102 protein-coding genes (2 of these 102 only partly in view) are annotated in these 115,343 nt (G+C 62.0%); 39 read left to right on the top strand and 63 right to left on the bottom strand.

Going from position 1 to position 115,343, the window contains the following annotated elements; genetic code table 11:
• From NL123_RS09225 to NL123_RS09215, 3 genes are all read left to right on the top strand, one after another.
• On the top strand, positions 1-380 hold the 3' portion of the coding sequence (locus NL123_RS09225) for a Smr/MutS family protein (protein ID WP_058424628.1). 178 nt of this gene lie to the left of the window's left edge; only the last 380 of its 558 coding nucleotides appear in the window; its start codon lies beyond the left edge, outside the window; it ends in the stop codon at positions 378-380.
• A gap of 78 nt (positions 381-458) precedes the next feature.
• The gene (gene folE / locus NL123_RS09220; protein WP_003442011.1) at positions 459-1,004 is read left to right on the top strand and encodes a GTP cyclohydrolase I FolE; all 546 of its coding nucleotides are present in this window, start codon (positions 459-461) and stop codon (positions 1,002-1,004) included.
• Positions 1,005-1,105: 101 nt separating this feature from the next.
• Positions 1,106-1,477 carry a glutathione S-transferase N-terminal domain-containing protein gene (locus tag NL123_RS09215; RefSeq protein ID WP_248483311.1) on the top strand — a complete coding sequence of 124 codons (372 nt, stop codon included), beginning with the start codon at positions 1,106-1,108 and terminating at the stop codon, positions 1,475-1,477.
• A 47-nt stretch (positions 1,478-1,524) separates the two neighbouring features.
• Here the strand turns inward: NL123_RS09215 and NL123_RS09210 are convergent, their stop codons facing one another.
• The 3 genes from NL123_RS09210 to NL123_RS09200 are packed head-to-tail and all read right to left on the bottom strand — an operon-like array spanning position 1,525 to position 4,461.
• Entirely contained in the window at positions 1,525-1,845 is a 321-nt protein-coding gene (locus NL123_RS09210; protein ID WP_494357611.1) for an AtuA-related protein, read from the bottom strand.
• On the bottom strand, positions 1,842-3,167 hold the full coding sequence (locus NL123_RS09205; RefSeq protein ID WP_248483315.1) for an acyclic terpene utilization AtuA family protein: 1,326 nt from the start codon (positions 3,165-3,167) through the stop codon (positions 1,842-1,844). Before NL123_RS09205 ends, NL123_RS09210 begins: the two co-directional genes overlap by 4 nt.
• A gap of 1 nt (position 3,168) precedes the next feature.
• Complete coding sequence (locus NL123_RS09200) at positions 3,169-4,461, bottom strand: CitMHS family transporter (protein WP_016976366.1); 1,293 nt, start codon at positions 4,459-4,461, stop codon at positions 3,169-3,171.
• Positions 4,462-4,572: 111 nt separating this feature from the next.
• Here NL123_RS09200 and NL123_RS09195 point away from each other — a divergent pair, with 111 nt between their 5' ends.
• Positions 4,573-5,475, top strand: a complete 903-nt coding sequence (locus tag NL123_RS09195) for a LysR family transcriptional regulator (RefSeq protein WP_494357610.1) — start codon at positions 4,573-4,575, stop codon at positions 5,473-5,475.
• Between the two features lie 66 nt (positions 5,476-5,541).
• Here the strand turns inward: NL123_RS09195 and NL123_RS09190 are convergent, their stop codons facing one another.
• Positions 5,542-6,144 (bottom strand): glutathione S-transferase family protein, encoded by a 603-nt coding sequence (locus tag NL123_RS09190; protein ID WP_248483319.1) that lies wholly within the window; start codon positions 6,142-6,144, stop codon positions 5,542-5,544.
• Between the two features lie 10 nt (positions 6,145-6,154).
• Positions 6,155-7,321, bottom strand: a complete 1,167-nt coding sequence (locus tag NL123_RS09185; RefSeq protein ID WP_494357609.1) for an aminotransferase-like domain-containing protein — start codon at positions 7,319-7,321, stop codon at positions 6,155-6,157.
• Positions 7,322-7,402: 81 nt separating this feature from the next.
• On the opposite strand from NL123_RS09185, the gene NL123_RS09180 reads away from it, so the two are divergent.
• From NL123_RS09180 to NL123_RS09170, 3 genes are all read left to right on the top strand, one after another.
• The gene (locus NL123_RS09180; protein WP_071492751.1) at positions 7,403-7,837 is read left to right on the top strand and encodes a MarR family winged helix-turn-helix transcriptional regulator; all 435 of its coding nucleotides are present in this window, start codon (positions 7,403-7,405) and stop codon (positions 7,835-7,837) included.
• Between the two features lie 244 nt (positions 7,838-8,081).
• Positions 8,082-9,428, top strand: a complete 1,347-nt coding sequence (locus NL123_RS09175; RefSeq protein WP_494357608.1) for an NCS2 family permease — start codon at positions 8,082-8,084, stop codon at positions 9,426-9,428.
• 12 nt (positions 9,429-9,440) lie between these two features.
• Positions 9,441-10,067: a LysE family translocator gene (locus tag NL123_RS09170; protein WP_248483325.1), complete on the top strand. Its 627-nt coding sequence runs from the start codon at positions 9,441-9,443 to the stop codon at positions 10,065-10,067.
• Here NL123_RS09170 and NL123_RS09165 read toward each other — a convergent pair.
• Together NL123_RS09165 and uraH are read right to left on the bottom strand one after the other, a co-directional pair.
• A complete protein-coding gene (locus NL123_RS09165) occupies positions 10,057-15,276 on the bottom strand; it encodes a dermonecrotic toxin domain-containing protein (RefSeq protein ID WP_494357607.1) in 5,220 nt (1,739 codons plus the stop codon). The two genes, NL123_RS09170 and NL123_RS09165, sit on opposite strands and share 11 nt — an antisense overlap.
• Before the next feature lie 165 nt (positions 15,277-15,441).
• Positions 15,442-15,795 carry a hydroxyisourate hydrolase gene (gene uraH / locus NL123_RS09160; protein ID WP_494357606.1) on the bottom strand — a complete coding sequence of 118 codons (354 nt, stop codon included), beginning with the start codon at positions 15,793-15,795 and terminating at the stop codon, positions 15,442-15,444.
• A 345-nt stretch (positions 15,796-16,140) separates the two neighbouring features.
• Here uraH and puuE point away from each other — a divergent pair, with 345 nt between their 5' ends.
• The 8 genes from puuE to NL123_RS09120 all read left to right on the top strand — a co-directional run bounded on the left by puuE (position 16,141) and on the right by NL123_RS09120 (position 23,346).
• Positions 16,141-17,067 carry an allantoinase PuuE gene (puuE, locus tag NL123_RS09155; RefSeq protein WP_058424641.1) on the top strand — a complete coding sequence of 309 codons (927 nt, stop codon included), beginning with the start codon at positions 16,141-16,143 and terminating at the stop codon, positions 17,065-17,067.
• Positions 17,064-17,579 (top strand): 2-oxo-4-hydroxy-4-carboxy-5-ureidoimidazoline decarboxylase, encoded by a 516-nt coding sequence (gene uraD, locus NL123_RS09150; protein WP_494357605.1) that lies wholly within the window; start codon positions 17,064-17,066, stop codon positions 17,577-17,579. The genes puuE and uraD overlap by 4 nt, the downstream gene beginning before the upstream one ends.
• A 41-nt stretch (positions 17,580-17,620) precedes the next feature.
• Positions 17,621-18,616, top strand: coding sequence for an allantoicase (gene alc / locus NL123_RS09145; protein WP_494357604.1), 996 nt, complete (start codon positions 17,621-17,623; stop codon positions 18,614-18,616).
• Positions 18,617-18,743: 127 nt separating this feature from the next.
• Positions 18,744-19,247 (top strand): ureidoglycolate lyase, encoded by a 504-nt coding sequence (locus NL123_RS09140; RefSeq protein WP_071492745.1) that lies wholly within the window; start codon positions 18,744-18,746, stop codon positions 19,245-19,247.
• Between the two features lie 51 nt (positions 19,248-19,298).
• Entirely contained in the window at positions 19,299-20,582 is a 1,284-nt protein-coding gene (locus NL123_RS09135; RefSeq protein ID WP_071492744.1) for a urate hydroxylase PuuD, read from the top strand.
• Between the two features lie 194 nt (positions 20,583-20,776).
• Positions 20,777-22,123, top strand: coding sequence for a nucleobase:cation symporter-2 family protein (locus NL123_RS09130; protein WP_248483334.1), 1,347 nt, complete (start codon positions 20,777-20,779; stop codon positions 22,121-22,123).
• Positions 22,124-22,369: 246 nt separating this feature from the next.
• Complete coding sequence (locus NL123_RS09125) at positions 22,370-22,537, top strand: hypothetical protein (protein WP_156790787.1); 168 nt, start codon at positions 22,370-22,372, stop codon at positions 22,535-22,537.
• Positions 22,538-22,560: 23 nt separating this feature from the next.
• Positions 22,561-23,346, top strand: a complete 786-nt coding sequence (locus NL123_RS09120; RefSeq protein WP_494357603.1) for an outer membrane protein OmpK — start codon at positions 22,561-22,563, stop codon at positions 23,344-23,346.
• A 114-nt stretch (positions 23,347-23,460) separates the two neighbouring features.
• Here NL123_RS09120 and NL123_RS09115 read toward each other — a convergent pair whose 3' ends face one another.
• Positions 23,461-24,585, bottom strand: a complete 1,125-nt coding sequence (locus NL123_RS09115) for a patatin-like phospholipase family protein (RefSeq protein WP_248483336.1) — start codon at positions 24,583-24,585, stop codon at positions 23,461-23,463.
• A 33-nt stretch (positions 24,586-24,618) separates the two neighbouring features.
• Positions 24,619-25,551 carry a lipid A biosynthesis lauroyl acyltransferase gene (locus NL123_RS09110; RefSeq protein WP_248483338.1) on the bottom strand — a complete coding sequence of 311 codons (933 nt, stop codon included), beginning with the start codon at positions 25,549-25,551 and terminating at the stop codon, positions 24,619-24,621.
• Between the two features lie 119 nt (positions 25,552-25,670).
• On the opposite strand from NL123_RS09110, the gene minC reads away from it, so the two are divergent.
• The 7 genes from minC (at position 25,671) to NL123_RS09075 (ending at position 32,319) form a co-directional block, all read left to right on the top strand.
• Positions 25,671-26,408, top strand: a complete 738-nt coding sequence (minC, locus tag NL123_RS09105) for a septum site-determining protein MinC (RefSeq protein ID WP_248483340.1) — start codon at positions 25,671-25,673, stop codon at positions 26,406-26,408.
• A gap of 166 nt (positions 26,409-26,574) precedes the next feature.
• Positions 26,575-27,387, top strand: coding sequence for a septum site-determining protein MinD (minD, locus tag NL123_RS09100; RefSeq protein WP_003209098.1), 813 nt, complete (start codon positions 26,575-26,577; stop codon positions 27,385-27,387).
• A gap of 3 nt (positions 27,388-27,390) precedes the next feature.
• A complete protein-coding gene (minE, locus tag NL123_RS09095) occupies positions 27,391-27,645 on the top strand; it encodes a cell division topological specificity factor MinE (RefSeq protein WP_003175252.1) in 255 nt (84 codons plus the stop codon).
• 96 nt (positions 27,646-27,741) lie between these two features.
• Entirely contained in the window at positions 27,742-28,377 is a 636-nt protein-coding gene (locus tag NL123_RS09090; protein WP_010208822.1) for an RluA family pseudouridine synthase, read from the top strand.
• A 45-nt stretch (positions 28,378-28,422) separates the two neighbouring features.
• Positions 28,423-29,712, top strand: a complete 1,290-nt coding sequence (locus tag NL123_RS09085; protein ID WP_248483342.1) for a M18 family aminopeptidase — start codon at positions 28,423-28,425, stop codon at positions 29,710-29,712.
• Positions 29,713-29,921: 209 nt separating this feature from the next.
• Complete coding sequence (locus tag NL123_RS09080) at positions 29,922-30,098, top strand: hypothetical protein (protein WP_163034621.1); 177 nt, start codon at positions 29,922-29,924, stop codon at positions 30,096-30,098.
• Between the two features lie 52 nt (positions 30,099-30,150).
• Complete coding sequence (locus NL123_RS09075; RefSeq protein WP_494357602.1) at positions 30,151-32,319, top strand: mechanosensitive ion channel family protein; 2,169 nt, start codon at positions 30,151-30,153, stop codon at positions 32,317-32,319.
• 124 nt (positions 32,320-32,443) lie between these two features.
• On the opposite strand, the gene NL123_RS09070 is transcribed toward NL123_RS09075, so the two are convergent.
• The 5 genes from NL123_RS09070 to NL123_RS09050 all read right to left on the bottom strand — a co-directional run bounded on the left by NL123_RS09070 (position 32,444) and on the right by NL123_RS09050 (position 37,286).
• Complete coding sequence (locus tag NL123_RS09070) at positions 32,444-32,665, bottom strand: MbtH family protein (protein WP_071492739.1); 222 nt, start codon at positions 32,663-32,665, stop codon at positions 32,444-32,446.
• Positions 32,666-32,747: 82 nt separating this feature from the next.
• The gene (locus NL123_RS09065) at positions 32,748-34,142 is read right to left on the bottom strand and encodes an aspartate aminotransferase family protein (RefSeq protein ID WP_494357601.1); all 1,395 of its coding nucleotides are present in this window, start codon (positions 34,140-34,142) and stop codon (positions 32,748-32,750) included.
• A 252-nt stretch (positions 34,143-34,394) separates the two neighbouring features.
• Entirely contained in the window at positions 34,395-35,162 is a 768-nt protein-coding gene (locus tag NL123_RS09060) for an N-acetylmuramoyl-L-alanine amidase (protein ID WP_248483351.1), read from the bottom strand.
• A gap of 124 nt (positions 35,163-35,286) precedes the next feature.
• Positions 35,287-36,609 (bottom strand): ATP-binding protein, encoded by a 1,323-nt coding sequence (locus NL123_RS09055; protein WP_248483353.1) that lies wholly within the window; start codon positions 36,607-36,609, stop codon positions 35,287-35,289.
• Positions 36,606-37,286: a response regulator gene (locus NL123_RS09050; protein WP_028617287.1), complete on the bottom strand. Its 681-nt coding sequence runs from the start codon at positions 37,284-37,286 to the stop codon at positions 36,606-36,608. Before NL123_RS09050 ends, NL123_RS09055 begins: the two co-directional genes overlap by 4 nt.
• A gap of 161 nt (positions 37,287-37,447) precedes the next feature.
• Between NL123_RS09050 and dsbD the strand changes: the two genes are divergently transcribed.
• The 3 genes from dsbD to dsbG are packed head-to-tail and all read left to right on the top strand — an operon-like array spanning position 37,448 to position 40,757.
• Positions 37,448-39,175: a protein-disulfide reductase DsbD gene (gene dsbD, locus NL123_RS09045; RefSeq protein ID WP_248483355.1), complete on the top strand. Its 1,728-nt coding sequence runs from the start codon at positions 37,448-37,450 to the stop codon at positions 39,173-39,175.
• Positions 39,175-40,020 (top strand): TlpA disulfide reductase family protein, encoded by an 846-nt coding sequence (locus NL123_RS09040; protein ID WP_058424658.1) that lies wholly within the window; start codon positions 39,175-39,177, stop codon positions 40,018-40,020. The genes dsbD and NL123_RS09040 overlap by 1 nt, the downstream gene beginning before the upstream one ends.
• Complete coding sequence (gene dsbG, locus NL123_RS09035; RefSeq protein ID WP_248483357.1) at positions 39,996-40,757, top strand: thiol:disulfide interchange protein DsbG; 762 nt, start codon at positions 39,996-39,998, stop codon at positions 40,755-40,757. Before NL123_RS09040 ends, dsbG begins: the two co-directional genes overlap by 25 nt.
• A gap of 110 nt (positions 40,758-40,867) precedes the next feature.
• Here the strand turns inward: dsbG and NL123_RS09030 are convergent, their stop codons facing one another.
• Both NL123_RS09030 and NL123_RS09025 read right to left on the bottom strand, forming a co-directional pair.
• A complete protein-coding gene (locus NL123_RS09030; RefSeq protein WP_494357600.1) occupies positions 40,868-53,746 on the bottom strand; it encodes a non-ribosomal peptide synthetase in 12,879 nt (4,292 codons plus the stop codon).
• A gap of 54 nt (positions 53,747-53,800) precedes the next feature.
• The gene (locus NL123_RS09025; RefSeq protein ID WP_494357599.1) at positions 53,801-54,553 is read right to left on the bottom strand and encodes a thioesterase II family protein; all 753 of its coding nucleotides are present in this window, start codon (positions 54,551-54,553) and stop codon (positions 53,801-53,803) included.
• 302 nt (positions 54,554-54,855) lie between these two features.
• Here NL123_RS09025 and NL123_RS09020 point away from each other — a divergent pair, with 302 nt between their 5' ends.
• Positions 54,856-55,407 carry an RNA polymerase factor sigma-70 gene (locus NL123_RS09020; RefSeq protein WP_005789991.1) on the top strand — a complete coding sequence of 184 codons (552 nt, stop codon included), beginning with the start codon at positions 54,856-54,858 and terminating at the stop codon, positions 55,405-55,407.
• 18 nt (positions 55,408-55,425) lie between these two features.
• Here the strand turns inward: NL123_RS09020 and NL123_RS09015 are convergent, their stop codons facing one another.
• Together NL123_RS09015 and NL123_RS09010 are read right to left on the bottom strand one after the other, a co-directional pair.
• Positions 55,426-56,214, bottom strand: coding sequence for a substrate-binding periplasmic protein (locus tag NL123_RS09015; protein ID WP_248483363.1), 789 nt, complete (start codon positions 56,212-56,214; stop codon positions 55,426-55,428).
• A 94-nt stretch (positions 56,215-56,308) separates the two neighbouring features.
• Positions 56,309-56,932, bottom strand: a complete 624-nt coding sequence (locus NL123_RS09010; protein WP_071489790.1) for a TetR/AcrR family transcriptional regulator — start codon at positions 56,930-56,932, stop codon at positions 56,309-56,311.
• 153 nt (positions 56,933-57,085) lie between these two features.
• Here NL123_RS09010 and NL123_RS09005 point away from each other — a divergent pair, with 153 nt between their 5' ends.
• The 8 genes from NL123_RS09005 to ppnP all read left to right on the top strand — a co-directional run bounded on the left by NL123_RS09005 (position 57,086) and on the right by ppnP (position 66,245).
• Positions 57,086-58,864 (top strand): acyclic terpene utilization AtuA family protein, encoded by a 1,779-nt coding sequence (locus NL123_RS09005; RefSeq protein ID WP_494357598.1) that lies wholly within the window; start codon positions 57,086-57,088, stop codon positions 58,862-58,864.
• 13 nt (positions 58,865-58,877) lie between these two features.
• Entirely contained in the window at positions 58,878-59,750 is an 873-nt protein-coding gene (locus NL123_RS09000) for an SDR family oxidoreductase (RefSeq protein WP_494357597.1), read from the top strand.
• A gap of 3 nt (positions 59,751-59,753) precedes the next feature.
• Positions 59,754-61,370 carry a geranyl-CoA carboxylase subunit beta gene (atuC, locus tag NL123_RS08995; protein WP_494357596.1) on the top strand — a complete coding sequence of 539 codons (1,617 nt, stop codon included), beginning with the start codon at positions 59,754-59,756 and terminating at the stop codon, positions 61,368-61,370.
• A gap of 17 nt (positions 61,371-61,387) precedes the next feature.
• Entirely contained in the window at positions 61,388-62,545 is a 1,158-nt protein-coding gene (atuD, locus tag NL123_RS08990) for a citronellyl-CoA dehydrogenase (RefSeq protein ID WP_494357595.1), read from the top strand.
• Positions 62,542-63,303, top strand: a complete 762-nt coding sequence (locus tag NL123_RS08985) for an enoyl-CoA hydratase/isomerase family protein (RefSeq protein ID WP_494357594.1) — start codon at positions 62,542-62,544, stop codon at positions 63,301-63,303. Before atuD ends, NL123_RS08985 begins: the two co-directional genes overlap by 4 nt.
• Before the next feature lie 93 nt (positions 63,304-63,396).
• A complete protein-coding gene (locus tag NL123_RS08980; protein WP_494357593.1) occupies positions 63,397-65,280 on the top strand; it encodes an acetyl/propionyl/methylcrotonyl-CoA carboxylase subunit alpha in 1,884 nt (627 codons plus the stop codon).
• Between the two features lie 74 nt (positions 65,281-65,354).
• On the top strand, positions 65,355-65,897 hold the full coding sequence (locus NL123_RS08975; protein WP_071492722.1) for a 3'-5' exonuclease: 543 nt from the start codon (positions 65,355-65,357) through the stop codon (positions 65,895-65,897).
• Between the two features lie 63 nt (positions 65,898-65,960).
• The gene (gene ppnP, locus NL123_RS08970; protein ID WP_058424671.1) at positions 65,961-66,245 is read left to right on the top strand and encodes a pyrimidine/purine nucleoside phosphorylase; all 285 of its coding nucleotides are present in this window, start codon (positions 65,961-65,963) and stop codon (positions 66,243-66,245) included.
• A 66-nt stretch (positions 66,246-66,311) separates the two neighbouring features.
• Here the strand turns inward: ppnP and NL123_RS08965 are convergent, their stop codons facing one another.
• Positions 66,312-67,118, bottom strand: coding sequence for an MOSC domain-containing protein (locus tag NL123_RS08965; RefSeq protein WP_494357592.1), 807 nt, complete (start codon positions 67,116-67,118; stop codon positions 66,312-66,314).
• Between the two features lie 39 nt (positions 67,119-67,157).
• On the bottom strand, positions 67,158-68,093 hold the full coding sequence (locus NL123_RS08960) for a chemotaxis protein CheV (RefSeq protein WP_058424673.1): 936 nt from the start codon (positions 68,091-68,093) through the stop codon (positions 67,158-67,160).
• Between the two features lie 541 nt (positions 68,094-68,634).
• Here NL123_RS08960 and NL123_RS08955 point away from each other — a divergent pair.
• From NL123_RS08955 to NL123_RS08945, 3 genes are all read left to right on the top strand, one after another.
• On the top strand, positions 68,635-69,084 hold the full coding sequence (locus NL123_RS08955) for a hypothetical protein (protein WP_179029427.1): 450 nt from the start codon (positions 68,635-68,637) through the stop codon (positions 69,082-69,084).
• Positions 69,085-69,453: 369 nt separating this feature from the next.
• Positions 69,454-70,347: a sensor histidine kinase gene (locus NL123_RS08950; RefSeq protein WP_494357591.1), complete on the top strand. Its 894-nt coding sequence runs from the start codon at positions 69,454-69,456 to the stop codon at positions 70,345-70,347.
• Positions 70,344-71,003: a response regulator transcription factor gene (locus tag NL123_RS08945; RefSeq protein ID WP_071492719.1), complete on the top strand. Its 660-nt coding sequence runs from the start codon at positions 70,344-70,346 to the stop codon at positions 71,001-71,003. Before NL123_RS08950 ends, NL123_RS08945 begins: the two co-directional genes overlap by 4 nt.
• On the opposite strand, the gene yegS is transcribed toward NL123_RS08945, so the two are convergent.
• Complete coding sequence (yegS, locus tag NL123_RS08940; protein ID WP_248483379.1) at positions 70,962-71,882, bottom strand: lipid kinase YegS; 921 nt, start codon at positions 71,880-71,882, stop codon at positions 70,962-70,964. The two genes, NL123_RS08945 and yegS, sit on opposite strands and share 42 nt — an antisense overlap.
• Positions 71,883-72,664: 782 nt before the next feature.
• Between yegS and NL123_RS08935 the strand changes: the two genes are divergently transcribed.
• A protein-coding gene (locus tag NL123_RS08935) for an IS3 family transposase (protein WP_494355999.1) occupies positions 72,665-74,217 on the top strand; the annotation gives its coding sequence in 2 pieces (ribosomal slippage) (positions 72,665-73,127 and positions 73,127-74,217; 1,554 coding nt in all).
• Positions 74,218-74,364: 147 nt separating this feature from the next.
• On the opposite strand, the gene NL123_RS08930 is transcribed toward NL123_RS08935, so the two are convergent.
• From NL123_RS08930 to flhA, 14 genes are all read right to left on the bottom strand, one after another.
• Positions 74,365-74,757 (bottom strand): DUF2802 domain-containing protein, encoded by a 393-nt coding sequence (locus NL123_RS08930; protein WP_058427218.1) that lies wholly within the window; start codon positions 74,755-74,757, stop codon positions 74,365-74,367.
• Entirely contained in the window at positions 74,758-75,240 is a 483-nt protein-coding gene (locus tag NL123_RS08925; protein ID WP_010564003.1) for a chemotaxis protein CheW, read from the bottom strand.
• A gap of 53 nt (positions 75,241-75,293) precedes the next feature.
• Entirely contained in the window at positions 75,294-76,082 is a 789-nt protein-coding gene (locus tag NL123_RS08920; RefSeq protein ID WP_248483381.1) for a CheW domain-containing protein, read from the bottom strand.
• Positions 76,082-76,870 carry a ParA family protein gene (locus tag NL123_RS08915; RefSeq protein ID WP_179028676.1) on the bottom strand — a complete coding sequence of 263 codons (789 nt, stop codon included), beginning with the start codon at positions 76,868-76,870 and terminating at the stop codon, positions 76,082-76,084. The genes NL123_RS08920 and NL123_RS08915 overlap by 1 nt, the downstream gene beginning before the upstream one ends.
• A gap of 51 nt (positions 76,871-76,921) precedes the next feature.
• The gene (gene motD, locus NL123_RS08910; RefSeq protein WP_071493745.1) at positions 76,922-77,809 is read right to left on the bottom strand and encodes a flagellar motor protein MotD; all 888 of its coding nucleotides are present in this window, start codon (positions 77,807-77,809) and stop codon (positions 76,922-76,924) included.
• Positions 77,810-77,824: 15 nt separating this feature from the next.
• Complete coding sequence (locus NL123_RS08905; RefSeq protein ID WP_033900785.1) at positions 77,825-78,565, bottom strand: flagellar motor protein; 741 nt, start codon at positions 78,563-78,565, stop codon at positions 77,825-77,827.
• A complete protein-coding gene (locus NL123_RS08900) occupies positions 78,565-79,698 on the bottom strand; it encodes a protein-glutamate methylesterase/protein-glutamine glutaminase (protein WP_248483385.1) in 1,134 nt (377 codons plus the stop codon). Before NL123_RS08900 ends, NL123_RS08905 begins: the two co-directional genes overlap by 1 nt.
• 48 nt (positions 79,699-79,746) lie before the next feature.
• Positions 79,747-81,966 (bottom strand): chemotaxis protein CheA, encoded by a 2,220-nt coding sequence (locus NL123_RS08895; protein WP_494357590.1) that lies wholly within the window; start codon positions 81,964-81,966, stop codon positions 79,747-79,749.
• A gap of 11 nt (positions 81,967-81,977) precedes the next feature.
• On the bottom strand, positions 81,978-82,766 hold the full coding sequence (locus NL123_RS08890; protein ID WP_065909831.1) for a protein phosphatase CheZ: 789 nt from the start codon (positions 82,764-82,766) through the stop codon (positions 81,978-81,980).
• Positions 82,767-82,784: 18 nt separating this feature from the next.
• Positions 82,785-83,159, bottom strand: coding sequence for a chemotaxis response regulator CheY (locus tag NL123_RS08885; protein WP_015885173.1), 375 nt, complete (start codon positions 83,157-83,159; stop codon positions 82,785-82,787).
• 169 nt (positions 83,160-83,328) lie between these two features.
• Positions 83,329-84,069: an RNA polymerase sigma factor FliA gene (gene fliA / locus NL123_RS08880; RefSeq protein ID WP_016976604.1), complete on the bottom strand. Its 741-nt coding sequence runs from the start codon at positions 84,067-84,069 to the stop codon at positions 83,329-83,331.
• A complete protein-coding gene (gene fleN, locus NL123_RS08875; protein ID WP_003192912.1) occupies positions 84,066-84,899 on the bottom strand; it encodes a flagellar synthesis regulator FleN in 834 nt (277 codons plus the stop codon). Before fleN ends, fliA begins: the two co-directional genes overlap by 4 nt.
• Positions 84,900-85,005: 106 nt before the next feature.
• Positions 85,006-86,322, bottom strand: a complete 1,317-nt coding sequence (gene flhF, locus NL123_RS08870) for a flagellar biosynthesis GTPase FlhF (RefSeq protein WP_071493748.1) — start codon at positions 86,320-86,322, stop codon at positions 85,006-85,008.
• Between the two features lie 12 nt (positions 86,323-86,334).
• Positions 86,335-88,449, bottom strand: a complete 2,115-nt coding sequence (flhA, locus tag NL123_RS08865) for a flagellar biosynthesis protein FlhA (protein ID WP_494358286.1) — start codon at positions 88,447-88,449, stop codon at positions 86,335-86,337.
• A gap of 574 nt (positions 88,450-89,023) precedes the next feature.
• Here flhA and NL123_RS08860 point away from each other — a divergent pair.
• Positions 89,024-89,266, top strand: a complete 243-nt coding sequence (locus NL123_RS08860) for a DUF6124 family protein (RefSeq protein WP_071493750.1) — start codon at positions 89,024-89,026, stop codon at positions 89,264-89,266.
• 35 nt (positions 89,267-89,301) lie between these two features.
• Here NL123_RS08860 and NL123_RS08855 read toward each other — a convergent pair whose 3' ends face one another.
• The 28 genes from NL123_RS08855 to NL123_RS08720 form a co-directional block, all read right to left on the bottom strand.
• Positions 89,302-89,511, bottom strand: coding sequence for a cold-shock protein (locus tag NL123_RS08855; protein WP_248483391.1), 210 nt, complete (start codon positions 89,509-89,511; stop codon positions 89,302-89,304).
• Between the two features lie 370 nt (positions 89,512-89,881).
• A complete protein-coding gene (gene flhB / locus NL123_RS08850) occupies positions 89,882-91,018 on the bottom strand; it encodes a flagellar biosynthesis protein FlhB (protein WP_248483393.1) in 1,137 nt (378 codons plus the stop codon).
• Positions 91,019-91,021: 3 nt separating this feature from the next.
• Positions 91,022-91,807 (bottom strand): flagellar biosynthetic protein FliR, encoded by a 786-nt coding sequence (gene fliR, locus NL123_RS08845; protein WP_248483395.1) that lies wholly within the window; start codon positions 91,805-91,807, stop codon positions 91,022-91,024.
• A 4-nt stretch (positions 91,808-91,811) separates the two neighbouring features.
• Complete coding sequence (gene fliQ, locus NL123_RS08840) at positions 91,812-92,081, bottom strand: flagellar biosynthesis protein FliQ (RefSeq protein WP_003175300.1); 270 nt, start codon at positions 92,079-92,081, stop codon at positions 91,812-91,814.
• A gap of 4 nt (positions 92,082-92,085) precedes the next feature.
• The gene (fliP, locus tag NL123_RS08835) at positions 92,086-92,829 is read right to left on the bottom strand and encodes a flagellar type III secretion system pore protein FliP (RefSeq protein ID WP_016976565.1); all 744 of its coding nucleotides are present in this window, start codon (positions 92,827-92,829) and stop codon (positions 92,086-92,088) included.
• A complete protein-coding gene (gene fliO / locus NL123_RS08830) occupies positions 92,829-93,272 on the bottom strand; it encodes a flagellar biosynthetic protein FliO (RefSeq protein ID WP_248483397.1) in 444 nt (147 codons plus the stop codon). Before fliO ends, fliP begins: the two co-directional genes overlap by 1 nt.
• 1 nt (position 93,273) lies before the next feature.
• Complete coding sequence (gene fliN / locus NL123_RS08825) at positions 93,274-93,741, bottom strand: flagellar motor switch protein FliN (protein WP_058427232.1); 468 nt, start codon at positions 93,739-93,741, stop codon at positions 93,274-93,276.
• 42 nt (positions 93,742-93,783) lie between these two features.
• The gene (gene fliM / locus NL123_RS08820; RefSeq protein ID WP_010208755.1) at positions 93,784-94,752 is read right to left on the bottom strand and encodes a flagellar motor switch protein FliM; all 969 of its coding nucleotides are present in this window, start codon (positions 94,750-94,752) and stop codon (positions 93,784-93,786) included.
• A 9-nt stretch (positions 94,753-94,761) separates the two neighbouring features.
• Positions 94,762-95,262 (bottom strand): flagellar basal body-associated protein FliL, encoded by a 501-nt coding sequence (gene fliL / locus NL123_RS08815; RefSeq protein WP_058427233.1) that lies wholly within the window; start codon positions 95,260-95,262, stop codon positions 94,762-94,764.
• A gap of 208 nt (positions 95,263-95,470) precedes the next feature.
• Positions 95,471-96,811 carry a flagellar hook-length control protein FliK gene (locus NL123_RS08810; RefSeq protein ID WP_248483399.1) on the bottom strand — a complete coding sequence of 447 codons (1,341 nt, stop codon included), beginning with the start codon at positions 96,809-96,811 and terminating at the stop codon, positions 95,471-95,473.
• Between the two features lie 851 nt (positions 96,812-97,662).
• Positions 97,663-98,010 carry an Hpt domain-containing protein gene (locus tag NL123_RS08805; RefSeq protein ID WP_071493755.1) on the bottom strand — a complete coding sequence of 116 codons (348 nt, stop codon included), beginning with the start codon at positions 98,008-98,010 and terminating at the stop codon, positions 97,663-97,665.
• A gap of 30 nt (positions 98,011-98,040) precedes the next feature.
• Positions 98,041-99,759, bottom strand: coding sequence for an ATP-binding SpoIIE family protein phosphatase (locus NL123_RS08800; protein ID WP_248483402.1), 1,719 nt, complete (start codon positions 99,757-99,759; stop codon positions 98,041-98,043).
• Entirely contained in the window at positions 99,756-100,058 is a 303-nt protein-coding gene (locus NL123_RS08795) for an STAS domain-containing protein (protein WP_248483404.1), read from the bottom strand. The genes NL123_RS08800 and NL123_RS08795 overlap by 4 nt, the downstream gene beginning before the upstream one ends.
• A gap of 65 nt (positions 100,059-100,123) precedes the next feature.
• Complete coding sequence (fliJ, locus tag NL123_RS08790; protein WP_016975640.1) at positions 100,124-100,573, bottom strand: flagellar export protein FliJ; 450 nt, start codon at positions 100,571-100,573, stop codon at positions 100,124-100,126.
• 3 nt (positions 100,574-100,576) lie between these two features.
• Positions 100,577-101,935 (bottom strand): flagellar protein export ATPase FliI, encoded by a 1,359-nt coding sequence (fliI, locus tag NL123_RS08785; RefSeq protein ID WP_248483406.1) that lies wholly within the window; start codon positions 101,933-101,935, stop codon positions 100,577-100,579.
• Positions 101,925-102,689 carry a flagellar assembly protein FliH gene (gene fliH, locus NL123_RS08780; protein ID WP_494357589.1) on the bottom strand — a complete coding sequence of 255 codons (765 nt, stop codon included), beginning with the start codon at positions 102,687-102,689 and terminating at the stop codon, positions 101,925-101,927. Before fliH ends, fliI begins: the two co-directional genes overlap by 11 nt.
• Positions 102,690-102,699: 10 nt before the next feature.
• Positions 102,700-103,719 carry a flagellar motor switch protein FliG gene (fliG, locus tag NL123_RS08775; RefSeq protein ID WP_010208743.1) on the bottom strand — a complete coding sequence of 340 codons (1,020 nt, stop codon included), beginning with the start codon at positions 103,717-103,719 and terminating at the stop codon, positions 102,700-102,702.
• The gene (gene fliF, locus NL123_RS08770; RefSeq protein WP_058424911.1) at positions 103,712-105,493 is read right to left on the bottom strand and encodes a flagellar basal-body MS-ring/collar protein FliF; all 1,782 of its coding nucleotides are present in this window, start codon (positions 105,491-105,493) and stop codon (positions 103,712-103,714) included. Before fliF ends, fliG begins: the two co-directional genes overlap by 8 nt.
• A gap of 16 nt (positions 105,494-105,509) precedes the next feature.
• Positions 105,510-105,839: a flagellar hook-basal body complex protein FliE gene (gene fliE, locus NL123_RS08765; RefSeq protein ID WP_015885194.1), complete on the bottom strand. Its 330-nt coding sequence runs from the start codon at positions 105,837-105,839 to the stop codon at positions 105,510-105,512.
• A 132-nt stretch (positions 105,840-105,971) separates the two neighbouring features.
• Positions 105,972-107,348, bottom strand: a complete 1,377-nt coding sequence (locus tag NL123_RS08760) for a sigma-54-dependent transcriptional regulator (RefSeq protein ID WP_248483410.1) — start codon at positions 107,346-107,348, stop codon at positions 105,972-105,974.
• 6 nt (positions 107,349-107,354) lie between these two features.
• Positions 107,355-108,566, bottom strand: a complete 1,212-nt coding sequence (locus NL123_RS08755) for a sensor histidine kinase (RefSeq protein WP_494357588.1) — start codon at positions 108,564-108,566, stop codon at positions 107,355-107,357.
• 110 nt (positions 108,567-108,676) lie between these two features.
• Positions 108,677-110,152 (bottom strand): sigma-54 dependent transcriptional regulator, encoded by a 1,476-nt coding sequence (locus NL123_RS08750; RefSeq protein WP_071491285.1) that lies wholly within the window; start codon positions 110,150-110,152, stop codon positions 108,677-108,679.
• A gap of 171 nt (positions 110,153-110,323) precedes the next feature.
• Positions 110,324-110,620, bottom strand: coding sequence for a flagellar protein FliT (gene fliT, locus NL123_RS08745; protein WP_071491286.1), 297 nt, complete (start codon positions 110,618-110,620; stop codon positions 110,324-110,326).
• Positions 110,621-110,646: 26 nt separating this feature from the next.
• Positions 110,647-111,051: a flagellar export chaperone FliS gene (gene fliS, locus NL123_RS08740; RefSeq protein ID WP_058424915.1), complete on the bottom strand. Its 405-nt coding sequence runs from the start codon at positions 111,049-111,051 to the stop codon at positions 110,647-110,649.
• Positions 111,052-111,191: 140 nt separating this feature from the next.
• Entirely contained in the window at positions 111,192-112,592 is a 1,401-nt protein-coding gene (gene fliD / locus NL123_RS08735; protein WP_248483412.1) for a flagellar filament capping protein FliD, read from the bottom strand.
• Between the two features lie 81 nt (positions 112,593-112,673).
• Positions 112,674-113,024, bottom strand: coding sequence for a flagellar protein FlaG (locus NL123_RS08730; RefSeq protein ID WP_058424917.1), 351 nt, complete (start codon positions 113,022-113,024; stop codon positions 112,674-112,676).
• Between the two features lie 74 nt (positions 113,025-113,098).
• On the bottom strand, positions 113,099-114,514 hold the full coding sequence (locus tag NL123_RS08725) for a flagellin N-terminal helical domain-containing protein (RefSeq protein WP_071493763.1): 1,416 nt from the start codon (positions 114,512-114,514) through the stop codon (positions 113,099-113,101).
• Positions 114,515-114,780: 266 nt separating this feature from the next.
• A protein-coding gene (locus NL123_RS08720; protein ID WP_353632297.1) for a ketoacyl-ACP synthase III crosses the window boundary here: on the bottom strand, positions 114,781-115,343 show its 3' portion. It continues 367 nt past the right edge of the window; 563 of the gene's 930 nt are visible here — the last part of the coding sequence; the start codon falls outside the window, past its right edge — the gene reads right to left on this strand; its stop codon occupies positions 114,781-114,783.

Here is a 115,343-nt window from a genome sequence, read left to right as displayed (position 1 = left end):
TGATCGACGTCGGCCCCGAAGACGAGCTGATGTGGGCCCGCGACGGTGTGCAGGAAAGCCAGATGCGCAAGCTCAAGATCGGCCAGATCCCGTTCGAAGGCAGCCTCGACCTGCACGGCATGACCGTGGAAAAAGCCCGGGAGACCCTGTGGGCCTTTCTCGCCGAAGCCACCAAGTTCGAAATCCGCTGCGTGCGCGTCACCCATGGCAAGGCCGTGCGGCTGGACGGCAAGCGGCCGATGATCAAGAGCCACGTCAACACCTGGCTGCGCCAGCATGCCCAGGTACTCGGCTTTACCTCGTGCCAGGCTCGTCACGGCGGCGCGGGGGCGGTGTATGTGATGCTCAAGCGGACCATGATGGAAGGGCGCGACGAATAACAAGTGCCATCGTCAGGCTTGCAGCGATGTGCCCGCCACCGTAACCTTGCGCTTTGCGAAAATCCCACAGGTAGTTTCATGTCCCTGGAACAGAATTACACCGCGATCCTCGGCCAACTCGGCGAGGACGTTTCCCGCGAGGGCCTGCTCGACACGCCAAAGCGTGCCGCCAAGGCGATGCAGTACCTCTGCCGCGGCTATGAGCAGACACTGGAAGAAGTCACCAACGGTGCCTTGTTCAGCTCCGACAACAGCGAAATGGTGCTGGTCAAGGACATCGAGTTGTACTCGCTGTGCGAACACCACCTGCTGCCGTTCATCGGCAAGGCCCATGTCGCGTATATCCCGAGCGGCAAAGTGCTGGGCCTGTCCAAGGTCGCGCGGATTGTCGACATGTATGCGCGCCGCCTGCAGATCCAGGAGAACCTCAGCCGCCAGATCGCCGATGCGGTGATGCAAGTCACCGGCGCCCTGGGCGTGGCCGTGGTGATCGAGGCCAAGCACATGTGCATGATGATGCGTGGCGTGGAGAAACAGAATTCTTCGATGATCACTTCGGTGATGCTGGGTGAGTTCCGCGAAAACGCGGCGACCCGCAGCGAATTCCTCAGCCTGATCAAGTAACAGGCTGCGTAGGAAAAGACCGGCGCTCATCGCCGGTTTTTTTTCGCCCGCAGAATTCAGGTAAGCTGCCGCCCCTCAGTTATGGGCAAGAGGTTTACACCATGTTGGTCAAAGCACTTCGAGTCGGCCTCGGCCAGATCATCATCGCGGGCGACTTCCTGACCCGTCCCCGCAAAAAACAGCGCCCCGCCGAACAGCAGGCGCAGGTGAATGCAGCGGCCAAGGAACTGACCCTGTATCAGTTCCACGCCTGCCCGTTCTGCGTGAAGACCCGTCGCACCCTGCGCCGCCTGAATGTGCCGGTGGCGTTGAAGGACGCGAAGAACAACGCGCAGGACCGCCAGACCCTGCTGGAGCAAGGCGGCAAGATCAAAGTGCCGTGCCTGCGTATTGAAGAGAATGGCCAGACCACCTGGATGTATGACTCCAAGGTGATCATCGACTACCTCGACAAGCGTTTCGCTGCGGTCTGACAGACACTGGATAACCAATGTGGGAGTGGGCTTGCCCACTCCCACATTTAGTTCAGTATTGGCAAATCAATGTCCAGCAGCGCGGAGCCCAGGCACTTGCCATGGGCATCCAGCGCCAGCGAGCGGGTGACACCACCACGCAGAATGCCCGGCAGAACGAAGTTCAGTGCCTGCACATTCGCCAGCTCATAGCGCCGCACCGGTGCGGCGCCTGGCTCCAGTTGGTCGACAAAGAACGCGGCCACGCGCTCAACCGTCAGCTGTGCGCAGAGCAATGGGTAATCCTCGGCACGATAGGCAATGATCGAAATGTTCGACGTGTCGCCCTTATCCCCGGTACGGGAATGGGCCAGTGTGTGCAGCTTCATGCTTCGATCCTCGGTTTGACCGCATCACGCGGCAGCAGCAACGACGCCACCGCCACCACCTGCCGCACGCTCTTGCTCGCGCCGCCGCCACCAGACGGGCCGTTGGTGTAAAGGGTTTCCACTTCGTTGCCGACGCGCACCGCTTCGCTGCGCTCTTCACAACGAGCCGCCACGCGCAGGCGCACTTCCCAGGGCTCCACCGTGCTGCGCGGGCCGTGCAGCGAGTCCATGCCGATCAATTCGGCACGCACGTCCTGCATCTTCACCCCCATCAACTCAAGGCGCTTGAGCACGACATCCCGCGCCAGCTGTGCCCGAGCGACAGCACCAGGGCCACCGTAGGACATCTGCCCTTCACCGATCCATCCGTCCAGATAGCCAACACTCACCTTCAACTGTGCGGGACGCGAGCGCCCCCCAGCACCTTGGGCACGAACGCGATCCGCGCCCTCCTCGACAAAGCCCACCTGGGAAAAGTCGGCTGTAACATCCGGCGTCAGATAGGCCGCAGGGTCATGCACTTCGTAGATCAGTTGCTCGGTGCAGGTGGCACAGCTGACCCGACCACCGGAGCCGGTGACCTTGGTGATCACGGCTTCACCGTCGGCATCAATCTCGGCCAGCGGGAAACCCAGGCGCGCCAGGTCATCCACATCCTTGAAACCCGGATCGGCAAAATACCCACCGCTGACTTGCCCGGCACATTCGAGCAGATGCCCCACCAAGGTGCCGCGCCCCAGGCGCAGCCAATCGTCCGCTGCCCAGCCGAACTCAAACATCTGCGGTGCCAGGAACAGCGAGGGGTCGGCCACGCGCCCGGTGATCACCACGTCCGCATCGACGTGTAATGCCTGCAGAATGCCGTCGACGCCCAGGTAGGCATTCGCTGAGATCAACCGTTCACCCAAAGAGCCGACGGTCTGGCCGTTATCCAGCAAAAACTCGGGCTGCAACATCGTCAACACGTCGTCGCCCACCACAGCGAGTACCTTGAGATCCAGGCCCAACTCAACAGCAATTCGCCGCACTTCGGCCGCCGCCGAGACTGGATTGGCCGCGCCCATATTGGTGATCACCCGCAGGCGACGGCGCCCGGTCTGCACACCCACAAACGGCAGCACCCGGCGCATGCGCTCACTCAACAGCGGATCGTAACCGCCTTGCGGATCGCTGATACGCGCCTGTTGCGCCAAAGCGATGGTGCGTTCAGCCAGGCATTCGAATACCAGGTAATCCAGGTCGCCGTGTTCGGCCAACTCGACCGCAGGTTCGATACGGTCGCCGGAATAGCCGGCACCGGAACCGATGCGCAAGGTTTTCATCTCAAATCACTCCCAGGAGCAACGCGGTCAGGGTCATCAACACCGACGCGGCAAACAGAAACGGAATGGTGAAGCGCTGGTGATCGGCCAGTTCGATCTTGCACAGGCCCACCAACAGGAAGGTCGCAGGGGTCAGTGGGCTGACCGGGAAACCGGTGGTGTGCACCCCCAGCAACGAGGCCTGGGCCACTTGCAGCGGGTCGACGCCCAGGGCCTTGCCGACTTCAGCGATCACCGGCATCACGCCGAAATAGTAGGAATCGGGGTCGAACAGCATGCTTAACGGCATGGAAATAAAACCCACCACCGCCGGAATCAACTTGCCGTGACCCGCCGGAATCTGCGCCACCGCCACTTCGGCGATGGCCTTGAGCATGCCGGTGCCTTGCATGATCCCGGTGAACACCCCGGCGGCCAACAGGATACTGGCCATGGTCAGGGCGGTCTTGGCATGGGCATCGATGCGGGCACGCTGGGCATCCACGTTCGGGTAGTTGATGCACAACGCCACTACGGTGCCGAGCATGAACATCACCACCGGGTCGACCCAGCCGGCAATCATCACCACCATCACCAGCACGGTGAGGATCAGGTTGACCCAGAACAGGCGCGGGCGACGCAGCTTGATGTCGTCGTCGCTGAGCACCCGTTGCGGCACCGCATCCACCGTGGAGCCGGCGCCGAGACCCAGGCGTTTTTCTTCGCGACGGCCCAGCCACCAGGCACAGGCAAACACGAAGATCAGGCCGACGATCTGCACCGGGATCAGCGGCTGGAACAGGTCCGCCACCGGCACGTGCAGGGCCGCTGACGAGCGCAGCACCGGCCCGGTCCACGGCAGGAAGTTGACACCGGCGGCCATCGCACAGACGCAGGCGAGGATGCGTTTATCGATGCCCAGCCGCGTATACAGCGGCAACATCGCCGGCACCGTCACCAGGAACGTCACCGCGCCGGAGCCGTCCAGGTGCACCAACAGCGCAAGGGTCGCGGTGCCTACAACAATGCGTGTAGGACGCGTCCCTACCGTGCGCAGGATGCGATCAATAATGGGGTCAAGCATGCCGGCATCGGTCATGATCCCGAAAAACAGAATCGCAAAGACGAACATGCCGACCACGGGGGCGACGTTCTTGATCCCGGTGATGATGAAGGCGCTGGTTTGCAGGCCGAACCCGCCGAGCAGTGCGGCAATGATCGGCAAGGCGATCAGGGCCACCAGCGGCGAGAGACGTTTGCTCATGACGGCAGCGAGCAGGCACAGGATGGTGATGACACCCAGGGTAGCGAGCATGGGTTACTCCAGAGCGGCCTTTTTGGCCGGTTATTGTTTTCCCTGGAGTATTGGAAGCAGGTTAGTCTTTGTAAATTGGAATATTCACCAGCTAGTGTTCGGAAAAACAAAATGAAGAACAGTATCCAACACATTCAGGCGTTTCTGGCGGTGGCACGTACTGGCAGTTTCACCAAGGCGGCCAATGAGCTGCATCTGTCGCCTTCTGCACTGACGGTGCAGGTGCAACAACTGGAAGACTGGCTCGGCGTCGCCTTGCTCGACCGCAGCCCGCGCCACGTCAGCATCACCGCCGCTGGCCAGGATGCGCGCGGGCCGATGGAAAAACTGCTGCTGGACCTGGACAACATTGTCAGCGGGTCCCGCGACCTGGCGGCGTTGCGCCGAGGCGTGGTGACCATCGCCGCCCTGCCCTCGGTCTGTGCCGGCAGCCTGCCGCCGGTGCTGCGCCTGTTTCGCGAGCGCTTTGCCGGAATCGAAGTGCGCCTGCATGACCTGGTCGCCCATCGCATTCATGCCCAGGTGCGTTCCGGTGAGGTGGATTTCGGCATTGGCGTGCGCGCACGGCTCAGCCATGGGCTGGAATTCGTGCCGGTGCTGAACGATCGCCTGTGTGCGTTCGTACCGGTGGATCACCCCCTCACCCGCCATCGCAAACTGACCCTGGAACAACTGGCGGACCAGCCGATCATCCTCACTGGCCGCGACAGCAGCGTGCGTGAGCAAGTGGATGCACTGTTCGATGAGACACGCCTGACGATGAACGCGGGCATGGAAGCCAACTACATGTCGACGGTGCTGGCACTGGTGCGCCAGGGGTTGGGGATCAGTGTGCTGCCGGAATCGGCGGCGGACAGCCTGGCGGGGTTGAAACGCATCCCCATCGATCATCCCGGGGTGAACCGCGAGATCGGGTTGATCAGTCGCAGCGGGATGGGCCTAAGCCCTGCTGCACAGCGTTGTTTCGACTTGCTGAACGAACAACTGAATGTGGGAGGGGCTTGCCCCCGATAGCAGAGTGTCAATCACACATAAGTTGACTGATACACCGCAATCGGGGGCAAGCCCCCTCCCACACGTTTAACCGAGCATAGGCACATGCTTGGGATGGCTGGCCACACGCTGCAACCACGCCTGCACCGCCGGATAAGCCTCCAGCTCAAAACCACCCTCATTCGCCACATGGGTATAGGCATACAAGGCCACATCCGCGATGGAGAACTGCTCGCCCACCAGGTACGGCGTCAACTGCAGTTGGCGTTCCATGACCTTGAGCGCCTTGTAACCGCCTTTGTGCAGCTTCTTGTATTCCTCCAGGCGGTCTTCGGGCAGGCCCAGGTAAAACTGGATAAACCGCGCCACCGCAATGTACGGCTCATGGCTGTACTGCTCGAAGAACTGCCACTGCAACACCTGGGTGCGCAGACGCGGTTCGCTGGGCAGGAACTCGCTGCCATCGGCGAGGAAGTTGAGGATCGCGTTGGATTCCCACAGGCAGGTGCCGTCTTCCAGCTCCAGCACGGGGATCTTGCCGTTGGGGTTCTTCGCCAGGAACTCGGCGGTCTGGGTGTCACCCTTGAGGATGTCCACATCGATCCATTGGTAGGGAATGCCCAGCAGGCTGAGCATCAATTTGACCTTGTAGCAGTTGCCCGACTTGTAATCGCCATAAACCTTGTACATGGGGCTCCCCTTATGCCGCTTGCGCGTGCTGTGCTTGACGGACCACCGCGGCCAGGCGCTTGAGACCTTCATCCAAACGGGCCGGGTCGATATGGCTGAAATTGAGCCGCAACGAGCCAAGATGTTGGTCCGGCTCGGAAAAGAACGGTTCACCGGGCATGAACGCAACGTTCTGGTCGAGCGCTTGAGCCAACAAGGTGCGGGTGTCGAGCGGCTGTTTCAAGGTCAGCCAGAAGAATAATCCGCCCTGGGGCACCTGCCAGTCGGCCAGCTCGGCGAATTGACGCTCCAGCGCCGACTGGAAGGCATCGCGGCGCTCGCGATAAAAGCTGCGCAGTTGCGCCAGGTGCTGCTGGTATTTTTCCGTGCCGATCCACTGCATCGCCTGCCATTGGCCGACGCGGTTGGTGTGCAGGTCCGCCGATTGCTTGAGCTTGAGCAGGTGCGGGAACAGGTCCGGGCTGGCGATCAGATAGCCCACGCGCAGGCCCGGCAACAGGGTCTTGGACACGGTGCCGGTGTAGATCCAGCTGGCTTTTTTCAGGCGCCCGACGATGGGTTTGGCGCTGCCGCCGTCGAAGGTCAGTTCGCGGTAGGGTTCGTCTTCGATCAGGGTCACGCCGAATTCGTCGAGCAAGGCGGCGACGGCTTCGCGCTTGGCCTCGCTGTAGCGCACGGCCGAGGGGTTCTGGAACGTTGGGATCAAGTAGATGAAGGCCGGGCGATGGCGCTCAAGATTGGCACGCAACGCGTTCAGGTCCGGACCATCGGCTTCCAGTTGCACGGTGAGGCAATCGGCGCCGAACAGTTGGAAGATCTGCAACGCGGCCAGGTAGGTAGGCCCTTCCAACAGGATCTGCGTGCCCTTGTCGATGTACAGCTTGGCCGCCAGGTCCAGGGTTTGTTGGGAACCGCTGACCACCAACACCTGGCTGGCCTGGCACGGTACACCCAGGGCACGCGCCTCGGCGGCGAGCAGTTCGCGCAGCTGCGGTTCGCCTTCGCTCATGCCGTATTGGCCGATGTTCAGCGGCATGTCGTCCCAGTTCAAGGCAGGCAACATGGCTTCGGCCGGCAGGCCTCCGGCGAACGACATCACTTCCGGACGCTGGGCCGCCGCGAGGATTTCACGGATCAGGGAGCTTTTGAGGCGCGTAACACGTTCAGAGAAGGCCATGGGGTCACCGGTAGCGAAGACTGTGGGAAATACGTCAAACTGGTTGACCGAAATTACGACGACTCGCACGGATACGTCAATATGCTTGACCTTAAAAACCCCACCGCCCAGCAGGCCGCCATGGAAGCGTTCTTCTTCGGCTACCAAGCGTTTACCGCCAAGGCCGACGAAATGCTCGAGCGCCGTGGGCTGAGCCGGGTGCACCAGCGCATTGTGTTTTTCATCGCGCGCTACCCGGCGTTGAGCGTGAAGGAACTGCTGGAGTTGCTCGGTGTGAGCAAGCAGGCATTGAACATCCCGCTGCGGCAATTGCAGGAGATGCACCTGGTCAACAGCGTCGCGTCCGAGACAGACAAGCGCAAACGCCTGCTGGAGTTGACCGAAGAAGGCCTGCGTTTCGAACAGTCACTGCGCCGCGAACAGGTGAAATTGCTGCAACGTGCCTTCAGTGACGCGGGCGAAGACGCGGTAGTTGGATGGCTGGCGGTGAATCAGGCGCTCGCCAATCAACCCTGATGCGGTGGTGACGCTCCTGGGGCCGCTACGCGCCCCAACGCGGGGCAAGCCCGCTCACCACGCAATCGTATGGTTGCCTTTCATCTATTTCGTGCAGCAAATAGAAAACATTATTTGCTTTATTTGTATACAAAAGCATAATTCGCTTCGTGCGAGTTCCTGACCTATTGGTCAACAAACCCGCCAGTACCTCTCAGCGCTTCGGCGCTGACCATAACAATAAAATGCTTGAGGAGTACTCGCTGTGGATAGCCGCAAATCCGAAGCCTCGACGCTGGACCTTGCCCCCTCACCGAACGGCTGGCTGGAACGCCTGTTCAAACTGCGCTTGCATGGCACCACAGTGAAGACCGAGCTGATCGCCGGCCTCACCACCTTCATCACCATGGCCTACATCATCTTCGTCAACCCCAACATCATGGCCGACGCGGGCATCGATCACGGTGCGGCGTTCGTCGCCACCTGCATCGCCGCCGCACTCGGTTGCCTGTTGATGGGCTTGTACGCCAACTGGCCGGTGGGCCTGGCGCCGGGCATGGGTTTGAATGCGTTTTTCACCTACACCGTGGTCGGCACCATGGGCTACACCTGGCAGACCGCGCTCGGCGCCGTGTTTATCTCCGGCGTGCTGTTCATGTTCCTGACTCTGTCGCGGGTACGTGAATGGCTGCTCAACAGCATCCCCGTGAGCCTGCGCCACGCCATGGGCGCCGGCGTCGGCCTGTTCCTCGGGGTGATCGGCCTGAAGACCGCCGGCATCATCGTCGAAAGCCCGGCGACCTTGATCAAGCTCGGTTCGCTGCATGAGCCGGCGCCATTGCTGGCGGCGGTGTGCTTCCTGCTGATCGCCATCCTCAGCTACCACCGCGTGTTCGGCGCCATCCTGATCAGCATCATCGCTGTGACACTGGCCGGCTGGGGCCTGGGGCTGGTGCACTACAACGGCTTTATCTCCACACCGCCAAGCCTGGCGCCGACCTGGATGGCGATGGATGTGACAGGTGTATTCAATGTCAGCATGATCAGCGTGGTATTTGCTTTTCTTTTTGTACACATGTTCGACACCGCAGGTACACTGATGGGCGTCGCGCAACGGGCCGGGTTGGTCAATGCCGATGGCAAGATCGACAACCTGTCCCGCGCATTGAAGGCCGACAGTGCCTCCAGCGTGTTCGGTGCCATGGTCGGTGTGCCGCCGGTGACCAGCTACGTGGAAAGTGCTGCGGGCGTGGCCGCAGGTGGCCGTACCGGGTTGACCGCCGTGACCGTCGGCGTGCTGTTTGTGGCCGCGATGTTTTTTGCACCGCTGGCCGGGATGATTCCAGCCTATGCCACCGCGGGTGCGCTGATTTACGTGGCAATGCTGATGATGGCGAGCATGGCCCATATCAATTGGGATGAAGCCACCGACAGCATCCCGGCGATTGTCACCGCGATCATGATGCCGCTGACATTCTCGGTCGCCGATGGGATTGCCCTGGGGTTTATCACCTACGTGGCGCTCAAGGCCGGTACGGGCAAGTACCGCGAGATTTCCGTCAGCCTGTGGGTGCTGTGCGCGATTTTCATCGCGAAATTCATATTTCTATAAGAGGTGTTAGGCATGAGTCTGGAAACCTGGTTGTTGTTCAGTGGCGCGGCATTGGTGGTGATCCTGATCCCCGGGCCGCTGTCGTTGTTGATGATCAGCAACAGCCTCAACTATGGCTTGCGCCGCTCCTACCCCGCATTTCTCGGTGGCGTAAGCGCCTCGATCTGCCTGCTCAGCGCTTCGGCGCTCGGCCTGGGTGCCCTGCTGCTGGCCTCGGAACACCTATTCAGCGCGCTGAAGATCGTCGGCGCGTTGTACCTGTTTTACCTCGCCTGGCAGAGTTGGCAGCAGTCGCGCCAGCCAAGCCAGGGCGCCGACGTTCCACAGGCCGCGCCGACCCCACGCTTTCGCGCCTTGTTCGGGCGGGCGTTTGTGCTGGGCGCCAGCAACCCCAAGGACATCCTGTTCTTTGCCGCGTTCCTGCCGCAGTTTCTCAACAGCCAGCAGCCGTTCCTGGCGCAGTTGCTGATCATGATCGCCACCTGGACCGTGCTCGACCTGCTGTGCAAGCTGGCCTACGGCTTGAGTGCCCACGGCGCTGCGCGCTACCTGCGCAGTGGCAAGGGCCAGGGCTGGTTCAACCGGATCAGCGCCGGGCTGTTCGGTGGCGCAGGCGCGCTGTCGTTGCTCAAGAGCTGACCCCGCCGAACTTGACGAAAAACACCGTCGGGTTGGAACGCGATGTCCACTGGATACCGGCAATGATCTTGACCAGGCGGTTCTGATTCAATGCCCGACTGATCTCGGGCATATGCTCCGAATAGGTACGCGCCACACTGCGCCGCCTGAACCATTCGTCAGTCAATTGCACGCTGGTGGCGGACCGCAGGTTAACGGTGCTGTTCTTCACCCAGCGCGTGAGCACGTAGTACCTGGCGTTGGATTTGGGGTGCGTGCAGAAGTAATCCACCGAGTACTGCCCGCCCATGCGTTTTTCGATCGAGTGGATGACAAACCCTTGTTGTTCCAGCATCCGGGCAATCACCGCCTGCACCACCTGGGCCCTGGCACTGGCGTTTTCGCGGGTGCTCACGCGCAAGGAGGGATCAAGGGGCGCTGGCAGGGTGAAGTCCATGCGCGTAAACCCCGGTGAACGGCCTTCATAGCCAATGTAGAAAGCCAGGCGCCGTCGGCTGTAGGTCGGACGCAACATTTTCAGCAGGTCATCGGTGTGGCCCACGGCACCGGGGGCGAGCCAGTCATCCAGGGTGGCGCGGAGGGTCAACAGATGGCTGGCGGTCACCTCACGGCCGGTGTCGGCCAACTCAATCAAGCGCTCACAGGCGGAGCGCCGGCTGAGTTCCCTCATGCGGGGAAACACTCGGCCCATGGTGTTTTCCAGCGGCTCCAGGAACAGCACCGGCCGCGCCTTCCAGAGGCCATCGGCGCCCAGCGTCGCAGGAATCGGCTGCTCACTGAAGCCGGCGCCCAACCAGAAGTGAATGTCGGTGGCCGCTTGCGGAGCCAGCGCCCGATTACGGGTGAGAAAGATAATGCTCTGGAACGACGAATTGGTCCCCTCGGGCAGCAACCGGAACAAACGCCCGTCTTGGCGCAGCACATCGAAGGCCCGCTCCCCCTCCCCGCCCGACACGCGGAAGATCCCGCGCTCGGGCAACAGGTCTGTCAGCACCCATCGCGAATCGAACGCCCACCCCTGCCCCGCACCGGGCAGATGGGCGGCGCGGCCCACGTGTTCCTGCAGCATCGCATGAGAAGGCGGCGACCACTCCTGGGCGCTGGGGGTTGTAGCCCACGGCCGCCACATCTCGGTACTGGGTCCCGGCTGCGGCTGGGGTGGCGGGGCATCGGCGCCAAGCAGCCATTCCCCGGGTTCCTCGATGTGCAGAATCAGCTCGTTTTGCACATCGTCCTGCGGGTGCTTGAGACGCAGCACCTGTTCATCCTGGCGTCGATAGACCGGGTATTGATGGGTATCGTCGAGCACAAATTGCTCGCCACCCTTGACGTAAGTGCCCCGATTACCCGGCCCCTGCAACTCGATGGCCGCGCTTGGCGGCAGGTCCTTGCGAAACCGTTCCAGCGCCTTGGCCGGCAGGGTCGTCGACGGTTTGAGCGCAGACAGCCCGCCGCCGACCAACCCATGACGACGGTGCAGCCGGCCCAGGGCACCGCGCATCGACGCGCGCGCGGCGGCCACGCCTGTCACCCGCGCACCTTTTGGCCCGGGAATGAACGCGGTCAGCACATCCACAAAGCCCAGCAGCGTGACAAACACCAAGTCAACGGCGTCACTGGGATGGCGGCTGTGATGAAAGCGCCTGGCCGCCAACAGAATCTCGTAAAGGCTGACCCCCAGGCCGATCACCGGTACGAACGACAGCAACCCACGCAGCGTAGCCGCGTGTTGCTCGCCCAAGCGATCTTGCCGGTAGGCCTCCAATGTTCTGGCCGATACGGCGCGCCCCTGTGCGCGGTGCTGGATTTCGAGCATCCGCGCGTGCGCCAACAGTGCCAACGTATGACTGGCGGGGGTTGCACTGAAGTCGAGCCAGGCGTTCGGGGCGGCGGCGATCTGCTCGTTGATCTGCGCCTGGATATCCTCCACGGCCACCGACGGCACGCGGTGCTTGACCTTGAACGAGCGTATGAACCGGGCGATGGCCTCGACCGTTTCCAGCACATAGAACCCACGCACCGGAGCAAACACCAGTCTGGTTCCACCGGTAGCCACCATCGCCCCCCCGCTGCCGACGACGGGGTAACTGGCGATGGCCTGCGTCTCCCACCCCGGTGCCACCTGATGGGCCAGGGCTTTCACATTGGCCGGGGTCGCCCAAGCCTGGTTCAAAGCGGCGACAGCCTGCTCGCGGCTCGTGTACTCGGCGATGGCCGGGCCATCCACTGCGGCAGGCCAGTACACCAGCCACAACCCTGTGGCTTCGTCGTGGGTCACCAGCACCCCGGCGATATGCCGGTCGTGTTCCAGGGTATGCCCGCACAGGCGCACGAAGTGCAATCGCAGGCGATGGCCGTTGCCGTTCAGATCGGCCACCGCCTGCGCCGCCATCAGGGTGTTGAACACACTCTGGGCCTTGGCACTCAGGCCCTGCCTTGCCGCCGAAAACCCATGCATACGCGCCTGCTGGCGCAGTACCCGGTCAATCAGTCCACCAGGCAACGTTGGGGGCGCGCAAGCGGGCGGATAAAACACTTGCTGGATCAACGTGTCATAGCGCCCGCCGATATCCAGGGCTGCCAGGGTCTTGATCAAGTAACGGCTATTCAAGCGCTGCTGCCACTGCGGCGCCAGGTAGCGCGCGCGGTTCAAGCGCCACTCGGTCCAGGGCGCCTGGGCATCCAGATTGTGCAGGGCCAACTGCAACAGGCTGAATGTAGTGCGTTGCGGACTGACGACTTTCTTGATATCCCGCTCGCCCACCCCGCACTGGCTGGTCCACCCGCAGAAGTAGGCGCTGACGTCATCGGGCATATCGAGCAAGGGCTGATCGATATCCACCTCCGGGTACAACCCATCCAGCTTCAATTGAGCGATCAGCAGCTTACGTGCGAACGCCTCCAACTCCGGCAATTCACGCCAGAGCTTGGCTTCGAATGCCTGGGCACTGCTCAAGTAATGCAGCTGTAATCGTCGGTAGGCATTGCGCTGATCGGCCTGCGCCTGGCCCAGCCATGCCGGCAGTTTATTCGCCTGGGCGGCGGCGAACCGCAGCAGCTCCAGGTTGGCCATGGCCTCGGTCAAGGCGTCATGCGCCGGCACCTGTAGGTGCTCGCGCATCTCGGCGGCCAACAGCATCCGGATCAGCGCCGGGTCGCGGACTTCACTGAAAAGCCGCAAGCCCTGGTCCAGTCCCTGGTCGAGCCTGGCGTAGTGGTTGATCAGTTCAGTGAGCCCATGGTGCAGCACATGTTCCTCAAGCACTTCGTACGTCACCGTGATGTCAGACGCAGTCTTCAGCGCCTGGCGCCGATCACGCCCCACGCACTGCCAGAGGGGCGAGCCGTCGCGACTGCACAGGCTAACCCGCAGGCGCTCGGATAGCGTCTCCAGGTCGTCGAATGCAGCCAGCCCGCCGAAGCGCCCGGCCACACACAGCAGCACTGGCTGCGTCCGCACCGGGGTGGCGTGGGCCTGTTTAGTCGTCACTACGAACGCCCCCAGCATCCCCTCGCCGCCCAACAGCACCCGCAGCACGCAGGTATCGCTGCCGTTGCGATCGCTGGCATGGGGCTTGTTCAACACTTCGACCAGGCGCTGCAAGGGCGCCTCGGCCATCAGTTTCAAATGCTGCAGCCGTTGCACCTCCTGCAACAACGCCTCGCGCTGGGCGATCAACAACAAGGTGGTACGGTTGCGCGTGTCGTCTGGGTGTTCCAGCCAGAATGCCGGGCTCAGCAGGCGCTCATCTGCCCCGAGTGACAGGGCCTGCACCGCATCAGTCTGTGCTTGCCATTGCCCATTGAGCGTGACCAATGCGTCATAGGCCGTGCTCTCCCGGCTCGGGTCCTGTGGGTCGAGCAGCGTCATGAGGCGCTTTTCGTAGCGCTCCACCTGCTGTTCGCGGCTGCGCAAGGCCAGTCCGGACGGCAGCTGGCCGAGGATGATTTCTGCCGCACGCCGCGTTGCATCCCAACCCAACAAGGTCCCCAGGGAAGCGCCCAGGTGCTCCGCGATCGCCAGTCGGTCCCGGCCTTTTTCGATAAACCGCAGGAAGCGCGCCGTGTCACGCCCCAGTGAAGCCGGCGCCGCTAACGTCGCGTGATTGATCGACAACGCGCACGCCAGCTCGTTGTCCCATTGCGCATCAAGCACGGCGATTGCACTGTGCTGCAAGGCATCGCCGCTCAGCGCAGCGCCACGCGCCAACTGCGTCTCGCCGCGACAGACTTCGTGGCGACGGCGTAGCGGCAAGCACTGCCACAAGACACTGAACAACGCGCCGTTCAACAGGCTCGCCAAACCGCGTTGCACCTGTTCCCAAGCACTGAACTCATAGAATGCGCGGGCCATCCCTGGCAGATAGATCACGTGGGGCGCCTGCTGCGCCGCGCCCTCACGGTACAAGTGCAGGGCGCCGGGAATGGCCAGCGCCGTCTGAAACGTGCCGGGCCACAGTACTGTGCCGACGCGCACGCCAGCCCAATCGCCGCCAGCGCGCTGGCGTGCCTCTTCGGAAGGCGCATCCGCCAACTGCTGCACCAACGCCCAACCCGCATCCGACAGTTCATCCAACTGGTGCGCCAGGAAGCCCGCGTCGATGAACAAACGCTTGCGCAATTGCACCCAACGCGCCTGGCGCGTCAACCACGAGCCGTACGCCAAATACTGCCAGTATTCACGTACCTGGTTGTCGAGCCGAGCCATCAACCCCAGCCCCTTGACCCGCTCCAGCGCCTGCCGGGCGGTAAAAGGCAGTTTGCGCGCAGGGTCGTCCTTGAGGCTCAGCGCGGTGTACTGGTTAAGGTTGATCGGCAAGGACGGATCGCTGAACAACGCCAGCGCGCGCTCGGTCAGACTGTCGACTTTCTGCGCGGGACGTGGCGGCAGGGGCTCGGTGAACAGCAGGGTGTCCGGATCCAGGCCAAAGGCTTCCTGCAACGCGAAACGAATCACCCGCAACAGCCGTGGCGCCCTGCCTATCAGACGCTTGAGCGCCTTTGAGGATTCGATACAGCGCGTGTTCACGAGGTGCCATTGGTTGATCAGCCGGCTGGGTTGGGCGGATGCGTTGAGGCGGCGCGTCAGCAAGCGGCGAACGGCTTGATCACGGGCCTCACTGGCCTGAATGGGATTGTCGAGATCAAAGGGTTCGGCGGTGACAGTGTCCGGTGCCGAGACTACGGGGTTGAGGGGATCAGAGCTCATGACGGCGTCTTCTTGTACGAAAGACGCCGAGCCTAGGCCTCATCCCTCTAAGGTGTGCGCCACATAATTGAACGGGCGGGCGGGCAAATGCCAGGCAAAAAAAAGCCCGCAGTGTGCGCGGGCGAAACCAACGAAGAGCTTTGGGGGTGTGAAGCGAGGTGACGCTCAGCTACCGCGATAGGTGGAGTAGCTGTAGGGCGAAATCAGTAGCGGGACATGGTAGTGATCCTGCTCGGCGCTGATGCCGAAGCGCAGCACCACCACATCAAGGAAGGCCGGCTCCGGCAGTTGCACGCCGCGGGCGCGATAGTAATTACCGGCGCTGAACTGCAATTGGTACACGCCGCTGCGGTAGTCGTCACCTTGCAACAGCGGTGCGTCGCAGCGGCCGTCGCTGTTGGTCTGCGCGGTGGCCACCAGTTCCAGCTGCACGCCTTCGACGCGGTACAGCTCAACCTTGATTGCGCTGCCGGGGCAGCCGTGTGCGGCGTCCAATACGTGTGTGGTCAAGCGTCCCATGGCGTCTGCGCGCCTCCTGTGGTCAGTAGAAAAGTGATCCGCACTTTTTCAGGGCATCGAAAAAGCCGGTGATGATCGATTAAGACACTTTTTAAAAAAATTGTACACAATAAAAATCACAAACTCTCAGATCAGCCTACTGCCATTGCTCAACAGGGCAATCTGCGCGTTATCCTTGCTTTTAAAAGACCTTTTGTCCATTAGCTGACCAACCAGGCAAGTTTCTTGCTACACCTCTGGTCTAGCGCTACGCCGAAAAAATGCAGAAATGTAGGCTTACAAAGTGCGCGATAAGTTGTATACAATCACTCATCGCTACTACGACGAACAAGAAGGAAGACTGCAGTGAGCGCTGACTACCCACGCGACCTGATCGGTTACGGCAGTAACCCTCCTCACCCCCACTGGCCGGGCAAGGCGCGCATTGCGCTGTCTTTCGTACTCAATTACGAAGAAGGCGGCGAGCGCAATATCCTGCACGGCGACAAAGAATCCGAAGCGTTCCTTTCGGAAATGGTCTCGGCCCAGCCGCTGCAAGGCGCGCGCAACATGAGCATGGAGTCGCTGTACGAATACGGCAGCCGTGCCGGCGTGTGGCGCATCCTCAAGCTGTTCAAGGAATTCGACATCCCGCTGACCATCTTCGCCGTGGCCATGGCCGCACAACGCCATCCGGATGTGATCCGCGCCATGGTCGACGCCGGCCATGAGATCTGCAGCCACGGCTACCGCTGGATCGACTACCAATATATGGACGAGGCCCAGGAGCGCGAGCACATGCTCGAAGCCATCCGCATCCTCACCGAACTTACCGGCGAACGCCCCCTGGGCTGGTACACCGGGCGCACCGGCCCCAACACCCGGCGGCTGGTGATGGAGGAAGGCGGCTTCCTCTATGACTGCGACACCTACGACGACGACTTGCCCTACTGGGAACCCAACAACCCCACCGGCAAGCCGCACCTGGTGATCCCCTACACCCTGGACACCAATGACATGCGCTTCACCCAGGTTCAGGGTTTCAACAAGGGCGATGACTTTTTCGAGTACCTCAAAGACGCCTTCGACGTGCTCTACGCCGAAGGGGCCGAGGCGCCGAAAATGCTTTCCATCGGCCTGCACTGCCGCCTGATCGGCCGCCCGGCGCGCCTGGCGTCGCTGAAGCGCTTTATCGAATACGTCAAAGGCCATGAGCAGGTGTGGTTCACTCGCCGCGTCGACATTGCCCGCCACTGGCAGGAAACCCACCCCTACACGGGAGCGGCCAAATGACTGCGTTCCACAGCCTGAAACCCTCAACCCTGAGCCGCGATGCGTTTGTCGCCGCCTTCGCCGATATCTACGAACACTCGCCATGGGTGGCCGAAAAGGCCTTCGATCTGGGCCAGGATGCTTCGATCGACCAGATCGAAACCCTGCACCAGCGCATGAGCGACATCCTGTTGAGCGCTGATCATGCCCGCCAACTGGCGCTGATCAACGCTCACCCGGACCTGGCCGGCAAAGCCGCCGTCCAGGGCCAACTGACCCAAGCCAGCACCGATGAACAAGCTGGCGCGGGGATTCACCAATGCACGGCCGAAGAGTTCTCGCGCTTCACCGAGCTGAACGACGCCTACAAGGCCAAGTTCAAGTTTCCCTTCATCATGGCGGTAAAAGGCAGCAACCGGCACCAGATCCTCGCCGCGTTCGAAACGCGCATCCATAACTCGGTCGAGGCCGAGTTCAAATGTGCACTGGCCGAGATCAACAAGATCGCGTTGTTCCGTTTACTGACCCTCTAAACGACCATCCCCAGCCACTCTATTCAAGGCAGACAAGAAGAATGAAAGCTTACGCCGTACCTTTCGAGAAGTTCGTCAACCTGGCCGACGCCCGCCTGGGCACCAAGATCATCTCTGTTACCGATGACTGGTTCGCCGACGCCAACCGCCTGTTCCAGCCGACCCCGGCCGTGTGGAAGGAGGGCGTTTTCGATGACAACGGCAAGTGGATGGACGGCTGGGAGTCGCGCCGCAAGCGCTTCGAAGGCTACGACAGCGCGGTGATCCGCCTGGGCGTGCCGGGCTCGATCAAAGGTGTGGACATCGACACTTCATTCTTCACCGGCAACTTCCCGCCATCGGCCTCCCTGGAAGCCTGCTTCCTGGCTTCGGGCGAGCCGGATGACAACACCCAGTGGGTCGAAGTGCTGTCCGCCGTCGAGTTGCAAGGCAACAGCCACCACTATCACGAGATCCACAACGACCAGGCCTTCAGCCACCTGCGCTTCAACATCTACCCGGATGGCGGCGTGGCGCGCCTGCGCGTATACGGCGTGCCGTTCCGCGACTGGTCCTCGGTGGGCGACAACGAACAGGTCGACCTGGCGGCCGCACTCAACGGTGGCCGTGCCCTGGCCTGCTCCGATGAACACTTCGGCCGCATGAGCAACATCCTCAACCCAGGCCGTGGCATCAACATGGGCGACGGCTGGGAAACCGCGCGTCGTCGCACGCCAGGCAATGACTGGGTGATCGTGGCACTGGGTCACCCGGGCGAGATCGAGAAGATCATCGTCGATACCCTGCACTTCAAGGGTAACTACCCAGACACGTGCTCGATACAGGGCGCATTTGTGAAGGGCGGCACCGACAGCCAGATCGAAACCCAATCGCTGTTCTGGCGCGAACTGCTGCCGGCGCAGAAGCTGGAAATGCACGCTGAACACACCTTCGCCGAGCAGATCAAGGCGCTGGGGCCAATCACCCACATCCGCCTGAACGTGTTCCCGGATGGCGGTGTGAGCCGCCTGCGTGTATTGGGCAAAGTAGCCAAGTAAGCGGTGAACCCGATCGCAGGCAAGCCAGCTCCCACATTTGACTGTATTCACAAATCAAAATGTGGGAGCGGGCTTGCCCGCGATGGCGGCAGAACAAACCACACAAAATTCGGATAAGAAGACAGCCATGCGCACACTAGTGATCGAACCCCTGACCAAAGAAGCCTTCGCCCCTTTCGGAGACGTTATCGAAACCGATGGCAGCGATCACTTCATGATCAACAACGGGTCGACCATGCGCTTTCACAAACTGGCAACGGTGGAAACCGCAACGCCGGAGGACAACGCGATCATCAGCATCTTCCGCGCCGATGCGCAGGACATGCCGCTGACCGTGTGCATGCTGGAACGACACCCGCTGGGCAGCCAGGCTTTCATTCCGCTGCTCGGCAACCCCTTTCTGATCGTGGTCGCGCCACTTGGCGATGCACCTGTATCGGGCTTGGTCCGCGCCTTCGTCACCAACGGCAGGCAGGGCATTAATTACCATCGCGGCGTCTGGCACCACCCGGTGCTGACGATCGAAAAGCGGGATGACTTCCTGGTGGTTGATCGCAGTGGCACAGGCAATAACTGCGATGAGCATTTTTTCAAAGAGGATGAGCGGTTGATCCTCGCCCCCCACCAATAAGAGAAGGTCTGATCACCCGACAACAAGGGTGACAGGCGAGAGGTAAAGACTGTGGAAGCACATTTGATGGAATGGCTGAACCTGAGCGTGCGCTGGGTTCACATGATCACGGGCGTCGCGTGGATCGGCGCTTCTTTCTACTTCGTCTGGCTGGAAAACAACCTCAATCGCGTCAACCCCAAGAGCGGCCTGGCCGGTGACTTGTGGGCGATCCACGGTGGCGGTATCTACCACCTGGAAAAATACAAACTGGCCCCGCCGACCATGCCGGACAACCTGCACTGGTTCAAATGGGAAGCCTATTTCACCTGGATGTCGGGCATCGCGCTGCTATGCGTGGTGTTCTACTGGAACCCGACCTTGTACCTGCTGGCCCCGGGCAGCAGCCTCAGTGGTCCGGAAGGCGTATTGCTGGGCATTGGCTCACTGTTCGCCGGCTGGTTCATCTACTCCTTCCTCTGCGACTCGGCCCTGGGCAAGCGCCCTGCCCTGCTCGGTTTCATTCTGTTCGTGCTGTTGATCGCCGCCGCGTACGGGTTCAGCAAAGTGTTCAGTGGGCGGGGTGCGTACCTGCACGTGGGTGCAGTGATCGGCACCATCATGGTGGGCAACGTGTTCCGCATCATCATGCCGGCGCAACGCGCGCTGGTGGCGGCGATTGCGGAAAACCGCACGCCGGACCCTGCGCTGCCGGCCAAAGGCCTGCTGCGTTCGCGACACAACAACTACTTCACCTTGCCGGTGCTGTTCATCATGATCAGCAACCACTTCCCGAGCACCTACGGCAGCCAATACAACTGGCTGATCCTGGCGGGCATCGCAGTGGCGGCGGTGTTGGTGCGTCACTACTTCAACACCCGGCATAACAGCCAGAAGTATGCGTGGACGTTGCCGGTGGGTGCGTTGGCGATGATCAGCCTGGCCTACGTGACCGGCCCCAAGCCGGTGGCCGAAGTGGCCAAGGCCCCCGCGGCCATCGAGTACCAACCATTGCCGGAAACCGCACTGGGCGGTGGCTTGAAACCGGCAGCGCCTGCAGCACCCGCCGCTGAACCGGCGCCGGCCCAGGCGACGATTGATTTCGACAAGGTCCACGGGGTGATCCAGGAACGCTGCGCCGTGTGTCACTCGGCCAAGCCTACCAGCCCGCTGTTCAGCACCGCACCCGCTGGCGTGATGTTCGACACCCCGGCGCAGATCCAGCAACAGGCGGCGCGCATCCAGGCGCAGGCCGTGGCGAGCCAGATCATGCCGTTGGGCAACATCACCCAGATGACCCAACAGGAGCGGGATTTGATCGGCACCTGGATCAACCAGGGGGCGCGTACCAACTGACAGGCTGGCGCAGATCCAAATGTGGGAGGGGGCTTGCCCCCGATGGCAGTGTGTCATTCAACGCATCAGTGACTGAACCACTGCAATCGGGGGCAAGCCCCCTCCCACAAGGGTCTCCCGTGTTTTGAAGATTGAGCTCCACCCGGCAATTGAATGCCGAACAACACAACAATAAAAAAGATCCGAGGTGTTGCATGACCGAGTTAGCCGAACCGCAGATTCCCGCCGCACCCGCCCTGGTGCGGCTGCCCCTCTTGCAACTGATTCTGGTAGGCCTGCAACACGTCTTGCTGATGTACGGCGGCGCCGTCGCCGTGCCTTTGATCATTGGCCAGGCCGCAGGCCTCAGCCGTGAAGAAATCGCCTTTCTGATCAACGCCGACCTGCTGGTGGCCGGCATCGCCACCCTGGTGCAGTCATTCGGCATCGGCCCGGTGGGCATCCGCATGCCGGTGATGATGGGCGCCAGTTTTGCCGCCGTCGGCAGCATGGTCGCCATGGCCGGCATGCCCGGTATCGGCTTGCAGGGCATCTTCGGCGCGACCATCGCCGCCGGGTTCTTTGGCATGCTGATCGCACCGTTCATGTCCAAGGTCGTGCGTTTTTTCCCGCCGTTGGTGACCGGCACGGTGATCACCGCGATTGGCCTGTCGCTGTTTCCCGTGGCGGTGAACTGGGCCGGTGGTGGCAGTGCCGCCGCGACTTTCGGCTCACCGGTCTACCTGGCGATTGCCGCGCTGGTACTGGCCACCATCCTGCTGATCAACCGCTTCATGCGTGGCTTCTGGGTGAACATCTCGGTGCTGATCGGCATGGGCCTGGGCTACGCCTTGTGCGGTGCTATCGGCATGGTCGACCTCAGCGGCCTGTCTCAGGCCCCGTGGGTGCAGGTGGTGACGCCGTTGCACTTCGGCATGCCCAAATTCGAGTTGGCGCCGATCCTGTCGATGTGCCTGGTGGTGGTGATTATCTTTGTCGAGTCCACCGGGATGTTCCTCGCGCTGGGCAAGATCACCGGGCAGGACGTCACGCCGAAGATGCTGCGGCGCGGCCTGCTGTGTGATGCCGGTGCGTCATTCTTCGCCGGGTTCTTCAACACCTTCACCCACTCTTCGTTCGCGCAGAACATCGGCCTGGTACAGATGACCGGCGTGCGCTGCCGTTCGGTGACGATGATGGCCGGCGCGTTTCTGATCGTACTCAGCCTGCTGCCGAAGGCGGCGTACCTGGTCGCGTCGATCCCACCGGCGGTGCTGGGCGGCGCGGCGATTGCCATGTTCGGCATGGTGGCGGCCACCGGAATCAAGATCCTGCAGGAAGCCGATATCGCCGACCGGCGCAACCAATTGCTGGTGGCGGTGAGCATCGGCATGGGCCTGATCCCGGTGGTGCGCCCGGAGTTCTTCGCGCAACTGCCGCTGTGGATGAGCCCGATTACCCACAGCGGCATCGCCATGGCCACCCTCAGCGCGTTGTCGCTGAATATCCTGTTCAACATTCTCGGCGGTTCTGAACGACCTGCCGTTGCTCCTACGCATTGATTCCTTCGTTCGCACAAAAACAATAACGAAACAGGGAACATCAACATGCACACCCTTCACCTGGGGCCGGTCACAAGCCGTGCCCCATTCTCGCCCCGCGCGCGCTGTAACGGCGCACTTGAGCCCAGGCCTGGGAGCCAGTATTCTCCGCGCCCGCTCGAATCGACTCAAAAAAAAACAGCAAATGTAAAAGCTGACTGCAAGGCCAACTTATCCCGGCCTCCCGTCTGCGGCCAAAGTGCGCAAATGTCCTCTGAATTCGACTGCATCTCATGCAGCCGACGGGGATTTTTTGGCTTTTTAAACACCTTGGCGCAGCTCTTGCTAAAAGCACTAAAGCTGACCGAACAGACGATTTTTGCAGCGAACCAAAAGGCGCCACACCAGAGCGCCTGCGTAGAAGAAAAACCATAAAACTTTAACTCGGGAGCAACCGAATGAAACCTATGTTCAAAGGCCTGATGCTGGCGGGATCCCTGCTGGCCGGTGGCCAAGCCGTGGCCGGTGACCTGTTGCAGTGGCAGAACAACAGCCTGACTTACTTGTGGGGCAAGAGCTTTACCGTCAACCCGCAGATTCAGCAAACCGTCACGTTCGAACATGCCGATGCGTGGAAGTACGGTGATAACTTTGTGTTCGTCGACCGCATCTTTTACAACGGCAAGGAAGACGGCAACGTCGGGCCCAGTACCTATTACGGCGAAATCAGCCCGCGCCTGTCATTCGGCAAAATCTTTGATAAAGACCTGTCGTTCGGACCGATCAAAGATGTATTGCTGGCCTTTACTTACGAGTTCGGCGAAGGCGACAACGAGTCGTACCTGCTCGGGCCTGGCTTTGACTTGAACATCCCCGGTTTCGATTACTTCCAGTTGAACTTCTACCAGCGCCAGACCGAAGGCAATCGCCCGGGTGACGGTGTATGGCAGATTACCCCGGTGTGGTCGTACACCATCCCCGTGGGCAACTCCGATGTGCTGATCGACGGTTTCATGGACTGGGTGACGGACAACGACAAGAACGCCCATGGCACCTACCACGCCAACCTGCACTTCAACCCACAGGTCAAATATGACCTGGGCAAGGCGCTGCATTGGGGCGACAAGCAGTTGTACGTGGGCTTTGAATACGACTACTGGAAGAACAAGTACGGGATCGAAGATTCCGGCGCGTTCAAGACCAACCAGGACACGGCGAGCTTCCTGGTCAAGTATCACTTCTAAAAGCCACTGCAAGACAAATGTGGGAGGGTGCTTGCTCCCGATAGCGGTGTGTCAGTCAGTACATCAGTGACTGACCCACTGCTATCGGGGGCAAGCCCCCTCCCACATTTGGATCTATGCCAGACCTAGGAACCGAGTGATTTCCTCACGTTTGGCCAGCGCATCTTTGCGCCCCAGCTCGATCAACTCGCTGCAATATCCCGCCTCGAACAGCAGGTAACTCAACACCCCCGCCCCGCTCGTCTTGGTCGCCCCCGGCCCGCGCAAAAACAAGCGCAACGCCGCCGGCAGTTCCTGGCGATGCCGCGCTGCGATCTCATCGATCGGCTGGCTGGGTGCGATCACCAGCACCTCCACCGCCGCCACACCAGGCGCGACATGGCTGAACTGGTTCAAGCGTTCGAGCAATTCGATATCGCCTTCCAGGCTGTCAATGAACGTGCTGTTGAGCATATGCCCACCGATCTGCGCCAGGGTCGGTTCCTGGCCGGTGTAGCTGCGCTGCACCGCCGGTTCATTGCCCCGTGGGTTGCCGCTGACGCCGACCACCAGCACGCGGCTGGCCCCCAGGTGCAAGGCCGGGCTGATCGGTGCTGATTGCCGCACCGCACCGTCGCCGAAGTACTCCTGGTCGAGTTTGACCGGCGCGAACAACAAGGGGATCGCCGAGCTGGCCAGCAGGTGTTCGACCGTCAGTTGAGTCGGCAGGCCGATACGGCGATGGCGCAGCCAGGCGTCGATGGTGCCACCGCCCTGGTAGAAGGTCACCGCCTGGCCGGACTCGTAGCCGAACGCCGTGACCGCTACCGCATGCAGGTGTTTGGCGCGGATCGCTTCGTCGATGCCGTCCAGATGCAGTTTGTCTTTGAGCAGCGCCTTGAGCGGCGTGCTGTTGAGCAGTGCCACCGGCACTTGCGCGCCCAAGCCCAGCAGGCTGTGGATAAAGAAGCGACTCGCCTGGCGAATTACTCCCGGCCAATCACTGCGCAATACCAGATGGCTGCGAAAGCCCTGCCAGAACGCGGTAAGCCGTTGGATCGCGGCGGTGAAGTCGGTGGCGCCACTGGCCAGGCTCACCGCATTGATCGCGCCGGCCGAGGTGCCGACGATCACCGGAAAAGGATTGGGCGCCCCCGGTGGCAGCAACTCGGCAATCGCCGCCAATACCCCCACCTGATACGCCGCTCGCGCCCCGCCGCCGGAAAGAATCAAGCCTGTAACCGGTTCAGCTGGGCGCATTGCGTCACTCCATGTGGGGAAAAGTCGTTCTTATCAGCGGCGTTTTTCGTACAGCTTGGGTTCACCCGGCGGCCGGCTCTTGAAGCGGCGGTGGGTCCACAGGTATTGCTCGGGGCATTCACGCACGGAGGCTTCTACCCATTGGTTGATGCGCAGGCAGTCGACTTCATCGCTTTCACCGGGAAAATCGGTGAGCGGCGGATGGATCACCAGGCGGTAACCGCTGCCATCGGCCAGGCGCTGTTGGGTGAACGGCACCACCAGCGCCTTGCCCAGCTTGGCGAACTTGCTGGTAGCCGGCACTGTGGCAGCCTGGATGCCGAACAGTGGCACGAAAATACTTTGCTTGGCGCCATAGTCCTGGTCCGGTGCGTACCAGATGGCACGCCCGGCACGCAGAAGCTTGAGCATGCCGCGCACGTCTTCGCGCTCCACGGCGAGGGAATCGAGGTTGTGACGTTCGCGGCCACGGCGCTGGATAAAGTCGAACAGCGGGTTGCCGTGCTCGCGGTACATGCCATCGATGGTGTGCTTCTGCCCCAGCAACGCTGCGCCTATTTCCAGGGTGGTGAAGTGCAGGGCCATGAGGATCACGCCCTTGCCATCCAACTGGGCCTGCTTGAGGTGTTCCAGGCCTTCGACGTGGGCCAGGCGCGCCAGTCGCGGGCGCGACCACCACCAGCTCATGGCCATTTCAAAGAACGCGATGCCGGTGGAGGCAAAGTTTTCCTTGAGCAACTGTTTACGCTCTTTGGCGGATTTTTCCGGGAAGCACAGTTCCAGGTTGCGTGCGGCGATACGGCGGCGTTCGCCGGCCACGCGGTACATGCCCGCACCCAGCAGGCGACCGATGGTCAGCAGCGCGCGGTACGGCAGTTGGGTGACCAGCCACAGCAGGCCGAGCCCCAGCCATAACAGCCAGAAACGCGGGTGAAAAAATACAGCTCGAAAACGCGGGCGATCCATTACAGATTCCGGTAAAGACAAGGGCCGCGCATTCTACAACGGTTCGACCCGGCTTGCGGCGGGTGAGTGTTCTCGTTATAAGTCTCGACACTTTTCGTGACAAGCCGCTTTTGCCGACCATGAGCCAAACCGAACCGCTAGACCAAGATCCCGTGTTCCAGCTGAAAGGCAGCATGCTCGCCATCACCGTGCTGGAACTCGCCCGTAACGACCTCGACGCCCTGGACCGCCAGCTGGCGGCCAAGGTCGCCCTGGCGCCGAACTTCTTCAACAACGCCCCGCTGGTGCTGGCCCTGGACAAGCTGCCCGCCGGCCAGGGCAACATCGATTTGCCCGGCCTGATGCGCGTGTGCCGCTCCCATGGCCTGCGTACCCTGGCGATTCGCGCCAGCCGTATCGAAGACATCGCGGCAGCCATCGCCATTGAACTGCCAGTACTGCCACCGTCCGGTGCACGCGAGCGTCCACTGGAACCATTGGTCGGTGAAGAGAAGAAAAAACCGGAAAAACCACCCGAGCCTGCGATCAAGCCTACAAAGATCATCACCTCGCCCGTACGCGGCGGGCAGCAGATTTACGCCCAGGGCGGCGACCTTGTGGTGATCTCCTCGGTCAGCCCGGGGGCGGAACTTCTCGCCGATGGCAACATCCATGTATACGGCCCGATGCGCGGACGTGCCCTCGCCGGCATAAAGGGTGATACCAAGGCCCGTATTTTTTGCCAGCAGTTGACCGCTGAGCTAGTGTCCATCGCAGGCCAGTACAAGGTTTCGGAAGATTTGCGCCGTGATCCGCTGTGGGGGGCTTCGGTGCAGGTCAACCTGTCGGGCGATGTGTTGAACATCATCCGTCTTTAACGGATACTGCCGCATTTTCCAAGCATCTCTAGACTCTGATAGCACAGCGAAACCGGCATTACTTATGTAGGAATTTTTTATTCCTACAAGGCTGTCCGCCTGCAGCGAGTTCCAAGAGATGTTTTTCAGGGACTGAAAAGTCCTTTTTCCTTAGGGGTGAAACACCTTGGCCAAGATTCTCGTGGTTACATCCGGCAAGGGTGGTGTGGGTAAGACCACCACCAGCGCCGCTATCGGTACCGGCCTCGCTCTGCGCGGCCACAAGACAGTTATCGTCGACTTCGACGTCGGCTTGCGTAACCTCGACCTGATCATGGGCTGCGAACGCCGTGTGGTGTACGACTTCGTCAATGTGGTCAACGGCGAAGCCAACCTGCAACAGGCCCTGATCAAGGACAAGCGCCTTGAGAACCTGTACGTGCTGGCCGCCAGCCAGACCCGCGACAAAGACGCGCTGACCAAAGAAGGCGTAGGCAAAGTCCTGGCCGAGCTGAAGGAAACCTTCGAATACGTGGTCTGCGACTCGCCGGCCGGTATCGAGACCGGTGCTCACCTGGCGATGTACTTTGCCGATGAAGCCATCGTGGTGACCAACCCGGAAGTCTCCTCCGTACGCGACTCGGACCGCATGCTCGGCCTGCTGGCCAGCAAGTCCCAGCGCGCCGAGAAAGGCGAAGACCCGATCAAGGAGCACCTGCTGCTCACCCGCTACAACCCTGAACGCGTCAGCAACGGCGAGATGCTCGGCGTTGAAGACGTGAAGGAAATCCTCGCAGTGACCCTGCTGGGCGTGATCCCAGAATCCCAGGCGGTCCTCAAGGCCTCCAACCAGGGCGTTCCGGTGATTCTTGATGACCAGAGCGACGCCGGCCAGGCGTACAGCGATGCCGTTGATCGCTTGTTGGGCAAGACCGTGGAACACCGCTTCCTCGATGTCAAGAAGAAGGGATTCTTCGAGCGTATCTTTGGAGGCAACTAAACAATGAAATTTCTCGACTTCTTTCGCGCCAACAAAAAGCCAAGTACCGCGTCGGTAGCGAAAGAGCGTCTACAGATCATCGTGGCGCACGAACGCGGCCAACGCAGCACGCCGGACTACCTGCCAGCCTTGCAGAAGGAACTGGTCGAGGTGATCCGCAAGTACGTCAATATCGGCAACGATGACGTGCATGTCGCCCTGGAAAATGACGGCAGCTGCTCGATTCTGGAACTCAATATCACCCTGCCTGATCGTTGATCGAACAGGCGGCCGCCACGGCGGCTCGGTCACCTTGATCCCTTTTCGGGAACCGGGTGGGCGAGCCGCCGTTGGCGTTTGTTACGAGGCTGTTTAATGCCGCTGTCCAATATCCACATCCTGTATCAGGACGATGCCGTCCTGGTGGTGAACAAGCCCACCCTGCTGCTCTCGGTGCCTGGCCGCGCCGACGACAACAAGGACTGCCTGATCACTCGCCTGCAGGAAAACGGCTACCCCGAAGCCCGTATCGTCCATCGCCTGGACTGGGAAACCTCGGGCATCATTCTGCTGGCGCGGGATGCCGACACGCACCGCGAGCTGTCTCGCCAGTTTCACGACCGTGAAACCGAAAAAGCCTACACCGCCCTGGCCTGGGGCCAACCGGAACTGGACAGTGGCAGCATCGATTTGCCGCTGCGCTACGACCCACCGACCAAACCCCGGCATGTGGTCGACCACGAGTTCGGCAAGCATGCGCTGACCTTCTGGAAGGTGCTGGAGCGTTGCGGGGACTGGTGCCGCGTCGAGCTGACACCGATTACCGGGCGTTCGCACCAGTTGCGCGTGCACATGCTCTCCATCGGCCACCCGCTGCTGGGTGACGGCCTGTATGCCCATGAGCAAGCCCTGGCCGCCTGGCCGCGCCTGTGCCTGCATGCAAGCATGCTGAGCTTCACCCACCCACAGAGCGGCGAGCGTTTGCGTTTCGAGTGCCCTGCCCCGTTCTGAAGAATAAATACGGTAAACTCGCGGCATTGTTGTCTGGAGCTATTTATGCGCGAAGCGTTGAATCAAGGCCTGATCGACTTCCTCAAGGCCTCCCCTACTCCTTTTCATGCCACTGCTGCCCTGGCCCAGCGCCTGGAAGCGGCCGGTTACCAGCGTCTCGATGAGCGCGAGACCTGGGCCACCGAGGCCAACGGGCGCTATTACGTGACCCGTAACGACTCCTCGATCATCGCCTTCAAGCTCGGCCGCCATTCGCCGCTGCAGGGCGGCATTCGCCTGGTCGGCGCCCACACCGACAGCCCGTGCCTGCGGGTCAAGCCGCAGCCTGAGCTACAACGCCAGGGCTTCTGGCAGTTGGGTGTGGAAGTCTATGGTGGTGCATTGCTGGCGCCGTGGTTTGACCGCGACCTGTCCCTGGCCGGCCGCGTGACCTTCCGCCGCGACGGCAAGGTCGAAAGCCAGTTGATCGACTTCAAGCTGCCCATCGCGATCATTCCAAACCTGGCCATTCACCTCAACCGTGAAGCCAACCAGGGTTGGGCGATCAATGCCCAGACCGAGCTGCCGCCGATCCTCGCGCAATTTGCCGGTGACGAGCGCGTGGACTTCCGCGCCGTGCTTACCGATCAACTGGCGCGCGAGCATGGGCTGAACGCCGACGTGGTGCTCGACTACGAGTTGAGTTTCTATGACACGCAAAGCGCTGCGGTCATTGGCCTGAATGGCGACTTCATCGCCGGCGCACGCCTGGACAACCTGCTGTCGTGCTACGCCGGCCTGCAAGCCTTGCTCACCAGCGACAGCGAAGAAACCTGCGTGCTGGTGTGCAACGACCACGAAGAAGTCGGTTCCTGCTCGGCATGCGGCGCCGATGGCCCGATGCTGGAGCAGACCCTGCGTCGCCTGCTGCCGGAAGGTGATGAATTCGTACGCACTATCCAGAAATCTCTATTGGTGTCGGCAGACAATGCCCACGGCGTTCACCCTAACTACGCCGAGAAACACGACGCCAATCACGGCCCCAAGCTCAACGCCGGCCCGGTGATCAAGGTCAACAGCAACCAGCGCTACGCCACCAACAGCGAAACCGCCGGGTTCTTCCGCCACCTGTGCATGGCCCAGGAAGTACCAGTGCAGAGCTTCGTGGTGCGCAGCGACATGGGCTGCGGCTCGACCATCGGCCCGATCACCGCCAGCCACCTGGGCGTGCGCACCGTGGACATCGGCCTGCCGACGTTCGCCATGCACTCCATCCGCGAACTGTGCGGCAGCCATGACCTGGCGCACCTGGTGAAGGTGTTGGGGGCGTTCTACGCGAGCCACGATCTGCCCTGATAATTTGGGCTGACTCGGTCAAAAATGTGGGAGGGGGGCTTGCCCCCGATGGCGGCGGATCGGTGACTATATTTGTAGTCTGACCCTCTGCAATCGGAGGCAAGCCCCCTCCCACATTAGATCTGCGTATACCTGACCTGCATCACCTGCACTTTCTGCAATCCGACCTAGACTTGTCAGTATTCCCACTCCGACAAGGCCGTCGCACCATGATCTCCATGTCCTCCTTCCACGCCATGCTTATCCCTATCCTGATCGGCATGATCATGTTGGCCGTGGGTTTCAACTTTCGCGACAAGCCCCTCGGCGTGTTCGGCATGTGGCTCGGCATGCTGCTGATACTGGGCACCGTGGTGTACAAGATCCTCGCCAAACTGGCCGAATGACGCTTGCACTCGTACACTCGCTCAACCCGTCGTTTCCAAGGTTGACCGCCTCGTGCTTTCCCGTCTGTTTGCCCTGCCCTGCTATTGCCTGATTGCCCTGCTCACCTTGCTGCCGCTCACGCCTGCCCATGCCGTGGGTCTGCCCGGCTTGTTGGGCAGTACCAACAAGACCCAGCCCCAGGCCGAAGTGCCACTGGGGCAGTCGCTGGACGAGGTGATCAAGACCCTGGAAAACGACCAGCAGCGCACCCAGTTGCTGAGCGACCTGAAAAAGCTGCGCGCCGCCACGCAAAAGGCCCAACCGGCCGCCGAAGAAGGCGTGCTGGGGTTGATCGGCGGCACCCTGGCCAACCTGGAGGCACAGTTCTCCGGGGCCGACAGCCCGCTGGAACGCTGGTCCGACGAAGTCGACCAGGCCAAGGAAGAACTCAGTGCGCTGATGCTGCCGGCCAACGAATGGCTGCCGATCATTTTCGGTTTTGCCCTGATACTCGCCGTGTGGAGCCTGCTGGCCTACGCGCTGATCTGGCTCAGCCATCGGGTGCGCGAACGTTTCGGCCTGCCTGAAGAATTGCCGCAACATCCACGCACCTGGGACATGGTGCGCTTCGCCCTGCGCAAGCTCGGCCCATGGATGATCGCCCTGGTGATCACCGTGTACCTGAGCTACGCCCTGCCCTCGTCCCTGGGCAAGTCCCTGGCGATGGTGCTGGCCTACGCACTGGTGGTAGGCACCTGTTTCTCGGCGATCTGCGTGATTGCTTTTTCGGTACTCGACGGCCCGCACCGTCATCGCGCGCTGTATATCCTGCGGCACCAGGCGTTCCGCCCGCTATGGTGGATCGGCAGTTTTGCCGCCTTTGGCGAGGCCTTGAGCGACCCGCGACTGGTCCAGGCCCTGGGCCAGCACCTGTCCCACACCGCCGCGACGGTCGCCAATGTGATGGCGGCGCTGTCGACCGGTGTATTCATCCTGCGTTTCCGTCGGCCCATCGCCCACCTGATCCGCAACCAACCGCTGTCGCGTCGCCTGACGCGCCGCGCCCTCAGCGACACCATCGAAATCATCGGCTCCTTCTGGTACATCCCGGCCTTGCTGTTGGTGGGCATCTCGCTGTTCGCCACCTTCGTGTCTGCCGGCGATACCAGCACGGCGTTGCGCCAGTCGCTGTTGTGTACGGTGCTGCTGGTGTTGTGCATGGTGATCAACGGCCTGGTCCGTCGCCACGCGCTCAAACCGCAGCGTGGGCACAAGCGTCACGCGCTGTATTCCGAACGCCTGAAAAGCTTCGTCTACACCCTGGCCCACCTGATCGTGTGGCTGGTGTTTATCGAGTTGGGCCTGCGGGTGTGGGGCCTGTCGCTGATCCGCTTTACCGAAGGCGATGGCCATGAAGTCAGCGTCAAGCTGTTCGGCCTGGCCGGGACCTTGCTGTTCGCCTGGCTGATCTGGATTCTCAGCGACACCGCGATCCACCATGCCCTCACCCGCTCGCGCAAAGGCCTGGCCAACGCGCGGGCGCAGACCATGATGCCGTTGATCCGCAACGTGCTGTTCGTGACCATCTTTATCATTGCTGCCATCGTCGCCCTGGCGAACATGGGCATGAACGTCACGCCGCTGCTGGCGGGCGCCGGTGTGATCGGCCTGGCCATTGGTTTCGGCGCGCAGTCGCTGGTGGCGGACTTGATCACCGGCCTGTTCATCATCATCGAGGACTCCCTGGCCATCGACGACTACGTGGATGTGGGCGGCCACCTGGGCACGGTGGAGGGCCTGACCATCCGCACTGTGCGCCTGCGGGATATCGACGGCATTGTGCACACCATCCCATTCAGCGAGATCAAGAGCATCAAGAACTACTCGCGGGAGTTCGGCTACGCGATCTTCCGGGTGGCGATCCCCTACAACATGGAAATCGACGACGCCATCAAGCTGATGCGCGATGTCGGCCAGAAGATGCGCAACGACCCGCTGCAACGCCGCAACATCTGGTCGCCGTTGGAGATTCAGGGGGTGGAGAGTTTCGAGTCGGGCAGCGCGATCCTGCGGGCGCGGTTCAAGACGGCGCCGATCAAACAGTGGGAAGTGTCGCGGGCGTTCAACCTTTCGCTGAAACGGCATCTGGATGAGGCGGGGTTGGACCTGGCCACACCACGCTTGAGCGTGCAGGTGGTGACGGGGGCTTCGGGCGGATTAGACAAAGAAAAAAATACCTGAAAGCAACACAGCTCAAAATGTGGGAGGGGGCTTGCCCCCGATGGCGGTGTATCAGTCACTCATTAGTCGACTGACACTCCATCATCGGGGGCAAGCCCCCTCCCACATTTTTGATCTGTGGCGTTTACGCGATCGCAGTGCCATCCATCTTCTGGCGCAGGCTCAACGGGCGCATGTCGGTCCAGACTTCTTCGATATAGGCCAGGCACTCTTTCTTCAGGCCGCTCTTGCCCACGGTGCGCCAGCCTTCCGGCACGGCCTTGTAGTCGGGCCAGATGGAATACTGTTCTTCATGGTTGACCACTACCTGAAACAGGATGTCGTCGCGGTCAAATACTGAGGTCATTGCTGTTCTCCATCGCTAAAAGGCTGGCTGCGCACCGTGCGCAGCCCTGATATCTGTAGAAACGTACCAGGCTGGCAAAAAATTAGAGGCTGGCGACCGCTGCCGCCAACGCGCGACCGAAGATGTCCGCCACCCGGTCCACTTCGGCGGCAGTGATCACCAATGGCGGCAGGAAGCGCACCACACTGCCGTGCCGACCGCCCAGTTCGAGGATCAGCCCGCGCTTGAGGCATTCACGCTGCACCAGCGGCGCCAATTGGCGATGCACGGGCGGATGGCCTTGAATGTCCGGCGTGCCGTTCGGGTCGACCAGCTCCACGCCGAGCATCAACCCACGGCCCCGAATATCCCCCAGGTGCGGGAAGTCGCGCTGCAGGATGCGCAGGTGTTCACCCAGGCGCTCGCCCATGGCCGCCGCGTGGCCGGCCAGGTCGTGATCCTTGAGGTAGCGCATCACCGCCGAACCCGCCGCCATGGCCATCTGATTACCACGGAAGGTCCCGGCATGGGCGCCCGGCAGCCAGGTGTCGAGCCAGTCGCGATACACCACCACCGCCAGCGGCAAGCTGCCGCCGATGGCCTTGGACATCACCACCACATCCGGGATGATCCCGGCGTGCTCAAAGGCAAACATCTTGCCGGTGCGACCGAAACCGCTCTGGATTTCATCGACGATCAACGCCACGCCTGCCTGCTCGGTGATGCGGCGCAGGCCGCGCAGCCAGTCCAGGTCAGCCGGAATCACGCCGCCCTCGCCCTGCACCACTTCGACAATCACCGCCGCCGGCAGCAATACACCGGCCTCCGGATCATTCAGCAGGTTTTCCAAATAATGCAGGTTGACCCGCACGCCTTCCGCGCCACCCAGGCCGAACGGGCAACGGTAGTCGTAGGGGTATGGCAAAAATTGCACACCATTGCCGAGCAAGGCGCCCAGGGGTTTCTTCGGCCCCAGGCTGCCCATCAGGCTCAAGGCGCCCTGGCTCATGCCGTGGTAACCGCCCTGGAAGGACAATACGGTGCTGCGCCCGGTGGCGGTGCGTACCAACTTCAACGCAGCTTCCACCGCATCGGTGCCGGTGGGGCCGCAGAACTGGATTTTCGCTTCCCGGGCCAGCGCGGGCGGCAACAAACCGAACAAGTCCTGCACGAACTGGTCCTTGACCGGGGTGGTCAGGTCCAGCGTGTGCAGGGGCAGTTCATCGGCCAGCACCTGTTGAATAGCCTCGATCACCACCGGATGGTTATGCCCCAACGCGAGGGTGCCGGCGCCCGCCAGGCAGTCGATGAAGCTGCGCCCTTCGACGTCTTCCACGTAAATCCCCTTGGCACGCTTGAGTGCCAGGGGAATGCGCCGCGGGTAGCTGCGGGCATTGGATTCCTGCTGGCGCTGACGGGCCAGCAGCGGGGTTTCGTCGAACTGGTAAAGCGTTTCATGCACCTGGGCGTCTTCGATACGGCTGGTAGCGACTGACATTTCTCGATCCCTCAATACGCTGATGATGGTGACCAAACTGCCGATCCGCTGGCGTCTGGCCCCAAGGGGCATGCGCACGGATTTCCTGTTCTGGAAACGCACCAGCGTCGAGGGGATTTAGGGCCTTTGATCACTCAAAACCAAATGTAGGAGGGGGTTTGCCCCCGATTGCAGTGGATCAGTCACTGGTGTTGTGACTGGCAGACTGCAATCGGGAGCAAGCCCCCTCCCACATTGGAACTGCGTTCGGCGTCATAGACCGCGGTATTTTTCGTTCAGTGCATACAAAATCGCGCAGGTCTCCGCATCCAGAAACCCGCAGTAATCCCGCGCCCGAAAGTGCATCTGAAACGCCCGCGTCCTCTGTTCAAACCCTTGCCGATTCTTCGCCGGCGCATAGCCATAGCGTTGAAACGCCCGCTCCACCTCGACCTCCGGCGGCAGGCCCAGGCAAAACCGGCGCTGATACATCGCCCGCGTCGCCTCATCAAACCAGGCCCCCACCCCTGCTTCATGCAGACACCGCCAAGGCAGGCGCGGCCCCGGATCGCTCTTGCGCCCGAACGCCACGTCCGCATGCCCGAGGAGGTCGGTGGGCCCGATCTGCGGGTATCGCCCAAGAATGTCGCGAACCAGCGCAATCAATACGTCGACCTGTTCCTGCGCGTAGGCAGGAAAGCTGAACACGCCACCGTCATCCCGCGCCAGGTTGACGATCTCGATGCCAATCGAACGGCTGTTGAGGTTGTCGCGCCCCGCCCAATGACTCACCCCGGCGTGCCAGGCACGCTTGTCTTCCTCCACCAACCGGAAGACACGCAGCTCTTCATAGCCCGCCGCGCGATAGTCGGGCTCATCAGGGTCGGGCAGCAAGTAGTGGGCACTCACCCCATCCTGAGTCAGGGTACGCAGGGAGGCACCAAAAGGCGCTGCGGTGTAATGCAGGATCACCTGCCGCACGGGCTCGCCGTTGCGTTCGTTGAAGCCTCTGGCAGGGAAACTGGTATCGATGACCAACATGAGAACCGTCCTTTTCAATACAGGCCGAGTCGTTCAGCCCGTTCAAGCGCAAAAAAATTACCGCCATCCTGAAGGCTTGAACTTCAGGAGGGCGGTAACTATTTGGCACTTGAAAGAAAAGTGATCAGCAGCGCAACGGCATGCCCAGGTCGACGCGCAAACCATCCGGCCGACTGTCGAATTTCAACGAGCAGGAACAGCGTTGCACGATCGCTTGCACAATCGCCAGGCCCAGGCCACAGCCTTCGCTGTTACCGTTGCGCCAGAAGCGTTGGGTCAGGTACTGCAGGTCCTCGGCGGCAATCTGTTTGCCGTGGTCACGCACGCGGAACACCACATTATCGGCTTCGGTGAACACGCTGAGCTCCACCCGGGTGTCCGTCGGCGTGTGGCGCAACGCGTTGTCCAGCAGGTTGCGCAAGGCGGCGACAGCGAGGCCCACCGGCATCCCCACCGGGGTGGCCGAGAGGTTGTCCGGCAGGATCAGGTCGATGCGCGAGTTGTCACCGGCATTGGCATCCTGGATCGCCAGGCGCGCTACTTCTTCGGCACTGGAGTGCATGCCATCGTCAAACGACAGGTTGCCCTCCACCCGGGCCAGCAACAGCAATTGCTCCAGGGTCCGATGCAGGCGGTCGGCGCCCTCCTCGGCATGGGCCAGGGACTGGTCGCGGGCCGCGCCCTCGGTCATGCGCGCCACTTGCAGGTGGGTCTTGATCGCGGTGAGCGGGCTGCGCAGTTCGTGGGCGGCGTCACCGGTGAGGCGGCGCTCGCGCTCGATGGTCTTGGCGATGCGTTGCAACAGCTGGTTCTGGGTGTCGAGCAGCGGCTCGAGTTCGCTGGGCAACGGGTGGATCTGCAGCGGTTCAAGGGAGTCGGCACTGCGGCGCATCAAGGCGTCACGCATACGGTTGAGCGGCAGCAGGCTCTGGCCGATGCCCAGCCACAACAGGCACAGGCAGCCCAGCATCGCCACGCCCACCGGCACCGACGCTGCCAGCAGGATCGACAGGTTCAGCGCCTCGCGCTCCACTTGCCGATCGGCCGTGGTGATCAGCAGGTCACCCCGGGACAGGGTGAAACTGCGCCAGCCCACGCCATCGACGACCTGGTCGCGAAACCCGCTCTTGCGCGACTCCAACCCCTCATCCGGCGTGGTGTGGCTGCGCGCCAGGATTTCCCCGCGCAGGGAACTGACCTGGCAGGCCATGCCGCCGGGCACATTCAATTGTTCAGCGCTGAAATGCGCGCCGCCGCTGACGCTGGCCAGGCCCGGCATCTGTTCGGTCAGCCCCGCCACCATGCGTGCCGACGCCACCAGGCGTTGGTCGAGGGAGAACATCATCTGGTTGCGCAGGTCGTTGAGCATCCAGGCCGCCGCCAGGGCCCAGATCAGCACAAAGGCGGCGCCCAGCTTGAACGTCAGGCGCAGACGCAGGCTTTTCACGATGCGTCCTCGCCTCCATCGGCCGGGCCAAGGCGATACCCGAGGCCGCGCACGGTCTCGACGATGCCATTGCCCAATTTGCGCCGCAGGTGGTGGATATGCACGTTGAGCGCGTTGCTTTCCAGCTCGTCGTTGAAGCCGTAGACGCTGTCCTTGAGCTGTTCGCTGGAGAGTACCCGGCCTTTGTTGTGCAGCAGGGCTTGCAACAGCGCCTGTTCGCGACGCGACAGGTCGACGGGCTCGCCGCCCAGGAAGGTTTCGCGACTGCTGGGGTCGTAAGCCAGGCGGCCATGCTCGATCAGGTTGACGCTGCGCCCCGCCACCCGTCGCAACAGGGTTTGCAGGCGCGCGGCGAGTTCGCGCAGGTCGAAGGGTTTGAGCAGGTAGTCATCGGCGCCGGCTTGCAGGCCGTCGACGCGGTTGGTCACCGAGTCCCGCGCGGTCAGGATCAGCACCGGTATCTCCAGGCCCTGGCTGCGCTGTTGCTGCAACAACTTGAGGCCGTCTTCGTCCGGCAGGCCCAGGTCGAGCACCATGATGTCGAACGTCGCCGCCTTGAGCATCGCGCGTGCGGCACCGGCCGTGGCCACGTGTTCGACGGTGAAACCCTGGGCGGTGAGGCCGGCCACAATGCCGCTGGCGATCAGTTTGTCGTCTTCACAGACCAGTACGTGCATGGTGAACCCTTCATGAAAGATGGGGGGATTAAAGGGGCTGCGGATTAAGCGCAGATTATGCCGCTAAACACCCCACACTCAATCTAGAATAGCCGTGGTTAATCATCGGTTAATCAACGCCACACATTGTGTGCCTACTTGCATCGAACTAAGGCCTGACCATGCGGCATCTGTTTACCTTTCTGCTGGTGTTGTTCGCGGGGCTGGCCCAGGCCGCGCCGGGCAACCCGTTTGAGACCAAACCCGATTTCCTCCCGGTGGGCAAGGCCTTCACCTTTACCTCCGAACGTCTTGAAAGTGGCGAGACCCAGTTGTATTGGCAGATTGCCGACGGCTATTACCTGTACAAGCAGCGCATGAAATTCGACGGCCTGGCCGAAAAGCCCGTGCTGCCCAAAGGCGAGGCCCACACCGACGAGTTCTTCGGCGACCAGGAAGTGTATCGCCAAGGCCTGGAAGTGAAGATTCCCGCCGGCGCCACCGGCCAGGTCAAGCTGGGCTGGCAGGGCTGCGCCGACGCGGGCCTGTGCTACCCGCCGCAGTCGATCACCGTGGACCTGGGTGGCAACCCCGCCGTCGCCGCCACCGCACAAGCCCAGGACCAGAGCCTGGCCAGCGGTTTGCAACAGCGCAGCCTGGGCTGGAGCCTGTTGATATTCTTCGGCCTCGGCCTGTTACTGGCGTTTGCGCCGTGTTCGTTGCCGATGTTGCCGATTCTCGCCGGCCTGGTGGTGGGCAGTGGCGCCAGCCCGCGTCGCGGTTTTGCCTTGGCGAGCAGCTACGTGGTGTGCATGGCGTTGGTGTATGCGGCGCTGGGCGTATTGGCCGCGCTTTTGGGTGGCAACCTCGCCGCTTGGCTGCAAACACCTTGGATTCTCGGCAGCTTCGCCGCCCTCTTCGTGGTTCTTGCCCTGCCGATGTTCGGCTTCTTCGAGCTGCAACTGCCGGCCTTCCTGCGCGACCGCCTGGACAACGTCAGCCGCCAGCAAAGCGGCGGCAGCCTGGTGGGGGCAGGGATTCTTGGTGCGCTATCCGGCCTGCTGGTGGGCCCGTGCATGACCGCGCCCCTGGCCGGCGCCCTGCTGTACATCGCCCAGAGCGGCAATGCGCTGCACGGTGGCCTGATCCTGTTCGCCATGGGCATCGGCATCGGCATTCCGCTGTTGCTGCTGGTGACCGTGGGCAACCGCTTCCTGCCCAAGCCGGGCACCTGGATGAACGTGCTCAAGGGCATCTTCGGCTTCCTGTTCCTCGGCACCGCCGTGTTGATGATCCGCCCGGTGGTCGGCGAAAACCTGTGGATCGGCCTGTGGGGCGTACTCGCGCTGATCATGGCCTACTGCGGCTGGACCCTGGCCCGCGAATACGGTCTGGCCGCCAAAGTGTTTGGCGCAGGTTCCCTGGTACTGGGCCTGTGGGGCGCGGTGCTGGTGGTGGGCGCAGCGGGGGGCAGCGACGACCTGTGGCAACCGCTGAAGGTCTACAGCGGTTCACGGGTCGCCGGCGCAGCGTCCGCCCACGATGCCTTCATGACCATCAACGACCCGGCCGTGCTGCAAAGCCAGCTCGACAGCGCCAAGGCCCAAGGCCAATGGGTGTTGGTGGACTACTACGCCGACTGGTGCGTGTCGTGCAAGATCATGGAAAAACAGGTGTTCGGCAAACCCGAAGTCATGCAGGCACTCAAAGACGTACGCCTGCTGCGCCTGGACGTCACCGCCGACAACGCCGCCAGCCGCGCGCTGCTCGGCCGCTACAAAGTGCCTGGCCCACCGAGCTTCGTGTGGATCGGCCCGGACGGTGAAGAACGCCGCGCCCAACGCATCACCGGCGAAGTGGATGCCGCCGCTTTCCTGCAACGCTGGACGCAAACCCGAGACGCTCTCTGATGCTGACCCTGACCATCGGCACCTTCGCCATCGCCCTGAATCACATCCTGCTGATCAGCGCGCTGATTCTCGCCACCCTGGTGGGTTGGCGCGTGGCCAAGCGTGGTGGTGAAAACCCGGAATCGGTGCTGTTCAGCCTGTTCCTGCTGGGCATGCTCGCTGCCCGCGTCAGCTTTGTGCTGATGTACTGGAGCGACTACCGCAACGACTGGGTGCAGATGGTCGACCTGCGCGACGGCGGCTTCCTTGCCTGGCCCGGCGTGATCGCCCTGGTCCTGGGCGCTCTCGCCTACGGCTGGCGCCGCCCAGCCCTGCGCAAGCCACTGAGCGCCGGGGTGATCACCGGCCTGGTGTTCTGGGGCATGACCAGCTTGTCCCTGAGCCTGTATGACAAGGGCTCGCAGTTGCCGGAGATAACCCTGCGCAATGCCAATGGCGAGGTGGTGCAATTGGCCGACTACAAGGGCGGCCCGCTGGTGATCAACCTGTGGGCCACCTGGTGCCCGCCGTGCCGCCGCGAAATGCCGGTGCTGGAGCGTGCCCAACACCAACGTCCCGATGTGACCTTCCTGTTCGTCAACCAGGCCGAAAGCATGCAGAGCGTCAGTACCTTTCTCGCGACCCAGGGCCTGACCCTCGACAACGTGCTGTTCGACGCCAGCGGCCGCCTCGGCCAGGCCGTGGGCTCGATGGCCTTGCCGACCACCTTGTTCTACCGAGCCGATGGGCGCCTGATCAACAGCCACCTCGGCGAGTTGTCCCAGGCCAGCCTGGCCCGCGCCATGGAACCCTTCGACACCGCCCCTGAAAGGAAACCGACATGCCAAGCCTCCGCCACCTGCTGACCCTGCTGCCGCTGACACTCGCGGCCACCCTGGCCCAGGCCGAAGACTGGCCCGCACCGATCAAACAGATCGAGGCCAAGGGCGCCAAGATCCTCGGCAAATTCGACGCCCCCAGCGGCCTCACTGGCTACGCCGCCCGCTACCAGAACCGTGGCATGGCCCTGTACCTGACCGCCGACGGCAAAAGCGTGATCGCCGGCAACCTGTACGACGCCCAAGGCAACGACCTGAGCAGCGCGCCGCTGGAAAAACTGGTGTACGCACCGATGGCAAAGGAAGTCTGGGCCAAGATGGAAAAAAGCAGCTGGATCCAGGACGGCGACGTCAAGGCGCCACGCATCGTCTACCTGTTCAGCGACCCCAACTGCCCTTACTGCAACATGTTCTGGGAACAGGCGCGTCCGTGGGTAAAGGCCGGCAAAGTGCAGCTGCGCCACATCATGGTTGGCATCATCCGCGAAGACAGCCCGGGCAAATCCGCCGCGCTGTTTGCCGCCAAAGACCCGCAGAAAGCGTTGGAAGAACATGAGGCCGCCGGTAAAGGCAGCAAGTTGCAGGCGCTGGCCAAGATTCCGGCGGATATCGAGGCCAAGCTTGATAGCAACATGAAGTTGATGGATGAGCTGGAGTTGTCGGCGACGCCGGCGATTTTCTATCTGGATGACAAGGGGGGGTTGCAGCAGCAGCAAGGGGCGCCTTCGCCGGAGAAGTTGGTGAAGATACTTGGGCCGAAGTAGGCGGCGCCTTGACTGACGCCATCGGGGGCAAGCCCCACTCCCACATTAGAAATGCGCTCCAAATGTGGGAGGGGGCTTGCCCCCGATGAGGCCCTGACTGACAGCGAAAATTAAAGCCCCTCCAACTCCGCCATCAAATCACTCAACCGATCCACCTTCTCGGCACTGATCTCATTCGCCGCCAACCCCTCGATATACTCGGCCAACTCCGCCACCGTGCTGCACTCAAACATCGCCCGCAGCGGCACATCCCGCTGCAAGGTCTTCTGCACCCGCGAGGCAATCTGCGTGGCCAGCAACGAATGCCCGCCCAGTTCGAAGAAGTTGTCCTGCACCCCTACCCGCTCGACTTTCAGCACTTCGGCCCAGATGTCTGCCAAGGTGGTTTCCAGCTCATTGCGCGGTGCCAGGTAGTCCTGGCTGTGCAACTGGCCGATCTCCAGCGCCGGCAGGGCCTTGCGGTCGAGTTTGCCGTTGGCGTTGAGCGGCAGGCGGTCGAGCCACAGCCAGTGCAGCGGCACCATGTATTCCGGTAGCTCGGCGCGCAGGCGTTGCTTGATGCGGTCCAGGCGTTCGCTTGGGTTCAGTGCCTCATCCGCCGCCACCAGATAGCCGACCAGGTGCTTGCCGTTGACGCCCTCCTGCACACCCATCGCCGCGTCGCGCACTTCCGGTTGTTCGTGCAGGCGCGCTTCGATTTCACCCAGTTCGATGCGGTAACCGCGAATCTTCACCTGGTGGTCGACACGTCCGACGTATTCCAGCACACCGTCACTGCGACGGCGCGCGAGGTCGCCGGTGCGGTACAGCCGCTCGCCCGGCGCACCGAACGGATTCGGCACAAACACCGGCGCAGTGCGCAGCGGGTCACTGACATAACCGCGACCAACGCCCGTACCGGCGACGCACAACTCGCCTACCGCACCTTGGGGCACCAGCTCCAGCGCACCATCCAACAGGTACAAACGGTTGTTGTCGGTCGGCGTGCCGATCGGCAGATAGGTGCCTCGGGTCGACGCCAGGTCGACGCGATAAAACGCCACATCGTCCGAGCATTCCGCCGGGCCGTAGGCATTCACCAGCCCGATCTGCGGATAACGCTGCAACCATTGATGCGCCAGTTCCGGTGGCATCGCTTCACCGGTCGGCAACATCCAGCGCAGGCCGTCCAGGCCGATACGGTCCTGGGCCAGCATGCCCTGGATCAGCGACGGCACGCTTTCCAGCACGGTGATGCCCTGGGCCTGCACATGTTCCAACAGGCCCTGGGGATCATGCGCGATAGTGTTCGGCACGATGTCCACCCGCGCACCGAACAACGGTGCGGCGAGGAACTGCCACACAGAAATATCGAAGCTCTGCGAAGCGGTCTGCGCGATCACATCCGCGTCACTCAAGGCCAGGTACGGCACCTTGCTCAACTGGTTATTGAGCATGCCGCGCTGTTCCACCATCACGCCCTTGGGCAGGCCGGTGGAGCCCGAGGTGTAGATCACGTAGGCGAGGTTGTCCGGGCCGCTGTAGATTCCCGGGTTTTCACCACGTGCCGGTATCTCTTCCCACACCAGCAATTGGCAATCGAAGCCGTCCAGCAACTCGATGGCCTGCTCGCGGCACACCTCGGTGCACACCAGCAGCGGCGTGCGGCTCAGGTCGATGATGCTGCGCAGACGCTGGCTTGGCAGGCCTGGGTCGAGCGGCAGGTAGCCGGCACCGGCCTTGAAGCTGCCGATGATCATGCCCAGCAGGTCAAGGTTACGTTCGCCCAGCAACGCCACCGGTTGATCGAGGCCCACGCCGGCTGCAATCAGCGCATGACCCAGGCCGTTACTGCGGCGGTTCAGTTCGTCGTAGGTCCACTGCTGATCGAGGCAACTGGCGGCGATGCGCTGCGGATGCGCGGCCACCTGGTCCTCAAACAACTCGACATAGCTGCGCTCCAGCGGATAGGCGTGCTCGCTCTGGTTGCAGCCCTCCACCAGGAACTGGCGCTCCTGTTCGCCAATCAACGGCAAGTCCGCCATGTCGCCATGGAAGCCCTGCACCAGCGCCAGCAGCAGGCGCTTGAACTCGCCGAGCATGGCTTGCACGGTGGTCTCGTCGAAGTAGCGCTGGTCGTAGGACAGGTGCAGCCCCAGGTCATCCCCCGGATAGCACACGGCCGTCAGCGGGAAGTTGGTGTGGGTGCGGCCGGAGTCCGAGGTGGCATTCAGGCTTTGTGCACGGTCCAGCACCGAGACTTCCACCGGGGCGTTTTCGAACACGAACAGGCTGTCGAACAGCGGCTGGCCCTTGGGCAGTTCGCTGTGTTCCTGAATCGTCACCAGCGGCAGGTATTCGTACTCGCGCAGTTGCATATTGTTGTCGAGCAAGCCGCTCAACCACTGGCGCACGCTGCAACGCTGGTCGTCCTCGGGCAGCTTCACCCGCAGCGCGATGCTGTTGATGAACAGGCCAACGGTGCGCTGCATCTCGGGCATCTCTACCGGGCGCCCGGCCACTGTGACGCCAAACAGCACGTCACGGTCGCCACTTAAACGGCGCAATACCAGCGCCCACGCTGCCTGGGCGAAGGTATTGACCGTCAGTTGGTGAGCCTGGGCCAGCTCACGCAATTGTGCACCGTCGCGAGCGTCGAGGCGGGTGTAACAGTCGCCCACCACCATGCCACCGTGGCCGGCGTGGTCACGCAGGAACGGCCGGTCACTCGGGATTGGTGTGGTGCGCTCGAAACCTTGCAGGTTGTGCTGCCACCACTGACGTGCTTCGCTCAGGTTCTGGCGTTGCAGCCAGGCAATGTAGTCGCGATAGCGCGGCGGTGTGGCCAGTTGCGCCTCGCGCCCCTCGCCGAGGGCCATGTAGATCTCGAAGAAGTCATTCATCAGCAACGAACGGCACCAGGCATCGATGAGGATGTGGTGGTTGCTCATCATGAACCAGTAGCGCTCGGCGCCGACGCGGATCAGGCGCAGGTGGAACGGGGCCTGGTTGAGCAGATCGAAACCGGCTTCGCGCTCCTGCTTGAGCAGTGCTTGCAGGCGCGGCTCATGTTCGCTTTCCGGGTCAGCACTCCAGTCGAGGTATTCAATTGGCGTGCTGCCCGGTGCGTGGATCACTTGCAGCATGTCTTCGCCGACGTTCCAGCAGAACGAAGCGCGCAAGGCTTCGTGACGGGCGATCACCGCCTGCCAGGCCTGGGCGAAACGCTCGGGGTCGAGGGCGCTGTTGATGCGGTAGCGGTCCTGCATGTAGTAGAGGCCGGTGCCCGGCTCCAGCAGGGTGTGCAGCAACAGGCCTTCCTGCATCGGTGTCAGCGGGTAGACGTCTTCGATGACACTGGCCGGCACCGGCAGGCTGTCGAGTTGCGCCTGGGTCAGGTGCGCCAGCGGGAAGTCGGACGGCGTGAGGCCACCGGCATCGTCCTGCAGGCAATGCGCGACCAGGCTTTGCAGCTCAGCGAGATAGGCATCTGCCAGTTCACGGATGCTCTGTTGATCATGGCGTTCGCGGCTGAAGGTCCAGCGCAGCACCAGTTCGCCGCCGTACACCTGGCTGTCGATGCTCAGCTCGTTGGGCAGTGGCGCGTCCGGGTCATGGGCCAGGCCCGCGGATTCATCCAGCGGGTGGAACAGCGCATCGGCGCCGAAGCTCTGGTCGAACTGGCCGAGGTAGTTGAAGGTGACCTGCGCGCTCGGCAAGGCGGCCATGCTGTGCTTGCACACATCATCGGCCAGGTAGCGCAGCACGCCATAACCCAGGCCTTTATGCGGCACGCCGCGCAGTTGCTCCTTGATCGCCTTGATCGAATCGCCCTGCCCGGCCTGCGGGGTCAGGCGCAGCGGGTAGGCACTGGTGAACCAGCCGACGCTGCGGGTCAGGTCGATGTCATCAAACAGGCTTTCACGGCCGTGGCCTTCCAGCTGGATCAGTGCCGAAGCATGGCCAGTCCAGCGGCACAGCACACGGGCCAGGGCGGTCAGCAGCAGGTCATTGACCTGGGTGCGATAGGCACTCGGGGCCTGTTGCAGCAACTGGCGGGCGTGTTCGGCATCCAGGCGCACGCTGACGGTGTCGGCATCGCGGTTGCGCAACGAACCGTGCGGGCGAGTCACCGGCAACCCCACTTCCGGTCCGGCCAATTGGTCCTGCCAGAGGCTCAATTCTTCACGCAGGGATTCGCTGCCGGCATACGCCTGCAAACGCGCGGCCCAATCACGCAGGGCACTGGTCTTGGCCGGCAGGCTGACCGATTGGCCGTCACTCAGTTGGCGGTAGACCGTTTGCAGGTCTTCGAGCAGGACGCGCCAGGACACGCCATCCACCACCAGGTGATGGATCGCGATCAGCAGGCGTTGCTGCCCTTCGGGACCGTCCACCAGCAAGGCGCGCAGCAGCGGGCCGTGTTGCAGGTCGAGGCTGCGCTGGGTGTCGGTGAACAGCGCGGTGCACTGCGCCATATCACGCACTTGCGCCTGCATCAGCACGCCGCCTTCCGGCACGGCCAGATGCTCGGCGTGCCACCGCGCGTCGCGCTGGGAGAAGCTCAGGCGCAGTGCATCGTGGTGTTCCAGCACCGCCAGCAGCGCTTGCTCCAGACGATGGGGTTGCAGCAGTTGCAGGGGCTTGAGAACCAGCGCCTGGTTCCAATGCTGACGGTTAGGGATCTCGTTGTCGAAGAACCAGTGCTGGATCGGCGTGAGGCCCGAGCTGCCGGTGAGTACGCCTTGCTCGGCGGTGATCTGCTCGGAGCGCGAGGCCACGTCGGCCAGGGTTTGCACGGTCTGGTGCTGGAACAGGTCGCGGGGGCTGAAATGAATCCCGGCCTGCCGCGCACGGCTGACCACTTGGATCGACAGGATCGAGTCGCCACCCAGTTCAAAGAAGTTATCGTCCAGGCCGACTTGCTGCACATTCAGCACCGCACACCAGATCGCGGCCAACGTCTGCTCAAGCTCGTTGCGTGGTGCAACATAGGTCTGGCGATTCGCCTCGGGATCCGGTTGCGGCAACGCACGCCGGTCGAGTTTACCGTTGGAGGTCAGCGGCATGCTGTCGAGCACGATCAGGTGTGCGGGCACCATGTAGTCCGGCAGTTGCGCCTTGAGATGCGCCTTGAGCGCATCGCGCAATGCGCCGTGCTCGGCATCGCTGACCAGGTACGCCACCAGCTGCTTGCCACTCGGCGAATCCAGCGCCAGCACCACCGCTTCACGCACGGTTTCATGTTCCAGCAGGCGGGTTTCGATCTCGCCCAGTTCGATACGGAAGCCGCGGATCTTCACCTGATGGTCGATACGCCCCAGGTACTCCACCAGGCCATCGGCGCGTTGGCGCACCAGGTCACCGGTGCGGTACAGGCGCGCACCGTTGCTCGCAAACGGGTCCGCGACAAAACGCTCGGCGGTCATGCCCGGACGCTGGTGATAACCCTGGGCCAGGCCGGCGCCACCGACGAACAACTCGCCGGTCGCCCCTTGCGGCACCAATGCCATGTCGGCATCGAGAATATAGGCCACGCGCTCACCGATGATGCTCCCGATCGGTACGCTGGCCGCGCCCTCCTCCAATTGCTCGGGCGCGAGACTCGCCAGCGGCATCACCACGGTTTCAGTCGGGCCATAGGCGTTGAAGAACACTTGCGGCTGGAACGCGGCGCGGATGCGCTGCAAGTGTTCGCCGGTCAGCGCCTCGCCGCCGGTGATGCACATGCGTACCGGCAACGTCTGCTGCTGGGTCGCCAGCCATTGCGCCAACTGGCTGCCGTAGCTCGGCGTAAAGCCCAGGATAGTGATGCGATGGCTGCGGATCAGCCCGCAGATTTCTTCTGCATCCCACTGGCCCTGGGCCCGCAACACCACCTGCGCACCGCTGAGCAACGGCACCAACAGGCGCTCGGTGGCGGCGTCGAAGTTGATCGAATAGAAGTGCAGCTCACAGTCGTCCGGGCGCATGCCGAACCGCTCGATCACCGCCGCGCAATGCATGGCGATTTCACCGTGGGCCACCACCACGCCCTTGGGCTTGCCGGTAGAGCCGGAGGTGTAGATCAAGTACGCCTGATGGTGCGGCAGGCTGATAAACGGCAGCTCATCGGCTGGGTAGTTGGCAAGCACCGGCAAGTCATCTTCCAGGCACCAGCACGCCACGGTCGCCGGCAATTCGCCAAGGGCTTCGAACATCGCCGCGTCGCTGAGCAGCAGGCCGATGCCGCTGTCTTCAATCATGTAATGCAGGCGGTCCAGCGGGTATTCCGGGTCCAGCGGCACATAGGCGCCGCCGGCCTTGAGGATCGCCAGCAGGCCGATGACCATTTCCAGGGAACGTGGCAGTGCCAACCCCACACGCACTTGCGGGCCGACGCCACGCTCGCGCAGCATCCAGGCCAGGCGGTTGGCGCGGGCGTCCAGTTCGCGGTAGCTGAGGGTCACGCCGGCGAAGGTCAACGCGGGCGCATCGCCACGGGCTTTCGCCTGCTGACTGAACAGCGTGTGAATGCACTGATCAAGGCGGTGCTCGCCCGCTTCGACGCCCAGGCTGTCCTGCAACGCGCGCTGTTCCGTGGCGCTGAGCAACGGCAATTCGCTCAGGCGCTGCTCGGGACTGGCGATCAGCGCTTCCAACAGATTGCGCCAATGTTCCGCCATGCGCGCAATGCGCGGCTCGTCAAACAAATCGGTGCTGTAGGTCAGGCAGCAACCCAGACGATGGTCAAGGTCGGTGACTTCCAGGTTGAGGTCGAACTTGGTCGCCCGCGCATCGTTGGCCAGGTACTCGACGGTCATGCCAGCCAGTTGGCGGTTCTGCTGGAATTCCCAGCGCTGCACGTTGCACATCACCTGGAACAGTGGGTTGTAGGCCGCGCTGCGCGGCGGTTGCAGGGCTTCCACCAAGTGGTCGAAGGGCAAATCCTGATGGGATTGGCCTTCGATCACAGTGTGGCGCACCTGGTCGAACAGTTCAGCCACGTTCATCTGCCCATTGAGCTGGCAACGCAGCACCTGGGTGTTGAGGAACGCACCGATCAGCCCTTCGCTTTCCGGGCGGATGCGGTTGGCCACGGGCGCGCCGATGCGCAGGTCGGTCTGGCCGCTGTAGCGGTAGAGCAACACGGCCAGGGTGGCGGTCATGGTCATGAACAGGGTCAGGCCGTGTTCGGCGTTGAAAGCACGCACGCGGGCGGCCAGGTCATCGCTCAAATCGAAGCGGTACAACTCGCCCCGATGGCTTTGCACGGGCGGACGTGGACGGTCGCCAGGCAGTTCGAGCAGCGGATGTTCGGTGCCCAGTTGCCGAGTCCAGTAATCCAACTGGCGCTGACGTTCACCCGCTTCCATCCACTGGCGCTGCCACACGCTGTAGTCGAGGTACTGCACCGGCAACGGCGCCAGCGGCGACAGGCGTTCGTCGATAAAGGCTTCGTACAACGCGCTGAGTTCACGGGCAAAGATGTCCATGGCCCAGCCTTCGGTGACGATATGGTGCAGGGTCAACACCAGGTAATGTTCGCGCTCGGCGGCCTTGACCAGGCAGGCGCGCAGCAACGGCCCGGTTTCCAGGTTGAACGGCGTATGCGCCTCGTGATCGGCCAGTTGCTGCAAGCGCTGCTGGCGTTCGCTTTCGTCCAACGCGGAGAAGTCCTGCCAGTCCATGCGCAGGCCGGTCTGCGTCGAGACCTTCTGATAAGCCACACCGTCGATACTCGGAAAGGTGGTGCGCAGGGTTTCGTGCCGCATGATCAGCGCTTGCAACGCCGCCTCGAAACGCCCCACGTCCAGCACGCCACGCAAGCGCGCCATGCCACCGACGTTGTAGGCCGGGCTGTCCGGCTCCATCTGCCAGAGGAACCACATGCGCTGCTGGGAATAGGACAACGGCACCGGCTGGCTGCGGTCGACCTTGGCGATGGCGGTTTGTTGGTTGCGTTGCCCCGACGCCTGGATCAGCCCGACCTGTTCGGCAAAAGCGCCCAACTCGCTGGCTTCGAACAAGGTGCGCAACGGCAACTCGACGTCACACGCCTGGCGGGTGCGGGAGATGATTTGCGTAGCCAGCAGCGAGTGGCCGCCCAGGGCGAAGAAGTCATCGTGCAGGCCGATTTTCGGCAGACCAAGGACTTCGCGCCAGATCGCGGCGATCTGCTGTTGCAGCGGCGTTTCAGGCTCGACGTGCTCACGGGTTTGCCACACCGGCTCCGGCAACGCGCGGCGGTCGAGCTTGCCGCTGGGGCTCAACGGCATGGCGTCCAGGCGCATCAGCAGCGCCGGCACCATGTACTCCGGCAGTTCGGCGGCCAGGGCGCTCTTGACCTGCTGTTCGCCCAGTTCGGCATGGGCGGTGTAGTAGCCGATCAACTGGGCGTCACGCACCAGCACCACGGCCTGGGCGATGCCATCCAGGGCGAGCAGGCGCGCTTCGATTTCCTCCGGTTCCACGCGGAAACCGCGCAGCTTGACCTGCTGATCGAGACGGCCGAGGTACTCAAGCACACCGTCGGCGTTCCACCGGGCACGGTCGCCGGTGCGGTACAGGCGCGTTCCTTGGTGGTCGGCGACAAAGCGCTCAGCGGTCAACCCAGGACGGCCGAGGTAACCCCGCGCCAGGCCGATACCACCGATACACAGCTCACCCGGCACGCCAACGGGCACGGGGTTGAGCTGCTCATCCAGCACACGGCAGATCACATTGCCCAGCGGACGGCCAATCGGCGAGCGTTCGCCATCCTCGGCGCGGCAGTGCCAGTGGGTCACGTTGATTGCGGTTTCGGTCGGGCCATAGCGGTTGTGCAATTGCACCGCCGGCAACTGGGCCAACACGCGGTTGCGCAGCTCGGCAGGCAAGGCTTCGCCACCGGAGAACAGGCGGCGCAGGCTGGTGCATTCGACCACCAGCGGTTCATCGATAAACAGCTGCAACAACGGCGGCACAAAGTGCAGCGTGGTCACGCCGTGCGCCTGCACCAACTGCGCGATGCGGTGCGGGTCGCGATGCTCGCCGGGGCCGGCCAGCACCAGGCGGCAACCGGTGATCAGCGGCCAGAAGCATTCCCACACCGACACGTCAAAACTGATCGGCGCCTTTTGCATCAGCACATCGCTGGCGTCGAGTTGATAAGTGGCCTGCATCCACTGCAAGCGCTCGGCCAATGCCGCATGGGTATTGCCCACGCCTTTGGGCTGGCCGGTGGAACCGGAGGTGTAGATCACATAGGCAAGGTTATCGCCGTGCAGGTGCAGGCCGGGCGGCTGGGTCGGCCAGCTGTCGAGGTGCAGGCTGTCCATGGCGATCACGCACACGCCTTCTGCATTCGGCACTTGCTCCAGCAGGGCGGTCTGGGTCAGCAGCAGGTGGACGCCGCTGTCCTTGAGCATGTAGGCCAGGCGTTCGGCGGGGTAGTCCGGGTCGAGGGGGACATAGGCACCGCCAGACTTGATGATCGCCAGCAGGCCTATCAACAGTTGCGGCGAACGCTCGGCGGCGATGGCCACGCACACGTCCGGGCCGACGCCTTTGTCGCGCAGGTAATGGGCCAGACGGTTGGCCTGGGTGTGCAGTTGGGCGAAGGTCAGGCTGCCGCCGTCCCAGACCAGCGCGGTGCTGTCCGAGGTATGCTGGTTGAGCAGGTCGGGCAGCCACTGTTGGGCCGGCGCGCAGGGGGCTTCGTTGTAAAGCGCCTGTTCGTCGTGCTGCATCAGCATGAGGTCGCCGATGGCTTGCTGGGGCTGTTCGCAGACAGCGTGCAACAGGTTGATGTAGTGCTCGGCCAGGCGCTGGATAGTCGCGTTTTCGAACAGCTCATCGGCGTAGTCGAACGACAGGCTCAAGCGCCCGTTGCGGTCCTCTTCGGTGTGCAGTTGCAGGTCAAACTTGGCTTCACGGCTGTGCCACGGCAGCTCGTCGGCGAGCATACCCGGCAGGCGGCGCAACGCGCTCAAGTCGCGTTGCTGGTGGTTGAACATGACCTGGAACAGGCCCTGTTCGCGGGCTTGCGGGAAAGCTTCCAACAGTTGCTCGAACGGCAGGTCCTGATGGGCCTGGGCGCCCAAGGCCGTCTGGCGCGTGGCGGCCAGCAGCTCGTTGAACGGCAGGCGCCCATCCAGCTCCGCACGAAGCACTAGGGTGTTGATGAAGAAGCCGACCAGGCCTTGGGTTTCCTGGCGCGGGCGGTTGGCGTTGGGCACGCCGATGCGGATATCGCGCTGGCCGCTGTAGCGGTAGAGCAGGCTCTGGAACGCTGCCAGCAACAGCATGAAGGGCGTGGATTCGTTGGCCTGGGCGGTCTGGCGAATGGCTTCGCTGAGGCTCGCACCCAAGCGCACGCTATGGCGCGAGGCCGTATGGCGGTGGTGTGCCGAGCGCGGATGGTCGGTGGCCAGGCTCAGGCTCGGGTGTTCTTCACCCAGTTGCGTTTTCCAGTACGCCAGTTGGCGCTGGCCTTCGCCTTCGGCCAGCCATTGGCGCTGCCAACTGCCGTAGTCGGCGTAGTGCAGGGCCAGGGGCGGCAACGCCAGGGTCTGGCCCTGGGCAGCGGCGGCGTAGAGGCGTGAGAATTCATCGATAAGGATATTCAGCGACCAGCCGTCGGCGATGATGTGGTGCAGGGTCACCAACAGTTGGTGGTCTTCATCGTCCAGGCGCACCAGGGTCACCCACAGCAGCGGGCCTTTTTCCAGGTCGAACTGGGTGCGCGCTTCGTCTTCGCGGATCTGTTGCGCACGGCCTTCACGCTCGGCTGCGGGCAGGTCGCTGAGGTCGATGATCTGCAGGTCGAAATCGGCCTTGGCAGCGATCCGCTGGAAAGCCTGGCCGTCGCGTTCGTAGAAGCGCGTGCGCAGGGCTTCGTGGCGCTGGATCAACTGCTGGAAGCTTGCGCGCACCGCGTCTTCGTCCAACTCACCGCGCAGGCGCAGGGCACCAGGGATGGTGTAGGCGCTGCTCTGCGGGTCCAGTTGCCAGGTGATCCACAGGCGGTTCTGTGCCAGGGATTGGGGCAGTTCCTCGTGACGGGACAGGTGGTGGATCACGCCTTGGGCGACGCCGCCATCCTGCTGCAATTGCGCGACAGTCGCGGCAAAACCTTGCAGGGTCGGCGCTTCGAACAGCAGGCGCAGGCTCAGCTCCAGGCCAAGGGTTTCACGCAGGCGCGCGACCACTTGGGTGGCGCTGATGGAGTTACCGCCGAGCAGGAAGAAGTGGTCATCGGCCGCAACGGTCGCGACCTGCAACTGTTCGCACCAGATCGCGGCGATCTGGTTTTGCAGGTCGGATTCCAGCGCCCCAGTGCGCGCCTGCGCTTGCAGATCGGGGAACTGCGCATAGCGGTCGAGGCTGCCGTCCTTGTGACGAAGCGCACACGCCGCACGTTGCACCTTGCCGCTGGAAGTCTTCGGCAACGCGCCGGGGTTGAGCAGTACCACCACGCTCGGCGCCTCCTGGTACGCCTCGGCGACGGCCTGGCGGATCGCCTTGATCAGCGCTTCGGGCGGCAGGATTTTCTGCACGCTGCGGCTGATTTCGGCGGCAATGCCGATGCCTTCCAGGCCCTGATCATTCACCGCAAACGCGGCGACCCGGCCTTTGCGCACCACTTCGACTTCGCGTTCGATGGTCTGCTCGATGTCCTGCGGGTACAGGTTGTGGCCGCGCACGATCAGCAGGTCCTTGAGGCGGCCGGTGATGTACACCTCGCCGTCCCGGATAAACCCTAGGTCGCCAGTGCGCAGCCAGGTACGGCCGGCGTGTTGCACGAAGGTCTTGGCGGTGGCCTCGGGGTTGCGCCAGTAGCCGTGGGCGATGCTCGGGCCGCTGGCCCAGAGTTCGCCGACGTGGTTGTCGGGCAGTTCGGCGAGGCTGTGCGGGTCAGCGATCAGCACAGCGTGTTCAGGCTGGCTGGTGCCGCAACTCATGATCGCACTGCCCTGCCCCGGCTCGGCGCGGTTGGCGGCCAGGGCCTGCTCGTCGACGCGCAGCGCGGGGATGCCATGGCCACGAGTGCCACCGGCGACAAACAGGGTTGCTTCGGCCAGGCCGTAGGAGGCGAAGAAATTATTCGGGGTAAAACCACAGGCGGCGAACTTCTCGGCGAAGCGTTCCAGGGTGTCGAGGCGGATCGGTTCGGAGCCGGAATACGCCACGCGCCACTGGCTCAGGTCCAGGCGTTCCAGGGCCGAGTCGCTGACCCGCTCACTGCAGAGGCGATAGGCGAAATCCGGCCCGCCACTGATGGTGCCGCCGTATTCGCTGATCGCTTCCAGCCAGCGCAATGGCCGGCCGAGAAAGTAGGCCGGCGACATCAGTACGCACGGCACGCCACTGAAGATCGGTTGCAGCAGGCCGCCGATCAGGCCCATGTCGTGGTACAGCGGCAGCCAGCTGACGATCACGTCGTCGGGGTTTAGGTCGATGCCGAAACCGCGCCGGATCAGCACTTCGTTGGCCACCAGGTTGCCGTGGCTGACTTGCACACCCTTGGGCAGCGCGGTGGAGCCGGAGGTGTATTGCAGGAAGGCGATGTCATCGGGGTGCAGGTCGGGGGCGGTCCAGTCGCCAGCGCTCTGCAAGGTATCGACGCTCAGGACCGGCGGCGCGTTGTCGATCTGCGCCAAGCCATCGGCGAGACTGGCGATGGTCAGCAACAGGCGCGGCTCGGCATCGCTGATGATCGACAGCAGGCGCTCCTGGTGATGGCGGCGGGTGGACTCCGGCGGATACGCCGGCACCGCGATCACCCCCGCATACAGGCAACCAAAGAACGCCGCGACATAATCCGCGCCGCTGGGGAACAACAACACCGCGCGGTCGCCCAGTTCGGCATTGGCCTGCAACGCAGCGGCGATGGTGCGGGCGCGCTGGTCGAGGTCGCGGTAACTGAGCACAACGCTGTGCTCGGCGGATTCGGCGAGGAAGCGCAGGGCAACCTGGTCCGGGGTCTGCGCGGCGCGACGTTGAAGGGACTGGACCAGGGTGCGGGGAAGTTCGAAGGCGTCCATCATGGGGTTCCTGCCTGAAATCGGCTTACGGGAAATTCAACAATTCGGGGGGGTTGTTCAGCCGACGGCGAGTGGCCGCGCCGCGTCGTTGCGCCAGCGGGCCAGGTGTTCGTCGGCGTAGCGCAGCACGCAGCGCAGCACGGCGCTTTCGTGTTGCACGAGGAAGAAGTGGTGGCCGTCGAACATGTCCAGGGAAAAGCCGCTGGCGGCGTCGAGTTGCCAGTCGAGCAACTGGTCGGCGCGCACGCTGTCCTGCTTGCCGCCGAACACATGGATCGGCATGCCCAGCGGTGCCCGCTCGCCGTAGGTGAAGCTGCCGCACAGCAGGAAATCGGCGCGCAGGATCGGCAGCATCAGTTGCATCAATTCGGGGTTGGCCAGGGCTTCTTCGGTGGTGCCTTGCAGTTCGCGCAGGCGGGCAATCAGTTGGTCGTCGGTCTTTTCGATGGCGTACTCGCTGACATCACGACGGGCTGGCCCGGCTGTGCCGGAGGCGAACAAGGCGAGCGGCGCCGGCACACCACGAGCGTTCAAGGCATGGGCCAATTCGAAGGCGAGCAGGCCGCCGAGGCTGTGGCCGAACAGGGCATAGGGACCGTTCAGATCGCGGCTGATTTCATCGGCGAGCTGCGCGGCCAGGGCCTTGATATCGCGTTGCAACGGCTCGTCCATGCGCATGCCACGGCCGGGCAATTCCAGCGGGCATACCTGCAACCACTCAGGCAGCGCCCGGCGCCAACGCGCATACACCATGGCGCTGGCGCCCGAATAGGGCAGGCAGAACAGCCGCAGTCGAGTCAGCGTACTCATCGAGTGACGACTCCAAACTGAAACACGCTGTATGCACGATAGAAACCCATTTCGTCCTCCTGCGGGTGCTGATCCTTGGCCGTTTTACTAACGGACCTGTCACCCAGAAGAACGGACGGCACCGGCAAATAATTAGTCGCCGGGTACAAGCGAGACGTGGTTCACACCGAACAAGAAAGCATAAGATTAGTTCGTCTTCTCATTTGACAATCATTATCATTCAGCATAATTTGTTGCCCGATGTGTAGGAGGCCCCGGCAAGGACGCCCTCCCCTAACCTCTTTTGCGACAAGGTGATTTCCATGACGGAACAAGTATCCACAGGCAGGTGCGACTCACCGCTTCTCCAGGCATTCGTCGATAACCGGCTGATTCTGGTGAAGATCGCGGCCCGCATTACCGGCTGTCGCTCCCGCGCCGAGGATGTAGTGCAGGACGCCTACTTCCGGCTGCAATCGGCGCCGACGATCACCTCATCGTTCAAGGCGCAATTGAGTTATCTGTTCCAGATCGTGCGCAACCTGGCCATCGATCACTACCGCAAGCAGGCCCTGGAGCTGAAATACTCCGGGACGGAAGAGGAAGGCTTGAATGTGGTTATTCACGGCGCTTCACCGGAAACCTCGCACATCAATTTCAACACCCTGGAAAACATCGCCGACGCCCTGACGGAGCTGCCCCAGCGCACCCGCTATGCGTTCGAGATGTACCGCCTGCACGGCGTGCCGCAAAAGGACATCGCCAAGGAACTGGGCGTATCGCCGACCCTGGTGAACTTCATGATCCGTGATGCGCTGGTGCACTGCCGCAAGGTGTCGGGCAGCCATAGCGATACGTTTGCACGTCGAGTGTGATGCCGGGCCGGTGGTGCCTCAGGGCACCGCCATCACATCAATGCGGTACGGCTCGAAAATCTTCAGCATCTCGCCATCGTCGCGCAAACGCTTGAGCAACGCGGCAAACGCGTCCCCCGTGATCGGCGCTTTCGGGCGCAACAACGCGTAGTGGTGATACACCTGGTCGATGCGCTCCGAGACCAGGAACTGCCCCGCCATCTGCGCATTGCGCACCATGAAATCACTCAGGTACGAGCGCGTCACCAAGGCGATATCGGCACGCCCGCGCGCGACCATCAGCAGGTTGCTGTCATGGGAGTAGGTCAACGTGGCGTTGAAGTGCTCGGCCATGTACTTGGGGTCGGGGTTGAAGTTGGCGAAGGCGTAGTGATAACCGCTGAACACCGCCAGGCGTTTACCTCTCAGGTCAGCGAAATAACTTTGGTCACGACCGGGCTCACGCTGGGCGACGAAGATTTCCGCATCTTCCAGGCCCATGTCGACCGACGTGTGGGCAATCTCCTGCCAGCCCCAGGCAGGGTTTTCGAAGATCGCCATATCCACGCGGCCCTGCTCGAAATCGCGAAAACGTCGCGGGATGGAGGTGGGCACCAAGACAAATTGGTAGTCGGTTTGCGCGGCGTTCAGGGCTTCGACCAGTTGCGGCAGCAAACCGGTGTCGGCACCCTGCTCCGGTCGCACGGTGTAGGGTGGGAAATGCGCCGCGCCGATGCGTACCAACTGCGCAGCCGAAGCCGGCATCCACCACGCGGTGCCCAGTGCCCAAAAGGTAAGTCCTGCAGCCAGCCGCCATGGCGAAAACATCAAGGCACGCACCGTTCAAAAACGCTAATGGCGATAAGCTAGGCGTTTTTGTCTGGAGAGACAACTTTCCAGCGGTAAATTAATAGCTTGCGCCTCAATCGGCCTTCAAAACCATCAGCAGGGCTTCTTCGGCCAACTGCTCCAGCGTCAGGCTGCCCTCGGCGCGAAACCAGGTGGTGGTCCAGGACAGTGCGCCGGTGAGGAAACGCCGCGTGATAAATACATCCCCACGGATGTAGCCCGCATCCTTGGCCTCCCCCAGCACTTGCAGCCAGAGCGCCTCGTACACATCGCGCAGGGCCAGCACCTGGGCCTGGCCTTCGGCCGACAACGAACGCCACTCGTACACCAGCACCGCCATGGCCTCGCCGCTGCCGCCCATGATCGACTGCAATTCGCAGCGGATCAGCGCCAGCACGCGTTCGCGCACGTTGCTCGCCTCTTCCAGCGAAGCGCGCATCATCGCGGTGTTGTAGTGGATGGTTTCCTCCATCACTGCGCGCAGGATCTCGTCCTTGCTCTTGAAGTGATGAAAGATACTGCCGGACTGGATGCCCACGGCGCTGGCCAGGTCGCGCACGGTGGTACGTTCGAAGCCCTTGTTGCGAAACAGATGGGCCGCGGTTTGCAGCAGCTTGCCCCGGGCACTGTCGGGGTCGGTCAATTGCCCGCCATCGACCATGGTGCGCATGACCCGCAGGGCTTTGTGCTCATCCATGCCTCTCTCCTCTACTTCCACGGACGTCTTGGCCGGCAATTTAGGCCGTGGCGGCCACCCAAGCAAGCGCTTGGCTGAAACTTGTATCCGCAGTTTACAAACCAAGCGCTTGCTTGGTAGTCTCGACCCCAGCCATTCGAGGAAGGATTTCTCATGAGCAAGACGGTTCGTATCGGCTGTGCCAGCGCCTTCTGGGGCGACACCTGCACCGCCGCCGCCCAATTGGTGCAGGGCGGCCAGCTGGATTACCTGGTGTTCGACTACCTGGCGGAAGTCACGATGTCGATCCTGGCCGGTGCGCGGATGAAAGATCCCCAGGCCGGCTATGCCACGGATTTCGTCGAAGTGCTCACGCCGCTGCTGGCCGATATCCAGCACCAGGGCATTCGTGTGATCAGCAACGCCGGTGGCATCAACCCCCAAGCCTGCGCCACCGCCCTGCAAACGGCCTGCGACAAAGCCGATATTCCCTTGAAAATCGCCGTGCTGCTGGGCGACGACCTGCAACCCCAACTCAAACACCTGCATGGCATCACCGACATGTTCAACGGCAGCCCACTGCCGCCGTTGTGCGTGTCCGCCAACGCCTACCTGGGCGCACCCGGCATCAGCCAGGCGCTGAAGCTGGGCGCGGATATCGTCATCACCGGCCGCGTGGTGGACAGCGCAGTGGTCAGCGCGGCGCTGGTGCATGAATTCGACTGGTCCTGGCAGGATTACGACCGCCTCGCCCAGGCCGCACTGGCCGGGCATATCATCGAATGCGGCGCGCAATGCACCGGAGGTAACTTCACCGATTGGCGCGACGTACCGGACTACGAGCACATCGGCTTTCCCATCGTCGAAGTCAGCGCCGACGGCCAATTCACCGTCAACAAGGTCGACGGTACAGGCGGCTTGATCAGCGAACTCAGCGTCGCCGAACAACTGCTGTATGAAATCGGCGACCCGCACGCCTACCTGTTGCCCGATGTGATCTGCGATTTCAGCCAGGTCAAATTGCAGCAGCAAGGCAACAACCAGGTACGCCTGCACGGCGCCAAGGGCTTGCCACCTACCGACCAGTACAAGGTCAGCGCCACTTACCCGGACGGTTTCCGCTGCACCGCCAGTTGCCTGATTGCCGGGATCGACGCGGTCGCCAAGGCCGAGCGGGTCAGCCAGGCGATCATCAACAAGACCTCGGAACTATTCAGCCAGCGCGGCTGGGCGCCTTACACCGAAGTGAACATCGAATTGCTCGGCAGCGAAGCCACCTACGGCGCCCACGCCAGGCGCCAGGACTGCCGCGAAGTGGTGGTGAAACTGGCGGTGCGTCACCCCAACAAACACGCACTGGTGCTGTTCGCCCGTGAGATTGCCCAAGCCGCGACCGGCATGGCGCCGGGCCTGACCGGCATCGTCGGCGGACGGCCGACGGTGTACCCGTTGATCCGACTGTTTTCGTTCCTGATCGATAAAACGGCCTGTGACCTGGCCATCGACTTCCAGGGCGAGCGCCACCCCTGCGCACTGCCACCTGCCGACACCCCGCGCCTGCCCGATGCGTCCATCGATCCGCCCAAGCCCCAAGGTCGCGCCGACGCCAGCGTGCCATTGGTGAAACTGGCCGTGGCGCGCTCCGGCGACAAGGGCAACCACAGCAATATCGGCGTGATCGCCCGCCATCCCGACTACCTGCCATGGATCGCCGAAGCACTCACCCCGCCAGTGATCGTCGACTGGATGGGCCATGTGCTCGACCCTGTGCACGGCCGCGTCGAGCGCTGGTATCTGCCCGGCAGCCACAGCCTCAACTTCCTGCTGGAAAACGCGCTGGGCGGCGGTGGCATCGCCAGCCTGCGCATCGACCCGCAGGGCAAAGCCTTCGCCCAGCAACTGCTGGATATCCCGATTGCCGTGCCGCAACACATTGCCGATCAACTCGCATAACAGGAGCGTTGCCGTGGCCTTCGACTCGATCTTCAAAGCCAACCTGTTCCAGGGGCAAACCGTGATAGTCACCGGTGGTGGCAGCGGCATTGGCCGTTGCACTGCCCATGAACTGGCGGCCCTAGGCGCTCACGTGATCCTGGTGGGACGCAAGGCGGACAAACTGCAGAACGTCGCGATAGAGATTGCCGAAGACGGCGGCAACGCCGATTGGCAGGTGTGCGACATCCGCGATGAAGAGGCGGTCAAGGCGCTGGTCAAACACATCCTGCATGCGCACGGTCCGATCCATGGCCTGGTCAACAATGCGGGCGGTCAGTACCCCTCGCCACTGGCCGCAATCAACCAGAAAGGCTTCGAAACCGTACTGCGCACCAACCTGGTCGGCGGTTTCCTGGTGGCGCGGGAAGTGTTCAACCAATCCATGAGCAAGCACGGCGGCGCCATCGTCAACATGCTCGCCGACATGTGGGGCGGCATGCCCGGCATGGGCCACTCGGGGGCGGCACGGTCGGGCATGGACAACTTCACCAAGACCGCCGCGTTCGAGTGGGGCTATGCCGGCGTGCGGGTCAACGCCGTGGCGCCGGGCTGGATCGCCTCCAGCGGCATGGACACCTACGAAGGCGCGTTCAAGGCGGCGATTCCCACGCTGCGCGAACATGTGCCGCTCAAGCGCATCGGCACCGAGTCGGAAGTCAGCGCGGCCATCGTGTTCCTGCTCAGCCCCGCCGCTGCCTTTATCAGCGGCAGCACACTGCGCATCGACGGCGCCGCCAGCCTGGGCAGCCGCGCCTGGCCGTTGCACAAGGCGCAGGCGCCGAGCGAACCCTTCAACGGCTTCCACCGCGCCTACTTGCCGGATGTGCTCAAGGCGGAGCAATAGACCATGCCAGTGATTGAATCCCTGATCGACGCCCACAGCGCCCCATTCGCAAAAAACCGCGAAGTCATGCTGGCCGCCATCGCCCAACTGCGTCAACTGGAAGACACCCTGCTGAGCAAGGCGCAGGACGCCAAGCCCAAGTTCGACAAGCGCGGCCAACTGCTGCCCCGCGAACGCCTCAACCTGCTGCTGGACCCGGGTGCGCCGTTCCTCGAACTGGCCAGCCTGGCCGGCTACAAGCTGCACGACGACAAGGACGGCAGCGCCGCCGGTGGTGGGTTGATCGCCGGCATCGGCTACGTCAGCGGCGTGCGCATGCTGGTGGTGGCCAATAACAGCGCGATCAAGGGCGGCACCATTTCCCCCACCGGCCTGAAGAAATCCCTGCGCCTGCAACAAATCGCCATGGAGAACAAACTGCCAGTGGTGACCCTCGCCGAAAGCGGCGGTGCAAACCTCAACTATGCTGCCGAGATCTTCGTCGAAGGTGCGCGCAGCTTCGCCAACCAGGCGCGCATGTCGGCCATGGGCCTGCCGCAGATCACCGTGGTGCATGGCTCGGCCACGGCCGGCGGCGCGTATCAACCGGGGTTGTCGGATTACGTGGTGGTGGTGCGCGGCCGGGCCAAACTGTTCCTCGCCGGCCCGCCGTTGCTCAAGGCCGCGACCGGCGAAGTGGCGACCGATGAAGAACTGGGCGGTGCCGAGATGCACGCACAAACCGCCGGCACCGCCGAATACCTGGCGGAAAACGATGCGGACGGCGTGCGCATCGCGCGCGAAATTGTCGGCCTGTTGCCCTGGAATGATCGCCTGCCACAGACGCTGAAACGTGCCTACGCAGAACCGCTGTACCCCATCGAAGAGCTGCTGGGCCTGATCCCGGACGACCCGAAAAAGCCCTACGACGTCCGCGAAATCCTCGCGCGCCTGGCCGACGGCTCGCACTTCCTCGAGTTCAAGGGCGAGTTCGACGCCCACACCGTCTGCGGCCACATGCACCTCCAGGGCCGCGCCGTCGGCGTGATCGGCAACAACGGCCCTATCACACCGAAGGGGGCGAGCAAGGCCGCGCAATTTATCCAACTGTGCGACCAGAGCCGCACGCCGCTACTGTTCCTGCACAACACCACCGGCTTCATGGTGGGCACCGAGTCGGAGCAGCAAGGCGTGATCAAGCACGGCGCGAAGATGATCCAGGCGGTGGCCAATGCACGGGTGCCTAAACTGACCATTGTGGTCGGCGGTTCCTACGGTGCCGGTAACTATGCGATGTGCGGTCGCGGCCTGGACCCGCGCTTTATCTTCGCCTGGCCCAACAGCCGCACGGCGGTGATGGGCGGTGCCCAGGCCGGCAAGGTGCTGCGCATCGTGACAGAGGCCAAGCAATTGAAGGACGGCCTGGTGCCGGACCCCAAGGTGCTGGACATGCTGGAACAGGTCACTGCGCAGAAGCTCGACAGCCAGTCCACCGCGCTGTATGGCAGCGCGAACCTGTGGGACGACGGGCTGATTGACCCTCGGGATACACGGACCTTGCTCGGTTTTCTGCTGGATATTTGTCATGAGGCTGAGGTGCGGCCATTGCAGCCCAACAGCTTTGGTGTGGCGCGCTTCTAATCAGGAGAACAATAAAAATGATCTTCACCCAAGAACACCAGGAACTGCGCCGCAGCGTCCGCGCCTTCGTCGACCGCGAGATCAACCCCCATGTGGACGAATGGGAAAAGGCCGGGCGCTTTCCCATCCACGATATTTTCCGCAAGGCCGGTGACCTCGGCCTGCTGGGCATCTCCAAACCAGAGAAGTTCGGCGGCATGGGCCTGGACTACAGCTATTCCATTGTCGCCGCCGAAGAGTTCGGCACCGTCCGTTGCGGCGGCATTCCCATGTCCATCGGCGTGCAGACCGACATGTGCACACCGGCCCTCGCCCGCTTCGGCTCCGATGCACTGCGCGAAGAATTCCTGCGCCCGGCCATCAGCGGCGAGCAGGTCGGCTGCATCGGCGTCTCGGAAACCGGCGCCGGTTCCGACGTGGCCGGGTTGAAGACCCATGCGCGCAAGGATGGCGACGACTACGTGATCAACGGCAGCAAGATGTGGATCACCAACTCGCCCAGCGCCGACTTCATCTGCCTGCTGGCCAACACCTCCGATGACAAGCCGCACATCAACAAGTCGCTGATCATGGTGCCGATGAACACCCCCGGCATCAGCGTCAGCCCGCCCCTGGAAAAGCTCGGCATGCACAGCTCCGAGACCGCCCAGGTGTTTTTCGACGGCGTGCGCGTGCCGCAACGCAACCGCATCGGCCACGAAGGTGCGGGGTTCATGATGCAGATGCTGCAATTCCAGGAAGAACGCCTGTTTGGCGCGGCCAATATGATCAAGGGCCTGGAGCATTGCATCGACAGCACCATCGAGTACTGCAAGGAGCGCCAGACCTTTGGCAAGGCGCTGATCGACAATCAGGTCATTCACTTTCGCCTGGCCGAACTCTCCACCGAAATCGAATGCCTGCGTGCGCTGGTCTACCAGGCCACCGAGCAGTACATCAAAGGCCAGGACGTGACGCGCCTGGCGTCCATGGCCAAGCTCAAGGCCGGGCGCCTGGGCCGCGAAGTCAGCGACAGTTGCCTGCAATACTGGGGCGGCATGGGCTTCATGTGGGACAACCCTGTGGCCCGCGCCTATCGCGATGTGCGGCTGGTGTCGATCGGCGGCGGCGCCGATGAAATCATGCTGGGCATCATCTGCAAGTTGATGGGCACCTTGCCGGGGAAAAAACCATGAACACCTTGTTGCTCGAACCCCACAACGGCGTGCTGCACATCACCCTCAACCGGCCCGACTGCCGCAATGCGATGAGCCTGGAGATGGTCAATGAACTGCGCGCGGTGTTGGCGCAGTTGGATGTCCAGACGCGCGCGGTAGTGATCAGCGGCGCCGGCGGACATTTCTGCGCCGGGGCGGATGTGAAGGACCTGGTCACGGCGGGCAATCAACTGCAGGCGCTGAACCGGGCGTTTGGCACGTTGCTGCAAGAAGTCGAAGCGCTGTCGCAAGTGGTGATCGTCGTGCTGCAAGGCGCGGTGCTGGGCGGTGGGTTTGGGTTGGCGTGCGTGAGCGATATCGCCATCGCCGATCACCAGGCGCAATTCGGCTTGCCGGAGACCAGCCTGGGCTTGCTGCCCGCGCAGATTGCACCGTTTGTGGTCAAGCGCATCGGGCTGACCCAGGCACGGCGGCTGGCGCTGACGGCGGCACGGTTTGATGGGCTTGAAGCTGAGCGGCTGGGGGTGGTGCACTTTACCGAGCGCGACCCGCAGGCGTTGGCGCAGCGGTTGGATGACGTGCTGGGGCAAGTGCTGAAGTGTGCGCCGGGGGCGAATGGGCGGACTAAAGCGCTGTTGCTGGCCAGTGTGGATGAGCCGCTGGAGGCGGTGCTGGATCGGGGCGCGCAGTGGTTTGCCGAGGCGGTGCGCAGTGAGGAAGGGATTGAGGGGACGCAGGCGTTTGTACAGAAAAGAAAGCCTCGGTGGTGCAAATGACGCCATCGGGGGCAAGCCCCCTCCCACACTGTGGGAGGGGGCTTGCCCCCGATGAGGCCCGATCAGACACCCCATCAGCCAAGGGATAAACCCATGCCCGCCTTCAACAAAATCCTGATCGCCAACCGCGGCGAAATCGCCTGCCGCATCCAGCGCACTGCGCAAGCCCTGGGCTACCGCACCGTCGCCGTCTACAGCGACTCCGACGCCCAGGCCCTGCACGTGCAGATGGCTGATGAAGCCGTCCATATCGGCGCGGCCCCTGTGCAACAGTCGTACCTCAATATCGAGGCGATCCTCGCCGCCGCCAGACTCACCGGCGCCGATGCGATCCACCCCGGCTACGGCTTCCTCTCGGAAAACCCCGACTTCGCCCGAGCCTGCCAACACGCCGGCCTGACCTTCATCGGCCCCAGCGTCGAGGCCATCGAACTGATGGGCAGCAAACGCCTGTCCAAACTCGCCATGCTTGACGCCGGCGTGCCGTGCATTGCCGGCTACCAGGGCAGCGCCCAGGACGACGCCACCCTGCAACAGGAAGCCGAGCGCATCGGCTACCCGTTGATGATCAAGGCCAGCGCCGGTGGCGGCGGACGTGGCATGCGCCTGGTGCACCAGCCAGAAGCGCTGCTGGACAACCTGCATACCGCCCGTTCGGAAGCGAAAAATGCGTTTGGCAGCGACGAACTGATCCTCGAACAAGCGCTGGTCGAGCCGCGCCACGTTGAGATCCAGTTGTTCGGCGACAGCCACGGTCAGCTGATCTACCTCGGCGAACGCGACTGCTCGGTCCAGCGCCGCCACCAGAAAGTCATCGAAGAAGCCCCCTGCCCCATCATGACGCCCGAGTTGCGCCAGGCCATGGGCGAAGCCGCATTGAAGGCCGGGCGCGCGGTGAATTACGTCGGCGCCGGCACCGTGGAGTTCCTGCTCGACCGTAGCGGCCGCTTCTACTTCCTGGAAATGAACACCCGCTTGCAGGTCGAACACCCGGTCACCGAGCTGATCACCGGCCTCGACCTGGTGGATTGGCAGTTGCAGATCGCCGCCGGGCAACCGCTGCCGTTGACCCAGTCGGAGGTGACCCTGAGCGGCCATGCCATGGAAGTGCGCCTGTACGCTGAAGACCCGGCCCAGGGCTTTCTGCCGCAAACCGGCGAGGTACTGCGCTGGGAACCGGCGGCCGGCGTGCGCATCGACCATGGCGTGGTGCAGGGCCAACGTATCAGCCCGTTCTACGACCCGATGCTGGGCAAGCTCATCGCCCACGGCGCCACCCGTGAAGAAGCGCGGCGCAAACTGCTGCGGGCGGTGGAAGACACGCTGTTGCTGGGCGTCGCAACCAATCAGCAACTGCTGGCTGACCTGCTCAAGCACCCGGACTTTATCAACGGCGATTTCAGCACCGGGTTTATCGCCGAGCACTTCAGCGAGATACCGCGTCCTTCTGTGTCGAGCGAACAGCTCGCCCTGGCCGCTGCACTGTTCTACACCCACAGTGCCGAGCAACATCCCCACGGTCTGTCGGGCTGGCGCAACAACGCCAGTAGCCCTTGCACCTACCGCCTTGAGGTCAACGGTGAAATCCACACCGTCAGTACCGAACCCCTGCTGCTCAGCGCCGACGGTCGCCACGCCACCCTGATGCTCAACGGCATCCGTCGACGCATGGCCTATCATCTCGAAGGCGACCAACTGTGGCTACCCGGCCTGTGCGTGACCAACCGCACCCAGCAAGTGGCCAGCCGCCAGGCCGATGCCAGCAGCGGCACGGTCAAGGCGCCGATGGACGGCGCCATCGTTGATGTGCGGGTCAGCGCCGGTGACAGCGTCACCAAGGGCCAACTGCTGCTGGTGCTCGAAGCCATGAAAATGGAGCATCCGCTGACCGCCGGCATCGACGGCGTGATCAAGGGCGTGCAGGTGATTGCCGGTGACCAGGTGCGCAATCGCCAGGTTTTACTCGAGATCATCTAGCCCCCTAGGCGGAACTACAGGGCCGGGCTACGCTCTATCCCCAACAGAAAGGGAAGAGTACGGGAACCTGCGCGATGCCTCATTGGCTGATTATTGACCTTGAAGCCACAACGGATGAAGGCGGCTGGCCCGTGACGGAGATGGAAGTCATCGAGATCGGCGCAAGCCTGGTCAACCGCCAGGGCCGCGAGCTGGATCACTTCCAGCGCTTTGTGCGGCCGCTGCGCCGCCCCTTGCTGACGCCTTTTTGCCGGCAGTTGACCCACATCACCCAGGCGAACATTGATGGCGCAGTGCCGATCACCGAGGTATGGCCGCTGTTTGAACGCTGGCTGGGCCAGCACCAGGCGCGCCTTGAGGGGTGGGCCAGTTGGGGCGATTACGATCGCAGGCAACTGGAGCTGGAATGGCAGCGCCATGGCCTGGCCAGCGCCCTCGCCACCACGCCCCATGTGAACCTCAAGCAGCGCTTCGCCAAGGCCCGGCGCCTGGACAAGCCGCTGGGGCTCAACGGTGCCCTGCAATTGGCGGGGATGCAGTTCCATGGCCAGCAACATCGGGCGCTGGAGGATGCGCGCAACACGGCGCGCCTGCTGCCGTTGATTTTGCCGGTCTAGGCAGCTTCCCTGGCCTTGGGCATACTGGCCGACCTTTCCAGACCCTTTTCCGAGGAATCGCCCATGTTTAAAGTCAACGAGTACTTCGACGGCACCGTCAAGTCGATCGCTTTCGGCACCGCAGAAGGTCCGGCGACCATCGGCGTCATGGCCCCCGGCGAATACGAATTCGGCACCGCCCAGCGTGAAATCATGCACGTGGTGTCCGGTGCCCTGACCGTCAAGCTGCCTGATGCCAGCGACTGGGAAACCTTCGCCGCCGGCAGCCAGTTCAACGTGCCGGCCAACAGCAAGTTCCAACTCAAGGTCGCCGTGGACACCGCTTACCTGTGCGAATACCGCGGCTAAGGGTTTCCCGGAAGCAAAAAAATGCCCGTCTCCTGCGAGACGGGCATTTTTTATGGGCGTCGAACACTATTCGAGAATGGTCACCGGCATCCCCACTTCCAGGCGGCCGATGCCATCGTTGACCAGGTTCTGGCCGAAGATCGCGCCATTTTCAGTCTTGCGATAGGTTTCCAGCGTGGCGAAGGGTTCACGGTCAGCACTGCGTTCGCCGGTCTGCGGATCGATGGTGGTGAGGATGCAGCGCGAGCAGGGCTTGACCGCACGGAACTCCACATCACCGATACGCAGGCGCTTCCAGCCATCTTCGGCGAAGGCGGTGCTGCCTTCGATCACCAGGTTGGGTCGAAAACGCAGCATCTCCATGGGCCGGCCGATGCGTTGCGAAAGGTCATCCAGCGAAGCCTGGCCAATCACCAGCAGCGGGTAGCCATCGGCAAACGCGACCTGGTCATCGTCCTTGCCATAACCGGCCTCGGTGGTGCGGGCGCGTTCGAGGGGGATCTGCACCAGGCGCGTCGGTTTGCCGATAAAGTCACTGACCCAGGCCGCTGCCGCGTCGCCTGCGTCCGGCACCCGCAAGGTGTCGCGCCAGATGGTCACACCGCGCAACTCGGCATTACCGCCCGGCAGTGCGACATCCAGCGGCGTGTAACCGGGCGAACTCAAGGTGAGCCCGCCGTTGCGGTTCCACAGTGCCGACAGTTGACTCATCTTGGCCACGGCGCGCTGCGTGAGGAAGCGCCCGCTGGCTTCGTCCACCAGCATCCAGCGTCGATCCCCTTCCACCCCGAGCTTATCCAGGCCGACCTGTTGCAGGATTTCGGCCTTGCCGGACTTCAAGGGGTAACGGTACAACGCGCTGAGACGAAGCATGGGCCTGCATTCCTGAGGGGCAAAGCCATCACCCTAAGGTCATGCGGGCACTTCGTCCAGCATCAGACGCTGACGCACCACGTCCACCAGCTTGTCGGGCTGGAATTTGGACAGGAAATTGTCGCAGCCGACCTTCTTCACCATCGAGTCGTTGAAGCTGCCTGACAGCGAGGTGTGCAACACCACGTAAAGGCTGCGCAGGCGCGGATCGTTGCGGATCTCGGTGGTGAGACGGTAACCGTCCATCTCGGGCATTTCGGCGTCGGTGAAAATCATCAGCAGCTTGTCGGTCATCACATGGCCGGCGTCGGCCCAGGCCTTGAGCATGTTCAACGCCTTGAGGCCGTCACTGGCGATGTGCATCTTCACGCCCAGTTGGCCAAGGGTGTCGCGCAGTTGCGAGAGGGCCACGTTGGAGTCATCCACCAGCAGCACTTCGCGGCCGCGGGCGCGCTCCAGCACCGGGTCTTCGAGTTTCTCGCGGGAAACCTTGGCGTTGTACGGCACGATCTCGGCCAGGACTTTTTCTACGTCGATGATTTCCACCAACTGGTCGTCGACCTTGCTGATGGCGGTGAGGTAATGCTGGCGCCCGGCACTGGTCGGTGGCGGCAGGATGGCCTCCCAGTTCATGTTGACGATGCGGTCCACACCGCCCACCAGGAAGGCCTGCACCGAGCGGTTGTACTCAGTCACGATGATGGTGCTGTTGGGGCCAGGCACCAGCGGGCGCATGCCGATGGCCTGGGACAGGTCGATCACCGGCAGGGTCTGGCCACGCAGGTTGACCACACCGCACACGAAAGGATGACGCTGGGGCATCAGGGTCAACTTGGGCAGTTGCAGCACTTCCTGCACCTTGAACACGTTGATGGCGAACAATTGGCGCCCCGCCAGGCGGAACATGAGGATCTCCAGGCGATTCTCACCCACCAGTTGCGTGCGTTGATCTACCGTGTCGAGAATGCCGGCCATTAAAAGCTCCTGATGCGCTGAGGAATTTGTGCGGTTCACATAAGGTGAGTTATCGGCGGCGAACGCCAGACCTTGACCCCCGTAAAATGCCACGTAAATCCATTGATGTCACACTGACATCATGCTTTACTGCGCTGGCCTCTCCGTATGGCAAGAAAGCGACGTTGCGCGACATTCAATTCGACGCAAGGTTCCGCTATGTAAGGGATTCCCCTACGCACAATCAGGCCCAACCTGATATTCGCAATATCTAATAGCCATTAATGTGACGCCATTCTCAATGCATGAATGGAGTCAGGCTTTTGTTTGCCATCCCAAGCCCTCGGCCCACGGGCCTTCCAGACATACAGATGTCGGCAATCGAAGGTGTGCAATTGACCCCTTTCATGAGGGCAGCGCACAGCCGTTGCCGTCACTCTAATAAACGTCCTACTGAAAACTCAGAAGCCGCCTACAGGTCCCAGTCATATTTCGGCGCTATTTTTAAGCCATTCACCCAGTGCGACATCTCATCACCCGACCTTATGTTGTGGAGACTTGTATGATGAACAGCGCAAATGAATGGCAAACCACACTCCCCGAGTTCCTGCTTGAAGCAGAAACGCTGCTGGCCAAGTCGGAAGAGTGCTTGAGCCACCTGCACCTGATTCGCGACGACAGCGACGCCATCGACTGCATGAAGTCCAGCCTGGCCAAACTGGCCGAAAAGGCCGACAGCCTGGCCCTGCAGGTGATCAGCGAGTTTTCCCGGCATATCCAATACCTGATCGCCAATGCGGCAAGCCCGATGCAACTGCATGACCAGGCGCTGGATGCACTGCATGCGTGCCTGACGCTACTCGCGTGGCAACTGGAACTGATCGATGTGCGTACCGGCGAACTGAGTATGGACGAGAGTGAGCAGGCGACATTGATTGCAACCGTCACGCTGCAGATCCCGCAGAAGGATTTCACTTATAAACCGCAGCAGCGTGTGCACCACGCCTCTTGAGTGGATAACAAGTCGTATTCGAACCCGAAGTTATCTAAAAACGACACGACTATTAACTCGTTGGACTTGAACAGCGCAGACAAAGATATCAATTAGCCATTAACGGTAATAACGATACAACCAAACAGAAATAATATAACTTCCCCACTCCATGAACTCTGGGAATACCGCCCGGAGCATTTGCGCGGTCAATAATCCGGTGAGGCACGGCACCAGGCGACCAACGGTAACAGTGGTGGTACTATGCCCCGCTCGAAGTGACTCAACTTCATCATGCATAAAAACGATTCGATAACGCATTCCAAACAGAGCCCCGTCAGCCGCAGTGACCGGACTTCCCGCAGCGCACCCTCATTGGCTCCATCCGCTATGTACGCCAGCCTCAAGACACTCATCGCAAGGTCCGCGTCCCGCAGCAATGCACGCCGTTTGATCCTCGCCCTGTGTCTTGGCTCGCTGCTGCTGAGCCTCTGGACCTATTCCAGCTCCGAACCGCTGCCGTTGCTGGTGATTGCGCTTAACCTGGCCACTCTCGTGGTGGTCGGCCTGCAACAATGGCGTTCACGCAAGTCCATCAAGTTCCAGCCCCAGGAACTGGCCGATCGCCTGTTGCAGGTACAGGAAAACGAACGTCACCGCCTCAGCCGTGAACTGCACGACGATATCGGCCAACTGCTCACCGCGGCCAAGCTGCAAAGCGAATGGCTCAAGCGTCGCCTGCCCGACGACCTGCAAGCCCAGTGCTCGGTGCTGTGCAACACCCTGAATGAAACCCTGGCCAAGGTGCGTGACGTTTCCGCCATCCTCAACCCTCGCCAGTTGGCCAGCCTGGGCCTGGAAGCCAGCCTGCGTGCACACCTGCTCAAGACCCTGGAAAACACTCCGATCCACTGGAGCCTGGAATGCCAGCAACGGCTGACCGGAATCCCGGAAGAAATGGCGGTGGCGGCCTTCCGCATCACCCAGGAAGCGGTGACCAACATGCTGCGCCACGCCCAGGCGCGCAACCTGCTGGTACGCCTGCAACGCTTGCCCGAAGGCCTGTCGCTGACCATCTGCGATGATGGCCAGGGTTTTTCGCCGGCCATCAATCCCGGCCTGGAAGGCCAACGGGGCATGGCCGGCATGTCCGAGCGGATAGATCAGCTTGGCGGTACGTTGTCCGTCAGCAGCCAGCCCGGCAATGGGACACGGATCGAAGCGCTTTTCCCCTGGGCGCCCCGCGCCCTCGAACGGGCCAGTTCCCCTAAGGTTCTCGAGTGAGCTGCAAATTACTCCTGGTGGATGACCATGCACTGATCCGGGCCGGCGTACGCGCGCTGGTCCAGGATATTCCCGGCTACACGGTGATCGGCGAAGCCAGCGATGGCGCGCAGTTGCTGGAGCAGTTCAGCGCCCTGCTGCCGGATATCGTGCTGCTGGACCTGTCGATGAAGCACACCGGCGGCCTGGACGCCTTGCAGCAACTCAAGCGCGCCTACCCCAAGAGCAAAGTGCTGATCCTGTCGATGCACACCGACCCGGAACTGATCATGTGTGCGCTGGAGTCCGGCGCCCATGGCTACCTGCTCAAGGACACCACCGCCAACGAGCTGGAACACGCGCTGCTGGCCTTGCGCAACAACGAGCGCTACCTCAGCCCGGCGATCGCCCACACCGTGATCAACCAGGCGCTGGTGCGCAGCCAGGGGCCGACCACTCCCGCCGGCCACAGCCACAACCTCACGGCGCGGCAGTTGGAGATCCTGCGCCTGATCGTGCGCGGCAAGTCCACCCGGGAGATCGCCCATGGGCTGGGCCTGAGCATCAAGACTGTGGAAGCCCACCGCTCGCAGATCATGAAGCGCCTGCAGATTTTCGACGTGGCGGGCCTGGTGCTATTCGCGGTGCGCGAGCAGATCATCAGCCTGGACGACTAGCGGCGAATCCACCGGCAAGTGTACGCGCAAGGCCTTGGGCAAGGCCTCGAAGTGCAGATCATCGCCCTCCAGCGGCTCGCCATCCAGATTGATGTACAAGCCCTGTGCGACCTTGATATTCACCCACGGCAGGCGCGCCCGCACAAACATGGTGTCCAGGCCCCAGCCGTTGCTCATCAACTCGCGCAAGGTGCCGACCACTTCCTGGGGGGCCGGCAGGATGCTGACGTCCAGCAGGCCGTCGTCGGCCATGGCGCCTGGACATAGCTCATGCCCACCGCCTGCCTGGCGACCGTTGCCGATACCCAGGGCGAGCAGCTCGCCTTTCCAATGGAAATCGGGGCCATCCAGCTCGGCGTAGGCGGCCTTTAACTCGCTGAATCGCGTCAAACCGGTGAACAGATAGGCGGCGCCGCCCAGGACTTTTTTCAAATCCTCGGAGGTGTTGGCGGTGACCTGGCTGCCGAAACCGCCGGTAGCCATGTTGAGGAAGATCTGCCCGCCGACCTGGCCGAGGTCGATGGCCCTGGGTGGCACGTCCAGCAGCGCCAGCGCCTGGTCAGGCTCCAACGGTACGCCGGCGGCCTTGGCGAAATCGTTGGCGGTGCCCAGGGGCATCAGCACCAGGCTGGCGTCGGTCTTGGCCTGGGCCATGGCTTCGGCTACATCGCGCAGGGTGCCATCGCCGCCACCGGCGATGATGTGGGTGTAGCCGTCAGCCAGGGCTTCGTTGACCAGGCGCTGGGCGTCGCCACCTTCCCAGGTGACCCGTACGGCCAACTCCCCACCCTGCTCGCGCCGGGCCTGCACGGCAGAACGCACGTCCTCGTTGAGGGCTTGCTTGCCGTGGAGGATCAACAGGGCTTTGGGGGTGGTCATTGGGGAATCTCCTGATTCAAAGGTGCTTGGAGTATGTGGACCTTGGGCGGGGAGAAAAAAGCCATTGGATGGGAAAAAAATCGGATGATTGAGTACATATCCGTTTCTTCGGTAACGGCTGCTATGGGTTCCGCTCTTACAGCGGCTCACTTTTGAACAGCGCAAAAGTAAGCAAAACGCTCTTACCCCAACACTCGGCACCTCGCCTAGGCTCGGTGTGCCCGTAATTCGACAGTGATTTGGGGGGCCGCCGCCCCGCGCCATCCATGGCGCGGGGCGGCTAAGATCAAAATCAAAAGCAAAGCGCGGCGGCCGAATAGCCGACCGAATCGTTGAAGCGTACGCGCTCCCCTGTAGGAGCCGGGCTTGCCCGCGAAGGTCGTTAAAGATGACGCGGGAAACCAGAATGAACGCGGCGCGCTCACTGGTTTTAGGGCTGCTTCGCAGCCCAACGCGGGGCAAGCCCGCTCGCCACAGTAAAGCGGTTACACGGAACAAAAAACGTATCTGCGATGCGCAGCGAGTCGCTCTTGCTTGTGATCTTCGGCGCCCCGTCAAACACGCTGGCCGAACGCAGGCTTGAATCCGTGGGTAACCCGGCAGGACGCCGGGTTAGCCGCACTGGGCCAAGGATGGCCCATTGCGGCGGCCCACGGATTCAAGCCGGAGAGAGGGCACACCGAGCCTACGCGAGGTGCCGAGTGTTGGGGCCCCCCGGTGTCAGGGTAGTTGTCGTGTCCTCCGCTTTTTAAAAGTATTCCGGGGGCGGTAAGAGTAAGGTCATGCCTTTCTATTCAGAAGAACGCAAAGCTGCGCTGTTGAAAATGATGCTTCCGCCCCTGAGCCTGTCAGCGTCGGAGGTCGCGCGCCGTGAAGGTTGTAGCGACATGTCTCTTCATTATTGGCGTAAGCAAGCTGCTGCCAGAGGTTCTCAGTTGTCCGAAAACAAGCAGTCGCCTGAAAGTTGGTCTGCCGAATCCAAGCTCATGGCAGTCATCGAATCATCAGCTTTGTCGGAGCTGGAGCTGAGTGAGTATTGCCGTCGCAACGGTATTTTCCCTGAGCAAATTGACGGCTGGCGCAAAGCTTTCATTGCCAACAGCACTAATCACTCAGCGCTGAAAAAAGGAATCGCTGGTGAGACCAAGGAGGATAAGAACCGGATTCGGGAGCTGGAGCGTGAGCTGCGACGAAAGGATGCAGCGCTGGCTGAAACAGTCGCATTGCTGGTGCTGCGAAAAAAGCTCAATGCCTACTGGGGGAACGACGACGAGGACAATTGACCTTGTTGCCAGAACGGCATCTTCTCGTCGACTGGCTCACCGAAGCCATCACTGCGGGCGCCCGCAGGGCGCCTGCGTGTCTAGAAGTCGGTATTTCGCTACGCACGCTACAACGCTGGATCCTGCCCGAAGCGTTGTTGGCAGATGGGCGCACCACGACGGTGAGGCCAGTGCCGAATAATGCTCTGACTGATGTTGAGCGCCAAGCCATCCTGGCCTTGTGCAACAGCAAGGCCTACGCACATCTGCCACCGAGCCAGATCGTGCCACGGCTCGCTGACGAGGGACGTTACATGGCATCGGAGGCAACCTTTTACCGAGTGCTGCGTGCGGCAGATCAGCAGCATCATCGTTCCCGCGCCAAACGCCCGCATCGCCATGAAGCACCCACCACCTACGCGGCGACAGCCGCCAATCAGGTGTGGTCTTGGGATATCACGTACCTGCCGTCGCCAGTTCGTGGGAAGTTTTACTACCTCTATTTGATCGAAGATATCTACAGCCGAAAGGCTGTGGGCTGGGAAGTTTACGAAGCAGAAAACGGTGAAAAAGCCGCTGTCCTACTGCAACGAAGTGTCACTACAGAGAAGTGCTGGCGTCAGCCGCTGGTGCTTCACTCGGACAATGGCGCACCGATGAAATCGGTGACGTTACTGACCAAGATGTACGACCTGGGTATCACGCCATCGAGAGGAAGACCCCGGGTAAGCAACGATAATCCTTACTCTGAGTCGCTGTTTAGAACGCTGAAGTACTGCCCGCAGTGGCCGCAGGATGGATTTGGCAGCCTGGATGACGCGCGTATCTGGGTCAGGAATTTTATGGCTTGGTACAACACCGAGCATCGTCATAGCCGAATCCGCTTCGTGACACCCGCCCAGCGCCACGAGGGAAAAGACCGGGAAATCTTGGCCCGGAGGGCGGCAATTTATGGGCAAGCGAGAGAAAAAAGGCCTGAAAGGTGGTCAGGCGAGACACGCAACTGGGACCCTATCGGGACGGTGTACCTCAATCCCGAAAGGGAGCTGACAGTTGTGGTGAAGGTCGCCTAGCAAGACGGGAGACACGACAACTACCTTGAAAAACGCCGGGGCGAAGCATTTTTGGTTACTTTTTGCGCTCTTCAAAAAGTGACCCGCTGTAAGAGCGGAACCCATAGCAGCCGTTGCCGCAGAAATGGATATGTACCCGAACCCCAATCAACTCTTATGCAACTTACTCATCAACTGCGCCTCAGCCTGCGTCAACCCACACGACTGCGTCAGCTCATCCACCGTAGCCCCCATCCCCACCAGCTTCGCCGCCTGCGCAAACGAAAGACTCGAGGGATCGCGCTGCTCAATCTGCGCCAGCTTATCCGGCAACGGCGCAAGAATCGCGCGCAACTCATGCACCTCGTCCCCGACCTTCACCGCACTCTGCTGAAAGTGATCAACCCGCTTCACCAACTCCAGCACCCGCCGGTCACGCACAGCATCACGCTCAGCCTGCTGTAGCAACAACTCGCGCTGCTGACGCACGTAGCGCAACAGGAATGCCAGGGTCCCGGCCCACAACAGGGCCAGGACAATCACCGCGGCCTCAAGGAACAATCAGATGCTCTCCAGTTCCGACCACTCTTCTTCGCTCATCATCTTGTCCAGCTCAACCAGAATCAGCAGCTCGCCGTTCTTGTTGCACACGCCCTGGATGAACTTGGCGGATTCTTCGTTACCCACGTTCGGCGCGGTTTCCACTTCCGATTGGCGCAGGTAGACCACTTCGGCCACGCTGTCGACCATGATCCCGACCACTTGCTTGTCGGCCTCGATGATGACGATACGCGTGTTGTCGTTGACCTCGGTCGGTACCAGGCCGAAGCGCTGGCGGGTGTCGATCACCGTCACCACGTTGCCGCGCAGGTTGATGATACCCAGCACGTAGCTCGGCGCACCCGGTACCGGGGCGATTTCGGTGTAGCGCAGCACTTCCTGCACGCGCATCACGTTAATGCCGTAGGACTCGTTGTCCAGTTTGAAGGTCACCCATTGCAGGATCGGATCATCCAAACCTTGTGCGGACGCTGACTTATTCATACCCCTGACCCCTTCAAGATTGGCCACGCACCAGCGTGGACCTTATTGTTCAATCAACTGCGTTTAGTAACCGGCATCGTTTTAACCGCGCCACTGGCGATCAACTCGGCCAGTTCGGCGACGTCGAGCAACGCGCACATGTGTTCGATCACGGTGCCCGCCAGCCAAGGCCGTTGGCCCCGGTGGCTGCGCCATTTGATTTCGTTCGGGTCCAGGCGCAACGAGCGGCTGACTTGATGCACCGCCAGCCCCCACTCGTAGCCCTGCACCGAGATCACGTATTGCAAACCCTGGCGGAAGTCGTCGCGGTAGCGGTCGGGCATGACCCAACGCGCGGTATCCAGCACTTTCAGGTTACCGGCCTGGCTCGGCAGGATGCCGAGGAACCACTCCGGTTGCCCGAACAGCGGCGTCAATTCCTGGCCTTCCAGGGAATAGATCGAGCCCAGGCACACCAGCGGCACCGCCAGCGTCAAGCCGGCGACGTCGAACAACAGGCATTCGAACGGCTCGGCAGCCCAGCTCGGGCGATCATCACCGGTGACCGGCGGCGGTGTGATGCTCGGCGGCAGGTGCACTTCCACCACCGGCTCGACCACCACGGGGGCAATCACCACCGGAGCAATCGGCACGACGACAGGCACAACCTGCGCATCGCGGGCCTGTTCTTCCAGGACGGCCAGCTGGAATTCATCCAGCGTGCTTTCCGGTTCTACAACGGCAGGCTCCAGCACCAGGATCGGTTCCGGCAGCGCTTCCTCGGTCGCGTCCTGCAGCAGGGCATCCAGGTAGGATTCCAGCGCCAGTTGCGGCCGGGTCTTAAATTCGACAGGACGGTTCATCACGCCACCTGCGCCACAAGCTGCTGGGACAGCAGGTGTTTGAGCAACGCGCGGTAGGCCAGTACGCCACGGCTTTTCGCGTCGAACTGCGACGGCGCCAGGCCCGCACGGCTGGCGTCACGCAGGCGTGTGTCCACCGGGATATAGCCGTTCCAGATAGTGTCCGGGTAGGCATCGCGCAATACGCGCAGGGTGCCGAGGGACGCCTGGGTGCGGCGGTCGAACAAGGTCGGCACGATGCTGAACGGCAGCGCCTGTTTGCGCGAGCGGTTGATCATCGCCAGGGTGCTGACCATGCGCTCCAGGCCTTTGACGGCCAGGTGCTCGGTCTGCACCGGGATAACCAGTTGCTGGCTGGCCGCCAAGGCGTTGACCATCAGCACGCCAAGCAACGGAGGGCTGTCGATGATCGCGTAGTCGAAGTCCTGCCACAGTTGCGCCAGGGTCTTGGCGATCACCAGGCCCAGGCCGCTCTGCCCCGGTGACTGGCGCTCCAGGGTCGCCAGCGCGGTGCTGGAGGGCAGCAGGGAAATGCTTTCGTTACTGGTGGGCAACAGCAGTTGCCCGGGCAGATCGGCCGGCACACTGCCCTTGTGCAGGAACAGATCGTAGTTGCTGTGTTCCAGCGCATCCGGGTCGTAGCCGAAATAGCTGGTCATGGAGCCGTGAGGGTCCAGGTCCACCACGACCACACGCTTGCCCGCCTCGGCCAGCAAGCCGGCTAAGGCGATGGAGGTGGTGGTCTTGCCGACTCCACCTTTTTGATTGGCAACTGCCCAGACTCTCATTCGGTTGGTTCCTCCCGGCAGGCACAGGCGCGACCGAGACATTGCATGGGGTTATTGAGCCGGCGACGGAGAATTGACGGCACTCTGTCGAACCGGCGGTTTTACCGGGGCCGGTGCAGTTTGTGTGCCAGCCCGCTTCAAGGCCGCATCCGGTGTTGCATTAGCGGTGCCGGTGCCGGTCAGGCTGCGGCGCACATCCAGGTTGCGCGACACCACCAGCACCACCCGACGGTTACGCGCGCGGCCTTCCGCCGTGGCGTTATTGGCCACCGGCTGGAACTCGCCGTAGCCCACGGACGCCAGGCGACCAGGGTTAACGCCCTGCATCGCGAGCATGCGCACGATGCTTGAAGCGCGGGCCGAGGACAGCTCCCAGTTGGTCGGGTACTGCGCGGTGCTGATCGGGAAATTGTCGGTGAAGCCTTCGACATGGATCGGGTTTTCAAATGGCTTGAGGATCGCCGCCACCTTGTCGATGATGGTGAACGCCTGGTCACTGGGCAACGCATCGGCACTGGCGAACAGCAGGCTGGAATTGAGTTCGATCTCCACCCACAGCTCATTACCGCGCACCGTCATCTGGTTGGAGCTGATCAGGTCGCCAAACGCCGCGCTGATGTCGTCGGCGATGCTTTTCAGCGGGTCGCTGGTGCCGCCCACGCCGGCAGCGGTTTCATCGCTGTCGTTGACCAGCGGCTTGGCCGGGGTCACGGTCTTGGGCCGCTCTTCACCGATGGGAATCGGCTTGAGCGCACGGTCGGCGTCGTTGAACACGCCGATCAGCGCCTGGGAAATGACTTTGTACTTGCCTTCGTTGATCGACGAGATGGAGTACATCACCACGAAAAACGCGAACAGCAGGGTGATGAAGTCTGCATAGGACACCAGCCACCGCTCGTGGTTGACGTGTTCTTCAGGCTCGCGACGGCGACGGCTCACAATACATACCTCCCATCAATCCATGAAGCCCTGGAGCTTCAATTCGATGGAACGCGGGTTCTCGCCCTCAGCGATCGACAGGATGCCTTCGAGCAGCATCTCGCGATAACGCGACTGGCGCATGGCAATCGACTTGAGTTTGCTCGCCACCGGCAGCAGCACCAGGTTGGCACTGGCCACGCCGTAGATGGTCGCGACAAACGCCACGGCAATGCCGCTGCCCAGTTGCGATGGATCGGCGAGGTTGCCCATCACGTGGATCAGGCCCATCACCGCACCGATGATGCCGATGGTCGGCGCGTAGCCGCCCATGCTTTCGTAGACTTTGGCGGCGTTGATGTCGCGGCTTTCCTGGGTGTAGAAATCCACTTCCAGGATGCTGCGGATCGCTTCCGGCTCGGCGCCGTCCACCAGCAATTGCAAGCCTTTGCGTGCGTAGCTGTCGGGCTCGGCATCGGCCACGCCTTCCAGGCCCAGCAGGCCTTCCTTGCGCGCGGTGAGGCTCCAGTTGACCACGCGGTCGATGCCGCCGGGCAGGTCCACGCGTGGCGGGAAAATGATCCATATCAGAATCTGCATGGCGCGCTTGAACGAGCTCATGGGCGATTGCAACAACGCCGCGCCCACGGTGCCGCCGATCACGATCAGCGCCGCCGGGCCGTTGGCCAACGCACCGAGGTGCCCGCCTTCGAGGTAGTTGCCGCCGATGATCGCGACAAACGCCATGATGATGCCGATCAGGCTCAGTACATCCATCAGAGGCAGGCCTCCACCAGATGCTTGCCGATGTCGTCCAGGCTGTAGACGGCGTCGGCCAGGTCCGCCTTGACGATGGCCATGGGCATGCCATAGATCACGCAGCTGGCTTCGTCCTGGGCCCAGATGGCGCTGCCGCCCTGCTTGAGCAGGCGCGCACCTTCACGGCCGTCGGCGCCCATGCCGGTGAGCACTACCGCCAGAACTTTGTCACCGTAGGACTTGGCTGCCGAACCGAAGGTGATATCCACGCACGGCTTGTAGTTGAGGCGCTCATCGCCCGGCAGGATTTTGATCGCGCCACGGCCGTCGACCATCATCTGCTTGCCACCGGGGGCCAGCAGCGCCAGGCCAGGGCGCAGGATGTCGCCATCCTCGGCTTCCTTGACGCTGATGCGGCACAGCTTGTCCAGGCGCTCGGCGAAGGCCTTGGTAAACGCCGCCGGCATGTGCTGGATCAATACGATCGGCGCCGGGAAGTTGGCTGGCAGTTGGGTCAACACGCGTTGCAGCGCAACCGGGCCACCCGTGGAGGTGCCGATGGCGACCAGCTTGTAGGCCTTGCGCTTGGGTGCGGGCGAATGAGCCGACGCCGCAGGTGCCAGCGTGCGAGCGGGTGCCACTGCAGGCCGTGTCACTGGCGCAGGCGCAGGGCGCGCAAACGACGACGTCGGTGCAGCGGGAGCCGGTGCTGGCGCAGCGGTTGGAGTAGGCGTGCTGAACAGGCTGCGACGGTTACTGCGCGAAATGCTGTGCACCTTCTCGCACAGCATCTGCTTGACCTTCTCGGGGTTGCGCGAGATGTCTTCGAAATTCTTCGGCAGGAAGTCCACCGCACCGGCGTCCAGCGCATCCAGGGTGACCCGGGCGCCTTCGTGCGTCAGCGAGGAAAACATCAGGACCGGGGTCGGGCAGCGTTGCATGATGTGCCGGACTGCCGTGATGCCATCCATCATCGGCATCTCGTAGTCCATGGTGATCACGTCCGGTTTCAACGCAATGGCTTGATCAATCGCCTCTTTGCCGTTGGTGGCCGTGCCGACCACCTGGATCGTTGGATCGGCGGAAAGAATTTCCGAGACGCGGCGGCGGAAGAAACCCGAATCGTCCACCACCAGGACCTTGACTGCCATAAACACTCCGTTAGGCGGGGCGGGCACTACCGCCCTGCCCCACCAGAATCAAATACGCCGAGCGGCGTAACGCTTGAGCATGCTCGGAACATCGAGAATCAGCGCGATCCGACCGTCACCGGTGATGGTCGCACCCGACATGCCCGGGGTTCCCTGCAGCATTTTGCCCAAAGGCTTGATGACCACTTCTTCCTGGCCAACCAGTTGATCGACGACAAAGCCGATGCGCTGGGTGCCCACGGACAGAATCACCACATGGCCTTCGCGCTGCTCTTCATGGGCCGCCGATGCCACCAGCCAGCGCTTGAGGTAGAACAGGGGCAATGCCTTGTCGCGCACGATCACCACTTCCTGGCCGTCCACCACGTTGGTGCGCGACAGGTCGAGGTGGAAGATTTCGTTGACGTTGACCAGCGGGAAGGCGAACGCCTGGTTGCCCAGCATCACCATCAGGGTCGGCATGATCGCCAGGGTCAACGGCACCTTGATGACGATCTTGGAGCCCTGGCCCTTGGTCGAGTAGATGTTGATCGAGCCGTTGAGCTGGCTGATCTTGGTCTTCACTACGTCCATGCCGACGCCACGGCCGGACACGTCGGAAATCTCGGTCTTGGTCGAGAAGCCCGGGGCGAAGATCAGGTTGTAGCATTCGGTGTCGGTCAGGCGGTCGGCGGCGTCCTTGTCCATCACGCCGCGCTTGACCGCAATGTTGCGCAATATGGTCGGGTCCATGCCTTTGCCGTCGTCAGTGATCGACAGCAGGATGTGATCGCCTTCTTGCTCCGCCGCCAGGATCACCTTGCCGCCACGGGACTTGCCCGATGCTTCGCGCTCTTCCGGGGTTTCCACGCCGTGGTCGACGGCGTTGCGCACCAAGTGGACCAGCGGGTCGGCCAGGGCCTCGACCAGGTTCTTGTCGAGGTCGGTTTCTTCGCCCACCAGTTCCAGGTTGATTTCTTTCTTAAGCTGACGCGCCAGGTCGCGAACCAGGCGCGGGAAACGGCCAAAGACTTTCTTGATCGGCTGCATCCGCGTTTTCATCACGGCGGTCTGCAGGTCGGCGGTGACCACGTCGAGGTTCGACACAGCCTTTTGCATGGCTTCATCGCCGCTGCTCAGGCCCAGGCGCACCAGGCGGTTACGCACCAGTACCAGTTCGCCGACCATGTTCATGATGTCGTCCAGGCGCGCGGTATCAACCCGCACGGTGGTTTCGGCTTCACTGGCAGGCTTCTCGGCTGTCGGCGCGGCGGCGGCACGTGCCGGAGCAGGTGCGGCGGCCGGGGCCGGTGCTGGCTTGGCAGCCGGTGCAGGTTTGGCGGCCGGCGCTGGCGCAGCGGCCTTGGCGGCGACCGGTGCAGCGGTCGCCACCGCTGCGGCCGGGGCCACTTCGCTGAACTTGCCCTTGCCGTGCAACTCGTCCAGCAGGGATTCGAACTCGTGATCGGAGATCAGCCCATCGCCCGCAGGGGCGGCGCTGGCAGCAGCCGGTGCCGCAGCCGTGGCGGCGACTTCCGGCAAGGCGTCGGCCGCGAAGGTGCCCTTGCCATGCAGTTGGTCGAGCAATGCTTCGAATTCATCGTCGGTAATGTCGGTGCTGGCGCTGGCCGCCGGTGCATCCGCAGGAGCAGCAGCAGGTGCCACGGCGTCGGCCGCGAACTGGCCCTTGCCATGCAACTGGTCGAGCAGCGATTCGAACTCGGCGTCGGTGATGTCTTCGCTGGTCGGTGCGGCGACCGGGGCAGCCGGCGCTTCCGCCTCGGCCTTGACGGCACTGAGGGAGTTGAGCAGCTGTTCGAACTCGCTGTCGGTCACATCCGGCTCGGCCTCAACCACAGGCTCCGGTGCGGCTTCAACCACCGGTGCGGCCGACGTGTCGGCAGGTTCCGCCAGGCGCGCCAGGGCGGCCAGCAGTTCCGGAGTGGCCGCCGTGATCGGTGCACGGTCGCGCACCTCGCTGAACATGCCGTTGACCGCATCCAGTGCTTCGAGAATCACGTCCATCAACTCCGAATCAACGTGACGCTCACCCTTGCGCAGGATGTCGAACACGTTCTCGGCGATGTGGCAGCACTCCACCAGCTCATGGAGCTGGAGGAAGCCGGCGCCCCCTTTTACAGTGTGAAAACCGCGAAAAATTGCATTGAGCAGGTTCGCATCATCCGGTCGGCTTTCCAGCTCGACCAGTTGCTCGGACAACTGCTCTAAAATTTCGCCGGCCTCTACAAGGAAATCCTGAAGGATTTCTTCATCGGCGCCGAAGCTCATGTGGGTGCTCCTTAGAAGCCTAAACTGGATAACAGGTCATCGACATCATCTTGACCCGATACAACGTCTTCACGTTTATCGGCATGAATCTGCGGACCTTCACCCTTGGCGAGATGTTTTTGTGGATCTTTTTCCGAGAGGATCGCTTCGCGGTCATGTTCGATGCCGGCGAAACGGTCAACCTGGCCAGCCATAAGCACCAATTTGAGCAAGTTGCTTTCCACTTCGGTGACCAACTGGGTCACACGCTTGATCACCTGACCGGTGAGGTCCTGGTAATCCTGGGCCAGCAGAATGTCATTGAGGTTGCTGGAAACCGTGCGGTTTTCCTGCTCGCTGCGTGACAGGAAACCGTCAACCCGACGTGCCAACTCGCGAAACTCCTCAGCCCCCACTTCCCGGCGCATGAAGCGGCCCCAGTCGTGGCTCAGGGCCTGGGCTTCAGTGGCCATGCCGTTGACCAGAGGCGTGGCGTTTTCCACCAGGTCCATGGTGCGGTTGGCCGCCGCCTCAGTCAGCCTGACCACATAGGACAGGCGTTCGGTGGCATCGGTGATTTGCGAGATTTCTTCGGCCTGGGGCATATGCGGGTCAATCTGGAAATTGACGATCGCACTGTGCAGCTCGCGTGTGAGCTTGCCCACTTCCTGATACAGGCCGCGGTCACGGGTCTGGTTGAGCTCATGGATCAACTGCACCGCGTCGCCGAACTGGCCTTTTTCAAGGCTGTCGACCAACTGGTGAGCATGCTTTTTCAGGGTCGACTCGAAGTCTCCCTGTGACGTTTCTTTATGCTCCATAGCTCCCCCGCGATGGCATTAGCCGTGGATGCGTTCGAAGATTTTTTCGATCTTCTCTTTCAAGGCCAGTGCAGTGAATGGCTTGACCACGTAACCGTTGACCCCGGCCTGGGCGGCTTCGATGATCTGCTCACGCTTGGCTTCGGCGGTCACCATCAGCACAGGCAGGCTGCGCAGCTTTTCGTCAGCGCGCACGTGGCGCAGCAAGTCGATACCGGTCATGCCCGGCATGTTCCAGTCTGTTACCAGAAAGTCGATGCTCCCGCTGTTGAGGATCGGAATCGCCGTAATGCCGTCGTCCGCCTCGACCGTGTTTGTGAACCCAAGGTCACGCAACAGGTTTTTTATGATCCGCCGCATCGTTGAGAAGTCATCAACGATGAGGATTTTCATGTTCTTGTCCAATTCGACCTCCAAGCAGTCTTAAACGCGCCCAGCACCTGGACGCGCCATTTCAATCAACAGGCATTACACAAAAAGGACTGCCGGGGGCACCACGGGTCGAACCCGCGAAGGCCGGTTGCCCTCGCGGTATCGTCTGCAGTGTCCCCACACTGCCTGTTCAGCGCGCTCGCCACTCTCCCAAGCGCCCCCGCAAGCGGGCTGCGCACTGGCTGTGCAACTGGCTGACCCGCGATTCGCTGACACCCAGGACCTCACCGATTTCCTTGAGGTTCAGCTCTTCGTCGTAGTACAGCGCCAACACCAGCCGCTCACGCTCCGGCAAATTGGCAATCGCGTCCGCCAACGCCCCCTGGAAACGCTCATCTTCCAGGTCTCGCGATGGCTCCATATGAGCACTCGCGCCGTCCTCGTGCAGCCCTTCATGTTCGCCGTCCTGCAACAGGTCGTCGAAACTGAACAATCGGCTGCCCAAGGTATCGTTCAAAATCCCGTAGTAATCGTCGAGACTCAATTGGAGTTCGGCCGCAACTTCGTGATCTTTAGCGTCGCGACCGGTTTTTGCTTCAATTGCGCGAATTGCGTCACTGACCATGCGTGTATTGCGGTGTACCGAACGCGGCGCCCAGTCACCCTTGCGCACTTCATCGAGCATCGCGCCACGGATGCGGATGCCCGCATACGTCTCGAAACTTGCACCCTTGCTCGCGTCGTATTTGGTCGACACTTCGAGCAAGCCGATCATGCCCGCCTGGATCAGGTCTTCGACCTGGACGCTGGCGGGCAGGCGCGCCAGCAAGTGATAGGCAATGCGCTTGACCAGGGGCGCGTAGCGCTCGATCAACTCGCCCTGGCTGTCACGGGCAGACTTCTTGTACGCGTTGTAGCCGGTCGCTGTCATAGCACGGGTCCTGCGCTCGTCTGATGCACCAATCGCTCGACGAAAAACTCCAGATGCCCCCGGGGGTTGGCGGGCAATGGCCAGGTATCGACCTTCTGGGCAATAGCCTTGAACGCCAGTGCGCACTTGGAACGAGGGAACGCTTCGTAGACTGCACGCTGCTTTTGCACAGCCTTGCGCACACACTCGTCGTAGGGAACTGCGCCGACGTATTGTAAGGCGACATCGAGGAAACGATCCGTGACCTTGGTCAACTTGGCGAACAGGTTGCGCCCTTCCTGCGGGCTCTGGGCCATGTTGGCCAGGACGCGGAAGCGGTTCATGCCGTAGTCGCGGTTAAGCAGTTTGATCAGGGCGTAGGCGTCGGTGATCGAGGTGGGTTCATCGCAGACCACCAGCAACACTTCCTGCGCAGCGCGCACAAAGCTGACCACGGACTCGCCGATCCCGGCGGCGGTGTCGATCACCAGCACGTCGAGGTTGTCGCCGATGTCACTGAACGCCTGGATCAGCCCGGCATGCTGCGCCGGGCTCAGGTGCACCATGCTCTGGGTGCCGGAGGCGGCCGGCACGATGCGGATGCCCCCAGGCCCCTGCAGCAGCACATCGCGCAGCTCACAGCGGCCCTCGATCACATCGGCAAGGGTATGTTTGGGCGTCAGCCCCAGCAGAACGTCGACGTTCGCCAACCCCAGGTCAGCATCCAGCAGCATGACGCGACGGCCAAGCTCTGCCAGGGCCAGGGACAAATTCACTGACACGTTAGTTTTCCCGACGCCACCTTTGCCGCCGGTCACCGCGATCACCTGTACGGGATGCATGCTGCCCATTTTATTTCTTTACCTTGTCTTGCTTAGACGCAGGCTACATGGCTTGGCCGCGTGAATCGCTTGCAGACCATCGATGTAGATACATTTCACGGTGTTCATACCGCCCTCAACCTACCCGCTTCGCCGGGTTGTGGTAGAGGTCGGCGAACATATCGGCCATCGCTTCCTCGCTAGGCTCGTCTTGCATTTGCACGCTGACTGCACGGCTGACCAACTGATGACGGCGCGGCAGATGCAGATCATCCGGGATCCGCGGCCCGTCGGTCAGGTAGGCGACCGGCAATTCATGACTGATGGCCAGGCTCAGCACCTCGCCCAGGCTCGCGGTTTCGTCGAGCTTGGTGAGGATGCAACCGGCCAGGCCGCAGCGCTTGTAACTATGATACGCAGCGGTAAGAACCTGTTTCTGGCTGGTGGTTGCAAGCACCAGGTAATTTTTCGACTTGATGCCACGCCCGGCCAGGCTTTCCAACTGCATGCGCAATGCCGGGTCGCTGGCTTGCAGGCCGGCGGTGTCGATCAGCACCACGCGCTTGCGCAGCAGCGGGTCGAGGGCGTTGGCCAGGGACTGGCCTGGGTCGACATGGGTCACCGACACATTGAGAATGCGGCCCAGGGTCTTGAGCTGCTCCTGGGCACCGATACGGTAGCTGTCCATGCTCACCAGCGCGATATTCTGAGCGCCGTACTTGAGCACGTAACGCGCCGCCAGCTTGGCCAGGGTGGTGGTCTTGCCCATGCCGGCGGGGCCGACCATGGCGATCACACCGCCCTCTTCCAGGGGTTCGATTTCCGGGGTGACGATCATCCGCGCCAAGTGGGCCAGCAACATGCGCCAGGCCTGGCGAGGCTCTTCGATTTCGGTGGTCAGGGCCAGCAGGTCGCGGGACAACGGGCCGGACAGGCCGATGCGTTGCAGGCGACGCCACAGGTTGGCCTGTTGCGGTTTGCTGCCTTGCAATTGGTTCCAGGCCAGCGAACCCAACTGGACTTCGAGCAGCTCACGCAGGCCATTGAGTTCAAAGCGCATCGAGTCGAACACACGCTGGTCAACCGCCGCTGCCGGGGCTGGCGCAGCGGGACGCGGCGGCTCTTTGAAGGTTGGCTCAACCAATGGCTCCGCGGCGGTCAGCGGCAGGCCGGCGAACAACTGGCGATTGGTGGTGGCATCGCTGTCGCCACGCATGCTCAGTTCAGCCTGGGCCGAAACAATCCGCGAAGCGGTCTTGCGCAGCTCGTCTTCGAGCTCCATGTTCGGCACGCGCGGCGCCAAGGCCGAAGGTGTGTAATCCAGGGCAGCCGTCAGCTCGACACCGCCGGCAATACGACGGTTGCCAATAATCGCGGCGTCGGCGCCCAGCTCATCACGAACCAGTTTCATGGCCTGACGCATATCGGCGGCGAAAAAACGCTTCACTTGCATAACCCACTACCCTCAGCCGTTGGGCCCTACTGTCGCGACGATAGTCACTTGCTTGTTGTCAGGAATTTCCTGATAAGCCAAAACGTGCAAATTCGGTACTGCCAGGCGCCCAAACCGCGACAACATCGCCCGGACCGGGCCTGCCACCAGCAGGATCACCGGTTGGCCTTGCATTTCCTGGCGTTGCGCGGCGTCGATCAACGAACGCTGCAGCTTCTCGGCCATGCTTGGCTCCAGCAGAACGCCCTCTTCCTGGCCTTGTCCTGCCTTCTGAATACTATTGAGCAATATTTGTTCCAACCTGGGTTCCAAGGTGATCACAGGCAGCTCGGAGTCAAGCCCTACAATGCTTTGCACGATTGCGCGCGACAATCCGACGCGCACCGAAGCCACCAGGGCGGCAGTATCTTGACTCTTGGCGGCATTGTTGGCGATAGCCTCGGCAATGCTGCGAATATCGCGCACCGGCACCTGTTCGGCCAGCAGCGCCTGCAACACCTTGAGCAACTGCGACAGCGACAGGATGCCCGGCACCAGCTCTTCGGCGAGTTTTGGCGAGGCTTTGCCGAGCAAACCCATCAATTGCTGGACTTCTTCGTGGCCGATCAGCTCGTGGGAGTGCTTGTAGAGGATCTGGTTGAGGTGGGTAGCGACCACGGTGCTGGCGTCCACCACGGTATAACCCAGGGACTGCGCCTGGCTGCGCTGGCTGATTTCGATCCACACCGCGTCCAGGCCAAAAGCCGGATCTTTGGCGGTAATACCGTTGAGACTGCCGAACACCTGCCCCGGGTTGATCGCCAGTTCGCGGTCCGGGTAGATCTCGGCTTCGGCCAGGATCACGCCCATGAGAGTCAGGCGGTAGGCGCTGGGCGCCAGGTCCAGGTTGTCACGGATATGCACGGTGGGCATCAGGAAGCCCAGGTCCTGGGACAGCTTCTTGCGCACGCCCTTGATCCGCGCGAGCAGCTGGCCGCCCTGGTTGCGGTCCACCAGCGGAATGAGGCGGTAGCCGACTTCCAGGCCGATCATGTCGATCGGGGTCACGTCATCCCAGCCCAGCTCCTTGGTTTCCTGGGCGCGGGCCGGGGATGGCAGCAGTTCCTGCTGGCGTGCAATCTCCTGCTGGGCCTGGACCTTGACCGCATTCTGCTTTTTCCAGAACAGGTAGGCACCGCCGGCCGCCATGGCCGCCATGCTCAGGAAGGACACATGGGGCATGCCCGGCACGATGCCCATGATCGCCATGATGCCCGCCGCCACGGCCAGGGCCTTGGGCGAGGCAAACATCTGCCGGCTGATCTGCTTGCCCATGTCTTCGGAGCCCGAAGCACGGGTCACCATGATTGCGGCTGCTGTGGATAACAACAGTGATGGCAATTGCGCCACTAAACCGTCACCGATGGTCAGCAAGGCGTACACCTTGCCCGCATCGCTGAAGGTCATGCCGTGCTGGAACATGCCGACCGCCACGCCGCCGATCAAGTTGATGAACAGAATCAGCAGGCCGGCGATGGCGTCACCGCGCACGAATTTGCTGGCACCGTCCATGGAACCGTAGAACTCGGCTTCCTGGGCCACTTCCAGGCGGCGTGACTTGGCTTGGTTCTGGTCGATCAGGCCGGCGTTGAGGTCGGCGTCGATCGCCATTTGTTTGCCGGGCATGGCGTCGAGGGTAAACCGCGCGCTCACCTCGGAAATCCGCCCGGCGCCCTTGGTCACCACCACGAAGTTGATGATCATCAGGATCGCGAACACCACGATACCGACCACGTAGTTACCGCCAATCACCACCTCGCCGAAGGCCTGGATCACCTTGCCGGCGGCGGCATGGCCGTCCTGGCCGTGCAGCATCACCACGCGGGTGGACGCCACGTTCAGCGCCAGGCGCAGCAAGGTGGCGACCAGCAGGATGGTCGGGAATACCGCAAAGTCCAGCGGCCGCAGGGCGTACACGCAGACCAGCAGCACCACGACGGACAGGGCGATGTTGAAGGTAAAGAACACGTCCAGCAGGAACGGCGGCATCGGCAACATCATCATTGCCAGCATCACCAGCAACAACAACGGCACACCCAGATTGCCCCGCGAGAGGTCAGTCAGGGTGCTGCGCGCCGTGCCGAGCATTTGAGAGCGATCCACCAGTATTCCTCGTGTCCTTTGAAGCAAAGTTTTGACGCGGTTGAGCGTCCTGAAGGCGGTATTGCAAGAAGCCTTCCAACTTTTGTTTTGGAACGTCGATCGCTATGGACGCCCACGTTTTTTCGGAAAGAACACATTTTAAATGTGGGAGGGGGCTCGCCCCCGATTGCAGCTTGTCAGACTAAGAGTCGGTGACTGACACAACGCCATCGGGGGCAAGCCCCCTCCCACACTTGGATGTGCGCGCAGCCGGTACTACTGGGGAAATTTCTGACAAGGTTTTGCGGTTGCCCCTAGGAAACTCGCTCTCTAGTCTCCGTACACCGCTGCAAACGCAGTGGACGGGCGTCGCGGCCCGGATTTTCAAAGAGCAAAAGCACTATCGCCCGCTTTCAGTTGACGCTTTTTTAGCGTCTACTGTGCGGCGCTATGGCGGCTGTGCGCGGGATACCTTAGGGTATGCCGGGTTGCTCCTTGACCGGTCCGCGAACCTGCGCACAGCTGTCACCCCATCGCGTCGCGGCGATCAGTGGCAGCTCCACTTTTAAGGAGCCTCACAATGATCAAACCCACCCCAAATCCCCCCATCAGCCTCTTCACCGTTGCAGACCACCTGAAAACCGAAGACCTGCTGGTCAACCTCACCGAAACCCTCGCTTCGGCCGAAGCGCTGATGAGTGACTTTGCGTTTGAATTGGACGGGACAAAACGCGAAGGTGCGCTGGGCGTAGCGCAGTTGATCGGGCTCGCGAAGCTGCTGGCCGACAGAGTACTGGAGGACAGCGAGCACTTGAGGGCCTGATGGCGGATCGTTCCTGCACTACTCTGCGGGAACGATTATGACGCTGATAGGATGCGGACGTTTTCAGCCTGACCGCCTTTGGGTCCTTGGGCTAAATCGAATTCAACTTTTTGATGTTCTTCAAGCGTCTTGAAACCGTCGCTCTTGATAGCCGAATAATGGACAAAAACATCACCGCCATCGTCTTGAGTGATGAACCCGTAACCCTTCTCCGCGTTAAACCACTTCACCGTGCCTGTTGCCATTACCGTTCTCCTGATATCTCACTCAAGGACTTGCTGGATGACCCTGACATCGCATGCAAAGACGCCGTCAGGTCGATGGATCCTCTGAAACGCAACCTGCATACCCACTGCAAGCCGGACGCCGCGCGAACCAATGAGATCCACTGGAACGGCCTCGCCGTCCACGACAATCAAACCCTTTCCAGTTGCCTGGTCATAGGATGTGACGACGCCTCTGGTAACCCGATTCAAAACCACTCTCCCTGCATCTCATTTACAGCCTGCGCGCAGTGCATAGGGCAATAGAACCGCGAGCAGCGCAGTCTGGCTACTGTGAAGTTTGACAGGTAGACGCCAGTTATCGACGAGTGGTAGGGAGGGCGACCCGATGTCAGGAATCGCGGCGCAGGTCCGGCGGAATCGGCAGATCCTTGAGCGGATCGGGCCGCTTGCCCTTGCCCGCACGGTACTGGCGAATCTGATAGACATACGCCAGCACCTGGGCCACGGCCAGGTACAGCCCGGCGGGGATTTCCTGGTCGAGGTCGGTGGAATAGAAGATCGACCGCGCCAGCTCCGGCGACTCCAGCAGCAGGATGTCGTTGGCCACCGCAATTTCGCGGATCTTCAAGGCGGTAAAGTCACTGCCCTTGGCCAGCAGCATCGGCGCGCCGCCCTTCTCCGGGTCGTACTTGAGGGCCACGGCGTAGTGGGTCGGGTTGGTGATGACCACGTCGGCGTCGGGCACCGAGGCCATCATCTTGCGCTGGGACATCTCGCGCTGCAGTTGGCGAATACGCTGCTTGACCTCGGGGCGCCCCTCCTGGTCCTTGTGTTCGTCGCGCACTTCCTGCTTGGTCATCAGCAGTTTCTTGTGGCTTTCCCACAACTGGATCGGCGCATCCACCGCCGCGATGATGATCAACCCGGCCGCCATCCACAGCGCACTCCAGCCCACCACCTGCACGCTGTGGATGATCGCCGACTCCAGCGGTTCATGGGCGATGCGCAGCAGGTCGTCGATGTCGGACGACAACACCATCAACGCCACGAACAGGATCAGGATGAACTTGGCCAACGCCTTGAGCAGCTCCACCAGGGCCTTGGTGGAGAACATTCGCTTGAGCCCGGCCGCAGGGTTCATGCGGCTGAACTTGGGCGCCATGCTGCCGGCGGCGAACAGCCAGCCGCCGAGGGCGACCGGGCCGATCAGCGCGGCGAGCAGCAAGGTGATCAGGATCGGCTGCACCGCCAGGATCGCGATCTGGCCCGAATGCAAAAGGTACCGGCCCATGGCGTCGGGATTGAGCAGCACCTCGCGGGGCAAGGTGAAGTTGTGTTTCATCAACTCCATCAGGTCCAGCGCCAGGCCGCCGCCGTAGATCAGCAACGCGCCGGCGCCGGCCATCATGGTGGCGACGGTATTGAGCTCCTTGGAGCGCGCAATCTCGCCCTTTTCCCTGGAGTCCTTTTTACGTTTCTCCGTGGGGTCTTCTGTTTTGTCCTGACCACTCTCGCTCTCGGCCATGGCTCAGCGCGCCCGTGCCAGATCACGTAAGAACTGCAGGGCGTCGGTCGCCAGCGGTTGATACTGATTGAGAATGTCGGCCAGGCCGATCCAGAAAATCCCCATGCCCAACACCAGGGTCAACGGGAAACCAATCGAGAAGATGTTCAGTTGCGGCGCCGCACGGGTCATCACCCCAAACGCAATGTTCACCACCAGCAACGCGGTGATCGCCGGCAGCACCAGCAACAGCGAAGCGCCCAATACCCAGCCGAGCCGTCCGACGATCTCCCAGAAGTGATTGACCACCAGCCCCGAACCCACCGGCAAGGTGGTGAAGCTTTCGGTCATCACCTCGAAGGCCACCAGATGGCCGTTCATGGCCAGGAACAGCAAGGTCACCAGCATGGTCAGGAATTGCCCGATCACCGCCGCCGACACACCGTTGGTAGGGTCGACCATGGAGGCGAAGCCCATGCCCATCTGGATCGAGATGATTTGCCCGGCGATCACAAAGGCCTGGAAAAACAGCGTGAGGGAAAAGCCCATCAGCGCGCCGATCAGGATCTGCTCGGCGATCAGCAGAAAGGCACTGAGGTCGATGGCATTGACCGGCGGCATCGGCGGTAACCCAGGCACGATCACCACGGTAATCGCCACCGCAAAGTACAGGCGTACGCGGCGCGGTACGAGTGTGGTGCCGAACACCGGCATGGCCATGAGCATGGCCGTCACCCGGAACAGCGGCAGGATGAAGGACGCCACCCAGGTGCTGATCTGGGTGTCGGTCAACGCCAGCAAGGACTGCATCGGGTCAGCCGATCAACTGCGGAATACTGCCGTACAACTGCAGGATGTATTCCATGAAGGTCTGCACCAGCCACGGGCCGGCGACGATCAGGGTGACCAGCATCACCAGCAGGCGCGGCAGGAAGCTCAAGGTCTGTTCGTTGATCTGGGTCGCCGCCTGGAACATCGCCACCAACAGGCCGACCAACAGGCTCGGCACCACCAGCACGGCGACCATCATGGTGGTCAGCCACAGCGCTTCACGGAACAGGTCGACGGCTACTTCTGGCGTCATCGCGCTATACCCCGCCGAAACTGCCGGCCAGGGTGCCGATAATCAGCGCCCAGCCGTCCACCAGCACAAACAGCATGATCTTGAACGGCAGCGAGATGATCAGTGGCGACAGCATCATCATACCCATGGCCATCAGCACGCTCGCCACCACCAGGTCGATGATCAGGAACGGGATAAAGATCATGAAGCCGATCTGGAACGCGGTCTTCAACTCGGACGTAACGAACGCCGGTACCAGGATGGTCAACGGCGCCTGGTCCGGGGTCGCGATGTCGGTGCGCTTGGACAAGCGCATGAACAGCTCAAGATCACTGGAGCGGGTCTGCGACAGCATGAAATCCTTGATCGGGCCCTGGGCCTTGTCGATCGCGTCCTGGGCGGTCATTTTCTCCGCCAGGTAGGGCTGCAGGGCTTGCTGGTTCACCTTGTCGAACACCGGCGCCATGATGAACAGCGTCAGGAACAGGGCCATGCCGGTGAGGATCTGGTTCGACGGCGTCTGCTGCAGACCCAGGGCCTGGCGCAGGATCGAGAACACGATGATGATCCGCGTGAAGCTGGTCATCAGCATGACGAACGCCGGGATAAAGCTCAGCGCGGTCATGATCAGCAGGATCTGCAGGCTGACCGAATACTCCTGCGCGCCCGCCGCGTTGGTGCCCAACGTGATCGCCGGGATCGACAACGGGTCGGCGCCAAACGCCAGTGGCGCGGCCAGCAACAGCATGAGCGTCAATAAAACGCGCATTACTTCTTATCCTTCTGATCCTTGCCCAGCAACTCCATCAGGCGCTGGGCGAATTCTGGCGTGGCGGACTGGCTCTGGTCCACGCTCACCGGGGTCTTGAGCACGTGCAACGGGGTGATGCGGCCAGGGGTGATACCCAGCAGGATCTGCTCCTCGCCCACCTGCACCAGCACCAGCCGATCACGCGGGCCGAGGGCGCGGGAGCCGATCATCTCGATCACCTGGCCGTTACCCGGCCCTACGCGCTGCACACGGCGCATCAGCCAGGCCAGCACGAAAATCAGCCCGACCACCAGCAACAGCCCCAGTACCAACTGGGTCAATTGCCCGCCGACACCACTGCTCACCACCGGTGCGGCTACCGCCGTCGCTTGCGCAGCCGGCTCAGCCGCGAGGGCGCTCAATGGCAGCGCCAGAAACAGTCCCGCCATCGAATACTTCATATCAGCGCAACTTCTTGATGCGTTCACTCGGGCTGATCACGTCGGTCAGGCGGATGCCGAACTTTTCGTTGACCACCACCACTTCGCCGTGGGCAATCAGGGTGCCGTTGACCAGCACATCCAGCGGCTCACCGGCCAGGCGGTCGAGCTCGATCACCGAACCCTGGTTGAGTTGCAGCAGGTTGCGGATGTTGATTTCAGTGCTGCCGACTTCCATGGAAATCGATACCGGGATATCGAGGATCACATCCAGGTTCGGGCCATCGAGGGACACCGGCTCGTTGTTTTTCGGCACGCTGCCGAACTCTTCCATGGGCAGGCGGTTGCCGGCCGGGGCGGTTGCGGCGTCAGCGGCCAGCAGCGCGTCGATATCGTCCTGGCCAACATCGCCGGTTTCTTCCAGGGCAGCCGCCCATTCGTCAGCCAGGGCCTGGTCTTCGGCGGAAGTGTTTTCGTGTTCGGTAGCCATTACATGTCCTCGGCGGAGCAAACATTCATAAATAGGAGTGAATCAGCGGCGGTTGATCGGCTCGACCACCTGCAGCGCCAGGTTGCCCTTGTGGGAACCGAGCTTGACCTTGAATGACGGCACGCCGTTGGCGCGCATGATCATTTCTTCCGGCAATTCGACCGGGATGATGTCCCCCGGCTGCATGTGCAAAATATCGCGCAGGCGCAGCTGACGACGGGCCACGGTGGCGCTCAGCGGTACGTCGACGTCCAGCAGGTCTTCGCGCAGGGCCTTGACCCAGCGTTCGTCCTGGTCGTCCAGGTCGGACTGGAAACCGGCGTCGAGCATCTCGCGCACCGGTTCGATCATCGAGTACGGCATGGTCACGTGCAGGTCGCCGCCACCGCCATCGAGTTCGATGTGGAACGTGGACACCACAATGGCTTCGCTGGGGCCGACGATGTTGGCCATCGCCGGGTTCACTTCGGAGTTGATGTACTCGAAGTTGACTTCCATGATCGCCTGCCAGGCTTCCTTCAAGTCAATGAAGGCTTGCTCCAGCACCATGCGCACCACCCGCAACTCGGTGGGGGTGAACTCACGACCTTCGATCTTGGCGTGGCGGCCGTCGCCGCCGAAGAAGTTGTCCACCAGCTTGAACACCAGCTTGGCGTCGAGGATGAACAGCGCGGTGCCGCGCAGTGGCTTGATCTTGACCAGGTTGAGGCTGGTCGGCACATACAGCGAGTGCACGTACTCGCCGAACTTCATCACCTGCACACCGCCCACCGCCACGTCCGCCGAACGGCGCAGCATGTTGAACATGCTGATGCGGGTGTAACGGGCGAAACGTTCGTTGATCATCTCCAGGGTCGGCATGCGTCCGCGGACGATACGATCCTGGCTGGTGAGGTCATAACTTTTGACGCTGCCGGGCTCGGCAGCCATTTCGGTCTGTACCAGACCATCGTCGACGCCATGCAACAGCGCATCGATTTCATCCTGGGACAGCAGGTCTTGCACGGCCATGTCGTGATCCTACTGCAATACGAAGTTAGTGAAGAGCGCCTGCTCGACCACGACTTTGCCGAGCTCCTTCTGGGCCACTTCCTGCACGCTGGCCGTAACCTTCTGGCGCAGCATTTCCTGGCCCACCGGGGTGGCGAGTGTGTCGAAGCTCTGGCTGGAGAACAGCATGACGAGGTTGTTGCGGATCACGGGCATGTGCACCTTGAGGGCGTCCAGGTCCGCAGCGTTACGCGCCAGCAAGGTGATGCTCACCTGCAAGTAGCGTTGACGACCGTTCTGATTGAAGTTGGCGACAAAGGCCGGAAGCATCGGTTCGAAGATTGCCGGTTGCTTGACGTTAGTGGCGGTTTCAGCGGCGGGTGCCGGCTTGCTGGCACTGCTGTGCATGATGTACCAAGTGCCGCCGACCGAGGCGCCGATGGCCAGGAGCAGGCCCAGGACTATCAACAGGATAAGCTTGAGCTTGCCTTTGCCTGCGGGTGCTTTTGCTGCGTCGTCGCTCTTCGCCATGCCAATAATCCGTCACTATTCGGGGATTCATAGATCTACGGAAAGGCAAGAGCAAGTGTTATGCCAGAGTTGTCTGGTCATTTGGGAAGAGAGGACACCAAAAATCAAATGTGGGAGGGGGCTTGCCCCCGATAGCGGTGTATCAGTCACCCATGTTTCAGCTGACACAGCCTCATGGGGGCAAGCCCCCTCCCACATTTCGTCCGGATCAGGCGTAGTAGTCGACCGCACTGGAGCCGATTACGGTTGAGGTGACCGGCGTCACGGCTTCAGCCACATCAAGGTGGTTGCCGCTGTCGCCATTGTCACCACCGCGCCCGCCGCTACCGCTCACACCACGGGTCTGGGCCTGCTGCTGTTGTTGCTCCTGCCCACGGGACTGGTCCGACACGTTCACGTCCACCTGGCCCATGCCCTGCTGGGCAAACATCTCCCGCAAGCGCCCGGACTGGCTTTCCAACGCTTCACGCACTACCGGGTGGGCACTCATGAAGTTGACCTGGGCCTGTTGGTCGGCGGTCATGTTGACCTTGATATCCAGGCGGCCGAGCTCAGCGGGTTGCAACTGGATCTCCGCCGACTTGAGGTTGGCGCTGGACAGGTACATCACCCGGTTGACGATTTCGTCGGTCCAGCCGCTCTGGTGCATGGCCAATGGTGCATTGGTCACCGGTGGCAAGGCGTTGGCGGTTTTCGGCGTGGCCGCCTGGGTCAATGCGGCCAGGCGGTTGGCGAAGTCATCGACACGGGTGTCGCTGCTGGCGTTCTTCAGGTCCTTGAGACCGTCTTCGATCAACCCGCTGAAAGCCTTGTCGCCGCCCTGGTCGGTGCTGTCCTTGGTGGCTTGCTGATCGACCATATTGGCCAGGCCGGCGGCGAAATTCTGTGCGGCGGTGGGTTGATCCTGAGTCGGTGCCGGAGCGCTTTTTGCCTGCGCCTGGCTGCTGGCCGATACATGACCGCCCTGCTCCATCGCCAGGCGTACGGCTGGCATGGCATCCAGGGGATCAGCCTCCGGATCGAACGCGGGCTTGGCCTCCTCGGTCGCGGCGACCGGCGCCGCGACCACTGGCTGGGTTTTGTCATCCTTGGCGGTGGTAACGGGCGCGGGTGTTTCAACCGGCACCGGCACGGCTACCGGGGTGACGGTGGCAATCAATGCCGGGTCGACCACCGGGTCGGCCGGAGGCTGCTGCACCAGGGTCGGGTCGGCTGGCGCGTCATCATCCTTGCTGGCGCTGTCGTCGGTTTTGGCCGGCGGCGTGGCAGGCAAGGTATTGCCGCTATCGGCAACGGCTGGCGTGCTGGCGGCAGGCTTGTCATTGCCCGCTGCAGGCTTGGCGCTGGCATCGGACGACTTGCCTGCGGTGGGTTTGGCCGAGCTGTCGTCGGTCTTGACCGAAGGTTTGGACGCCTGGTTGGCAAACACTTGAGCGAAGCCAGGGCCCTTGTCCCGTGGGTCCGCAGCCGCTGCCGGTGGGTTGGCAGAGGGCGCTTGAGGCTTGGCCGCGGGGGCAGCCTGAAGGAGCGAATTGGGGGCGACTGGCATAGGTAAAGGTCTCCACTGCATGGGGGTCGAGGATGCAGTATCTGGAGGTAGAGCAAGAGTTGGGCCAGGTTTTGGGTTTTGTGTGTATATCCATTATTTGGGCAACGGCGGCTTATGGTTCCGCCCTTACGGCGGCTCACTTTTGAAAAGCGCAAAAGTAAGCAAAACGCTCTTGCCCCAACACTCGGCACCTCGCCCAGGCTCGGTGTGCCCGTAATCCGACAGTGATTTGGGGGGCCGCCGCCACGCGCCATCCATGGCGCGGGGCGGCTAAACCGGCATCCCTGCCGGTTTACCCCCCAAATCCCTGCCGAATTCCGGCCAGCGTGTTTGACGGGGCGCCTAAGATCAAAATCAAAAGCAGATCAAAAGCCAGAGCCAGAGCCAGAGCCAGAGCAAACCACCCTTCAACTGATACATGAAGATCAAACTGTGGGAGGGGGCTTGCCCCCGATGGCGGTGTGTCAGCCAACTCATCAGTGACTGACCCACTGCCATCGGGGGCAAGCCCCCTCCCACACTTTGACCGAGTACGGGCCATTCAATCCGGTCGGCTCTAAGGCCGCCGCGCTCTTGCTCTTGATCTGGGGCGCCCCGTCAAACACGCTGGCCGAACGCAGGCTTGAATCCGTGGGTAACCCGGCAGGACGCCGGGTTAGCCGCCCCGCGCCATGGATGGCGCGTGGCGGCGGCCCACGGATTCAAGCCGGAGTGAGGGCACACCGAGCCTAGGCGAGGTGCCGAGTGTTGGGGCGAAGGCCTTTTGGTTACTTTTGGGCCTTTCCAAAAGTGACCCGCCGTAAGGGCGGAACCATAAGCCGCCGTTACATAAAAAACGGATATGTACTCAATCAAACCTGAAACCGCTGCCGCTCCGACTCATACAACGGCTTCACCAACGCAAACTCCCGATCAATCTGATCGACCAGCTCCCCCAGATCCCCAACCGCAGACTCAACCGACTCAACCTCCAACCGCTGACACAACTGCGCCAACCGCACTGCCCCAAGGTTCCCACTGCTGCCCTTGAAACTATGCGCAATCCGCCCCAACGCCTTGGCGTCATCCCTGGCCTTGCGCAGTGCTTCGACGCGTTTTTGGGAATCATCGAGAAAGGTATCAAGCAGCTTGGGATACTCGCCTTCCATGACTTCCTGCAAACCCGACAACACCTCCGGGTCCAGATGTAGATCAACCACTTGCTCGCTCCTTGATCAAGAATCGGCGGATTATGCCAGAGCCTCCCAGGAAAACTCCACGCAGACACTGCGCCCGCCGTCCGACCAGCGTACATCGCTGCTCAATTGACGCACCAGGCTCAAGCCCCGGCCTGACAGACGGTCGATATCGAGCGGCCGCGCCAGCATCTGTTCCACGTCGAACCCAGGACCGCTGTCCTCGATGCGCAGGGTCATCCTTCCGCCCACCTCGGTCGGCACCACCTGCACATGCACCCGTATATAGCCGCTGTTGAGTTGTGCCAGGCGGTCATTACGCAGGCGGTAATACTCGGCAAACCCTTGGGCGTCACGCTTGAGCCGAGAATCCAGACCCAGCACGCCATGCTCCAGCGCATTGGAATACAGCTCCGCCATCACGCTGTACAGCGCCCCGCTCTGCTCGCGCAGACCGTGAATCTCCAGCAGCAGTTGCAGCAAGTACGGCAATGGGTTGTAACGCTTCAACGTCTCAGCACGAAATTCGAAACTGACTGACCAATCCAGCGGACAAGACTGGCCACTGTCGGCATACAACGGCCCGCTGGCACGCAGCTGCTGGCCGGCGTGCAGGGTGATTTCCACCATGCTCACGTCATCCCGCGCTTCGCCCCGGAACGCCGCCAGGGCCTGCTCGATATCTTCAAACAGCCGATCCGGCTCACGGTTGGCAGCGAACACCTGCTGCAAGCGTTCAGCGCCGAACAACTGGTCATTGGCGTCAGCGGTATCCAGCACGCCATCGGACAACAGGAACACCCGGTCACCCAGGGCCATGGGCCAGACCTCGGTGCGATCATCAAAGGCTTGCGCCGACAGCACACCCAACGGCAAATGCCGCGATTCCAGTGGCGTGCGTTTACCCGTGGCGATTTCATGCACATAGCCTTCGGGCATGCCGCCGTTCCACACCTCCACCACCCGCCGCTGCGTGCTCAGGCACAACAGGGTGGCGCAGCAGAACATGTCCACCGGCAGGATGCGCTTGAGCTTGGCGTTCATCTCGCGCAGGGTCTGCGCCAGGCCGTAGCCCTTGGCGGTCATGCCATAGAACACTTCCGCCAGGGGCATGGCGCCCACCGCCGCCGGCAGGCCATGCCCGGTGAAGTCGCCGAGCAGCACATGCATGTCGCCGGACGGGGTGTAGGCGGCCAACAGCAAATCACCGTTGAACAACGCATAGGGCGATTGCAGGTAGCGGATATTCGGCGCGGCATTGATACAACCGGAATGGGCAACCTTGTCGAACACCGCCTTGGCCACCCGCTGCTCATGCAACAGATAGTCGTGGTGCTTGGCGATCAGGTCGCGCTGCTGCAAAACCGTCGCCTGCAACCGACGCAGACGGTCCATGGCGTTGATCTTCGCCGCGAGAATCAGCTGATTGTAGGGCTTGGCTAGAAAGTCATCACCGCCGGCATCCAGGCACTGAGCCAGCGCTTCGCTCTCGCGCAGGGACGTGAGGAAAATCAGCGGCACCAGCTCCTCACCCGCCAATTGCTTGATCCGGCGCGCCGCCTCAAAGCCGTCCATCACCGGCATCAGCGCATCCATCAACACCAGCTGCGGGCGCTCACGGGTAAACACCGCGACCGCTTCAGCGCCGTTGGTGGCCGTGAGCACCTGGTGGCCCTGGCGCCGGATAATGGTCGACAGCAGCAACAGGTCGGCGGCACTGTCTTCGGCGATCAGGATTGTCAGCGGCTCAAGGACCGGGGCCAGGACGCTCAACTGATGTCGAACAGTTTGTCGAAGTTGGAGATACCGAGGATCTTGCGCACATCCGAATTGCTGTTGATCACCCGGATATCGGCGTCATCGCCGGCATGGTCGCGCAGCAGCAAGAGCATGCCGAGGGCGGAGCTGTCGAGGTAGGTCGTCTCTTTCAAGTCCACGATGTAAGTGTTGGGCACTTTGTAGAAGCGCTCATAGGCTTCGCGAAACGTCTGGTGGCTGCCGAAATCGAACCGGCCCTTGACTGCGATCGTCAACTTCGTCCCATCCAGGGATACTTCTGACTCGACTGACATGTGACTGCTTCCTTGTCATTGGCAATGACACAAGGTTTAGCAGGTGCCGGGGATGTGGGCAACTTTCAATAGACGTCTTTGCGCGGCATGCGCTGCGAAAGCTCATCCAGCAACTTCTGCTCGCGCTTGTCTTCAAGCGCTCGCGCTTCATCGATATAGCGCTGCACCAGCTTGCGCAAACCTTCGACCCGGGCAAACGCGGCTTGCCAGCTCTCACGTGCCTTGTCGAGGTTGTTCTGGTGCCAGGCCAGGCTTTGGCGCTGCTGGCCGACGGCGGTTTCCAACTGGTTGAGAAAGCCCTGGTAACCCATCAGCCATTGGCCGGACACGCCCTTGCTGCCGCGTTCGATCCATTGTTGCTGGTACTCGCCGCGAAAGCGCTCCAGGTCGCCCAGCTTGCTTTCCGCCAAGCGGACTTGCCCCTGGAAGTAACCCAGGCGCTGCACGGCGGTTTTCTCGGCTTTTTCGGCCATGTCCACCACCGGAGCCAGGCGCGCGGCGCGGCTGTTGGCCATGGCTTAGCCGCCTGGCGCCGGGGCGAAGATCGACTGCAGGTGCGCTTCGCTTTCGCCCATGCTGATCTTGTCGTTGAGACCCTGGCGCAAGTAGGTGACCAATTGCGGTTGCAGGGCAATCGCCAAGTCGGTGTCGCGATCACCGCCCGCCACATAGGCGCCGACGCTGATCAGATCGCGGCTCTGCTGGTAGCGCGACCACAGCTGCTTGAACTGTTGTGCACGGGCCATGTGTTCCGGCGTGACCACGGCCGGCATCACCCGGCTGATGGACGCTTCGATGTCGATGGCCGGGTAATGCCCTTCTTCGGCCAGGCGCCGTGACAGCACGATGTGGCCGTCGAGCACGCCCCGCGCCGAGTCGGCAATCGGGTCCTGCTGGTCATCGCCTTCGGACAATACGGTGTAGAACGCGGTGATCGAGCCACCACCGGCTTCGGCGTTACCGGCACGCTCCACCAGCTTGGGCAGCTTGGCGAATACCGACGGCGGGTAACCTTTGGTCGCCGGCGGTTCGCCGATGGCCAGGGCGATTTCCCGCTGGGCCTGGGCGAAACGCGTGAGCGAATCCATCAGCAACAGGACATTCTTGCCCTTGTCGCGGAAATATTCGGCGATGCGCGTGCAGTACATGGCGGCGCGCAACCGCATCAGCGGCGCATCGTCAGCTGGGGAGGCAACCACCACCGAGCGCTTGAGGCCTTCTTCACCGAGGCTGTGCTCGATGAATTCCTTCACCTCGCGGCCCCGCTCGCCGATCAGCCCGACCACGATGATGTCGGCCTCGGTAAAGCGCGTCATCATGCCCAGCAACACCGACTTACCCACGCCGGTACCGGCGAACAGGCCCAGACGCTGGCCACGGCCGACCGTCAATAATCCGTTGATGCTGCGAATGCCCACGTCCAGCGGCACGCTGATGGGGTTGCGGTTGAGCGGGTTGATGGTGGGGCCGTCCATCGGCACCCAGTCTTCGGCCTTCATGCCGCCCTTGCCGTCCAGCGCGCGACCGGCGCCGTCGAGTACGCGGCCGAGCATGCTCATGCCCATCGGCAGGCGGCCGGTGTCGGCCAACGGCACCACGCGGGCGCCGGGGGCAATGCCCGCCAGGCTGCCCACGGGCATCAGGAAAATCTTGCTGCCGGAAAAGCCCATCACTTCGGCTTCGACCTGCACCGGGTGGTAGCTGTCGTCGTTGATCACCATGCAGCGACTGCCCATGGCGGCGCGCAGGCCTTCGGCTTCGAGGGTCAGGCCGACCATGCGCAGCAGGCGCCCTTCGAGGATCGGCTGGCCGGGCAACTCGGCGGCCTCGGCATAACCGCTCAAGCGCTTGGCGAAGCTGGTGCGATCAAGGCGCATCAGGGGCGTCCAGGTCCACGCTCAGGTCGGGCTCAGCTGGGTTCAACACCTGCTCGTGGGCTTGATCCAGCAGCTTGGCCATGATCTGGCTGATGCGGGTTTCCACCGTGGCATCGATGCGGCTGTGTTCGGTTTCGACCCGGCAACCACCGGGCTGCAACGCCGCGTCTTCGACGATGCGCCAGGTTTCTTCATGGCGCTCGCGCAAGGCTTTGACCTGCTCGAAATCCTGCGGGTTGATGTACAGCCGCACGTTGCCGACGCCCAGGGGCAGCAGCTTGAGCGCTTCGCGCATCACGCTTTCGATATGGCTGGAATCCAGCACCAACTCGCGCTGGATCACCTGGCGGGCAATGTGCTGCACCAGGCCGACCATGGCCTTTTCGATCTGCGAATCCTGCTCGGCGATGGGGTCGAACAGCGTACCCATCAAGCGTTCCAGGCTGGCCAGCTTGACGCTCAGCGCCTCTTCGGCTTCCTGGCGCACCTTGAGGGTGGTGCTGCGAAAACCATCTTTTTCACCCGCCGCGAAGCCTTCGTTGTAGGCCTCTTGGCGGATGGCTTCCAGTTCTTCCAGGGTCAGTGGCTGGACTTCATCCAGCGGCACTTCTTCCATTTCCACCGGAGGTTCTTCGACCGGTTCCGGCTCGGGCTCCGGCACATGCGGGTCGAAGCTGGGCAACGACCAGATGTCGAACCCACCGACGTCCCGTGCGCGAATCAGATCGCTGGGCGCCTCATCTTTGTTCGACATGGGAAGCGCCTTAGATCATTTCTTCGCCGCCCTTCCCGCCGAGAACGATTTCTCCGGCTTCGGCCATACGGCGGGCAATGGTGAGGATTTCTTTCTGCGCGGTTTCCACGTCGCTCACGCGCACCGGGCCCTTGGCTTCCAGGTCGTCGCGCAACAGTTCCGAGGCACGCTTGGACATGTTCTTGAAGATCTTCTCTTTGACGTTTTCGTCCGAGCCCTTGAGGGCCAGCACCAGCACGTCCGAGGACACTTCGCGCAGCAACGCCTGGATGCCACGGTCGTCGACATCGGAGAGGTTGTTGAACACAAACATGAGGTCTTCGATCTGGCCGGACAGGGTGTCGTCGATCTCGCGGATCGAGTCCATCAACTGGCCTTCGACCGAGCTGTCGAGGAAGTTCATGATGTCCGCCGCACGCTTGATACCCCCCAGGGTGGTGCGCGAGGCATTCGAGTTGCCGGAGAACTGCTTCTCCAGAATCGTGTTGAGTTCTTTCAGCGCCGCCGGCTGCACGGTGTTCAGCGACGACACGCGCAGGATGATGTCCAGGCGCACTTTGTGGTCGAAGTGGCCGAGCACTTCACCGGCCTGGTCGGGGTCGAGGTACGCCACCACGATCGCCTGGATCTGCGGGTGTTCGTAGCGGATCACGTCGGCGACGGCACGCGGCTCCATCCATTTCAGGCTGTCGAGGCCGCTGGTGTTGCCACCCAGCAGGATGCGGTCGATCAGGCCGTTGGCCTTGTCTTCGCCCAGGGCCGAGGTGAGCATCTTGCGGATGTAGCTGTCGGAGCCGACGCCCAGGCTGGTCTGGTCGCCGACGATCTCGACGAACTCGCTCATCACCTGCTCGACTTGCTCGCGGTGCACATTGCGCATCTGCGCCATGGCCACGCCCACGCGCTGGACCTCTTTGGGCCCCATGTGGCGCAGCACTTGGGCGGCGTCGGTTTCACCGAGGGACAGCAGCAGGACTGCGGCTTTGTCGACCTTGGTGAGCTTGGCAACAGCGGCTCGATTATCACTCATCTGCGTTGATCCACTCTTTCACGACCTGGGCCACACGGCCCGGGTCTTCTGCCACCAGACTCTTGATTGCATTCAGCTGAGCGTCATAGCCTTCGCTCGGGCTTGGCAACAGGATGCTTTGCGGGCCGCCGAGGCTGACGCGGTCGTTGGCCAGTTCGCCGTCCAGGCCGCCCATGCCACCCAACTCGACGTCGCTGCCACCAAAGGCCGCCAGTTGTTTCTTGCCGTTGCCGGTGATGTTGTTGAGCACCGGGCGCAGCACGCCGAACACCAGCACCAGGATGAACAACACACCCAGCACTTGCTTGACGATGTCCCAGAACCACGGCTGCGTGTAGAACGCAGGGTCAGCGATCACTTCGCCACGCTCGGCGGAGAACGGCATGTTGATCACGCTGACGCTGTCACCGCGGCTGGCGTCAAAACCGACGGCGTCCTGCACCAGGCGTGTGAAGCGTGCCAATTCATCGGCGCTCCACGGGGCACGGGTAACGGCGCCATCGGCGGCATTGACCTTGACCTGGTCATCCACCACCACCGACACCGACAGGCGATTGACGCGCCCCTGCTGCTGCTTGGTGTGGCTGATGGAACGGTCGAGTTCGAAGTTCTTGGTCGACTGGTTACGCTTGTCCGCCGGGTACGGCGCGAGCATCGGCTGGCCAGTGGCCGGGTCCATGATCTGTTGGCCATTGGCGTCCAGCAGTGGCTGGCCTGGCTGGATGGCGCCAGCGCTGGCCGTCGCGCCGCCGGTGGTTTGCGGGGCCGAGGCCGGGGCCGGTGGCTGGTTGCTCAGGGCGCCCGGTACGCCTTGGGGCGGGCCATTGGCGGCAGTGCGTTGTTCGCTGGTGGATTGCTCGCTGCGCAGCGCCGGCTGGTCCGGGTTGAACTGCTCGGAGGTCGATTCGACAGCGCTGAAGTCCACATCGGCCGACACTTCAGCCTTGTAGCGGTCGTTGCCCAACACCGGTTGCAGGATGTTGTGCACACGCTGGGTGAGCATGCTTTCGACGCGACGGCTGTAATCGAACTGCTTGCCGGCCTGGGTCAGCGCGGAGTTTTCCGCCTGGTCGGACAGCAGGTTGCCCTTCTGGTCGACCACAGTGATTTGCGACTTGCTCAGCTCAGGCACGCTGGTGGCGACCAGGTTGACGATCGCCAGCACCTGGCCTGGCTCCAGGGAGCGGCCGGCAAACAGTTCCACCAATACCGAGGCGCTGGGCTTGCGCTCATCGCGCACAAACACCGAGCTTTTCGGAATGGCCAGGTGCACACGGGCACCCTTGACGTTGTTCAGGCTGGAGATGGTGCGTGCCAGCTCGCCTTCCAGGCCACGACGGTAGCGGGTGGCTTCCATGAACTGGCTGGTGCCGAGGCCCTGGTCCTTGTCGAGGATTTCAAAACCGATATTGGCGTCGGACGGGGTGACGCCGGCCGCCGCGAGTTTCATGCGCGCACGGGCCACGTCGTCGGCCTTGACCAGCAGCGCCCCGGAGTTGGGTTCCACGGTGTAGGCGATGTCGGCGGCGGCCAGGGTTTCCATGATCTGCTTGGAATCCATGCCGGCCAGGCTTCCATAGAGCGGCCGGTAATCCGGTTGCTGCGACCACAGCACCACGGCAAAACCAATCGCCACGCTCGCGGCCAGGCCGACCATCAGGCCGACCTGACGCAGCATGGTCATTTCGGAAAGGTTTTCCAGGAACGACAGGCCAAACAGCGGCGGCTTGCCGTCTGCCTTGGCGGGTGCGTTGTCCACGACTGCTTCTGCCATGACTTAAATCTCGTCCTTAAACCGGCATCTGCATGATGTCTTGGTAAGCCTGAACCAGCTTGTTACGCACCTGGGTCAACGCCTGGAACGACACGCTGGCCTTTTGCGAGGCAACCATCACATCGGTGAGGTCCACGCCGCTTTTGCCGATCTCGAACGCGTTGGCCAACTGGCTGGAGGCTTGCTGGGTATCACTGACTTTGTTGATGGCCTGGCCGAGCATGTCGGCGAAGCTGCTTTGGCCCAATTCCGGCGCAGGCGCGACGGATTTCGGTTGAGCCATGGCATCCATTTGCATGGAGCGCATATCCAACATCAACCGATTGAACTCAATACCCTGGCTCATGAACTTCTCTCTCCGACAACCCGCATGTTTTTTGACGCTACGCCGCAATTACTAGGTGAAGTAGCAACAAGGGTGCCAGCTCTGGTTCAACTCGTAAGAAAAGGCGACAAACCTTGTCCGCCTTGTTACCGATCAGGTGGCGAACAGATACGCCTCGACGTCCATGCCGGCGTCGCGCATCTGCGCCAGCTTGTAGCGCAAGGTCCGCGGGCTGATCCCCAGGCGCTCGGCGGCCTCTTTGCGGCGGCCGCGCTCGGCGCGCAGGGTATCGATGATCATCTGGAATTCACGGCGACGCAGGTCGTCACCCAATGCACCGGCGGTTTCGGATTCGACAACCACGGGCGCAGGCGCCAGGGTCGGCAGCGGCGCAATCCCGCTGCCCATGGCCAGGCAGAAATCCTGGGGCTGGATCAGGCCGCCCTGTTGCAGGATCAACGCACGCTGGATGGCGTTGTCCAATTCCCGCACATTCCCCGGCCATGGATAGGCGACCAGGCAGGCCTGGGCCTCGGCCGACAGGCGTGCCTGGGCATGCTTCATTTTTTTGACGTGATTGCCCAACAGCCGCTCGGCCAGCGGAATGATATCCGCCGGGCGCTCGCGCAACGGGCGCCAGGCCAGGGGAAAGACCGAGAGACGGTAGAACAGGTCTTCACGGAAGCGCCCCGCCGCCACTTCGCCCGCCAAGTCACGGTTGGTGGTGGCGACCACGCGGATATCCAGCTGGATTGGCTTGCGTGCGCCAACGCGCTCCACTTCGCGCTCTTGCAGCACCCGCAGCAACTTGGCTTGCAGGCCCAGGGGCATCTCGGAAATTTCATCGAGCAAAATCGTGCCGCCATCCGCCTGCTCGAACTTGCCCGCCTGGGCCGCGATGGCGCCGGTGAACGAGCCTTTTTCGTGGCCGAACAGCGTGGCTTCGAGCATGTTGTCGGGGATTGCCGCGCAATTGATCGCGATAAACGGCTGTTTGGCGCGGGTCGATTGCTGGTGGATATAGCGGGCCAGCACTTCCTTACCGGTGCCGGACTCGCCGGAAATCAGCACGGTGGAATCACTGCGCGCCACGCGGGCCGCCAATTCCAGCAATTGTGCGCTGGCCGGCTCGAAGGCAATCGGGCCTTCGCCGTCGCTGGGCGGGATCACGCCCAGGGCATGCCGCGCGACCAGTTCGATCAAGGCTTTGGGCTCGAACGGTTTGACCAGGTAATCCGCCGCGCCCTGGCGCATTGCATCGACCGCACGTTCGACAGCGCCGTGGGCGGTCATCAGCAACACCGGCAACTGCGGCTGGCGCGCGCGCAACAGGCTGAGCAACTGGTGGCCGTCCATGCCCGGCATGTTCACATCGCTGACCACCAGGCTGAAGGACTCCTGCTCCACCGCCTCCAAGGCGTCCTCGGCAGAACCGACCGCCCGGTAGTCATGGCCCGCCAACAGCAGCGTGTCAGCCAATGCTTCACGCAGCGCGCGATCGTCTTCCACCAACAGAACCTTGATAGCCATAACCTCTTACTCCGCGCTTGCCGCGCATGAAAACAGCGGCAAGGTCATCAATGCACAGGTGCCACGCCCGACACGGGAATGCAGCAGCAATTCTCCCTGATGGGCACGTGCCACTGCCTTGACCACGGTCAGGCCCAGGCCCGTGCCGTTGGTCTTGGTGGTGAAAAAGGGCTCGCCCAGGCGCTGCAACACGGCGGGCTCGATACCGCTGCCACTGTCGCTGATGCACAGGCGCAGGGTTTGCTCGCGGCTGTACAAGTGCACTTTGAGCCGCGCACCGGGGCCGCTGGCCTGGGTGGCGTTTTCGATCAGGTTGAGCAGCGAGCCGACAAGGGTGTCGCGGTTGCACAGCAGCTCGCCGAGATGGCTATCGCACTGCCAGCGCACTTGCACGTCTTGAATGTGGGTGGCCGCTGCCGCTTGCAGGGCCTGCATCAACTCGGCAGGCGTGATGCGGTCGGTCAGCGGCAATTCACCACGGGCAAATACCAGCATGTCGCGCACCTGATGCTCCAACTCGTGCAGGCGCTCCTTGAGGCGCCCGGCAAAACGCTGGTGGGTGGCCGCAGGCAGTTGTTCATCAGTCAAATGACTGGCGTAGATCAGCGCCGCCGACAACGGCGTGCGGATCTGATGCGCCAGAGAAGCGACCATGCGCCCCAGCGAGGACAAACGCTCGTGGCGCGCCAACTGGTCTTGCAGGTGACGGGTTTCAGTCAGGTCGTTGAGTAGCACAAGCTGGCCCGGCTCAGCGTCCAGGGCGCGCGTGGCGATGGACAAGCGGCGACCGTCCTTGAGGGAGATTTCATGACCGTCGTCTTCACGCGGCGCAAAGCAGCGGGTGATCACGTGACGCCACAGCTCGCCTTCCAGGGGCAGGCCAAGCATGTCGCAAGCCGCCGGGTTGGCTTCACGCACGCGGCCTTCTTCGTCGATGACGATCACGCCCCCGGGCAACAGCGACAGCAGGTTTTGCAGACGGTTGGCCAGGCGCTCCTTCTCGGCCAACTCTTCCATGCGCTGGGCACTGACCACCGCCAACTCGCCCTTGAGCTCCGAAACACGGGCTTCGAGCAGGCTGTAGGAATCGGTCAATTGGCTGGACATCTGGTTGAACAGCGAAAACGCCTGCTCCAGGCCTTGGCGGCTTTGCTGTTCTACAGAGGGAACGAGCCCCGGGATGGCGGGGCTGGAAGAATGTTGGGCGGCGTGGGGCATCATGCTCTCTCGCTTGGCTGACCGTCAGTTAAACGGAACGTTGCGAGGGCTGTAGCAATACCCGTGCCGAAAAAAAACCGCTGATAAATCAGCGGCTTGAAAAACAGGCGTCAATCATCCGCCTGTTCATCACCTTCTTTGCGGCTCATACCGTACTTGCGCATCTTCTCCACCAGGGTGGTTCGACGAATGCGCAGGCGCTCGGCGGCACGGGCAACGATGCCGTTGGCGTCGTCCAGGGCCTGTTGGATCAGGCCTTGTTCCAGGTTGCCGAGGTAGTCCTTCAGGTCCAGGCCTTCGGGCGGCAGCATCGCGGTAGAGCCGAAGTCCGGGGTATGACCGTTGATGGCCACCCGCTCTTCCAGGTCGCTGCGCAGGCTGTCGACCAGTTGCTCGTCTTCGTCGTCGACGTAGCGGAATTTCTTAGGCAGCTCGACCACGCCGATCACACCGTAGGGGTGCATGATCGCCATGCGCTCCACCAGGTTGGCCAGCTCGCGCACGTTGCCCGGCCAGCCGTGGCGGCACAGGGACATGATCGCGGCGGAGTTGAAACGGATCGAGCCGCGCTTTTCGTGTTCCATGCGCGAGATCAGTTCGTTCATCAGCAGCGGGATATCCTCCACGCGCTCACGCAGCGGGGCCATCTCGATCGGGAATACGTTGAGGCGGTAGTACAAGTCTTCGCGGAAGCTGCCGACCTCGATCATGCTTTCGAGGTTCTTGTGGGTGGCCGCGATGATGCGCACGTCGACGCTCTGGGTCTTGTTGCTGCCCACGCGCTCGAAGGTACGCTCCTGCAACACACGCAGCAGCTTGACCTGCATCGGCAGCGGCATGTCGCCAATTTCGTCGAGGAACAGGGTGCCGCCGTTGGCCAACTCGAAACGCCCGGCACGGCTGGTGATCGCCCCGGTAAAGGCGCCCTTCTCGTGGCCGAACAATTCACTTTCGAGCAGCTCTGCCGGGATCGCCCCGCAGTTGACCGGCACAAATGGCCCGTCGCGACGCTTGGAGTGATAGTGCAGGTTGCGCGCAACCACTTCCTTGCCGGTGCCCGACTCGCCGAGGATCAACACGCTGGCGTCGGTATCGGCAACCTGCTGCATCATCTGGCGCACGTGCTGGATGGCACGGCTGGTGCCGACCAGGCTGCGGAACAGGTTGGGTTCGCGATGGCGACCGCGCTCGCGGGCCTGGTCATACATCTCGCGGTAGACCTGGGCACGGTGCAGGGAGTCGAGCAATTTGCTGTAGCTGGGCGGCATTTCCAGGGTGGAAAGCACCCGGCGGCGCTGGTCTTCTGGCAGTTCGACAGAAGAAATATCGCCCATCAGCAACACGGGAAGGAACTCATCCCAGGTTGACAGTGTCTTTAACAAGCCCAAAACAGCGCCAGGAGCGTTTACCGTCCCGATCAGCACACAAATGACTTCACGGCTCGATGACAATGAGCTGACCGCCTGCTGCCAATCATGGCTGCCGCAGGGCAGATTTTCTTCGCCAAGAAAATTCAAAATCACCGCTAAATCGCGGCGGCGGACGCTATCGTCATCAATCAGCAGAATTTTGGTTTCACGCCACATGCAATAGCAACTTCCCTAGTAAAACTTCGTGCCCCAAAAGTGAGGGCAATCGAGACGCCTGTACGACTTTGTACCTTACTAGACGTCTGAAATCTGAAAACAGCACTAGTTAAGTCAAAAATGCTGGCACAGTCAAATATATGACGCGCCCATCGGACCAACTGCGGCTCTTCAGCCGAACAGATGGTAAACCTTTGACGCATTTTTCGCTTGGTTGATCTGCGACATCTCCTCGAAAATCGCCTGCCGCTCGCCCGTCGTCACCTCGAGCAATTGCTGGTAAACCGCCAGCAGCCCCTCAAGCTTTTCGCGCAACGCATCCTCGTCTACCGGCGCTTCGCTGAGTACCTCGTCGATGACATGACGACAGCCCAGGTCCAGTTCGCCGATGGCGTCCCAGTTGCGGTCCGCCAGCGCGCCCATCAGCGCCTCACGGGTTTCATCAATGCGTTGCAATGCTTGGCTCATGACGTGTTCCTCAAGGCCGCTTGGCCTTATTGTGCAGCGCCTTGTGGCGCGCCGATGGCATCCCAGCCTTCTTTCACGGTAATCAGCAAACGGGCGACTTCGTCGATCATGTCGGCGTCGTTGTGCAGATTGGCCTCCATCAAACGGTTGGTCATGTACACGTACAGACCTTCCAGTTGCTGAACGTATTCTTTGTTGTCGCTTTTTTCCGCGCTCAGGCCATCACGAAGCCCGATGAGGATGTCGGCGGCCTTGCCCAGCATCAGGCCCTTTGCGGCGATATCGCCACGCGCCAACGCACCTTTGGCCTGCGCCATGCGGTCGAGCCCGCCCTCCATCAGCATTTGCACCAGGCGGTGCGGGCTGGCTTCAGAGATCTGGGCATGGGAATTGACCTTCTGGTATTGGCGAAGGGCTCTCATGGGATTCATGTTTCTACCTCGTGACAGGCAACAGCGAGAAGGGTTGCAGTAACCATTATGTCGACTGGGTCGCAAAAAACTTTAACCCGACGGCACTATGAAGAACAAAGCCCAGGTCAATGGACCTGGGCTTTTTCATCAGCCATCAATCAGCTGCTTTTCTGGGCGTTACTCAGCGCGCTGAGCGTACCCAGGATACTGCTGCTCTGCTGGCGCAGTTGCGCCACCAGCGTATCCATGGCGGTGTACTTGCGGGTCAAGGAGTCTTGCATGGTGGTGAGGCGTTCATCCAACGCAACTTGCTGCTTGTTGAGGTCTTTAAGGCTGTCGGACAACGACGTTGAACGCGTCGCCAGGATCCCGGTGGTCGCCTTGGCATAGCCATCGGTCGCCGCCGTCAGGCGCGCGAGCAGGCCGGTCTTGCCGCTGAAGATACTGTTAATATCGGCAGCGTTGGTCAGCACAGCCTTGTCCCACTGCTTGGCATCAATGCTCAGCGCACCGGTGTCGCGGTCAGTCGTCACACCGAATTGCGCCAGGGACTTCAAGGTGCCGTTGCCGGACAGGGCGTTGAACTCGTTGCGGATCGCCGCCTGCAAGGTGCGCATGGTCGAGTCGCCGGTCAAGGTGGCGGCGACGGAGTTACCGGCGGCATCCTTGGTCACCTTGGTCTCGGCGTTCATCGCCTTGAGCAGGGCGTTGTAGGTGTCGACGAAGCCTTTGACCCCGGACTTGAGGGCGGTGGTGCTGGTGGAGACGGAGATGGTCAAAGCATTGCGAGCCGTAGACGCGGTATCCGAAGGCGTGGTCAAGGGCGACACAGAGAGCAACTTGATACTTACACCACTCACTGCATCCGTGATGCTGTTGGTCTTGGACTCTGCAGCAATACCGTCAATGGTGTACTTGGCGTTCTTCGGCTCGCTGACCACCGTGTAACCGCTATCAATCCCCGAGTTGCCCGACATCGTCAGATCGGAACCAACACCAGCATTGGTGGAGGTCAGGATAAGACGCGAACCGTTGGAGTCGGTGAGGATGTTGGCACTCAGGCCTGCGGTGCCGAACTGCGAATTGATCGAGTCACGCACCTGTTGCAGGGTCGCGCCGGCCGGCACCTTCAGGTCGAAGTTCTTGCCCGACTGGCTGATCGTCAGCGTCGTTGGGGTGGTGCCACTGTTCACGACCGTCGACTGGCCGCCAGTGAAACTCTTGGTCGACAGCTTCGACGGCGTCGCCAACTGGTTGACGACCAGCGAGAAGCTACCGCTCGCCGCACCCTGGTTGGCCGTCATGGTGGCGACCTTCTCGTCCGAAGACGTACCGGTCAAGCCACTGAAGCTGTTATCGGTGCCCATGCTGGTCAGCGCACCGCGGAAGGCGTCCAGGGCTGCCTGGATCTTGCCGATCGACGACAGCTGGGTGGTTGCCTTTTGCGACTGGAGGTTGATCTGACCCTGTTTAGGCGCTCGCTCGGCATCCACCAGGGATTTCACAATCGCCTGAGTGTCGAAACCCGACCCCACGCCGGTAATCGTTGTACCCGCCATCATCTTTCTCCTGTTCCGGTGGCTGCCGTTATCTTGACGACTATCGCTTCAAGCTGTGACAGCAACAAGTTTCATGCCAGTTCACGCCTTGTCGTCAAACAATACATGACTGGCGCTGGCCAGACTCTGTGCCAGTTTCAAGGCTGTTTCCGAAGGAATCTGTCGGATCACTTCACCGGTGTCGGTGGCAATGACCTTGACCACAACCCTATGGGTGGAATCGTCAATGGAAAAGTCCAGGTTGCGCTGGGCCGCTTGTACGAATTCTTTAATATCTGTGACCGCTTTTTCCAGGCTGTCCTTTTGGGACGTGCCCGCGGTTGGCGCGGCCGCTTCAACCTTAGTCTTGTCTTTGTCCGCAACCACAGGTGCCGGAGTGCCTTGAGGGGCCAGCGGCGGATAAGACAAGTTCAGTTTTACACTCATGTCCATGCCCAATCTCCTCTGATTGGAAAAGACGAAAGGGCACGTAAACGCGCCCTTCCGTCATTCACCACGCGTCGCTATTACTGAAGCAGCTTCAGTACAGCGGATGGCAGTTGGTTAGCCTGCGACAGGATCGCAGTGGAAGCCGACTGCAGGGTTTGCTGCTTGGTCAGTTCAGCGGCTTCGGAAGCGAAGTCGACGTCCTGGATGGTGGAACGAGCAGCGGTGCTGTTTTTCTGGATGTTGGACAGGTTGTCTACAGTGCTGGTCAGACGGTTCTGTACCGCACCCAGGCCCGAACGGGAGCTGGAGATGGTTGCGATAGCCTGGTCGATCACGGACACAGCGTTCTGGGCCTTGGTGGCGTCAGTCACGTCAGTTTGCGATACGGAGGTCTTGGTCGAAGCAGCCGAAGTAGCGGCACCGAAGACACCGGTCACACCAGCGCCTTCCAGGGAGTAACCCTTGGCGGAGTCCAGGTTTACTGCACCGGTAGCGATGATGCCGTCAGCCAGGGCGGTAGCAGTACCGTAGGTGCCCGAACCGTCTTTGGTGGCAACAGTGATGGTGCCGGCAGCGGTCGAAGCGCTGAAGGCCAGGTTTTCACCGGTGTCGGATTTAACCGACAGAGTGCCTTTGGACTCGTCGTAGTTAACGCTGATACCCAGTTTGGCGGAGTTCGACTTCAGTTGGTCAGCCAGGCTGGCAGTGTCTTTTACGCCAACGAACGTGGTGGCTTGGCCGCCAACGGTCATGGTGAACGAAGCTGGAGCGGTAGCAGCACCGGCGCCGACTACGAACTGAGCTTCAGTGCTGGCGGTAGCGCTCAGGCCACCGACGGCGCCGTTCAGCTGGGCAGCGATGGTTTTAGCGGAAGCAGCAGCAGCAACAGTGACGCTGCTAGTCTGGCCGTTACCGGTCACTGCGATTGCGCCGCCAGCTACACCAGCACCTGGAGTGATGCCGATGCTCTTCACCTGCTGCGAACCGATATTGTTGGCAGCAACGTTATCCAGGGACAGGTTGATGGTTTCGTTAGCGTTGGCGCCAACCTGGATCGACTTGGTACCGTACGAACCGTCCAGCAGCTTCTGGCCACCGAAAGTAGTGGTCTGGGCGATACGGGTCAGTTCCGAAGTCAGGGCCTGGTATTCGTCGTTGTTCGACTTACGGTCGTCGGGGCTCAGGGAGCCGGTAGCCGAGGACAGAGCCAGAGTACGCATTTTTTGCAGAATGTCGGTCGAAGCCTGCATTGCGCCTTCAGCGGTCTGCGCGATGGAGATACCATCGTTGGCGTTCTTTACAGCTTGACCCAGGCCGTTGATCTGGCTGGTCATACGGCTGGCGATACCCAGGCCGGCGGCGTCGTCTTTAGCGCTGTTGATACGCAGGCCGGAAGACAGGCGCTGCATGGAAGTGGCCAGGGCGCCGCCAGCTTTGTTCAGGTTGCCCTGAGTAGTGATCGAAGCAATGTTGGTGTTTACTGTTAAAGCCATGACGAAATCCTCGTTGGATGGATACTGCGGCTTCCGGCCCTGGCAACCGCCGGGTGTGGCCTGAGAACCTACGTAATAGTTATCGTCGTGCTAGCCGGTTGCTTGAGGATTTTTTTCGATTTTTTTGCTGGCGTCGTGCCACCCCTTGTAATTCAAGGGCTTACGCAGGCAAAAAAGCCCGATTTCATTGGCTTTTCTGGCGCCAAATAAAAAACGCCGATGCTCTTTCGAGCATCGGCGTTTTTTTGTGCTAGCGGTTCAAGGTGTCATGGGCGATAGAGAATCGCCGAGCCCCACGACAGGCCTACACCAAACCCGCTGATGGCCACGCGTTTCCAGGTGGCGTCCATCACGTGCTTTTCCAGCAGCAGCGGGATGCTCGACGACACGGTGTTGCCGGTCTCGACCATGTCCTTGATGAACTTGTCCACCGGCGCATCTTCAAAACGACGCGCCACGGCATCGACAATCGCCGCACTGCCCTGGTGGATGCAGAAGGCATCAATGTCGTCAGCCTTGAGGTCTGACTCATCGAGCAACTCGTGCAAATGCGCCGGCACCTTGAGCAAGGCGAAGTTGAACACCTGGCGACCGTTCATGAAGAACACACCGTCGCTGACCTTCAGGTGCGGGGCGCCGGAACCGTCGGTGCCGAACTTGGACTTGCCCAGCAACCACGGCGCATCTTCACCCATCCAGGTAGCGGTGGCGGCATCGCCGAACAGCATGGTGGTGTTGCGGTCTTCCGGGTCGACGATCTTGGAATACGGGTCAGCGGTGATCAATAGGCCGTTTTTCAGGCCGGCAGCTTCCATGAAGCCCTTCATCG

It is taken from the genome of Pseudomonas sp. FBCC-B1565 (assembly GCF_059133265.1).
The sequence above is the reverse complement of the archived record's forward strand: the minus strand, read 5'-3'. Positions and strand labels throughout refer to the sequence as shown.

What these genes read in the sequence shown, in the direction of transcription:
- NL123_RS08965 (WP_494357592.1), bottom strand. Translation starts at nt 67,118, where the DNA reads ATGCTTCGTCTCAGCGCGTTGTACCGTTACCCCTTGAAGTCCGGCAAG.
- NL123_RS09070 (WP_071492739.1), bottom strand. Translation starts at nt 32,665, where the DNA reads ATGACCTCAGTATTTGACCGCGACGACATCCTGTTTCAGGTAGTGGTC.
- ppnP (WP_058424671.1), top strand. Translation starts at nt 65,961, where the DNA reads ATGTTTAAAGTCAACGAGTACTTCGACGGCACCGTCAAGTCGATCGCT.
- dsbG (WP_248483357.1), top strand. Translation starts at nt 39,996, where the DNA reads ATGCCAAGCCTCCGCCACCTGCTGACCCTGCTGCCGCTGACACTCGCG.
- NL123_RS09015 (WP_248483363.1), bottom strand. Translation starts at nt 56,214, where the DNA reads ATGTTTTCGCCATGGCGGCTGGCTGCAGGACTTACCTTTTGGGCACTG.
- NL123_RS08810 (WP_248483399.1), bottom strand. Translation starts at nt 96,811, where the DNA reads ATGCCAGTCGCCCCCAATTCGCTCCTTCAGGCTGCCCCCGCGGCCAAG.
- NL123_RS09190 (WP_248483319.1), bottom strand. Translation starts at nt 6,144, where the DNA reads ATGTACAAGGTTTATGGCGATTACAAGTCGGGCAACTGCTACAAGGTC.
- fliQ (WP_003175300.1), bottom strand. Translation starts at nt 92,081, where the DNA reads ATGACGCCAGAAGTAGCCGTCGACCTGTTCCGTGAAGCGCTGTGGCTG.
- NL123_RS08960 (WP_058424673.1), bottom strand. Translation starts at nt 68,093, where the DNA reads ATGGCCGGCATTCTCGACACGGTAGATCAACGCACGCAACTGGTGGGT.
- NL123_RS08955 (WP_179029427.1), top strand. Translation starts at nt 68,635, where the DNA reads ATGATGAACAGCGCAAATGAATGGCAAACCACACTCCCCGAGTTCCTG.
- fliT (WP_071491286.1), bottom strand. Translation starts at nt 110,620, where the DNA reads ATGAGCCAAGCATTGCAACGCATTGATGAAACCCGTGAGGCGCTGATG.
- fliN (WP_058427232.1), bottom strand. Translation starts at nt 93,741, where the DNA reads ATGGCTACCGAACACGAAAACACTTCCGCCGAAGACCAGGCCCTGGCT.
- NL123_RS09110 (WP_248483338.1), bottom strand. Translation starts at nt 25,551, where the DNA reads ATGGATCGCCCGCGTTTTCGAGCTGTATTTTTTCACCCGCGTTTCTGG.
- NL123_RS08890 (WP_065909831.1), bottom strand. Translation starts at nt 82,766, where the DNA reads ATGGAGCATAAAGAAACGTCACAGGGAGACTTCGAGTCGACCCTGAAA.
- dsbD (WP_248483355.1), top strand. Translation starts at nt 37,448, where the DNA reads ATGCGGCATCTGTTTACCTTTCTGCTGGTGTTGTTCGCGGGGCTGGCC.
- fliI (WP_248483406.1), bottom strand. Translation starts at nt 101,935, where the DNA reads ATGCGCCTTGATCGCACCAGCTTCGCCAAGCGCTTGAGCGGTTATGCC.
- uraH (WP_494357606.1), bottom strand. Translation starts at nt 15,795, where the DNA reads ATGGGACGCTTGACCACACACGTATTGGACGCCGCACACGGCTGCCCC.
- fliM (WP_010208755.1), bottom strand. Translation starts at nt 94,752, where the DNA reads ATGGCCGTGCAAGACCTGCTGTCCCAGGATGAAATCGATGCGCTGTTG.
- fliP (WP_016976565.1), bottom strand. Translation starts at nt 92,829, where the DNA reads ATGCGCGTTTTATTGACGCTCATGCTGTTGCTGGCCGCGCCACTGGCG.
- flhF (WP_071493748.1), bottom strand. Translation starts at nt 86,322, where the DNA reads ATGCAAGTGAAGCGTTTTTTCGCCGCCGATATGCGTCAGGCCATGAAA.
- NL123_RS09215 (WP_248483311.1), top strand. Translation starts at nt 1,106, where the DNA reads ATGTTGGTCAAAGCACTTCGAGTCGGCCTCGGCCAGATCATCATCGCG.
- NL123_RS08795 (WP_248483404.1), bottom strand. Translation starts at nt 100,058, where the DNA reads ATGTCAGTCGAGTCAGAAGTATCCCTGGATGGGACGAAGTTGACGATC.
- flhB (WP_248483393.1), bottom strand. Translation starts at nt 91,018, where the DNA reads ATGGCCGAGAGCGAGAGTGGTCAGGACAAAACAGAAGACCCCACGGAG.
- NL123_RS09210 (WP_494357611.1), bottom strand. Translation starts at nt 1,845, where the DNA reads ATGAAGCTGCACACACTGGCCCATTCCCGTACCGGGGATAAGGGCGAC.
- NL123_RS09170 (WP_248483325.1), top strand. Translation starts at nt 9,441, where the DNA reads ATGAGTCTGGAAACCTGGTTGTTGTTCAGTGGCGCGGCATTGGTGGTG.
- NL123_RS09120 (WP_494357603.1), top strand. Translation starts at nt 22,561, where the DNA reads ATGAAACCTATGTTCAAAGGCCTGATGCTGGCGGGATCCCTGCTGGCC.
- NL123_RS09065 (WP_494357601.1), bottom strand. Translation starts at nt 34,142, where the DNA reads ATGTCAGTCGCTACCAGCCGTATCGAAGACGCCCAGGTGCATGAAACG.
- flhA (WP_494358286.1), bottom strand. Translation starts at nt 88,449, where the DNA reads ATGCTCGGCACGGCGCGCAGCACCCTGACTGACCTCTCGCGGGGCAAT.
- NL123_RS09080 (WP_163034621.1), top strand. Translation starts at nt 29,922, where the DNA reads ATGATCTCCATGTCCTCCTTCCACGCCATGCTTATCCCTATCCTGATC.
- NL123_RS08985 (WP_494357594.1), top strand. Translation starts at nt 62,542, where the DNA reads ATGAACACCTTGTTGCTCGAACCCCACAACGGCGTGCTGCACATCACC.
- fliL (WP_058427233.1), bottom strand. Translation starts at nt 95,262, where the DNA reads ATGGCGAAGAGCGACGACGCAGCAAAAGCACCCGCAGGCAAAGGCAAG.
- NL123_RS08925 (WP_010564003.1), bottom strand. Translation starts at nt 75,240, where the DNA reads ATGAATAAGTCAGCGTCCGCACAAGGTTTGGATGATCCGATCCTGCAA.
- NL123_RS09030 (WP_494357600.1), bottom strand. Translation starts at nt 53,746, where the DNA reads ATGATGGACGCCTTCGAACTTCCCCGCACCCTGGTCCAGTCCCTTCAA.
- fliE (WP_015885194.1), bottom strand. Translation starts at nt 105,839, where the DNA reads ATGAGCCAGGGTATTGAGTTCAATCGGTTGATGTTGGATATGCGCTCC.
- NL123_RS09195 (WP_494357610.1), top strand. Translation starts at nt 4,573, where the DNA reads ATGAAGAACAGTATCCAACACATTCAGGCGTTTCTGGCGGTGGCACGT.
- NL123_RS08730 (WP_058424917.1), bottom strand. Translation starts at nt 113,024, where the DNA reads ATGGACATGAGTGTAAAACTGAACTTGTCTTATCCGCCGCTGGCCCCT.
- NL123_RS08980 (WP_494357593.1), top strand. Translation starts at nt 63,397, where the DNA reads ATGCCCGCCTTCAACAAAATCCTGATCGCCAACCGCGGCGAAATCGCC.
- NL123_RS08760 (WP_248483410.1), bottom strand. Translation starts at nt 107,348, where the DNA reads ATGGCTATCAAGGTTCTGTTGGTGGAAGACGATCGCGCGCTGCGTGAA.
- NL123_RS09125 (WP_156790787.1), top strand. Translation starts at nt 22,370, where the DNA reads ATGTCCTCTGAATTCGACTGCATCTCATGCAGCCGACGGGGATTTTTT.
- fliS (WP_058424915.1), bottom strand. Translation starts at nt 111,051, where the DNA reads ATGAATCCCATGAGAGCCCTTCGCCAATACCAGAAGGTCAATTCCCAT.
- NL123_RS09010 (WP_071489790.1), bottom strand. Translation starts at nt 56,932, where the DNA reads ATGGATGAGCACAAAGCCCTGCGGGTCATGCGCACCATGGTCGATGGC.
- NL123_RS09085 (WP_248483342.1), top strand. Translation starts at nt 28,423, where the DNA reads ATGCGCGAAGCGTTGAATCAAGGCCTGATCGACTTCCTCAAGGCCTCC.
- minC (WP_248483340.1), top strand. Translation starts at nt 25,671, where the DNA reads ATGAGCCAAACCGAACCGCTAGACCAAGATCCCGTGTTCCAGCTGAAA.
- NL123_RS08750 (WP_071491285.1), bottom strand. Translation starts at nt 110,152, where the DNA reads ATGTGGCGTGAAACCAAAATTCTGCTGATTGATGACGATAGCGTCCGC.
- atuC (WP_494357596.1), top strand. Translation starts at nt 59,754, where the DNA reads ATGCCAGTGATTGAATCCCTGATCGACGCCCACAGCGCCCCATTCGCA.
- NL123_RS09205 (WP_248483315.1), bottom strand. Translation starts at nt 3,167, where the DNA reads ATGAAAACCTTGCGCATCGGTTCCGGTGCCGGCTATTCCGGCGACCGT.
- NL123_RS09020 (WP_005789991.1), top strand. Translation starts at nt 54,856, where the DNA reads ATGACGGAACAAGTATCCACAGGCAGGTGCGACTCACCGCTTCTCCAG.
- yegS (WP_248483379.1), bottom strand. Translation starts at nt 71,882, where the DNA reads ATGACCACCCCCAAAGCCCTGTTGATCCTCCACGGCAAGCAAGCCCTC.
- NL123_RS08725 (WP_071493763.1), bottom strand. Translation starts at nt 114,514, where the DNA reads ATGGCTTTAACAGTAAACACCAACATTGCTTCGATCACTACTCAGGGC.
- NL123_RS09005 (WP_494357598.1), top strand. Translation starts at nt 57,086, where the DNA reads ATGAGCAAGACGGTTCGTATCGGCTGTGCCAGCGCCTTCTGGGGCGAC.
- folE (WP_003442011.1), top strand. Translation starts at nt 459, where the DNA reads ATGTCCCTGGAACAGAATTACACCGCGATCCTCGGCCAACTCGGCGAG.
- NL123_RS08915 (WP_179028676.1), bottom strand. Translation starts at nt 76,870, where the DNA reads ATGAGAGTCTGGGCAGTTGCCAATCAAAAAGGTGGAGTCGGCAAGACC.
- fliR (WP_248483395.1), bottom strand. Translation starts at nt 91,807, where the DNA reads ATGCAGTCCTTGCTGGCGTTGACCGACACCCAGATCAGCACCTGGGTG.
- NL123_RS08975 (WP_071492722.1), top strand. Translation starts at nt 65,355, where the DNA reads ATGCCTCATTGGCTGATTATTGACCTTGAAGCCACAACGGATGAAGGC.
- fliA (WP_016976604.1), bottom strand. Translation starts at nt 84,069, where the DNA reads ATGACAGCGACCGGCTACAACGCGTACAAGAAGTCTGCCCGTGACAGC.
- NL123_RS09165 (WP_494357607.1), bottom strand. Translation starts at nt 15,276, where the DNA reads ATGAGCTCTGATCCCCTCAACCCCGTAGTCTCGGCACCGGACACTGTC.
- fliD (WP_248483412.1), bottom strand. Translation starts at nt 112,592, where the DNA reads ATGGCGGGTACAACGATTACCGGCGTGGGGTCGGGTTTCGACACTCAG.
- fliJ (WP_016975640.1), bottom strand. Translation starts at nt 100,573, where the DNA reads ATGGCCAACAGCCGCGCCGCGCGCCTGGCTCCGGTGGTGGACATGGCC.
- NL123_RS09060 (WP_248483351.1), bottom strand. Translation starts at nt 35,162, where the DNA reads ATGTTGGTCATCGATACCAGTTTCCCTGCCAGAGGCTTCAACGAACGC.
- NL123_RS08885 (WP_015885173.1), bottom strand. Translation starts at nt 83,159, where the DNA reads ATGAAAATCCTCATCGTTGATGACTTCTCAACGATGCGGCGGATCATA.
- fliO (WP_248483397.1), bottom strand. Translation starts at nt 93,272, where the DNA reads ATGAAGTATTCGATGGCGGGACTGTTTCTGGCGCTGCCATTGAGCGCC.
- fliF (WP_058424911.1), bottom strand. Translation starts at nt 105,493, where the DNA reads ATGGCAGAAGCAGTCGTGGACAACGCACCCGCCAAGGCAGACGGCAAG.
- fliG (WP_010208743.1), bottom strand. Translation starts at nt 103,719, where the DNA reads ATGAGTGATAATCGAGCCGCTGTTGCCAAGCTCACCAAGGTCGACAAA.
- NL123_RS08755 (WP_494357588.1), bottom strand. Translation starts at nt 108,566, where the DNA reads ATGCCCCACGCCGCCCAACATTCTTCCAGCCCCGCCATCCCGGGGCTC.
- atuD (WP_494357595.1), top strand. Translation starts at nt 61,388, where the DNA reads ATGATCTTCACCCAAGAACACCAGGAACTGCGCCGCAGCGTCCGCGCC.
- minE (WP_003175252.1), top strand. Translation starts at nt 27,391, where the DNA reads ATGAAATTTCTCGACTTCTTTCGCGCCAACAAAAAGCCAAGTACCGCG.
- NL123_RS08920 (WP_248483381.1), bottom strand. Translation starts at nt 76,082, where the DNA reads ATGAACCGTCCTGTCGAATTTAAGACCCGGCCGCAACTGGCGCTGGAA.
- NL123_RS09090 (WP_010208822.1), top strand. Translation starts at nt 27,742, where the DNA reads ATGCCGCTGTCCAATATCCACATCCTGTATCAGGACGATGCCGTCCTG.
- fleN (WP_003192912.1), bottom strand. Translation starts at nt 84,899, where the DNA reads ATGGGCAGCATGCATCCCGTACAGGTGATCGCGGTGACCGGCGGCAAA.
- NL123_RS09050 (WP_028617287.1), bottom strand. Translation starts at nt 37,286, where the DNA reads ATGCACGTACTGGTCTGTGAAGACGACAAACTGATCGCCAGCGGCATT.
- NL123_RS08900 (WP_248483385.1), bottom strand. Translation starts at nt 79,698, where the DNA reads ATGGCAGTCAAGGTCCTGGTGGTGGACGATTCGGGTTTCTTCCGCCGC.
- NL123_RS08855 (WP_248483391.1), bottom strand. Translation starts at nt 89,511, where the DNA reads ATGGCAACAGGCACGGTGAAGTGGTTTAACGCGGAGAAGGGTTACGGG.
- NL123_RS08905 (WP_033900785.1), bottom strand. Translation starts at nt 78,565, where the DNA reads ATGGATGTACTGAGCCTGATCGGCATCATCATGGCGTTTGTCGCGATC.
- NL123_RS09130 (WP_248483334.1), top strand. Translation starts at nt 20,777, where the DNA reads ATGACCGAGTTAGCCGAACCGCAGATTCCCGCCGCACCCGCCCTGGTG.
- NL123_RS09185 (WP_494357609.1), bottom strand. Translation starts at nt 7,321, where the DNA reads ATGGCCTTCTCTGAACGTGTTACGCGCCTCAAAAGCTCCCTGATCCGT.
- NL123_RS09025 (WP_494357599.1), bottom strand. Translation starts at nt 54,553, where the DNA reads ATGAGTACGCTGACTCGACTGCGGCTGTTCTGCCTGCCCTATTCGGGC.
- alc (WP_494357604.1), top strand. Translation starts at nt 17,621, where the DNA reads ATGAAAGCTTACGCCGTACCTTTCGAGAAGTTCGTCAACCTGGCCGAC.
- NL123_RS08860 (WP_071493750.1), top strand. Translation starts at nt 89,024, where the DNA reads ATGATCAAACCCACCCCAAATCCCCCCATCAGCCTCTTCACCGTTGCA.
- NL123_RS09140 (WP_071492745.1), top strand. Translation starts at nt 18,744, where the DNA reads ATGCGCACACTAGTGATCGAACCCCTGACCAAAGAAGCCTTCGCCCCT.
- NL123_RS09180 (WP_071492751.1), top strand. Translation starts at nt 7,403, where the DNA reads ATGCTTGACCTTAAAAACCCCACCGCCCAGCAGGCCGCCATGGAAGCG.
- NL123_RS08895 (WP_494357590.1), bottom strand. Translation starts at nt 81,966, where the DNA reads ATGAGCTTCGGCGCCGATGAAGAAATCCTTCAGGATTTCCTTGTAGAG.
- NL123_RS08950 (WP_494357591.1), top strand. Translation starts at nt 69,454, where the DNA reads ATGTACGCCAGCCTCAAGACACTCATCGCAAGGTCCGCGTCCCGCAGC.
- NL123_RS09200 (WP_016976366.1), bottom strand. Translation starts at nt 4,461, where the DNA reads ATGCTCGCTACCCTGGGTGTCATCACCATCCTGTGCCTGCTCGCTGCC.
- uraD (WP_494357605.1), top strand. Translation starts at nt 17,064, where the DNA reads ATGACTGCGTTCCACAGCCTGAAACCCTCAACCCTGAGCCGCGATGCG.
- NL123_RS09115 (WP_248483336.1), bottom strand. Translation starts at nt 24,585, where the DNA reads ATGCGCCCAGCTGAACCGGTTACAGGCTTGATTCTTTCCGGCGGCGGG.
- fliH (WP_494357589.1), bottom strand. Translation starts at nt 102,689, where the DNA reads ATGTCGAACAAAGATGAGGCGCCCAGCGATCTGATTCGCGCACGGGAC.
- NL123_RS09040 (WP_058424658.1), top strand. Translation starts at nt 39,175, where the DNA reads ATGCTGACCCTGACCATCGGCACCTTCGCCATCGCCCTGAATCACATC.